The sequence below is a fragment of the Pseudoalteromonas sp. SCSIO 43201 genome, assembly GCF_023716725.1.
GTDB lineage: Bacteria > Pseudomonadota > Gammaproteobacteria > Enterobacterales > Alteromonadaceae > Pseudoalteromonas > Pseudoalteromonas peptidolytica.
In genome coordinates, this window is sequence record NZ_CP072684.1 from 658530 (window position 1) to 773872 (window position 115343).

The 115343-nt window shown below is 42.1% G+C and carries 100 protein-coding genes (2 of these 100 cut by a window edge); 39 read left to right on the forward strand and 61 right to left on the reverse strand.

The features are described 5' to 3' along the window. Positions 1–1587, reverse strand: partial view of a methyl-accepting chemotaxis protein gene (locus tag J8Z24_RS19485; RefSeq protein WP_252095680.1) — the 5' portion only. The gene continues 1179 nt to the left of window position 1, outside the view; the window shows 1587 of its 2766 coding nt (coding positions 1–1587); it begins with the start codon at positions 1585–1587; its stop codon lies off the left edge, out of view. A 202-nt stretch (positions 1588–1789) separates the two neighbouring features. On the opposite strand from J8Z24_RS19485, the gene J8Z24_RS19490 reads away from it, so the two are divergent. The 3 genes from J8Z24_RS19490 (at position 1790) to J8Z24_RS19500 (ending at position 4599) form a co-directional block, all read left to right on the forward strand. Beyond that, positions 1790–2902: a sensor histidine kinase gene (locus tag J8Z24_RS19490; protein ID WP_252095681.1), complete on the forward strand. Its 1113-nt coding sequence runs from the start codon at positions 1790–1792 to the stop codon at positions 2900–2902. Then, a complete protein-coding gene (locus tag J8Z24_RS19495) occupies positions 2895–3521 on the forward strand; it encodes a response regulator (protein ID WP_252095682.1) in 627 nt (208 codons plus the stop codon). Before J8Z24_RS19490 ends, J8Z24_RS19495 begins: the two co-directional genes overlap by 8 nt. 172 nt (positions 3522–3693) lie before the next feature. Further along, complete coding sequence (locus J8Z24_RS19500) at positions 3694–4599, forward strand: histone deacetylase family protein (protein ID WP_147391050.1); 906 nt, start codon at positions 3694–3696, stop codon at positions 4597–4599. 148 nt (positions 4600–4747) lie between these two features. On the opposite strand, the gene J8Z24_RS19505 is transcribed toward J8Z24_RS19500, so the two are convergent. Together J8Z24_RS19505 and J8Z24_RS19510 are read right to left on the reverse strand one after the other, a co-directional pair. Further along, on the reverse strand, positions 4748–5215 hold the full coding sequence (locus J8Z24_RS19505) for a hypothetical protein (RefSeq protein WP_147391049.1): 468 nt from the start codon (positions 5213–5215) through the stop codon (positions 4748–4750). Positions 5216–5353: 138 nt separating this feature from the next. Next, positions 5354–6055, reverse strand: a complete 702-nt coding sequence (locus J8Z24_RS19510; RefSeq protein WP_252095683.1) for a substrate-binding periplasmic protein — start codon at positions 6053–6055, stop codon at positions 5354–5356. Between the two features lie 114 nt (positions 6056–6169). On the opposite strand from J8Z24_RS19510, the gene J8Z24_RS19515 reads away from it, so the two are divergent. Further along, positions 6170–7048: a TPR end-of-group domain-containing protein gene (locus J8Z24_RS19515; protein WP_147391047.1), complete on the forward strand. Its 879-nt coding sequence runs from the start codon at positions 6170–6172 to the stop codon at positions 7046–7048. Here the strand turns inward: J8Z24_RS19515 and J8Z24_RS19520 are convergent. From J8Z24_RS19520 to J8Z24_RS19540, 5 genes are all read right to left on the reverse strand, one after another. Beyond that, a complete protein-coding gene (locus J8Z24_RS19520; protein WP_252095684.1) occupies positions 7026–7922 on the reverse strand; it encodes a hypothetical protein in 897 nt (298 codons plus the stop codon). The genes J8Z24_RS19515 and J8Z24_RS19520 overlap by 23 nt on opposite strands. 5 nt (positions 7923–7927) lie before the next feature. Further along, complete coding sequence (locus tag J8Z24_RS19525; protein ID WP_176032802.1) at positions 7928–8668, reverse strand: ferredoxin--NADP reductase; 741 nt, start codon at positions 8666–8668, stop codon at positions 7928–7930. A 69-nt stretch (positions 8669–8737) separates the two neighbouring features. Further along, a complete protein-coding gene (locus tag J8Z24_RS19530) occupies positions 8738–9709 on the reverse strand; it encodes a tetratricopeptide repeat protein (RefSeq protein ID WP_211091668.1) in 972 nt (323 codons plus the stop codon). A gap of 432 nt (positions 9710–10141) precedes the next feature. Next, positions 10142–10843 (reverse strand): purine-nucleoside phosphorylase, encoded by a 702-nt coding sequence (deoD, locus tag J8Z24_RS19535; protein WP_125251827.1) that lies wholly within the window; start codon positions 10841–10843, stop codon positions 10142–10144. A gap of 14 nt (positions 10844–10857) precedes the next feature. Further along, entirely contained in the window at positions 10858–12069 is a 1212-nt protein-coding gene (locus J8Z24_RS19540) for a phosphopentomutase (RefSeq protein WP_176032800.1), read from the reverse strand. Between the two features lie 307 nt (positions 12070–12376). Between J8Z24_RS19540 and udk the strand changes: the two genes are divergently transcribed. Continuing rightward, positions 12377–13006, forward strand: a complete 630-nt coding sequence (gene udk / locus J8Z24_RS19545; protein ID WP_125251829.1) for a uridine kinase — start codon at positions 12377–12379, stop codon at positions 13004–13006. Positions 13007–13018: 12 nt separating this feature from the next. Continuing rightward, positions 13019–14242, forward strand: coding sequence for a NupC/NupG family nucleoside CNT transporter (locus J8Z24_RS19550; protein ID WP_125251830.1), 1224 nt, complete (start codon positions 13019–13021; stop codon positions 14240–14242). A 375-nt stretch (positions 14243–14617) separates the two neighbouring features. Here the strand turns inward: J8Z24_RS19550 and J8Z24_RS19555 are convergent, their stop codons facing one another. Next, a complete protein-coding gene (locus J8Z24_RS19555; protein WP_252095685.1) occupies positions 14618–15502 on the reverse strand; it encodes a DMT family transporter in 885 nt (294 codons plus the stop codon). 359 nt (positions 15503–15861) lie between these two features. On the opposite strand from J8Z24_RS19555, the gene J8Z24_RS19560 reads away from it, so the two are divergent. Further along, complete coding sequence (locus tag J8Z24_RS19560) at positions 15862–16860, forward strand: WD40 repeat domain-containing protein (protein ID WP_252095686.1); 999 nt, start codon at positions 15862–15864, stop codon at positions 16858–16860. A gap of 41 nt (positions 16861–16901) precedes the next feature. Next, a complete protein-coding gene (locus tag J8Z24_RS19565) occupies positions 16902–17660 on the forward strand; it encodes a DUF3667 domain-containing protein (protein WP_252095687.1) in 759 nt (252 codons plus the stop codon). A gap of 70 nt (positions 17661–17730) precedes the next feature. On the opposite strand, the gene J8Z24_RS19570 is transcribed toward J8Z24_RS19565, so the two are convergent. The 3 genes from J8Z24_RS19570 to J8Z24_RS19580 all read right to left on the reverse strand — a co-directional run bounded on the left by J8Z24_RS19570 (position 17731) and on the right by J8Z24_RS19580 (position 20907). Then, the gene (locus J8Z24_RS19570) at positions 17731–17982 is read right to left on the reverse strand and encodes a DUF2999 family protein (protein WP_099640869.1); all 252 of its coding nucleotides are present in this window, start codon (positions 17980–17982) and stop codon (positions 17731–17733) included. An 8-nt stretch (positions 17983–17990) separates the two neighbouring features. Beyond that, positions 17991–19190 carry an RsmB/NOP family class I SAM-dependent RNA methyltransferase gene (locus J8Z24_RS19575; protein WP_252095688.1) on the reverse strand — a complete coding sequence of 400 codons (1200 nt, stop codon included), beginning with the start codon at positions 19188–19190 and terminating at the stop codon, positions 17991–17993. Between the two features lie 283 nt (positions 19191–19473). After that, positions 19474–20907 carry a chitinase gene (locus J8Z24_RS19580; protein ID WP_176032796.1) on the reverse strand — a complete coding sequence of 478 codons (1434 nt, stop codon included), beginning with the start codon at positions 20905–20907 and terminating at the stop codon, positions 19474–19476. A 214-nt stretch (positions 20908–21121) separates the two neighbouring features. Between J8Z24_RS19580 and J8Z24_RS19585 the strand changes: the two genes are divergently transcribed. Genes J8Z24_RS19585 through J8Z24_RS19595 form a run of 3 tightly spaced genes read left to right on the forward strand, consistent with a single transcriptional unit; the run spans position 21122 to position 23515 of the window. Next, positions 21122–21679 carry a GNAT family N-acetyltransferase gene (locus J8Z24_RS19585; RefSeq protein ID WP_176032795.1) on the forward strand — a complete coding sequence of 186 codons (558 nt, stop codon included), beginning with the start codon at positions 21122–21124 and terminating at the stop codon, positions 21677–21679. Position 21680: 1 nt separating this feature from the next. Beyond that, complete coding sequence (locus J8Z24_RS19590; protein WP_176032794.1) at positions 21681–23015, forward strand: NAD(P)/FAD-dependent oxidoreductase; 1335 nt, start codon at positions 21681–21683, stop codon at positions 23013–23015. After that, positions 23015–23515: a GNAT family N-acetyltransferase gene (locus J8Z24_RS19595; RefSeq protein ID WP_147391164.1), complete on the forward strand. Its 501-nt coding sequence runs from the start codon at positions 23015–23017 to the stop codon at positions 23513–23515. Before J8Z24_RS19590 ends, J8Z24_RS19595 begins: the two co-directional genes overlap by 1 nt. Positions 23516–23617: 102 nt before the next feature. Here J8Z24_RS19595 and J8Z24_RS19600 read toward each other — a convergent pair whose 3' ends face one another. From J8Z24_RS19600 to J8Z24_RS19625, 6 genes are all read right to left on the reverse strand, one after another. Continuing rightward, entirely contained in the window at positions 23618–24304 is a 687-nt protein-coding gene (locus J8Z24_RS19600) for a porin (RefSeq protein ID WP_176032793.1), read from the reverse strand. A gap of 262 nt (positions 24305–24566) precedes the next feature. Beyond that, positions 24567–25637: a lipocalin-like domain-containing protein gene (locus tag J8Z24_RS19605; RefSeq protein WP_252095689.1), complete on the reverse strand. Its 1071-nt coding sequence runs from the start codon at positions 25635–25637 to the stop codon at positions 24567–24569. Then, positions 25627–28092, reverse strand: coding sequence for an FtsX-like permease family protein (locus tag J8Z24_RS19610; RefSeq protein WP_252095690.1), 2466 nt, complete (start codon positions 28090–28092; stop codon positions 25627–25629). Before J8Z24_RS19610 ends, J8Z24_RS19605 begins: the two co-directional genes overlap by 11 nt. Then, on the reverse strand, positions 28085–28741 hold the full coding sequence (locus J8Z24_RS19615) for an ABC transporter ATP-binding protein (protein ID WP_176032822.1): 657 nt from the start codon (positions 28739–28741) through the stop codon (positions 28085–28087). Before J8Z24_RS19615 ends, J8Z24_RS19610 begins: the two co-directional genes overlap by 8 nt. Before the next feature lie 249 nt (positions 28742–28990). Continuing rightward, positions 28991–29683, reverse strand: coding sequence for an SDR family oxidoreductase (locus J8Z24_RS19620; RefSeq protein WP_125251842.1), 693 nt, complete (start codon positions 29681–29683; stop codon positions 28991–28993). A 143-nt stretch (positions 29684–29826) separates the two neighbouring features. Further along, complete coding sequence (locus J8Z24_RS19625) at positions 29827–30213, reverse strand: SpoIIAA family protein (RefSeq protein ID WP_147390708.1); 387 nt, start codon at positions 30211–30213, stop codon at positions 29827–29829. A 189-nt stretch (positions 30214–30402) separates the two neighbouring features. Between J8Z24_RS19625 and J8Z24_RS19630 the strand changes: the two genes are divergently transcribed. The 7 genes from J8Z24_RS19630 to J8Z24_RS19660 all read left to right on the forward strand — a co-directional run bounded on the left by J8Z24_RS19630 (position 30403) and on the right by J8Z24_RS19660 (position 43479). Further along, positions 30403–31200, forward strand: a complete 798-nt coding sequence (locus J8Z24_RS19630) for a putative porin (protein ID WP_128730631.1) — start codon at positions 30403–30405, stop codon at positions 31198–31200. Between the two features lie 153 nt (positions 31201–31353). Continuing rightward, on the forward strand, positions 31354–34605 hold the full coding sequence (locus tag J8Z24_RS19635) for a S41 family peptidase (protein ID WP_252095691.1): 3252 nt from the start codon (positions 31354–31356) through the stop codon (positions 34603–34605). Positions 34606–35047: 442 nt separating this feature from the next. Beyond that, complete coding sequence (locus J8Z24_RS19640; protein ID WP_176032790.1) at positions 35048–37360, forward strand: ferritin-like domain-containing protein; 2313 nt, start codon at positions 35048–35050, stop codon at positions 37358–37360. 12 nt (positions 37361–37372) lie between these two features. Beyond that, complete coding sequence (bufB, locus tag J8Z24_RS19645; protein WP_252095692.1) at positions 37373–38326, forward strand: MNIO family bufferin maturase; 954 nt, start codon at positions 37373–37375, stop codon at positions 38324–38326. Next, on the forward strand, positions 38323–39183 hold the full coding sequence (locus J8Z24_RS19650) for an HvfC/BufC N-terminal domain-containing protein (RefSeq protein ID WP_176032788.1): 861 nt from the start codon (positions 38323–38325) through the stop codon (positions 39181–39183). The genes bufB and J8Z24_RS19650 overlap by 4 nt, the downstream gene beginning before the upstream one ends. 288 nt (positions 39184–39471) lie before the next feature. Then, positions 39472–41484 (forward strand): methyl-accepting chemotaxis protein, encoded by a 2013-nt coding sequence (locus J8Z24_RS19655; RefSeq protein ID WP_252095693.1) that lies wholly within the window; start codon positions 39472–39474, stop codon positions 41482–41484. 390 nt (positions 41485–41874) lie between these two features. After that, the gene (locus J8Z24_RS19660) at positions 41875–43479 is read left to right on the forward strand and encodes a methyl-accepting chemotaxis protein (protein WP_176032786.1); all 1605 of its coding nucleotides are present in this window, start codon (positions 41875–41877) and stop codon (positions 43477–43479) included. Between the two features lie 206 nt (positions 43480–43685). On the opposite strand, the gene J8Z24_RS19665 is transcribed toward J8Z24_RS19660, so the two are convergent. From J8Z24_RS19665 to J8Z24_RS19680, 4 genes are all read right to left on the reverse strand, one after another. After that, positions 43686–44084, reverse strand: a complete 399-nt coding sequence (locus J8Z24_RS19665) for a hypothetical protein (RefSeq protein ID WP_128730637.1) — start codon at positions 44082–44084, stop codon at positions 43686–43688. Between the two features lie 277 nt (positions 44085–44361). Beyond that, positions 44362–45117: a type 1 glutamine amidotransferase domain-containing protein gene (locus tag J8Z24_RS19670; protein WP_176032785.1), complete on the reverse strand. Its 756-nt coding sequence runs from the start codon at positions 45115–45117 to the stop codon at positions 44362–44364. A 388-nt stretch (positions 45118–45505) separates the two neighbouring features. After that, a complete protein-coding gene (locus J8Z24_RS19675; RefSeq protein WP_176032784.1) occupies positions 45506–47410 on the reverse strand; it encodes a S9 family peptidase in 1905 nt (634 codons plus the stop codon). A 167-nt stretch (positions 47411–47577) separates the two neighbouring features. Next, positions 47578–48288 (reverse strand): AraC family transcriptional regulator, encoded by a 711-nt coding sequence (locus tag J8Z24_RS19680; protein ID WP_252095694.1) that lies wholly within the window; start codon positions 48286–48288, stop codon positions 47578–47580. 160 nt (positions 48289–48448) lie between these two features. On the opposite strand from J8Z24_RS19680, the gene J8Z24_RS19685 reads away from it, so the two are divergent. Continuing rightward, positions 48449–49168: a type 1 glutamine amidotransferase gene (locus tag J8Z24_RS19685; protein WP_176032782.1), complete on the forward strand. Its 720-nt coding sequence runs from the start codon at positions 48449–48451 to the stop codon at positions 49166–49168. 660 nt (positions 49169–49828) lie between these two features. After that, the gene (locus J8Z24_RS19690) at positions 49829–50275 is read left to right on the forward strand and encodes a methyltransferase family protein (protein ID WP_176032781.1); all 447 of its coding nucleotides are present in this window, start codon (positions 49829–49831) and stop codon (positions 50273–50275) included. 167 nt (positions 50276–50442) lie between these two features. On the opposite strand, the gene J8Z24_RS19695 is transcribed toward J8Z24_RS19690, so the two are convergent. Beyond that, positions 50443–50676, reverse strand: a complete 234-nt coding sequence (locus tag J8Z24_RS19695; RefSeq protein WP_176032780.1) for a hypothetical protein — start codon at positions 50674–50676, stop codon at positions 50443–50445. 282 nt (positions 50677–50958) lie between these two features. Between J8Z24_RS19695 and J8Z24_RS19700 the strand changes: the two genes are divergently transcribed. The 5 genes from J8Z24_RS19700 to J8Z24_RS19720 all read left to right on the forward strand — a co-directional run bounded on the left by J8Z24_RS19700 (position 50959) and on the right by J8Z24_RS19720 (position 54968). After that, on the forward strand, positions 50959–51261 hold the full coding sequence (locus J8Z24_RS19700) for a helix-turn-helix domain-containing protein (protein WP_147391086.1): 303 nt from the start codon (positions 50959–50961) through the stop codon (positions 51259–51261). A gap of 147 nt (positions 51262–51408) precedes the next feature. Then, positions 51409–51738 carry a hypothetical protein gene (locus tag J8Z24_RS19705; protein ID WP_252095695.1) on the forward strand — a complete coding sequence of 110 codons (330 nt, stop codon included), beginning with the start codon at positions 51409–51411 and terminating at the stop codon, positions 51736–51738. Between the two features lie 105 nt (positions 51739–51843). Further along, positions 51844–52548 carry a hypothetical protein gene (locus J8Z24_RS19710; protein WP_252095696.1) on the forward strand — a complete coding sequence of 235 codons (705 nt, stop codon included), beginning with the start codon at positions 51844–51846 and terminating at the stop codon, positions 52546–52548. 340 nt (positions 52549–52888) lie between these two features. After that, positions 52889–53593 (forward strand): response regulator transcription factor, encoded by a 705-nt coding sequence (locus J8Z24_RS19715; RefSeq protein ID WP_252095697.1) that lies wholly within the window; start codon positions 52889–52891, stop codon positions 53591–53593. A 145-nt stretch (positions 53594–53738) separates the two neighbouring features. After that, the gene (locus tag J8Z24_RS19720) at positions 53739–54968 is read left to right on the forward strand and encodes a sensor histidine kinase (RefSeq protein WP_252095698.1); all 1230 of its coding nucleotides are present in this window, start codon (positions 53739–53741) and stop codon (positions 54966–54968) included. Between the two features lie 38 nt (positions 54969–55006). On the opposite strand, the gene J8Z24_RS19725 is transcribed toward J8Z24_RS19720, so the two are convergent. The 3 genes from J8Z24_RS19725 to J8Z24_RS19735 form a co-directional block, all read right to left on the reverse strand. Then, a complete protein-coding gene (locus J8Z24_RS19725) occupies positions 55007–56764 on the reverse strand; it encodes a hypothetical protein (protein WP_252095699.1) in 1758 nt (585 codons plus the stop codon). 226 nt (positions 56765–56990) lie between these two features. Beyond that, positions 56991–57656 carry a DUF6058 family natural product biosynthesis protein gene (locus tag J8Z24_RS19730; protein ID WP_252095700.1) on the reverse strand — a complete coding sequence of 222 codons (666 nt, stop codon included), beginning with the start codon at positions 57654–57656 and terminating at the stop codon, positions 56991–56993. A 554-nt stretch (positions 57657–58210) separates the two neighbouring features. Continuing rightward, positions 58211–58399 carry a hypothetical protein gene (locus J8Z24_RS19735; RefSeq protein WP_176032774.1) on the reverse strand — a complete coding sequence of 63 codons (189 nt, stop codon included), beginning with the start codon at positions 58397–58399 and terminating at the stop codon, positions 58211–58213. A 244-nt stretch (positions 58400–58643) separates the two neighbouring features. On the opposite strand from J8Z24_RS19735, the gene J8Z24_RS19740 reads away from it, so the two are divergent. Then, positions 58644–59006, forward strand: coding sequence for a cupin domain-containing protein (locus J8Z24_RS19740; protein ID WP_252095701.1), 363 nt, complete (start codon positions 58644–58646; stop codon positions 59004–59006). Further along, on the forward strand, positions 58990–59430 hold the full coding sequence (locus tag J8Z24_RS19745; protein ID WP_252095702.1) for a hypothetical protein: 441 nt from the start codon (positions 58990–58992) through the stop codon (positions 59428–59430). The genes J8Z24_RS19740 and J8Z24_RS19745 overlap by 17 nt, the downstream gene beginning before the upstream one ends. A gap of 164 nt (positions 59431–59594) precedes the next feature. Here the strand turns inward: J8Z24_RS19745 and J8Z24_RS19750 are convergent, their stop codons facing one another. Further along, complete coding sequence (locus J8Z24_RS19750; RefSeq protein ID WP_176032773.1) at positions 59595–60473, reverse strand: hypothetical protein; 879 nt, start codon at positions 60471–60473, stop codon at positions 59595–59597. Between the two features lie 369 nt (positions 60474–60842). Beyond that, on the reverse strand, positions 60843–61607 hold the full coding sequence (locus tag J8Z24_RS19755) for a substrate-binding periplasmic protein (RefSeq protein ID WP_176032772.1): 765 nt from the start codon (positions 61605–61607) through the stop codon (positions 60843–60845). 188 nt (positions 61608–61795) lie between these two features. Between J8Z24_RS19755 and J8Z24_RS19760 the strand changes: the two genes are divergently transcribed. After that, complete coding sequence (locus tag J8Z24_RS19760; RefSeq protein ID WP_252095703.1) at positions 61796–61999, forward strand: hypothetical protein; 204 nt, start codon at positions 61796–61798, stop codon at positions 61997–61999. 324 nt (positions 62000–62323) lie between these two features. Beyond that, complete coding sequence (locus J8Z24_RS19765) at positions 62324–62707, forward strand: RidA family protein (protein ID WP_125252655.1); 384 nt, start codon at positions 62324–62326, stop codon at positions 62705–62707. Positions 62708–63019: 312 nt separating this feature from the next. On the opposite strand, the gene J8Z24_RS19770 is transcribed toward J8Z24_RS19765, so the two are convergent. Then, a complete protein-coding gene (locus J8Z24_RS19770) occupies positions 63020–64186 on the reverse strand; it encodes an acetyltransferase domain-containing protein (protein WP_176032771.1) in 1167 nt (388 codons plus the stop codon). Positions 64187–64501: 315 nt separating this feature from the next. Then, the gene (locus J8Z24_RS19775; RefSeq protein WP_176032770.1) at positions 64502–66610 is read right to left on the reverse strand and encodes a TonB-dependent siderophore receptor; all 2109 of its coding nucleotides are present in this window, start codon (positions 66608–66610) and stop codon (positions 64502–64504) included. Positions 66611–66940: 330 nt separating this feature from the next. Here J8Z24_RS19775 and J8Z24_RS19780 point away from each other — a divergent pair, with 330 nt between their 5' ends. Continuing rightward, positions 66941–67159, forward strand: a complete 219-nt coding sequence (locus tag J8Z24_RS19780; RefSeq protein ID WP_128730658.1) for a DUF6500 family protein — start codon at positions 66941–66943, stop codon at positions 67157–67159. 106 nt (positions 67160–67265) lie between these two features. Here J8Z24_RS19780 and J8Z24_RS19785 read toward each other — a convergent pair whose 3' ends face one another. The 5 genes from J8Z24_RS19785 to J8Z24_RS19805 form a co-directional block, all read right to left on the reverse strand. Further along, positions 67266–68333, reverse strand: a complete 1068-nt coding sequence (locus J8Z24_RS19785; protein ID WP_176032769.1) for a hemin-degrading factor — start codon at positions 68331–68333, stop codon at positions 67266–67268. Positions 68334–68342: 9 nt separating this feature from the next. Then, entirely contained in the window at positions 68343–70451 is a 2109-nt protein-coding gene (locus tag J8Z24_RS19790; RefSeq protein ID WP_176032768.1) for a TonB-dependent receptor domain-containing protein, read from the reverse strand. A gap of 150 nt (positions 70452–70601) precedes the next feature. Beyond that, positions 70602–71009 carry an ExbD/TolR family protein gene (locus J8Z24_RS19795; RefSeq protein WP_176032767.1) on the reverse strand — a complete coding sequence of 136 codons (408 nt, stop codon included), beginning with the start codon at positions 71007–71009 and terminating at the stop codon, positions 70602–70604. Further along, the gene (locus J8Z24_RS19800; protein ID WP_176032766.1) at positions 71002–71505 is read right to left on the reverse strand and encodes a MotA/TolQ/ExbB proton channel family protein; all 504 of its coding nucleotides are present in this window, start codon (positions 71503–71505) and stop codon (positions 71002–71004) included. The genes J8Z24_RS19795 and J8Z24_RS19800 overlap by 8 nt, the downstream gene beginning before the upstream one ends. A 15-nt stretch (positions 71506–71520) precedes the next feature. Then, a complete protein-coding gene (locus J8Z24_RS19805; RefSeq protein WP_176032765.1) occupies positions 71521–72261 on the reverse strand; it encodes an energy transducer TonB in 741 nt (246 codons plus the stop codon). Between the two features lie 62 nt (positions 72262–72323). On the opposite strand from J8Z24_RS19805, the gene J8Z24_RS19810 reads away from it, so the two are divergent. The 3 genes from J8Z24_RS19810 to J8Z24_RS19820 are packed head-to-tail and all read left to right on the forward strand — an operon-like array spanning position 72324 to position 75104. After that, on the forward strand, positions 72324–73241 hold the full coding sequence (locus J8Z24_RS19810) for a heme/hemin ABC transporter substrate-binding protein (RefSeq protein ID WP_176032764.1): 918 nt from the start codon (positions 72324–72326) through the stop codon (positions 73239–73241). Next, positions 73241–74296: a FecCD family ABC transporter permease gene (locus tag J8Z24_RS19815; RefSeq protein WP_125252647.1), complete on the forward strand. Its 1056-nt coding sequence runs from the start codon at positions 73241–73243 to the stop codon at positions 74294–74296. The genes J8Z24_RS19810 and J8Z24_RS19815 overlap by 1 nt, the downstream gene beginning before the upstream one ends. Before the next feature lies 1 nt (position 74297). Next, entirely contained in the window at positions 74298–75104 is an 807-nt protein-coding gene (locus J8Z24_RS19820; RefSeq protein ID WP_252095704.1) for a heme ABC transporter ATP-binding protein, read from the forward strand. A 44-nt stretch (positions 75105–75148) separates the two neighbouring features. Here the strand turns inward: J8Z24_RS19820 and J8Z24_RS19825 are convergent, their stop codons facing one another. Together J8Z24_RS19825 and J8Z24_RS19830 are read right to left on the reverse strand one after the other, a co-directional pair. After that, positions 75149–75547: a nucleotide triphosphate diphosphatase NUDT15 gene (locus J8Z24_RS19825; RefSeq protein ID WP_147390401.1), complete on the reverse strand. Its 399-nt coding sequence runs from the start codon at positions 75545–75547 to the stop codon at positions 75149–75151. A gap of 262 nt (positions 75548–75809) precedes the next feature. Then, complete coding sequence (locus J8Z24_RS19830) at positions 75810–77498, reverse strand: amidohydrolase (protein ID WP_252095705.1); 1689 nt, start codon at positions 77496–77498, stop codon at positions 75810–75812. 445 nt (positions 77499–77943) lie between these two features. Here J8Z24_RS19830 and J8Z24_RS19835 point away from each other — a divergent pair, with 445 nt between their 5' ends. Further along, complete coding sequence (locus J8Z24_RS19835; RefSeq protein WP_252095706.1) at positions 77944–79041, forward strand: linear amide C-N hydrolase; 1098 nt, start codon at positions 77944–77946, stop codon at positions 79039–79041. A gap of 234 nt (positions 79042–79275) precedes the next feature. On the opposite strand, the gene J8Z24_RS19840 is transcribed toward J8Z24_RS19835, so the two are convergent. Continuing rightward, a complete protein-coding gene (locus tag J8Z24_RS19840; protein ID WP_147390399.1) occupies positions 79276–80088 on the reverse strand; it encodes a sulfite exporter TauE/SafE family protein in 813 nt (270 codons plus the stop codon). Between the two features lie 435 nt (positions 80089–80523). Between J8Z24_RS19840 and J8Z24_RS19845 the strand changes: the two genes are divergently transcribed. Next, positions 80524–81501, forward strand: a complete 978-nt coding sequence (locus tag J8Z24_RS19845; protein WP_252095707.1) for a DUF1852 domain-containing protein — start codon at positions 80524–80526, stop codon at positions 81499–81501. 127 nt (positions 81502–81628) lie between these two features. Beyond that, a complete protein-coding gene (locus J8Z24_RS19850) occupies positions 81629–82669 on the forward strand; it encodes a methionine synthase (RefSeq protein WP_252095708.1) in 1041 nt (346 codons plus the stop codon). 205 nt (positions 82670–82874) lie between these two features. Here the strand turns inward: J8Z24_RS19850 and J8Z24_RS19855 are convergent, their stop codons facing one another. Further along, positions 82875–83222 carry a helix-turn-helix transcriptional regulator gene (locus tag J8Z24_RS19855; protein WP_147390397.1) on the reverse strand — a complete coding sequence of 116 codons (348 nt, stop codon included), beginning with the start codon at positions 83220–83222 and terminating at the stop codon, positions 82875–82877. A 428-nt stretch (positions 83223–83650) separates the two neighbouring features. Between J8Z24_RS19855 and J8Z24_RS19860 the strand changes: the two genes are divergently transcribed. Further along, positions 83651–85684 carry a S9 family peptidase gene (locus J8Z24_RS19860; RefSeq protein WP_252095709.1) on the forward strand — a complete coding sequence of 678 codons (2034 nt, stop codon included), beginning with the start codon at positions 83651–83653 and terminating at the stop codon, positions 85682–85684. 250 nt (positions 85685–85934) lie between these two features. Here the strand turns inward: J8Z24_RS19860 and J8Z24_RS21925 are convergent, their stop codons facing one another. Beyond that, on the reverse strand, positions 85935–86252 hold the full coding sequence (locus J8Z24_RS21925) for a DUF6693 family protein (protein WP_128730193.1): 318 nt from the start codon (positions 86250–86252) through the stop codon (positions 85935–85937). A 484-nt stretch (positions 86253–86736) separates the two neighbouring features. Here J8Z24_RS21925 and J8Z24_RS19865 point away from each other — a divergent pair, with 484 nt between their 5' ends. Beyond that, positions 86737–87945: a porin gene (locus tag J8Z24_RS19865; protein ID WP_147390394.1), complete on the forward strand. Its 1209-nt coding sequence runs from the start codon at positions 86737–86739 to the stop codon at positions 87943–87945. Between the two features lie 90 nt (positions 87946–88035). Here J8Z24_RS19865 and J8Z24_RS19870 read toward each other — a convergent pair whose 3' ends face one another. The 15 genes from J8Z24_RS19870 to J8Z24_RS19940 form a co-directional block, all read right to left on the reverse strand. Beyond that, positions 88036–88515: a hypothetical protein gene (locus J8Z24_RS19870; protein ID WP_252095710.1), complete on the reverse strand. Its 480-nt coding sequence runs from the start codon at positions 88513–88515 to the stop codon at positions 88036–88038. 171 nt (positions 88516–88686) lie between these two features. Continuing rightward, on the reverse strand, positions 88687–89562 hold the full coding sequence (locus J8Z24_RS19875; RefSeq protein ID WP_176032759.1) for a hypothetical protein: 876 nt from the start codon (positions 89560–89562) through the stop codon (positions 88687–88689). A gap of 721 nt (positions 89563–90283) precedes the next feature. Next, positions 90284–90895 carry a DJ-1/PfpI family protein gene (locus J8Z24_RS19880; protein WP_241651568.1) on the reverse strand — a complete coding sequence of 204 codons (612 nt, stop codon included), beginning with the start codon at positions 90893–90895 and terminating at the stop codon, positions 90284–90286. A 220-nt stretch (positions 90896–91115) separates the two neighbouring features. Next, the gene (locus tag J8Z24_RS19885) at positions 91116–91811 is read right to left on the reverse strand and encodes an SDR family NAD(P)-dependent oxidoreductase (RefSeq protein WP_208723430.1); all 696 of its coding nucleotides are present in this window, start codon (positions 91809–91811) and stop codon (positions 91116–91118) included. Between the two features lie 149 nt (positions 91812–91960). Then, positions 91961–94066: a serine hydrolase domain-containing protein gene (locus J8Z24_RS19890; RefSeq protein ID WP_252095711.1), complete on the reverse strand. Its 2106-nt coding sequence runs from the start codon at positions 94064–94066 to the stop codon at positions 91961–91963. A 236-nt stretch (positions 94067–94302) separates the two neighbouring features. Then, entirely contained in the window at positions 94303–95226 is a 924-nt protein-coding gene (gene yddG / locus J8Z24_RS19895) for an aromatic amino acid DMT transporter YddG (protein ID WP_176032757.1), read from the reverse strand. Between the two features lie 482 nt (positions 95227–95708). Continuing rightward, positions 95709–96743, reverse strand: a complete 1035-nt coding sequence (locus tag J8Z24_RS19900) for a S41 family peptidase (protein ID WP_252095712.1) — start codon at positions 96741–96743, stop codon at positions 95709–95711. 389 nt (positions 96744–97132) lie between these two features. Continuing rightward, positions 97133–98389: a sensor histidine kinase gene (locus J8Z24_RS19905; RefSeq protein WP_252095713.1), complete on the reverse strand. Its 1257-nt coding sequence runs from the start codon at positions 98387–98389 to the stop codon at positions 97133–97135. A 12-nt stretch (positions 98390–98401) separates the two neighbouring features. Next, positions 98402–99784 carry a sigma-54-dependent transcriptional regulator gene (locus J8Z24_RS19910; RefSeq protein WP_176032754.1) on the reverse strand — a complete coding sequence of 461 codons (1383 nt, stop codon included), beginning with the start codon at positions 99782–99784 and terminating at the stop codon, positions 98402–98404. Between the two features lie 4 nt (positions 99785–99788). Beyond that, positions 99789–102185, reverse strand: coding sequence for an ABC transporter permease (locus J8Z24_RS19915; RefSeq protein ID WP_176032753.1), 2397 nt, complete (start codon positions 102183–102185; stop codon positions 99789–99791). A 1-nt stretch (position 102186) separates the two neighbouring features. Then, complete coding sequence (locus J8Z24_RS19920; protein ID WP_252095714.1) at positions 102187–102903, reverse strand: ABC transporter ATP-binding protein; 717 nt, start codon at positions 102901–102903, stop codon at positions 102187–102189. A 12-nt stretch (positions 102904–102915) separates the two neighbouring features. Further along, on the reverse strand, positions 102916–104166 hold the full coding sequence (locus tag J8Z24_RS19925) for an efflux RND transporter periplasmic adaptor subunit (RefSeq protein WP_252095715.1): 1251 nt from the start codon (positions 104164–104166) through the stop codon (positions 102916–102918). Positions 104167–104727: 561 nt separating this feature from the next. Further along, positions 104728–104940, reverse strand: a complete 213-nt coding sequence (locus J8Z24_RS19930; RefSeq protein ID WP_176032751.1) for a DUF1289 domain-containing protein — start codon at positions 104938–104940, stop codon at positions 104728–104730. 43 nt (positions 104941–104983) lie between these two features. Beyond that, positions 104984–105430 carry a GNAT family N-acetyltransferase gene (locus tag J8Z24_RS19935; protein ID WP_176032750.1) on the reverse strand — a complete coding sequence of 149 codons (447 nt, stop codon included), beginning with the start codon at positions 105428–105430 and terminating at the stop codon, positions 104984–104986. A gap of 107 nt (positions 105431–105537) precedes the next feature. Further along, entirely contained in the window at positions 105538–106812 is a 1275-nt protein-coding gene (locus J8Z24_RS19940; protein ID WP_176032749.1) for an SAM-dependent methyltransferase, read from the reverse strand. 257 nt (positions 106813–107069) lie between these two features. On the opposite strand from J8Z24_RS19940, the gene adhP reads away from it, so the two are divergent. Continuing rightward, complete coding sequence (gene adhP / locus J8Z24_RS19945) at positions 107070–108083, forward strand: alcohol dehydrogenase AdhP (protein ID WP_128730200.1); 1014 nt, start codon at positions 107070–107072, stop codon at positions 108081–108083. A 111-nt stretch (positions 108084–108194) separates the two neighbouring features. On the opposite strand, the gene J8Z24_RS19950 is transcribed toward adhP, so the two are convergent. The 6 genes from J8Z24_RS19950 to J8Z24_RS19975 all read right to left on the reverse strand — a co-directional run. Next, positions 108195–108794 (reverse strand): LysE family translocator, encoded by a 600-nt coding sequence (locus J8Z24_RS19950; RefSeq protein WP_252095716.1) that lies wholly within the window; start codon positions 108792–108794, stop codon positions 108195–108197. Positions 108795–108950: 156 nt separating this feature from the next. Then, a complete protein-coding gene (gene prpF, locus J8Z24_RS19955; RefSeq protein ID WP_252095717.1) occupies positions 108951–110126 on the reverse strand; it encodes a 2-methylaconitate cis-trans isomerase PrpF in 1176 nt (391 codons plus the stop codon). Between the two features lie 2 nt (positions 110127–110128). Then, positions 110129–112723, reverse strand: a complete 2595-nt coding sequence (gene acnD / locus J8Z24_RS19960) for a Fe/S-dependent 2-methylisocitrate dehydratase AcnD (RefSeq protein WP_252095718.1) — start codon at positions 112721–112723, stop codon at positions 110129–110131. Positions 112724–112797: 74 nt separating this feature from the next. Beyond that, positions 112798–113919 carry a bifunctional 2-methylcitrate synthase/citrate synthase gene (gene prpC / locus J8Z24_RS19965; protein ID WP_147390583.1) on the reverse strand — a complete coding sequence of 374 codons (1122 nt, stop codon included), beginning with the start codon at positions 113917–113919 and terminating at the stop codon, positions 112798–112800. 77 nt (positions 113920–113996) lie between these two features. Continuing rightward, on the reverse strand, positions 113997–114875 hold the full coding sequence (gene prpB / locus J8Z24_RS19970; protein WP_147390584.1) for a methylisocitrate lyase: 879 nt from the start codon (positions 114873–114875) through the stop codon (positions 113997–113999). Between the two features lie 14 nt (positions 114876–114889). Next, positions 114890–115343 carry the 3' portion of a GntR family transcriptional regulator gene (locus tag J8Z24_RS19975; RefSeq protein WP_176032818.1) on the reverse strand. It continues 221 nt past the right edge of the window, so 454 of the gene's 675 nt are visible here — the last part of the coding sequence; its start codon lies beyond the right edge, outside the window; it ends in the stop codon at positions 114890–114892.

The window sequence follows — 115343 nt, forward strand, 5'->3', positions numbered from 1 at the left end:
GTAGTCACTCGTCAATGCTACGGGCTTTGATACCGCATCTAATGTTTCATTAACACCACGGATAATTTTTCTAAATTCACCTTGATGCTTGGTTTCATCAACACGTGTAGATAAGGCTCCTTTGCCTGCTGCTGCAACCAAGCTATACGTATCTTCAATCAGTAGCGATAGGGATGCCGTTGCATGTTCTAATGCGGTATGGATCTGGGCAAACTCGCCTTTAAATTGCGTATTAACTTGCTCAGGGATCTCTCCTTTAGAAAGTGCGATGAGGTGCTGTTTTGTTTGTTTTATAGGTTGCTCTACTGCATCAAGCAGTTTATTTAAACCATTAGCAATCAGCTTCATTGAACCGACATAGCCTTCCAAATTCACACGTTCAGACAGCTTGCCAGCAGATGCTGATTGAATAAGTTGTTCAACTTGTTTTTCAGCGCGTCTTACTTGACTCAAATCTGCAAATTCAAACACGGTTCCAAGCAACACACCATTTTGATCAGTGACTGGGTTGGCCGTCGCTGCAATAATGACGGTGTCAACACACCATTCCCACTCCAGCTGCTTCAGCAGCGACCCGGCGGCTTGTGCAAGGGCATCCGAGCTATGGAGTAATGCACTGGGAATCGCGCTGTGTACTACTTGCGGTGGTAACTCTAGTTGTGCTTGATAGCGCTGGAACAAAGCCTCACATTGACGGTTTACATAAATAACCTGATTGTGGTCATCACATAGCATCACAGGAGCCGCTACATTGTCGAGCGCATAACGGATCCTTTGATTTTCTCGAGCTTGTAATTCAAGTTTTTTAGTCGCGTCAAGTAGGTTAGTTTGCATTTGCCGCAGGTTGAGTAGTAAGTCACCAATTTCGTCGTCACTGTGAACTTCAACCTCATTGTCGAGTCGCCCCTGTGCAATAGCTTTAGCAACAACAGAAGCATGATGAATTGGTCGCGTAATTAAACGCTGCATATACCATGTCAACAGCGCTAAAGTCAGCAACGCGCTTATAATAGAGCCGATCGTGCTTAACAGGATCACCTGATGCTTCGTCGCTACAGTCACGGCTGTACGTTCTTCAACAAGGGTGTTGATCTGTTTGTTTATTTCATGTAAGTAAGCACTTGCTTTTCTATCAATTCCTTGAACAAGGCGATCTGCTAGTTGAGTATCAAACCCTGATTGTTTAAATACAGCAAAAGACTCACGATACTTTTGTCCTAATATGAGATGCTCTTCTTGGAAGCTTTTAAGCTTATCTTGAAGAGACTGTGGCAATGTGTAGCGCGATAAAATTGTGTCCACCTGTGACTGAACGTTACGCTCTTTCGCTTCAAATCTTGTCCAATATTTATCTAATAAGGCAGGATCACTACCTCGAATTAGCACATTTTTCCATTCTTGTACTTGAGTTTTAAAGTCATCCAGCACTAAATTAATCTGCTCTCTGGCCGTCAACTCATTGTCGATAAGTTCATCATATTGCTCGGAAACCTGTTTCATCGTAAAAACGGTCATCATGGCCCCGACTAACATCACCGCTAACCCGACCGTGACTGCTATGATCAGTTTTGCTTTGACACTTTTCATCGCACGTATCCCTAATTATGAAAAGATTATTACATAAAGATAGAGCAGGATTAGGGATGTCACAAATATTGCAATTTTATTCATAAGGTAAAAGTTGTGACATTCGTCATCATCACAGCGTCATATTTATTTGATAGGATAATTTATTGAGTGATAAAGGAATAACGATACCCAATAACAGCTGTTGGGTAGGAGTAACTAGATGCCTGGCTTTTTTCGCTACCCAACTTCTTGGCTAATAACAACGCTTGTCACTTGGCTAGCGGTTGCTATACCGAGCTTAACATATGTAAAGCAAAGTGTTCAGTGGCTGCCTTGGTTTCAGCATATTGCAATATTGCTATTGGTATTATTATGTATCAACGAATCTGAAAAGCACTATGGATATAAGGCAAGATATGCAATGCTCGTTGTACTTGCAATACTGATCCAGTCTATCAGTATCACTTCGCCTGCTGCCATCCATCTCATTTATAATGTAAAAGTTGTCGGTATACTGGCATTCTATGTGCCCCTTAGCTTTGCACTTGGCTACATTATATTTACATCGTGCTTTTACGTCGTTTCACAGCACTTCTTTTGGCACAATGGATTTGAATACTTAAATGCCGTGTTGTTTGCATGCTTTCAACTTTTTGCTTTTGTTGTGTGCAAGCGAATGCAAAAAGAGCAAGAGGCTAAAGAAGCGCTACAACTGGCGCATAGTCAGCTTTCTGCAACCCAGTCTCTACTCAGCCAAAGTATTGCTAAGCAAGAAAGGTTACAACTTGCGCGTGAGTTACATGACGATGTTGGACACCAAATTACCAGCCTCATTGTCAACTTAGACGTTGCACGTCGAACCGCTGCGCAGCCGCTGAACGAATTGCTTGATAGTTGTTACCAGCAAGCCAGAGAGACACTTACGTGTATTCGTGACCTGGTAAGTGATAAACGTAGCAATGAGCATATAGATTTATACGATGCCCTCATCAAACTAACTGAATCTATACCTAGATTGAACATCGAACTTGATTACGAACATCATCCATTACTTGAAAAGCTGAGTTATGCAAACTGTGTTTTAAAGTGCTGCCAAGAAGCGATTACCAATACATTAAAACATGCGAAAGCTGACAAAATGCAGGTGGCCGTATATAACCACAATGGGTTAACCATAAAGATCAGTGATAATGGTATCACACTTAACAGTATACGTTTTGGTAATGGATTAGTCGGTATGCAAGAGCGGATTGAAGAGCTTGGTGGCAGCCTGTTGGTTGTAACCAAACAAGGTGTCACATTAACTATCCAATTTGGGGCGACTAATGACTAAAATTTCGGTGTACCTGGTCGACGACCAAGCGCTTGTACGACAGGGAATGCGAGCATTGCTGTCACTTAGTGATGACATCGTGTGTGCAGGTCACTGCGGCAGTGGCGACGAATTTTTACAGCTAGTACGACAGCATAAGATCAGTACCGATATTGTTCTTTTGGATATGCGCATGCCTACTTTAGATGGTGTTGATGTACTGAGCGCATTAGATAATTTCAACGTGAATTTTAAAGTGATTATTCTCACCACGTTTAATGACACTACCAAGCTGAAACAAGCTATGGCGCTTGGCGCCAAAGGCTGTTTACTCAAAGATATAGAATTAGAAGAGTTAATCGCCGCTGTCCGACAAGTTCATCAAGGTGAGATTATTGTTCAAGAAGAGTTGGCTGAGACAATGGAAAAGCCAGATCTCACGTTAGACAAACTGACCACCCGCGAGCGAGATATATTACAACTAATTGCCAAAGGCTATTCTAATAAAGAAATAGCCAACACCTTATATAAAGCGGAAGGTACTATCCGAAACTCCGTATCTTGTTTGCTATCAAAGTTGCAAGTTCGAGACCGGACACAAGCAACATTAAAAGCAAAAGAATTGGGGTTTGGAGAGTAGAATTACTACCTAGAACGAGGTAGCTTTGCCTCCATTTGCTTACTCAGACGGCCACCCCCGAGACCTGGCTGTATGTCAGTTCATGTCATTTATGTCTTTCCATGCTTCAAAATAGCGCTGTTCGCTAATACAATGGTTAACATACCTCTTTGTAACTTTTCCCGAGCTTTTTTTGAACAACCCAAACTTACCGCTGGTTTACCACCCCAATTACTCATTTAACTTTGATCCGCAACATCGCTTTGTGATGAGTAAGTTTGCACGTCTATATCAAGAGCTCAAGACACTAGGGCTAATACAAAATAATGTCTATGAGCCAGAGCTTGGCTCGCCATCGCCTCTTGAGTTGGTGCATTGTGAACAGTACCTTTGGGACTTGTGGCATAATCGACTTGACCCAAAGGCAATGCGAAGAATTGGCTTACCGTGGTCAGATGCACTGATGGCACGTACCTTTACTGCGCCACTTGGCACACTGAAAACAGCAGAGTTAGCATTGCAATACGGTACAGCTTGCCATCTTGCAGGAGGCACACATCACGCACATTTCGATTTTGGTTCTGGCTTTTGTATGGTAAATGACCTTGCTTTTGCCGCAACAGAACTTATCAACACACAAAAGATCACCAATGCGCTCATTTTTGATTTAGATGTTCACCAAGGCGATGGCACAGCAGCTATGCTGAAGCACAACCCGTACGTATTCACCTGCTCAATTCACTGTGAAAAGAATTTTCCATTTCGTAAACACCAAAGTGACTTAGATATAGGGTTGGATATTGGTTTAACAGATAGCCGCTACCTCGATATCGTAGCGAACACGCTAGAGTCTTTGCTGCTGGACCTTAACCCTGATATTGTTTTTTATGATGCTGGGGTCGATGTTTGGCAAGGAGATAGCCTTGGAAAACTCGATATATCTTGGCTTGGCATTGCAAAGCGAGATGCGCTGGTTTTAGGGTTGTGCCATAAACATGGTATTCCCGTAGCCACCGTGATTGGCGGTGGCTACGACAAAAATCATCAGCGTCTTGCAAAGCGTCACGCAATAGTAGTTCAACAAGCTGCAAAAATTTAAAAAATAATTGATCTTTTTTCTGTCACCCTTCGTTTACTATCATGAAGGGTTTGAACAGCCCTCGGGCTATTAGGATAACCCCCCTTCACGATGGCACTGAATACGCGCACCAACGGTGCGCGTTTCTCTTTTTTCGTGTTACTCCCTGTCACTCAAATAAACGAAGTTTCTTCCTGAACAAATATATCGCACAGCTTGATGACAATAGTGTTAGCGTTACGACTGCAATAACAGAACTAAAAGTGTCATCAAGGTAAACCCCTTCACCAATATTTCCAAACCTATACACAGTAGCGGCAGCTAATAAACAAGATAGAAAGTGTATACCTATTATTGTGTAAAACATTTGATGAGCGATACGTACTTTGTCATTTATTAAATTCAGCGCAGCAAATACAATAGGCCAGATAATGGTCATAACGAACATCGGTATTTCCATTCTAAATACTTGTAAAATCGAAGCTTGTGGTTGCATACATTGAAGCCTCGTACAAATGATCAGGTTCGAGTCATCAATCAGAAAATAATAAAAAGACCGGCCAAGCATTATCAATCCAACTAAGACAACCAAGGCTTTGGCATTTTCAGGCTTTGAGATGGTTTTAACAATATTCATAACTATTCAGCACCCCCAACTTGACTCGTTTAAGCTGCACCTCATTTCATCATCTATTAAACGGAGGCAAGGTTTTTAAACTTCAATAAAAAATACAGCACATAACTCATACGTTGGCTGCAAATAACAAGGTAATGACTATGGGCCAACAAATTTATTATTATGCTCAGCCAATGCCCTTCGAACTTTTTTAATTATCAGCGGGTCGGTTTGTTTATTAAAAGCCATACAGCCGCGTTGTTGATTCGCTTTTGTTACTTCTACTAACAGTTCAACATCTTCGTATTCCATGTCAGCGGCAGCAAGCGCCTCCCCCATCAAGTACTCCGTTGACATAACAAGATCGATACGTCCTCTAAAGAATGGCTTGTAAAAACTAGTAGGCTCCGCAGAAACTATCAAATGTTTACCAGCTACAAAGCCATTTTTAAGCAAAAATTCATGATAAATACTGCCTTTGACCACTGCCGAAGTGTAGTTTTTCGCGTCTTCAAGTTGAGTAACCTTAATATCTTTTCTAGATTTCAGTTTAAAAAAATACATCGGCACGGGACGGATCAAGGGACACGCCCATTCGTAGTCTTCCTCACGCTGCGTCGTGCGGTAGATGGTATAAATCAAGGTGTTCGGCCTACTCTTTGCCGTCTCCATTGCGCGGATCCACGGAAAGCTTTTTATTTCATAGTTAACCCCTGCCATCGACAGCACTTCACGTACTTTGTCGGTCGCTCTACCAACAATGACTCCCTCATCATTGGTATAGTTGTAGGGACGCCACTCCTCAGTCACCACAAGCAAAGTGTTGGCATAACTTACACCACTTAATAGTAATATCAGCAATAAAGGCCACATTACAAAAAAAGGACAACGCCAAGCGGCTTTCTCAGTTAAGCTTTTGCAATTCCTATTTAACTCATGCAACATATTGCAAAATATAATTTTTAGATTATTAATATGAAAAGCATAGTACTATTTATTTTTCTTGCCGCTTTTAGTTTGACTTCTTCAGCTTCGGAGCAGTCCTCACAGAACAAGCCATCAGAAAACCAACAACAACAGGCTTTAAGCCAATTACAAGAACCCATGTACCGTCCATTAATCGAGCGTTACATCCTTGATGAGCTAAAAGCGGTAAGAGAAGATCAAATGCGTCTTAGAGCTGACATTGAAAAAAAAATCAGCCATTCACAATTAGATACCGCTGATCGTGCTATCACTTATACCACCGACACCATTAATAACGTGCTCTTTCTTATAACCGCAGCTGCTTCAATTTTAGTGGTCGTTGGATGGTCATCATTTAGAGACATAAAAAGTAAAGTTGAAGATATTGTTAGTCAGCGTGTAGGTACTATTACCGATGAATACGAAAAGCGCCTACAAGTATTAGAAGAAAAGCTACGTGAGCGCTCTGAGGAGATCCTCAATAATCAAAAGAAAATTTCAATCACCAACGAAGTACACTCACTTTGGATGCGAGCAAACCTAGAAAGTGATATGAATTCTAAGATTGAAATTTACGATGAGATCCTCAACCGTAAGCCCGAAGATGTTGAGGCTATTGCTTACAAAGCCGATGCGCTATTGGAGCTTGGGCAAACTAACACCGCTATCGACCTATGTAATCAGGCATTAGAAATCGACAGCGATTACGGCTATGCCTACTGGCAACGGGCTTGTGCATACGCCATGCTCTATCAACATGCAGATGCAATGGCTGATATTCGTATGGCGCTTGAGTATGCACCGAACTTAAAGAATGAGTTACAACATGAACCAGCTTTTGCTAGCCTTGCAGACAACCAAAGCTTTAACGAGCTGGTGAATAGTTAAGGTGTTTTAGCAGCTCGGTTTGTAATTGAGTCACTGTCTCGAGCTGCTTTTTTGACTTGATCAAAGGATTACCTATTTGATGGACCGAAGCACTTTGCAGATTAAAGTGCTTTTTTAGTTCATCCATCAAGCTACTTTCATAGAAAAGTGCAGCTAATGAGCCATCTTTAAGCGCTTGGGTTAAGCCGTATTCCAAGCAACGGTGAAGGTTGTTATCTTCCTTATTGACGTAGAAGTACACTGTAGACGGGTAGAGCAATAGATTCTTTCCATTGTAGCTAAGTCGTTGATCTCCAAAAGACCTTATTTCGGGTATTACTTCAATTATTCCCCTCGGAAAGACCCTGCCGGTACTATTTGTAAGCACTCGATAGCAGGTGAGGCCGTCCATACACGTTTCGACTGTAAAACCTGACTTTTCGAAAATCTCAACATCAGGCCAGTCTTTACCTAATAAGACCTTGAACTTTTGCAACTCCGATAAGGACAAATGTGTATTTAGCTTGGCCTTATCAGCGACATTTTTGACCAATACCCTAATACCAAAACTGCCAAATGCAATTGGGATAGCTACAGGCTGTGCTTGCCCATCCCTTGCAGCTGTAGAGACAGTCCAAAATACATCAATGTTGTGCTTAATTAACTCTTTAAACTGTCGAGACTGGTTGATTGGTAAGTCGATGCGCTCCAACCAGTATTCGCCATATCTATGCTGTGATTTATCTAGGGCCAAGCGTAAAACCGACAGAAAGTATTGATTCTGGGGCGTTCCATTCTCTTTCGCTACATCTACGACTTTGATGACTTTTGGGACGGCAATAACGCTACAAGATACCAGTGTCAGATATACCAAAAAGATAAACCTAGTCTGCATTGCTATTACCAGTATTGCTCGACAGTGATCTGACCGGGCTTTGCCCGCCTATGACGTTCAAAACCCATCTTCTGTAACTGAGCACTGAGTTGTTTTACCATATCGGGATTACCGCACAGCATAAAATGGCTTTTGTCTGGGAAGTGTAAATAACCAAAATGCGCTAATAATTGCTTGTTTTCCACAAGCTCCGTAACTCGTCCCTGATAACCCACTTCAGGTTGCTCTCGCGTTACTAAAGGGATATAAGTAAACTCACCTCTTTGCGCTTGCAGTTGCTCTAGCTTTGCTCGGTAGCACAAGTCAGCATTGAGTCTAACGCCATGAATGAGGTGCACTTGTTTTACCCGTTGCCATATTTCACCGTCATCCAACATAGACAAAAATGGTCCAATGGCTGTACCTGTGCAGATCATCCATAGTGTATCGCATGGCGGTAATTCATCTAGGGTAAAAAATCCATTGGCCTTATGAGAGACCTCAATGAAGTCCCCAGCTTTGAGCTGATGTAACGCAGGGGACAGGTTGCCTTCAGGTACACTTACAACCAGAACTTCATGAGTTGATTCTGATGGAGAGTTCACAAAAGAGTAGGCTCTGGACGTTCGAACGCCGTGTTCAACTAAACTTAGCTTAGTGTACTGACCGGCCTTAAAAGGCGCGATATCTGCTCTAAATCGAATACTAAAAAGCGTTTGTGTCCAATGAACAATGTCGATCACCTCTCCTTTTACCCACTGTGACATGATTTCTCCAAAAGTAGCTATTCACCAATAAAAAGCAATAACATAACCATGGCAAAAAACAGGCGTTTGTCAAAGGTTTAAACACCACGGCTTGCCCAGTTCAATTGGTAATGGCTCCTTAACCACAATCTGTGCATCGACTTTAGGTATTGAGAGAGAAAACTTATCAATATGGGCATTGACCATCGCTGCGTAATCCTCTTTTGCAGCACCCAACGCATAAGCTTTCATAATATCTGGCGTATTCAAATTTGGTTTATTGCTACCTTGCTTTAACAGGCGCTCTAACTCAGTAAGCCAAGATAGGTAGTGCTGCTTGGCGCTCATCAACTCATCATCTAGCTCAACTTCTGCCAAAACTTTGTGATAGCTAGCAAAGTCTTCATTTAAGAGATGTATTCCGAGGCTGTTTACACTTACTTGCCTCATTGCTTTATAATTTTCATCATCTCGATATTGTTTTGCTGCTTCTTGAAAATAGCGTAGCGCCTCTTCAGACTCACCTAGTGCAAACGTAATATTCCCAAGTGCAGTTGCAAGTCCTGCCCGCATGTAATCTGGAAGGAATCTTTTTTCTATGTTTTTAAGCAAGCTATAACCAAGAGAAGGCTGATTGATTCGCGTATAGGCAATGGCAATATTCACTTTAAGTGCCGCTTTATACTGCGAGCTAGTCGCCTCATTCATTGCGCACCGATAGTGCCAAATGGCCTGTTGATTTTGTTCGCGATAGCGATAAGCGACGCCAATATTGGCGAGTAGTTTGACTTTATTTTCCTCGATGAGTGCATCAAAATCTTTATTTTTTAACGCTTCCAGTGCCGTTAACAACACTGAATTATTAAATGTAATTGCCCCCGCACGAATGGCAAGGCTATGAAGCCGATAGTAGTCACGTAGAGTGAGATCGTCTCGCGAGAGTGCAATTTGGTATGCTTGTATTGCTTCACCTGGTTTATTTTTAACTAGCGAGTTAAGGCTAACCCAATCCAGCCCAACCCCACTATTTGTCATCAAAGTAAAAAGAACTATAGCGAGCATCGTCACTACTCCTAACTCAAACCAGTTTATATCAATTATCTTTATTAAGTGGTCTATTATAAGGCGCGAAAATCTTGTCGATACCTCCGCTACCGCGTCCTACTATCGCTAAGTTACCTACATATATGTAGGCAAGGCAAAAGTTTTGCTATTTAGTTGTTCTAAATAAGAAATTTTTAACGCTGTTAGCGTCAGGTTTACTCCTTCAAATTGAGCAAGTATTAAGTCAAATTGGTATTAATTTGTATGAAACAAAGTGGCTTACTTAAAACTCTACCACCTTTATCTTGTGCGGGCTAATTTTCAATACATCAAAGAATGATGATCAAAAAAAAAGCCGCTAGGAGCGGCTTTTTTGGGTGTGATTCGCTTTGTTTTAGGCGTGTCTCCAAAACTCTGCGATTACGTTACCAAGGAACTTTTTAAATTGTATTAAATTGACTCTAGCGCAATTTTTACCATTTCATTGAACGTACTTTGACGTTCTTCAGGTGGTGTTGCTTCACCAGTAATAACATGATCACTTACAGTGAATAATGCCATTGCTTTTGCACCATACTCAGCCGCAACACCATATAGGCCCGCCGTTTCCATATCAACGGCCATTACACCTAGCTTGTCTAATTCTTTATAAAATTCGCTATCCGCTTGATAGAAAGTATCTGTCGTGAATACATTACCAATTTTTGCATCAATACCTAAACGACGCGCGGCATTTACACCATTTTCCAAAAGACCAAAATCAGAGATAGCAGCAAAATCATAGCCACGTACGCGAGCACGGTTCACGTTTGAATCTGTACTTGCGCCTTGGGCAAAAATAACATCGCGGATCTTAATGTCTTGGCTAATTCCACCACATGTACCGATACGGATAAGGTTCTTAACGCCGAAGCTAACTATAAGCTCACGTGCGTAAATTGACATAGACGGAATGCCCATGCCTGAGCCCATGATGCTGACTGGCTTACCATTATAAGTACCTGTAAAACCAAACATGTTGCGAACGTCAGTTACCTGACGAGCATCTTCCAAGAAGTTTTCTGCAATGTATTTTGCTCTTAATGGATCACCCGGCATTAATACCGTTTCTGCAAAATCACCTGGCTTTGCGCTAATGTGTGGAGTGCTCATATTGTTTCCTTTAGTTAGGCTTTTATTTCGGCCTTAAAGCCTTCACCGTACTGTGTTGCGTCTAAATCAAACCACTGGGCAAGCGTTTGACCTATGTCAGCAAAACTTTGTCTCTCTCCTAACGGAGTATTGTTCATACCCGGTGTATATGCCAATACAGGCACGTATTCACGCGTATGATCTGTGCCTTCAGCAGTTGGGTCACAACCGTGATCGGCAGTAATTAAAAGCAAATCATCTACTTTTAATTTGGCAATAATCTCTGGTAAAAAAGCATCAAACTGAGCTAATGCTTCAGCGTAACCTACTGCATTCCTGCGATGACCAAACTTTTCGTCGAAGTCGACCAAGTTGGTGAAAATAAGGCTGTGCTCCGGTGCAGAGTCCATCACTTCGCTTGTTTTTGCTAGTAGATTCAACAAACCAGGGGCTTTATGCTTTTGCGTTATCCCTTGATGTGCGTAGATATCTGCAATTTTACCAATGCTAATTACTTCGCCGCCGTCGTTGGCTAGCTTATCCAACACTGTTGGCGAAGGTGGTAACACGGAGTAATCTCTACGGTTACCGGTACGAATAAAGTCGGCACTTGAAGTGCCTATAAATGGCCGCGCAATCACTCGTCCTATATTCATTTCATCAAGCAGTGCCCGTGCGATTTCACATACTTGATAAAGCTTGTCAAGGCCAAAAGATTGCTCATGAGCGGCTATTTGAAAGACGCTATCAACTGAGGTGTAGCAAATTGGCTTACCAGTTTGCATATGTTCTTCACCCAGCTGCTCTAAAATAGTGGTGCCCGACGCGTAGCAGTTCCCTAAAATACCTGGGATTTCCGCACGCTTGCACAACTCATCTATAAACTCTTGCGGGAAACATGGGTTAGTATTTGGAAAGTAACCCCAATCAAACAATACAGGTACCCCTGCCATTTCCCAGTGGCCAGACGGTGTGTCTTTACCACTTGATAATTCTTTTGCATATCCCCAAGCTGCACTTGGCTCGATATTTTGTGCAACGATGCAGGTTTCTTTACCCGCAGCTTCACATGCTGCGATTAGACCTAGTTTAGAAAGATTAGGTAAATCGAGTGCTTCACCTTTTTCTTCACTATATGCCTGCAATAAATGTGCGAGAGTATTAGCACCTAGGTCACCAAACTGTTCTGCGTCTGGTGCTGCGCCAATGCCTAGGCTATCCGCCATTAATATGATTGCTCTTGCCATAGATACCTCTCTATACTGCTTAGGCTGTTATTTATTCTTAAATACATGGTTACCGTAAGCGTTGGTTACTTTATGTTTGGTTAAAAAAATCGTACAGGACATAAGTCCGCTGTCATAAAATAGTCACAAAATTCACGAAAAGTTGCGATCTTGCAAATTTCAATCAATTGCCTTCAGCGGACATAAGTCCTGTTTTGAGTCCGCCAAACCCGTTAAATTTGCTCATTAAGCGAGGCAAAAGAGATTAATCGTGTCTTTTTTGCTATTGTGATCTTCCAACATAAACAACTGCTGGGTGTGAACTTTAGTGACACGAACTATTATAGCCATAGCTGGCGCATCTGCGTCTGGTAAGTCTCTTTTTAGTCAAACGATTTACAACGAATTAGTGAATGAGCTTGCCTCAGGCGCTATCGCGGTAATCGAAGAGGACGCCTATTATAAAGATCAATCGCATTTACCTATAGAGCATCGTACTCAAACGAATTATGACCATCCTGATGCGTTTGAACACGAGCTGTTACGCGAGCATTTAACAAAGCTTCGCCAAGGTGAATCTGTAGAGGTTCCTACCTACGATTACGGACAGCATACACGTAGCGATAAAACCCGAATAGTTAATCCTGCAAAGATACTAATCGTTGAGGGTATTTTATTGTTAAGTGATCCTGCATTAAGTGAAGAGTTTGATATAAAGGTGTTCATTGATACACCTTTGGATATTTGTTTGCTGCGTCGCATGCAAAGGGATATAGAGCACAGAGGAAGAAGTTTGTCATCTGTGGTAGAACAATATCAGGCAACGGTAAGACCGATGTTTTATCAGTTTATCGAGCCATCCAAGCATAATGCCGACTTGGTTGTGACCCGTGGTGGTATGAATCGCGTTGCGATTGATATTATAAAAAGTAAAATAAAATATTTGCTACAAGAATAACGGGAAATTGGCATGACAACAATTATGAGCCTAGTGGGTATGATGATGCTCCTGGGTGTAGCATTTGCGTGTTCGACTAACCGCAGTGCTATTAATAAGCGCACCGTAGGCGTCGCATTTTTACTGCAAGTCTTAATAGGCGGCTTTGTACTCTTTATTGAAGCAGGCAAAAACGTTTTAGCTTCAATGTCTAGCGCGGTTGCAAAGGTAATCAGCTATGCTAATGATGGCATTGGCTTTTTATTTGGCCCTTTGGCTCAACAAGACTCGCTAGGATTTATTTTTGCAATTCAAGTATTGCCGGTAATCGTGTTCTTCTCAGCACTTGTGGCTGTGTTGTATCACCTTGGCATAATGAATTGGATTATTAAGATTTTAGGTGGCGGCTTACAAAAGCTGTTGCAAACGTCACGACCTGAGTCGCTTTCCGCTACAGCAAACATCTTTGTTGGTCAAACGGAAGCGCCTCTAATCGTAAAACCGTTTATCCCAAAAATGACGCAGTCAGAATTGTTTGCAGTCATGGTGGGCGGTTTAGCAACAGTCGCCGGCTCGGTAATGGCTGGTTATGTTGCGATTGGTGTTGAACTTAAATACCTAATAGCAGCAAGCTTTATGGCGGCACCGGGTGGTTTCTTAATGGCAAAAATGATTGTGCCAGAAACCGAAAAGCCACATGAAAATTTATCAGATGTTGATAGTGGCGAAGATAAACCTGTTAATGTAATTGATGCAGCAGCATCTGGTGCATCAAGTGGTATGCACTTAGCACTAAACGTAGGTGCAATGCTACTTGCATTTGTAGCGCTAATTGCCTTACTCAATGGTTTATTAGGTAGTATTGGGGGAATCTTTGATTACCCAACACTGACACTACAAGAAATTTTAGGCTACGTCTTTGCCCCTGTCGCTTGGCTACTTGGGGTACCTTGGTCGGAAGCTGTAACGGCAGGTAGTTTCATCGGCCAAAAATTGGTAGTAAACGAGTTTGTTGCCTACCTAGATTATATGAATTATCGCGATACGTTGAGCACACACACTCAAGCGATTGTCACATTTGCTTTATGTGGATTTGCTAACTTATCGTCGATTGCCATCTTACTAGGCGGACTCGGGGGTATGGCTCCCAGTCGTAGAAAGGATATCGCTCGCCTAGGGCTCAGAGCAGTGTTAGCAGGGTCTATGGCTAACCTCATGAGTGCAGCAATTGCAGGTTTCTTCCTCTCGCTAGCTTAGAAACTTATTGAGATAAGCCGCAGTTGCAAAACAATTGGTTGGTTGCTTTAAGGGGTTAAAGTGACCATACTAACTTGAACGATACTTCACCAAAGGGCCTTTTAGGCCCTTTTATCGTTTCCAGCTATCGCTCACTCTTCCCCCTGTAAACTTTGCTATTTAATACCACATTAAATTATACCTTTCCCTAGCCAGACAGTTTTGGGAATAACACCGCTCCCGCGTCCTGTTGTCGACAAGGCTTTCTCACCTCAAAATAGACCACTTAATTAAGAAAATTGGTATAAGCTAAAAACTTTGTACGCAGCTAAAGCCTTAAATTGAATATGTATAAAAACACCGTAGTATTGCTAACATCACTGTATCTTGGTGCAACTATGATGCTTTTAAACTCTTTAATGTAAACAGTTTTTCATGCAGTCCTGTTACTAAACTCACACCAACTAGCACTAATACGCTGCCTAAAATGGTGTTTATACCTATTTTTTCATCAAGAAATAGATGTCCCCATAAAATGCCAAAAACCGGGATCAGAAAGGTCACTGATAGCGCCGAAGCCGCGCCTAACTCTTCTACAAGCTTGAAATACAAAATATACGCAATCCCTGTGCAAATAATACCAAGCCCAACGACCGCACTTATCACGGTTGAGTTGGGAGTTTCTCTTATCGGCATAAAGAATATGAAAGGTAAAACAAATATGGCAGCTCCCCACAAGTTGCCATGAGCATGATTAAATGAAGTCATCTGTGGTGCACGTTTTGTGTAGTGCGATGCGCCCGCATAGCTCAGTGTCGCACATAATGCCGCTAAAATAGGCAACCATGCACCTTCTTTGAGTACTGCGCTATCAAACCCCACTAACGTAACAACACCGGCAAGGCCAAACCCACACCCCATCCATACCGACTTATGCGTTGGCACTTTTAACCATAATGCTCCAATTACCACTCCCCAAAATGGCGCAGTTGAATTTAAAATAGATACCATTGACGCATCAAGCGTTTGCACAGCATATGCAAACAACATAAAAGGGATTGCTGAATTGAACATGCCTAAGATTAGAAAATGTTTTTTATAGCGCCAAAAATGCAAATTGCGCTTCAGCAGTAATGCCACCACACTCAGTGTAACCGCACCTAATATCACCCTAAATTCAATCAGTACAGCGGGTCCTAGCTCGCTCGCGGCTAGCTTCATAAATAAAAAAGAGCCCCCCCAAATTGCAGCTAATAGTACTAATCCCAATAATCCTTTCACGATAAACTCCAGAAAAATACTAATGAGCAGCTACCATAAGCCGATACGGTAATCGAGCACAAGCCATTTTTGGCACTCAAATTAGCAAGTGCGCGTTACACAACTTTTATAGCCAGCTTGCTAAGTGAAGTGGCCATTTATTTACGTAATCTGAGAGTGGGATAAAATAAGTTAACTCATTTTTTTACAATCACGTTAAATGATTGTCTTATTCTAGATAAGCGAATTTTGTAGAGCACGGTGCTCTTGCACCCAGACACCTGCACGCATTGCTAGCTAAAGAGACTGTAATTGCCTTAAGCTCAGGTTATGGTTAAGACTACCCTTGATAAAAAAGAGAAAAGCGGAAAGAGCACAGAATGAGACGTTATTTTTATATATGTATGATTACTTTGCTTATTCTAGCTGGATGCAGCAAAAAGCAGGCTATAGAACCGATAACACAGGTACAGTTAACTCAATTACCTGTTAATCTTGCGACGCTCTCTCATGATGCAGCATTAACCTTACTACTTATTGACGATCATTTACTACAAGTGTGGGATAACCAAAGCCAACAGCTCATGAAACAGATTGAAGGCAGTAAATACCAACTTACTTTTCGTGACGCTTTGATAGCGCCGAGCAAGCGAAGTGTTGTTAGTATTTCAGACACGCAACTCAACATCTGGCAATTACACACGAACGAGGTAGTAAGCTATTCATTACCTGAATTTGACTCATTTATTCGTATTACGAAGGCACAGTGGTCCAGCGATGAGCAGCTTATTGCCCTTGGCTACAATGACGGCAGCGTACTGCTGTTGAGTTTAGATAAACAAACCATCACGAAAATACACCTTCATGAAAGCAGCGTCACACATTTGATTTTTAATCGGAGTTTAACCTCTCTCTACTCTGCCTCTTTAGATGGTCATGCTAAAAGGCTTGAATTACAGAGTAAAGAAATCACGATAGACTATGCGCTTCCTCACCGAATTACCAGTTTAGCTTTATCACAAAATGAAAATAGACTGTTTGTTTCAGACGCCCTCCAAGCACAGGAGCTCATTGATACTCGTTCTGGCGAGCCTGTTTTATCACTCTCCTACCCTCAACGCTTCAAGTTTTTTCGCGGTGCCCAATTTCTAGCTAGCGATGAGTTTTTGTTAACAACCTCATCCAAAGCCTATATCTCGTTATGGGAACTTGTATCTGGAACAGAGATCATAAGCTGGCCAATCGCACAACGAAGCGGTGGCAGTACCGTTTATGACTTCCACCTCTCTGATAGTAACGTGCTTACAACGATTAGTTCGGATGGTATGCTTGAAAAGTGGGCTGTGACACCCATTTTGTTTGATCCTAAGAGACAATAAAAGGTAGCATTCGTTATAAGTAAAAAATAATAAAAAATCGTATGGATCACCTAAACTTCGAAAACCAATCGCACTGTTTAAACTGCCACACACAGTTAGCTGGCGAGTACTGCTCAGGTTGTGGGCAAAAAAGAGCCTCAAGACTCACTTTCAAACACTTAGGTGTACTACTTCAAAGTGCATTATTCGACTTAGAGTCACCATTTTTTAGATTGCTTTTTGGGCTGCTATTGCAACCCTTTAGCACCATTATTGGATACTTGAATGGACAGAGGAGTCGCTTTGGTAATCCCTTCAAGTTTAGTTTTATTCTACTCACCGTGATCGTGCTTGCCTCGCATCTACTTGAAACCAGCTTCATGCCCAGCAGTCAGCTTTTGGAATCGAAAGAGCAGCTCAAATGGCAATCTGAAATCGCACTATATGAAGCAACGCACATTTATCGCGTCTTTATTCTGGCATTCTTACTCGGATTAGCCTCTAAGCTAGTGTATCGTTCTGCGCCCTACACAATGCTGGAGTACACCATAGGACACCTACTCATTCTAACCCTAAGCGTACTGATATTCTCTATTCCACTCATGCTAGAGATCTTCAGCGAGCAGCTTTACGCTATTCTTTCGCTCTTATTTTCTGGTTTGTACAGCATAATACTTAACTATAAAATGGCGGAAAATGAGCTGGCAAAGTGGAAAAATTGGGTTCAGGCAATACTTGCCTACGCGATAGGCTCGACACTATTTTCTGCAATGCTCACATTTTTATTTGGGGTATACAGTGGTTTTACTCACAAGATTTGAGCGGCATGCGAATTAACTTAGATTAACTTAGCTAGGGCTAGACAAGGCTGAGCTTGTCTAGCCATTAACACTACTGTTTTAGCTGGGCTTTTGCAGCCTCAACCTTTTCAAAATCCAAACCTAATTCATCTACCGCTTCTTTGATCAATGCAGGATTTTGCATTACTAAACCCATTAATTGTTGAAGCTTTTCAGGTGGAATACCTAATTGCTGAATTGTTGCCATTGCCATCATTGGGTTTTCCGTCAGCTGGGTAAACACCGCTTCAATTTGCTCGTCTGAAATATTGTGCTCTTTAAGTAATGCAATAATTGGATTCATCTTGTTTCCTAACTGTGTTTTACTAATCGTGCGGCATAAAAACCATCAAATTCCGAATTTATTCCCGGAAGTAAGCAAAGTGAGTCTTCTAGTTGCCAGTTGGGGTTGTTCTCCAAAAAGCGTTCAACCTGTTGCTCATTTTCAGCGGGTAGAATCGAGCAAGTTGCATAGACTAATTTACCGCCCACTTTGCACATTTGACTGTAGCGCGCCAGAATATCTGTTTGTAAATCAATAAGTGTGTCTAAATTTTGCGAATTCAAGTGCCACTTTGCATCTGGGTTTCGCTTTAGTACACCTAAACCTGAGCAAGGTACGTCCAACAAAACACGATCAAACTTTTCTTTTTGTCGTTTGATGGTTTTGTTATTTTGAATAACGCGGGTCTCAGCAACATGAACCCCTGCGCGTTTCGCCCGTTGCTTTAGCGTTTCAAGTTTATGCTCATGAATATCCAAAGACAGTAATCGACCTTTGTTTTCCATCAATGCAGCTAAGTGCAAGCTCTTTCCACCAGCTCCAGCACATGCGTCCACCACTTTATGTCCAGGTTTCACATCTAAAAATGGTGCGATCTGCTGAGAGCCTGCATCTTGCATTTCAAACCATCCGGACTGAAATGCTTGAGAGCGAAACAAATGGCTATTTGACTCCACTTTTAAGGCAATATGCGCATCAAGTTCAACGTTTGAAACCTTGATCCCCTCTTTTGCTAAAGATGCTGTAACCGTTGCAATATCACTTTTGAGAGTATTGACTCGCAAATATTGCTGAGCACTTTGATTTAGCGCGTTAGCAATCACCTGCCATTTTTCACCGAGCTGTATATGCGCCACTTCATTGAGCCAATCCGGCAATGACAGACGGATAGCTTCGGGGGCCTGCTCTATCAAGCTTTGTAAACGCTCGACATGATAACGCTCGGTATCTACCCACTCCGGCAACGCCTGCTTGGTTACAACTTGACAAGTCAACCAATAGCCAAACCCATCTAATGGTAAATTCTCATGCTCAAGCAAGTAAGTCAGTAATCGTTTAAAGCGGAAAATATGGTAATAGTTACTCACTACATACTGCCTTTCATCAAGGCTCCACTGCGGGTTATTTTGCAGTAGTTGAGTTAATGCTTTATCGGCATGGAGGGAGGTGTCAAGTACATGTTCAATGCACTCAGATAAAGTTTGAACTAATGCGCGAGTTACAGACACAATATGGTCTCGGTTATTGCTAAAATACTATTTTAGCGTGCCTACAGAAGGGCTTCAATTGGAGTTTGTGATCTTTGCTGAGAATCTTGAAGTTGTGGAGCAAAACAATACCAATTTGACTTAATACTTGCTCAATTTGAAGGAGTAAATCTGACGCTAACAGCGTTAAAAATTTCTTATTTAGAACAACTAAATAGCAAAATTTTTGCCTTGTTATCGACAAGATTTTCTCACCTCAAAATAGACCACTTATGGTATAACGCGCTCCACAACGACTGCCGTATTATTTAACAGCTAACCAAGGGCCGTCAGCCGCTGGAATGTTCCCTTTGGTCCACCATTTAGCTTCATATATCACGCCATTGTAGCTAGCACGGTCACCTTTTAAGTAGACTTTATCAGCATCCCAAGCTGGTACACCACCCACTGGCGGTTCAACAGGGGTTGTAGGTAAGTCGTCAACCACTCGAACTTGAGGCCAACTTGCGTGGGATTGATAAAAGTTTGTCACGCATTTTTCGTAGTCTCCTGGTACAAGTGCCGAATAAGCCGTTTGATACCCAACAAGTTTACACTCGAAAGAATAGCCTCCGGGGCGGTCTGCGTAATATGTCCAGTCTCCTTCCCAGTTTGTGTATAGTACGTCAGTTGCGCCATCTAAATTTAAGCTACCATAAGGTGTTTGCTGCCAGCAGGTGTTTTCTTCATCCGCAGCAATGGCAATATTATAGTAATGTGATAGCCCTTCCCAATAACGGATGCGGTTAACAGGTTGACCTTTGTCACGGTTTTGTGCTCCGCACTCGATACCACCATTAATAATATTAATAGTGGTACCAAAACCATAACCAATCCCTGCATCTACCTCACGCTGTGACGGCACCCAAGTTTTGTCAATCACATGCAGCATCGCCGGCTTTGGTGCTTGAGGAGTTAAGAAAAACCAAATTGCGGACGCTAAATTTAGCCAAGAATCAGCAACTAAACCTGGGTTATTAAGCAATACAGTGGCGTCGCCATTAAACATGACTTCACTGAACGCACCGTAATTAAAGTGATAAGATAGCTGCTTTGCACCACGACCAAAGTAGCCTTGCCCAGTGCCACAGGGCCAGCGACGATTCTGCCAATCATTTTGACCACACCCTGTAGTATAACCAACCTCTCCTTCTGACCACCCCATTTCACGTACATGCACCAAGGCTTGTTGCCATTCTTCAAGACCTAATGGGTTATCAGAAATGTTATCTTTGGCAATGTGGCCTCCAGTTTCTTGGGCGAAGTGCGCAAAAGCGGTGACGATTGAGCGTTTACAGATTGCATCAGCATCGCGACCATCGGTGTAGTCGCCGCAAAAAGCAGGAAACTTACCAATAGCACGTAAAAAACGGGTATATGTGTATTCAGGCGCAGCCATTTGGGTTAAAAATCGCCATTGTGCTTCACCAAAGACACGCTCAGCTCGCTTAACGTTATTAGGATTACTAGCAAGGTTAGGGGCAATTCCCTCAACGATTGTGTTATCTCGGGTTTCTAGTGCCTTAGACCAGATGGCATACATTGGATTGTTTGTTTTTGCGCCCTCAGTTGCAGAAAGCTCTGCTCGCGACACGATATAGCCTCCCGGATTTTGCGGATCTGGTTGCGGACTCATAGCTATTGCCTGACTTGCAGTAATAGCCAGCGAAATTACTGTTGCTAATTTAAGCGTTTTCATGTTTTTTCCTTTACACGTTGTTGTTAATAGTGGAACCCACTAACTTAACAATTATTAACAAAATGACATCGCTGTCAAATCTAACGACCCGAAGCTCAATAACAGAGTCTCAAAAAATGAGCACGACCAAGACTTTTTGGTACGTCAGTCAACGTGATATGCTAAGGCCAACGCTAATAAAAATTGATTATAAATAACAACAATAGAGCTTCTTATGAAAATCACTCCCTTGCAACCAGAGCATTTCTTACCCGTTATTGAGCTTGGTAACCTCGTTCATGGTGATAACTACTTAGATGAAACCGGTATCGAACAGATGTACCAAAAAGGTTGTAAAAACGGTATCAATGCTTCTTTTGTTGCGCTGGGCGAAAATGATGAACTACTTGGTTTTAGAACCACCTACAGTGCCGGACAATGGCCAATTGACAAATGGAGCTCGCCAACACTTTGGCCGGTTGATGAAACTGATATGGCTTACTTTAAGTGTATTGCTATCGCGCCCAATGCACAGGGGCAAGGTATAGGACCACAATTATTAAGCCATGCAGTGGCAGCACTAAAACAACAAGGTGCAAAAGCTGGTGTCTCTCACCTATGGAAGCAAAGCCCAGGCAATGGCGCAGTAAAATACTTCACTAAAGCAGGTGGTAAACTCATCAAAGTACACGATGACAAATGGCTAGACGATTGTATCTATCATGGTTATGTCTGCACTATTTGTGGCACACAGTGCCACTGCCAAGCGGCAGAAATGGTGCTGGAGTTTTAATATGTCCGGATTTGATCCTCTAACCCAGCCACATTGTCAGGGGCAAGCTTTTGCCAAGAGTTACTGGGCTGCAACCTGCGACATCGGTGAGCCATCCACAGCACTTGATAGTCCCTTGCAGGTTGATGTGGCAGTCATTGGCGGCGGATTTACTGGCTTACTGACAGCTTATCATTTAGCGACTACTTTCCAGCAAAATGTGGCATTATTTGAAGCCAACCAAATTGGCTTTGGTGCAAGCGCAAGAAACGCAGGGTTTGTTTTACCAAGTACAGGACGTTTAGGTTATTCTCAAATTGCTAAAAGATATGGTGTAGACATCAGTAAATCCATCTACCAAGAATATAATGATGCGGTAGATAGAGTGCGTGATCATATCAAAGTGAACCAGATTGAGTGTAATGTCCAAGCATCAGGTTACCTTAAAGTAGCACATAATCAGCAAGCATTTTCGCTTTTAAAGGCGCAGTCTGAGTACTTAAATTCCACAATGGACTGTAACAAACACCAACTGCTTAACCAGCAACAACTCCGTGACGCTTATATGCGTAATCAACAGGGATTTGGCGCACTGCGTTTTGATAATGCCTTTGGTGTCCATCCATTAAAATTATTAATGGGTTACAAAGCGATGGCACAGCAAGCCGGAGTAAAGATATACGAAAATAGCTTGGTCACACACCACCAAAGCCCAAATGGTAAACACCATTTAGAAGTTAATGGTCACAAGGTATCAGCAGATAAAGTGGTGATTGCAGCAAATGCCTATAGCCAACGCAACTTATCTCCTTTAACACAAGGTCGTTATTTGCCGATCTTAAGCAGTATTATTGTTACCAACCCTCTTAGTGATGACGTGTTAAATGCCCATGGTCTATTCACTGAGCAAGTCGTCATGGATACCCGGCGACTCAAGTATTATTACCGCCGACTTCCAGATAATCGCATTTTATTTGGTGGGCGTGGTGCTGTATTTGGGCACAGTCAAGATAACTTAAAGTATCAACACAACTTACAGACGGCCCTCAAAGATTGCTTTGCAAAACTGCCATTTACAGTAGATTATTTCTGGAGTGGTTATATTGCGGCAGCGCTTGATGATATTCCACATATTTATACTGAAAATAACACCGGTTACATACTCGGCTACTGTGGCTCAGGAGTGGCATTTAGTGCGCAGGCCAGTAAACGCCTTGCTGAAAAGTTAATGGGACAACCTGTACCTAATTTACCTATTTATACTAAACCGCTACCCACATTTCCGCTGCCACAATTACGTCGATTTGGCCAGCTCGCTTATTACCAATACGCACAAATAATGGATAAACTAGGATAATGTACCACTTCCAAATTCGTCCAGCCCGACCATGCGACGCCTCCTCGCTCGCAGCCTTATCTATTCAGGTGTGGCTCGACACGTATGCGTTAGAGGGAGTAAAACAAGAATATGCCGACTATGCACTTACCACCTTTACACAAGCATATTTTTTAGCTTTGTTACAACGTGATGAAATCAGCATTTATGTTGCTGAGCATGATGGTGCAATACAGGGATACATTCAAGCTAACAGGTCTTCACAATACGGCGACCAAGATCTTGGATTCGAGATTGAAAAGCTTTATGTATTAAGAAGATGGCATGGTAAGGGAGCCGGCTCGCAACTCATCACGGCCGCATGTGCCGATCTAGGTGAAAAATATTGGCTGTACACATGGGTAGAGAATGAATCAAATCAATTTTATCAAAAGCTTGGGTTAGCTCACTGTGGTCAGTTTGATTTTTCATTTAATGGCAAAGTGATTGCAAATCATGTTTATACCAGTCAGATTGACTAAGCACGCCATTTTTTAAGCTTAGAAGTTGCTTTGCTTATACAGGGGATCAGAGATACAGCCTCGTTTTACAACGACCTGTATCTCATCATTACATAAACTTGATTAGAAGCTATAACGCAAGTTCAAACCGAAGTTATCGTATTCATCTGCATTTCTGTAGCTGATATTAGCTGAAATGCGGTCTGTAAACTGGTAACCAAGCTTAGCTAGGTATACAAAGTTGGTTTCACTTTCGTCGTTTTGAATACGCTCAACACCAAGACCAATGCGCGCAGATAATGCGCCAAAAGCATGCTCATACGCAGCTTCTAAGTGATAGTGGTCACTATTATCACTGTCTTTATCTGAAAGTTGCTGCTGATAAACTTGACCATTGTTATACACTATCGTTGTAATACCTGAATACTCAACGTCTACCTCATACCTTGAGTAGCCACCGTAAATATCCATAAAACCTGCATCACTAACATCAAATTGGTGCCCTACCAACAAGGTCAAGTAGTCTAAATCTGTATCCACTTCTAGGGGTGTATTTATACGTAAACCGTGATGAACCTCTAGCTGAGAGCGACTAATATCATCGCTAAGTACTGCATAACTTCCTTGAAGATAAAAACCATCGAAAGCCTTATTTGCAGTAACCACAACACCCGCTGGTTTTACCTCATCTAAGTTATCAATCGTTATTTTACCATAGCCAAGCTCAACAAAATCTGTTGAGTTTGCAGCACTGGCGGTTGATACTAGTAAGGCTGAAACTGCTACTACTTGCTTTAATACTGAATTCACGATTTACTCCATATTGCTCGTATGTAATACCAATTTGCGGCACCGAACAGTCACGCATATTGGTACAATTCGCGGCGCATACTACTGTATTTTCGAACAAAAACAACAAAACTTTTAAATAAATACGGCTTCACTTTGTAACAAGCTTTGTCTAATTAACTAGTCAGCAGCATAAGTAATAGCGCTTAGTCCACAGTTAACATACCGGACATTATTACTAGCAGGTTATTCTGTTTCTTAGATTCAATATAATTTTTAGCGCTTATTGGTAGCCCACCAGCTCAGCGAAACCTTCTCCATCAAATCCTCCAGAGGTTCTGACTCGCCCTTCCCAATAGGGGATAGAAAGCTGATTCCTAGAGTCTCGATTAATGGCTTCAATGATAATTGGTGACTCACCATCAAGCTCTAACTGCCATTTAGAAGGATAATGAACACCATCAAGCGGTATTGACTTTAGCACCGTTAGTTTAATTTCATTATGTTCTATCTGCTGTGGCGATTTTCCATCGCTTGCAATCTTGGTACCTCGACAATCAGTATAGCTTTGCTCATTATCACGAATGCAAAACACCATCAGAGCCCCCTGTTTGCTGTCTTTTGCGCGGATACTAAACCAGTCCCATCCACGCTGTGTTTTACTTATAAAAGCTGATGACCACTCTCTATCAAGCCAAGCTTTACCTGATACTTGATGGCTTTCACCGTTAAAGTAAAGCGTGCCAGAGGCATTTAAAAATGGGTAGCTATAATACATAGATGCATGACCATCTGCGGTCTTTTCGCTATAGCCATTTTCCCCATGTAATACCAAGGGACTATCATTAAGCTTAATATTAATACTGTTGCCGCTTTCGCTTGCATGCAGAGACAGAGGCAAAAAAGCGCTTGAGTCACTTTTTAAATACCAGTCGTCAAGGCGCGCAATAAAAGGAGTAGTCGCGATTTCTATTTGACCTGCGCGACCATAACGCTCATAAGCTTGATGAGACTCATCATTTTGAATCGCAAAATGCGCAAAGTAGAGCTGATCATCCCACCAATGACTCGCGTAATGTGTGTTTGGGGCGGATACTCTAAATAACGTCCATTGCACCCCAAACGCTTTGCCTAAATCGCTGTGAAGATTTGCCGTGATATACCACCATTCAATACCTTGATCTGGATGACTGCCATGATCATGAGGAAAGCGTAGTTGATAATCCGGTGATACAGCAGTGCCTCGCACTTGGCTAAAAAAGCGCGTTTGAGCCTCGGTGTCGTTGGCAGGCTCTGGCGTACAAGCCACACATAGTGCCAATATAAATAACAATAAACACAATCTAGTCTTCATGTAATAAGTCCGCAACTGCATATCGACTGAGCTTAATGAGCGGGGCAATACTTACCAACAAGGCTAAACTATAAATACCCATGATAAACACCATAATACTTTGATACGGAATCAAAAAAGGAATGCTCCAGCCAAACCCGACAGGCATTACAAACTTCAGTAATACCCAGCCCAATAACCCACCTAATACCATTGCTAATACCAGGCTTACCAATAAGATAATCGAGCTTTGCGACAGCTTAATCTGAAATGCTTGTAGTGTAGTGATCCCCAAGGTTTTAAGCACAGCCAAAGGTTGCACCTGCTTGACTCCCAAAGTGAGTAATGACACCCAAAGACCAAATAAGGCAATCACCACTATCATCAGGTTCAGAGCATTGGTCGCGTAAAATGTATGTTCAAATAATTGTGTCGCATATTTTTTAAACACATGATTTTCAACAACTTGTGATTCGGTAAGCTCAAATTGTTGTAAAAGTTGCTGTTTTAAGTCGAGCTCATCAGCTCCTTCTTTTAAACGCAATGAGAAGCCAAAAGCCTCGTAATTAAACTTGGCTTGTAAAATGGCTGTAGTAACCACCACAAAAACACTGCGCTGCTCACCATAATCATAGTAAAACCCTGTTATTTCGCAGTTAATCTGACGCTCACCCTGTTTGATGGTGACGTATTGACCCAATCTTATGCCATGTAATAGTTTACTTGGTTCATTAGCAAGGCACCCACTGCGCGGTATGCTGGCTTCGTGGTACAGCGTTTTTGAAGTTGGTGGAGCTCCAGAAAGCAACGTAAGATTTTGGTGTAAATCAGCATGAGAGCCAAAGCTGATTAATCTCACTGATTGTGTATTAGGGTCACTATCATTGCGCTGATAACTGCCTTCTGCTTGCCAAAAAACACCAACAGTATCAACTTCCTGCCTTGCTGATAACCATTGATACTGCCAGCTTTCTATATGATTTGGCCGAATATAGAGCTCGGCACTTAAACGACTATCTAAATGAATTTGCAACGCAGTGCTAAAGCTTGCAACCATAATTTGCAACCCCACCGACGTACCCACAGCCAGCAAAACTGCATAGACGCTCGTGGTTAATACTCTGATCTGCTCATGACTATCGGCTTTCATCCACTTGAGTAATGGCCGGGTTGTGGGTATACACGCAAACGATATTCGCAGTACCACAGGCGTAATAATAAAGAACACCAGCAATAAACACACACAAAGGCCAAGCGCGAAAAAAGGATTATCGCTACCAATATAGAAGTACCCTGCTATCAGTCCTGCTCCTATGACACAAAGTACTTGAAACCTTTTCTTACGATGGAAAGTCAACACATTGGTTTGTGCATAAGCAATGCTCGCCAATACCAACATATTTAGCATAAAGGCTTGTAAAACGACCACCCAACTGAAATGAACCGGTAAATGCCTGTCCAGTTCGAAGAGACCTTTCAGTGCGAGTGTGATTTCTGCCACCAAAGCATTCGAGCCGACAAAAGCGATACCGGCACCGAGCAATGCTGCCAAAAAGCTAAGTAGTATTATTTCTATACTTACGGCGACAACAAGCGTGCGCTGAAGACAACCCAGCAATATAAGTTGCTGATGTAATTTTTGTCGGCTATGCAGACACAATTTAATGGCATTGAAACTTAAAAAAGCGCCAACAACATAACCCAATAACGCAAGCGCTTTGAGATTGAAAAAGAAGGCTTGTGACAGGGAGTCGAATGATTGCGCCTCGGCACTTTGCAGTCGCGCTTTGTTGGCAATAATGGCGTTTACCTGCGCACTATTCAAATGAAAGTCTGAAATTTCTATGTAACTGATTTTTCCTTCCAAATGTAACAGGCGGTCAACCAAGGCTATGTCTGCCAACGCGATATTCCCGCTAAGCCCTGGTAATACGACAAACACACAATCAACACCGGCAATTTGCATACTTTGATGCTGCTTCAAGGAGAAGCGCTCCGCTAATGCATTGGAGATATAAATAGTGTTAAAACCAAACTGCATACTGGGATTTTGATTTTGTTGACGGTCTGACTGACTCCCTTTGCCAAGCCACTGAAGAGTATTTACACCTTTTATACGTACTTTTTGACCTTCGACTATTGTGACCACCCCTTCAGCCACCGGCTCAGCAGAACGTACACCTGCTTTTCGTAGCGCCTGCCAAATAGTCGCTTCAAGTGTTTTACTACCGTGAATTGGCCTCACAAAGTGACTGATTGGATTATTTATCAACGCACTGGTTTGGTGGTAGCGGTTACTCGCTTCTTGATTCAGCCCTTGGATTGCACCTAATAACGCACTCCCCAGCGACAAACCAAGAACAAACAGGAAAAAGAGCCAAAGGTGTCGGCGATAAAACTGGAAAAAAACCCCCAGTATTAATCTAATTTCAAGCGCTGTAGGTAAGGCCATGTTTAACTGAGAGTGCTTAACCATAAGCGCGCTTATTCTCAATGGTCACTTTTCTATCTAGGCTATTGGCAAGGTGTTGGCTGTGAGTAACCATAATCAGGTTCACCGACTGCTCTTGGCATAGCTGACGTAAAAGTGACACAACTTCTTCGCTTTTGGCTGCATCTAAATTGCCTGTAGGCTCATCTGCTAATAGCAACTGAGGTTTATTCAACATAGCCCGTGCAATACCTACTCGCTGTTGCTCCCCACCAGATAATTGATGTGGTAAGGCATTGAGTTTATCTGCAATCCCCAAGCGTGAAGCCAGTGTTTTGACTGTCTGTGGTGCTAGTTTTATATTGTTGAGCTGTGCTTGGAAAGTAATATTGTCGTATACGTTGAGTACTGATAGTAGTTGATAATGCTGGAATATCATGCCCAGGCTTCTGCGATATCTGGCCTGCGTTGTGTCGTTAAATTTGGTAATATCTTGGCCGTCGATAATGATGCTGCCACTGTCAGGCCTGAGTAGCCCACCTATTAAATGGATCAATGTGGTTTTGCCAGAGCCGCTATCTCCTACCACTGCCACTTGCTCATTTTTACCGATACTAAGATTAAGATCACTTAAAACTTCTCTGCGAGACTCTCCGTCACGACGAGAGAAGACAACATTTTGTACTTCTACCACAGACACATATTCCTTTCTTATACTAATTATTTTAATTAAGTGGTCCACTATTTTGAAGCGAGAAAATCTTGTCGATAGCACCGCTCCACGCCCTGCTCACGCCGAGGTATTTATGTTCTGTAAGCAATGCAAGGATTTTTATTTAGTTGTTCTAAATAGAAATTTTTAACGCAATTAGGCGTCAGATTTACTCCTTCAAATTGAGCACGTATTAAGGCTAGTTGTTATTAAACATAACTTATGCAGCGATCACCAAGGAATTGCATCTCCTTTGTAGTCATAAAAGCCGCCACTTTGTGCATCAACAAAATGTGATAACACGCTATAAAGCCCAGCAGCCGACTCCTCTGGTGTAACTGGTGCCTCAGCTCCCCCCATGTCTGTTTGAACCCAACCAGGGTGCAATGCAACGGTACGGATCCCATCAACTAGTAAATCATTTGATAAGCTTTTAATCACTGAGTTCACTGCAGCTTTGGAGCTGCGATAAATATATCCACCACCTTTGGTATTCATTGTGTGGCTACCAACTTTGGATGACACCGCGGCAAATATTTTTTCTGTTGAGTTACTTAAGTGGGTATAAAAAAGCTCAGCAAGTCGCATGGTAGCAAAGACATTGACCTCCATCACCTCACGCCACGCTTCAATATCTGTTTCTCCAAAGGCGTAACCCTTTGGTCCATATATGCCAGCATTATTAACGACAATATCAATGGCAACTGGCGCAAGCTTTTCGCTCAATTCCGTCATTTGATCAAAATTAGTGACATCTAGGGCGAACACCTGAAGTTCAGGAAACGTCGCAGATAACGCATTTAAGTCAGTTGCAGCTAGCGGATCTCTACATGTTGCCAGCACATGCCACCCCGATTGCAGGTAGACCTTAGTTAACGCAAGTCCAATCCCACGATTAGCACCTGTTATCAGTATTGTTTTCACAGAGTCAACTCCCAAGCCATTCAGATAAAAGCCGCTGGTGTTTATTCACTATACATGATGAGCAACTGGATAATCCACTTTTTAGACAAATGGGATTTCTGTATTCATCATTGCTCAACAATGTATTACCGTTTTGTGTATGGCTATGATTTGTTTTCAATCCAAAGTATTGCCTGATTTTTATCTCGAAAATATTTTACCTCCCCAGTTATAATCCAATTACCAATCAATGCAGCAAGACGATGCCACTTTTTGCCACCATAAATGGCCACTCTTTTAAACTCGTGGCTGTGAGATAATACTATCTGAAAATCGTCCCACATTGCTCTGAGCTCCCAGCCTTTAAAGTCAATTGCATCAATTAGTGCATACACCTGTGGCGACTTTACCGTTTTTATAACCTCTTCAATAATAGGCATAATAGTAACGTAATCTTCATGGGTAAGTTTACCGCTGAGTGTTAAAGTTAAGTAGATATCGTTTTGACGCCTCTCAGTGCCTATAGAAATACCATGAAACGAGTCTGACATTACGCTTCCTATTAACATGTAAACCAGCTAAAACCGAAGTTGCAAATCCAACTAAAGCATATGTAAAGCTGAGCATTTACGCCAATTCATAAATTTTTGACTTCTGTCAGTTCCTGTTCAGATTTCTAGTACTACTATGCGCGCCGTTGAGTTGATGTAGCTCAATATATGGAAATTAAAGGGATGAACATGAAAAAACTACTATCTATCGCAGCTGTTTCACTACTTGTTTCAGCGACCGCTCAAGCTAACGCAGGAAACGTTCAAAAAGAGTGGTTCAACGCTGCTAGTTACACAGACTACGATAGCTCCGATAACAGCCTACTGATGCTTTCTTCTGATTACTTTTTCGCACCTCAAGAATCAGTTGGCGTATGGGATGACTTTGGTTACCTAGATACAGACAGTAATGTTGGCCTAAGCTATGCCAACGATGATTTCTCAAATGCCTTTTCTGCTCACGGTGAAGGGTTTATCACTAAAGAGTGGTTTGTTACTGGTAGCATTTCAGATCTTGGTGAAGCTGACGATCATTACTCTTTTGGCTTTGGTTACTTATATAACGAGAACCTAAAGCTAAGTATTCGTCAGGAAGAGTTCGAACATGGTGATACAACTTGGTTCAAAGCAGAATATAACCATGAGCTCAACTCTACAGATTATATTGGTTTTACCATTGAAACCGAAGATGAGTTTGATTACCTAAACCTAAGTGCTCGTTATTTGATGCACGTGGGTGGCGAAAGCTACTTCACAATCGACGTGGAACATAACCGCATTGACATCGAAGGCTTTGATGACAATGTGACGAATGTACTAGCAAACTACTACTTCACTCGTAACTTTGCACTTGGCCTTGGTTCATATGACTCAGACTTAGCGGTGGAAGCGAAGTACTTCTTCAATGACACTTACTACCTTACAGGTAGTGTTGTTGACACAGATGGCGGCGAAACAAGCAACCTAACTTTTGTTGCACAGTTCTAAGTTGACACAATATTGAGGTACACCAGTACCTCATTGATACTCCCCCAACAACTCAACATCCCTTCGCGACCACACTCCGCGTTGGGGTGTTTTTCACATTTTGAAACAAGCTACTCATCTAAATTGGGTGCATTTCAGTGCTTAATCGTTATTATGTATCAAAATAATAACGGAAACGCCTATATTATGATGAAAATAAAAACACTCGTGCTCGCCATTGCTACGGCAGCCGCGCCTTTTGTTTCAGCGTATCAAACAGAAGATACTCGCTTACTTCGCTTTCCTGACATTCACAAAGATAAAGTCACTTTTGTCTATGCTGGCGACATTTATATCGCAGATACCAATTCAGGGAAAAGTCAGCGATTAACTGACCACATTGGCTTTGAAACTTTTCCTAAGTTTTCACCAGATGGTAGCAAAATTGCTTTTGCCGCTGAGTACAATGGTAGCCGCCAGATCTATGTCATCAATGCCGATGGTTCAGGGTTAAAACAGCTCACCTATTATAACGATGTCGGCGCGATGCCTCCCCGCGGTGGTTTTGATTATCGGGTGATGGATTGGACGCCTGACGGCAAACATATCGTGTTCAGAGCAAACCGCACCCCATGGGGTAAACGCATGGGTCGCCCATATATGGTACCTGTCGAAGGTGGACTTGAGCAGCCGATGGCCATCCCAGAAACCGGTGGCGGTATGCTCTCGCCTGATGGCAGCAAGTATGTTTACACCCCTATCGACAGGGAGTTTAGAACCTGGAAACGCTCACGCGGTGGCCGTGCACAAGATGTGTGGGTTTACGACCTTGAAAACAACACGTCTAAACAGCTCACCACTGATAAAGCAACGGATCAGCAACCGACTTGGGTAAATGACAGTATCTATTTTGTATCTGATCGTGACTATACACTCAACCTGTATAAATATCGCGACGGTAAGTCTCCAGTAAAAATGACTGACCACAAAGACTTTGATGTCTTGTGGCCATCAGCAGGTCCTGACGCCATCGTTTATGAAAATGGCGGTTACCTATATCGTTTTGATGAAGCGACAAAGTCTGCCAAAAAGCTAAACATTGATGTTGCTGGTGTGCGCCAATATGCCATGCCTTACAGCAAAAATGTCAGTGATTTTATTGATTCAATGGATATTTCACATGATGGTAAACGTGCATTGTTTACTGCTCGTGGTGAGTTATTCTCTGTTCCAGTAAAACAAGGTCCAACTCGCAACCTTTCTTACACTCCAGAAGGCCGAGAGATTGAAGCTAGCTGGTCACCAAATGGCCGTTATATTGCCTACATGAGTGATAAAACAGGTGAATATGAGATCTATCTTAAAGATAGAGCAAATAACAACAAAACCATCCAGTTAACCGACAATGGTACCATCTGGCGCTTTACGCCAATTTGGTCGGCTGATAACAGCAAACTGCTCTTTGCTGATAAAAACCACACGCTATGGTGGGTTGATGCGAAATCTGGTGATACGCATAAAATTGATACCGCCAAATACGATGAAGATGGTTTAACCGAATACACTTGGTCACCTAACAGCGAAGATATTGTTTTTGTTAAAAACAACGAGAACCGCTACGCCTCGCTATGGCACTATAGTATCAAAGATAAAAAGGTCACTCGACTGACTGACGAAATGACCAGCGAGCGTAACCCGACTTTCTCGCCAGATGGTAACTACATTTACTTTACGTCTGAACGCGACTACAACCTCACCTTTAGTAGCTATGAATTTGATTATATGTTCAACAACGCCACACGTATTTACAGCGTCGCGGTAAACAATCATATCAAGCCATTAAACGCGTTTGAAAGCGATGAGTTAAGCATTCAATCAGACGATGAAGCAAAAGCTGATAGCACCAAAAAAGAAAATTATATTGATGCCAACGGCTTTATGTCTCGGGTTGTATCCCTCTCCGCTCCAGCCGGTAACTACGGTGCGCTAACAGGTGTCGACGGTGGCGTTCTAACACTAACAGGTGGTGCATTAAAGCTACTTGGTAGCGAACCTGATAGCAAACTAGAAACAGTTGCCGAAGGGGTAAGCAGCTATAAGGTTGCCGCTGGCGGTAAGCATCTAATTGCTCGTGCTGGCAATAATTACAGTGTTATCGCACCTAAGCCAAAACAGGACTTAAAGAGCAGTCAGCTTGACCTATCTAAGATGACACTGAAAATCGACCCTAAAGTTGAATGGCAACAAATGTATGTAGAAGGCTGGCGTACATTGCGTGATTGGTTCTACGACGAGAATCACCATGGCCAAGATTGGGATGCAATTTTAGAGAAGTATCAGCCTCTTGCCAATACAGTTGCGCATCGTAGCGACCTAGACTACGTACTAAGTGAAATTGCAGGAGAGATAAACGCCGGTCACATTTACGTGCAATCTGGTGATGCTCCAACAGCCGAGCGCAAAAAGCACGGCTTGCTTGGTGCAGAAATAAGCGCTCACCAATCAGGTTATGTGAAAATTGAACGTATCTTTAAAGGTGAAAATTGGCATGAGAACTACCGCTCACCGCTTGACGAGACTGGCGTCAATGCCAATGTAGGTGATTACATCATCTCTGTAAATGGTCGCTCAGTAAAAGAAGTAGTTAACTTTTATGAGTTACTTGAAAATACCCAGGGTGAGCAGGTTGAGCTGGTTCTAAGCAAGTCTCCAAGTGCCGAAAATAGCTGGAAGACAACGGTCAAGCCTGTTGCCAGTGAGCAAGGACTACGTTACATGGCTTGGGTGCAATCACGGGCTGACTACGTAAGCAAGCTTTCCGATGGTAAAATCGGCTACGTCCACCTGCCAAATACGCATTATGATGGTAACCGTTCTTTATTTAAGAACTTTATGCCACAAACAACGAAAGAAGCGCTGATCGTCGACGATCGTTATAATGGTGGTGGTTTTATTCCTGAGCACATTATTACTTGGCTTGCTCGTAAACCGCTTAATTACTGGAAACGTCGTGGTGTTGAGCCAACAAAAACTCCACAATTTGCCCACGACGGTCCAAAAGCGATGTTGATCAACGGCTATTCAAGTTCAGGTGGTGATGCCCTACCTTACTATTTCCGTCAAGCAGGTCTAGGTAAGCTAATTGGTACACGCACTTGGGGGGGCTTAATTGGGATTTCCGGAAACCCAAGCCTTGTTGATGGAGGCCAAGTGATAGCAGCAACCTTCCGTATCCTAGATAATGACGGCAACTGGATCATTGAAAATGAAGGAGTAAGCCCTGATATCGAGGTGATAGATAGGCCTGAATTGATCCACGCAGGTAAAGACCCTTCTGTCGAGCGTGCTGTCGAAGAGTTATTGAAAGAGTTAAAAGACAACCCGAAAAAAACACTAACAGTGCCACCTGCACCAACTAAGTTTTAAATTCATATTCAAAGTGGTTTAAAGGGTCACCTTTAAACCACTTTTCAGCCTCGCTTAAGTCACCGGCTTCATCACTCACACTAGCACGTTATAAAAAAGTTACTGGTACGTAATACTCCGTAATCGAATTTTTCCTAATTTACGTCTACTTTTATCTCGTGTGTTTATTACATATACCTATATGCTTAAGTTCTAAGTTGCTTTAGGTACGCAATCTGTATCCTAACTTATGCCAATTTGCTTAATCACATGATCTATTTTGAGGTGAAAAGGCTGTACCAGTAATCAGGCAAAAATTTTGCTATTAAGTTGTTTTTAATATGAAATATTTAACGCTGTTCGTGCCTTGTTTACTCCTTAAAATTGAACACATATTTAAACAGATTAGTACTATTTAAGCCTGTGGTATTGCACAACATTCACCGTCACAAAGGAGCAAACCATGAATGTGCAAAACAAAACGGATCAATCTGTTGTTGAAGTAAAAGAAGAAATTGATGCCGGCGCGATGCTAAGTAATGCCCAAAAGCAACAAATTAAAGCCCGTGATAGTCAGTATAAAGCTGCTGATTTATCCTGTTTGAGAGCAATTGCACAGGCTGCAATTAATGTTGAACTCTTTACCATCCCACTTTACATGACAGGACTTTATTCAATTCAAGGAACTCACCAAATTGCAGATCCGTCAGATCTATACCCCGGTCGCTACTGGCCTGGACTTAGCCCAACAGCGGGATATATTCCAGAGCACCGCCTAAACAAAGGCTACGACGTAGAGCTTAAGCCCCTATTTGATATCGATACTTTGGTGGGTGATGATGATGACCCAAACAACCAAAAGAACGCTTTTGAACTTTCTGTGAACCAACAAGTGTTTAACGGCGTGTATAGTGTTTTTATCGAAGAGATGTTGCACTTACAACTTGCCTCAAACATGGCAAGTAAGCTGGGTCTAACACCAAGTTTTACCAGCCCAGCGCTAATTGATGAACAGTATGGCTGGAAGTGCTATAACAACCAAAGTGGTATCCCTCATATTTTAGACTTTGCCGATTGTAGCGATGACTTGTCTAAGCTCAGCCCTGAAGTTCAGGCTTATTTTAAACAGCTCTTTCCAAACAAGACGTTAAAGGATCTCCGTGTCAATGCCACAGAACTTAACAAAGAGCAAACACTACTCTTTATGTTGATTGAGGAAACGGAAGAAAACGCCAAAAAAATTATTGAGAACTCATGTGTTAAAGTGAATGAGAACACCACAAGACCAAAATATTTTGAGCAAGCTCCCTTTGATTGGTGGAAGCCAGATTACACCGAAAATAACCTACCGCTATTTGGTTCGATTGGACACATGTACCTCTGCTATTGGGATTACATTCAGATCCAATATGATGATGGCACGAGCTTGCTCGACTACGCGACCATTCAGCGTGACTATTTTAATGAACGCCCCGGTAATAAAGATTACAAGGCGCAATTCCCTGGAATTAAGGGCTCACTTTACGTTCAAGAAGATCACACTGCATTAAAAGAAGCACTAATGAATAACGTGAATGCCATTACCGATCAAGGAGAAGGCGATGGTGTAGCTGACATGATATGCAAACGCTGGGCTGATGAAAAGTGGGCACAAACTTTACTGGCAGCAAAAGCGGCTAAAGCTGATGATACCCATCTCAGTACCGTAGAAGAGAAGTTTCAACCTAGCGCGGAAGCATTGAAAGCGGATTATCCTGCAAGCCCCGAAGAGGGCCCAATTTCAGGGTCAGCATGTGCACGGATCACCAACAAGTACAAAGACCACTTTCAGATTTTTACAGATACGATGAAGCTCATCGTCGAATTTGAAAAGCCTGCAAACAAGTCAAACGAGCGCTACATCACTTGGCCGACTTGGTTTGCTGAGGGGAATAGCTGGAACGAGGCATTGTTGGATCCCAAAGGTGGTGATAAAGCGGCTAAAGCCAACCCAAATCTACCTTGTGTAACCAGCGTTGTTAAAGCACTAAATAACTTAAAACTGACATCCAATATTGGTAATACGCACCAATTATTTAGTCAATCTGCAGTGGGTACGATTAAAGGGTTAACCACAGCACTTGACCGCTATTGGTCAGGTAAAACCAATGAATTTCCAGGTCCTGCGATGGGTGGCTCTGGCGATAGAATTTCTATCTGTTGGGCAACAACTGGAATTGCACCTGATTTAGTTACAGGGATTAAAGCACAAGATCCAAATACCCTCTACCATGCCTGCCAAGGGATGAGTTACACCGACATTGGTGCAGACAACTTACCACCTCCTGAGGTTTATCATAGCTGTAAGGGCAGTAACGATTGTAAAGCTCAAGGTGGCTGTGGTTTTGTGCATAGTACAACCGCAGGCGGCAGCTGTGGGGGGAGTGTATCGACTGGGCCAAAAAGTGCGCCTGCTGATAACAAGTGTAACAACTTGGGCGGCTGCGCAGTACCTATCTCTGCTTCTCAACTATTCCCAGAGCTTTCTGGTGAAGACAATGAATACGAGATGCAGCTATTTAAGTTTGACTTAAAAGATAACACCTTCTCGCCGATTAAATACAAAAATACAAAAGGTCAAAACGAAGATTTTATGCCCTACAAAAAAGGGGACGCTGTATACGATATTGCATGGCAGGCTTACTGTAATGCCAATGGATTGTTGAAAGAGGATAATACGCCCATGGATAAACCAGAGCCTTCAGATATTCGCCTTGCACTGCCTCCATCAACTTGATTGGGAGCGAGTATGAAAAATCCAATCCGGACACAGCAGTTTGCTGCGTCCGCTACACAACAATTAACCAACTTAGGATTTGGTGTTGGCCTTCGCAGCCAACACTACCCCGTTATTATGTCTCACTTAGCGCGCGAAGTATCACTTGGTGTAGACTGGTTTGAAATCATCAGTGAAAACTATATTGATAATCACGGCTATGGTCGGCATGTGCTTGCTCAACTCAAGGAGCAATATCCACTCGTGATGCATGGTGTATCAATGAACATAGGTAGTAGCGATCCACTCAATCTTGAATACTTGGGTAAACTTAAAGCGTTGGGTGAGTATGTCAAGCCGCAGCTTATTTCTGATCATTTATGCTGGACAGGTATTACAGGCCTAAATAGCCACGATTTACTGCCAATGCCACTCACTGACGAAAGCCTGCAACACGTTATCAAGCGTGTTGACCAAGTACAGAGTTTTTTAGAGCGCCCTTTAATACTTGAGAATCCATCAACATATCTTGAATTTCAACACTCGACCCTCACTGAAAGCGAGTTTTTTAGTGAGTTAGTCAAAGCAACTGGCTGCGGTATGCTGCTGGATGTAAATAACGTTTTTGTGAGTAGTTTCAATCACGGGTTTGACGCTGAAGCTTTTATTCGTCAGCTCCCTCATCAACACATTGTCCAACTCCATCTAGCAGGTCCTAGTGACTGCGGTGATTATTTAATAGACACTCATGATCATCCAGTACCCGCAAGAGTTTGGCAACTCTATCAACTGGCGCAACATTTAACCGGTGGTGTGTCTACTTTGCTTGAATGGGATGCCAATATCCCAAGCTTTGGTGAACTTGTGGATGAGTTAAACAAAGCAAAATCAGTGCTTGCTGGACACATTCCAGAACAAGAGACTGGCACCACCCTTAACGCCATTTCAACTCCAATCGTTAATGACAGAGCAGAATTAATCAAATGAAAACGCCAGATTTAACGCAAACTCAGCAGTGGCTTAGCACAGTTTTAATGGTGCGAGGCGACCTAGAACAAAAGCTAAATATCGCAGCCAACCCTCATGGTGTAATGCTACATGACTGTATAAAAAGTACGAAAAAATTGGGGGCGATGAGAAGAGTCGACATCTATGCAGCAGGCTATGTGATGCGGTTGGTCGAATGCCTAAAGGGCGAGTTTGCGCTGCTTAACCAATTTATGGGAGAGGAAGTGTTTGAAACATTCGCCAAAGCTTTCATCGTCAGCCTCCCCTCAGAGTCTTGGACACTGCACCAGCTTGGCGGGCGCTTCGCTGACTTTCTGAGGCAAACAAAACCCATTGGAGATTTTTCCGCTCATCAGCAAGCGATGCTGAGTATACCCGCAGAGCTTGCCAAGTTTGAGCGAGCAAAAGCACAAGCTCTACTAAAACCCGGACCAGAAACCGCCCTGCCCACCCCAGCAATAAATGAAATAGAGCTACTGTGTGGGATAGCGGAGGACTTTACTATCGCAGTGCCAGAATCAGCACAGCTTATTCATACCGACTACCCCCTGCTACCACTTATTGCGCAACTTGAGCAATCTACACCATACACGATACCAGAGCCAATGCAGACGCATATTACAGTGTCTCGACAGCAATACCGTATCAAGGCTTGCACGATAAGCGATTGGCAAGCAGACTTTTTACTCCATCTACAAACTAAGCCTCTGCGCTTACGAGATGCAATAAGCTCCTGTGCTCATCACACCAATGTGGCTGTACAAACGCTCCATTCACAGCTAGCCGTTTGGTTACCAAGCGCAATGAATGTGGGGCTGGTAATGCGAGTACCGTAGCAGTAAAAGCCTCTGTAGCCTTTAGGTGAGGTAGGGTTCTCACTGTTTCACAACACAGCGGAGCTACTTTTAATTTTAGCCTATTTGACTTTTTAAACTATTATTTAATCTGGGATTGAAATCGGTTAGTTATGCAAACCTCGATTTTTAACCAACCACAATATCGTTTCGCTGGATCGGCAGCTGATCGTACAAAGGTGACATAGCTATGCTCATTTTTGACTTAGGCTCATTGAACGATAACTCTACGGGCAAGGAAAAGCACGCTATCTACCAAATAGGTGTGTTATGAATTTAAGTAAAAAGCTCTTTGTAGCGTTCGGCGCATTAATACTGCTAATGACTTGTTCGAGCGCATTTGTTTGGGTTAAAGTTTCAACCGAAACAGCTCGAGCATTAGAAGTTAAAAATGACGACTTACCCGGTATATTGTTATATAACAAACTCATCGATATAGAGCATAAGCTCAAAACATCAGCGCTTGAATACATCAACGGCGACATTAGTAAAAAAAGCGATTTCAACCAGTTATTTGCTCAATTTAAGCAAACTCAGCAGGAGCTGTACAAGTACGAGTCAGCCAAGCAATCTGATCGGGAAAAAATGGCAATAATCTTAAATACCATGACTCAATTTCACGAAAAAGTTAACCGCCAGGTATTCGATTCCTATGATCCCACATCTCACGAACGGATCAAAAGCCGCGTCTATAAGCTCAAACAAACCATAGGTGAAGATTTAGAGTCCATTTTAGACAAAGCCAAAGAGCAAGAATTCAATGATGCGCTGCAGTCTACCAATTTACAGGAATCCCTCAGCGATGATTTACCTGGCGTGCGCTACTACCTTGAGTTAGTCGATGAATCAGGCGATATGCTCGCGGCAATTATTGCCTACACCATGGGTGAACCGGGAGCAAAAGCAGAATTTAAGGAAGATTCTGATAGTTTCAAGCATTATCTCGCAAAACTCAAACCACTTGAACAAAAAGCAAACGAAGTAAAAGACATTGCAACCATTGAGTCAATGTATGATGAAATTCAAAAAGAAGCGGAGTACATATTTAGCGAGTATGACGGCGGTGCAAAAGCTCGTGCAGTAGCTAGCCTTCAGCAGCTCGACAACAGCTTATTGGTCGAGCTTGCAAAAATTCTCAGTGTTTCATCTGAGGAAGAGCGCCACGATGCAGAAAGCGCACTCGACTTGCTAGTAGATGGATTAAATACCACGCTACTTATCATCATTCTGATCACATTGATTGCCGCAATATTCGGTGCAACCATTGCATTTTTCATCAGCAAATCAATTGTTTCTAGATTGAACAAGGTACTGGAAGTGGCTGAACGGATCAGCGAAGGAGATATATCCCAACCAGATATTAGTCACGACGGTGTTGATGAAATTGACGGTCTTGCGGATGCCACAAACAAAATGTCAGCATCGCTGAATACTCTACTTGTGGCTATCACTAAAGTGGTTCACGATGTGCAAGTCTCCAGTAATGAAATCTCGGATACTAATAGCCAGATAGCAAATAGAAGCCAAAGCGCGTCAGAGCAATCTACACAGGTCGCAACTGCAATTGAGCAAATGAGCGCAACGGTTTCTGAAGTAGCCTCGCAAAGCCAAGTCGCTGCGGGGCATGCAGATCAAGCCAGAGTTTCAGCCAGTGCAGGTGGCGACTCGGTTGGTCAAACCATAACTAAAATAAAAGAAGCATCAAGTAATGTACAAAACACCGCTGATAATGTAACCAACCTAGGAGAGCTTAGTAATCAAATTGGTAATGTAATAAGTGTGATCGGTAGTATCGCAGAGCAGACGAATCTACTGGCGTTGAATGCAGCCATAGAAGCTGCTCGTGCAGGTGAGCAAGGACGGGGTTTTGCCGTGGTCGCAGACGAAGTAAGGACATTAGCAGAAAGAACATCCAAAGCCACCGATGAAGTAGTGTCAACTGTTCAATCTATCCAAACACAGACGGAGCATGCCGTAGCCTCAATGGAAAGCAGCGTTGCACAGGTTGAGCAAAGCGTTACTATGGCTGAAAAAGCCGGTTCGCTATTAGAAGACATAGTAAAAGGCGCATCGGAAATCGCAACGATGATTCAATCTATTGCAACAGCAACTGAGCAACAATCTGTTGTGGCCAGTGAAATGGCAAAAGATATTGCTCACATAGAGCAATCTAGCCAAAGTTCATTGAATGATACTCAAGTCGCTGCGCATTCGGCCAAAGAACTAAACCAACAAGCTAAAGCGCTATCGGAGTTAGTTCAAAGATTTAAGCTAAAACGTTAGCAAATTAAGTGCGGTTAAAGCCACCGCACCTCTCCTTATCAACAATTATTCTTATTCGTCTCAACGGGTTTTCACATCCATAAATTCGCCTTTTAAATGGCTGATTCACGTCAAATAAAATTCAACTAAGCGCAATAAATAATGCAATAACCCTCAATCCAGTGTATAAGTAAATCAGTGCAAAATGCCTCTTTACGCTGCGTGCTATATATCTAAAAATGAAATACTCCGGTATGTCTAACTGGCCTATCTCATTTTCCTCGATGGCATTTAATCATAACAATTCGTTACGATTAAATGCCATGAAACCGCAGCTTTACTAAAAACTAATTACAGTGCACATAAAAATAATTTATCTCAATAAAGACTCTCTACTCTCTGGTTGTAACAATGAAGCTAAGTAAAAAACTCTATTTCGCATTTGGTACTCTGATTTTACTCATGACACTATCAAGTATTTTCGTATGGTTTAAAGTGTCGACTGAAACAACGCTCGCACTTGAGATCAAAAATGATGATCTACCCGGTATGATCTATTACAACAAATTATTGGATATAGGTCATAGACTTGAGGCATCTGCACTGGAATATGCGAATGGTGATCTGAGTAAAAAGCAGCAGTTTAATAAGTTATTAGAAGACTTTAAAGAAACACATGAAACCTTGTATTTCTATGAATCGGCCAAAGCATCTGACCGACAAAAAATGGCTGAGATTATGCGCTTGATGTCTCAATACAATAAACAGATAGATGCCACGATTTTCGCCAGCAACGGTAATGCACAAAGCAGCACCCGTGCTATTCAGCTCGCAGACAAAAACTATCTCCAACCTTTGAAAAAAATATTAACTGTCTCTGCAACTGAGGAACGAGACGATGCGACTCAATCTCTCGACCAGTTGGTTAATGGATTAAACTCAACGCTTTTGATTATTATTACTATTTGTATAATTGCCGCGATATTAGGCATAGTAATTGCTCACTCATTAAATAAATCTATTATCACTAGATTAAATCAGGTACTAGAAATTGCTGAGCGTGTCAGTAATGGAGATATTTCTCAACCTGATATTATTCATCAAAACCAGGATGAAATAGACAGCTTGGCAACATCAACAAATAAAATGGCAGCCTCCCTTAACCACCTTCTAAAAGAAATTAGCAAAGTTGTCGGTGAGGTGCGTACCTCTAGCCATTGTATTGCTGAAACAAATAATCAGATAGCTGTGCGAAGCCAAACATCTTCAGATCAATCAACCCAAGTGGCTACCGCAATTGAAGAAATGAGTGCCACAGTGTCGGAAGTGGCAGCACAAAGTCAAATTGCAGCTGGGCATGCAGAGCAAGCTCGCTCTCTTGCTAGCCAAGGCGGTAAATCTGTCGGCGAAACAATAGACAAGATAAGAGCAGCGTCAAAGGACGTACAAAACACCGCAGGCAATGTTACTAGCCTTGGAGAGCTGAGCAGCCAAATTGGTAATGTGATAGGTGTCATAGGTAGTATTGCCGAGCAAACTAACTTGCTCGCGCTTAATGCAGCCATAGAAGCAGCGAGAGCTGGAGAGCAAGGACGAGGCTTTGCTGTCGTAGCAGATGAAGTTAGAACCTTAGCGGAACGCACTTCACAAGCCACTGAGGAAGTCGTTTCGACAGTACAGTCAATACAGCAACAAACTGATCACGCGGTCAACTCAATGCAAAGTAGCGTCAGCCAAGTAGAGCAAAGTGTCGTGATGGCCGAAGCCGCTGGCTCTCAACTTGGAGAAATCGTGAAAAGTGCCTCAGAAATTGCTTCCATGATCCAATCTATTGCAACAGCAACAGAAGAGCAGTCAGTTGTGGCAAGTGAAATGGCGCGTGATGTTTCGCATATTGAAGAATCAAGCCGAAACTCACTGCAAGACACTCAAGTTGCCGCACGCTCTGGTGAGGCTCTGAGTACTCAAGCAGCAACACTGGCGCAACTGGTGCAAAAATTTAATTTGCGCACGTAAGGTTGATCAATCAAGCGCTTTATTGCCATTTTTAATCTATAAGTTTAACCTTACGTGCTTGTGTCTCAAGTGCGTAAGCATTCTTATCTTGTAGGAATGAATATCGCTGCGCAGACGCCACTCTCAATTACGCAATAATTGGCCTATGAAATGGCTAGCTTACATCTATAACCCGCGAATTAAATTAGCCTCAGGTAGGGTCGAAACTAATTTCTTGTGTAAACTTGGAGCAATGGGAATTTACTCTCACCAAACGATAACGTTAACGAGAGGGTTTCCCCACCATTAAAGTGCTCTGAAAGCTCCATAGGCATGATCCGTTGACCATTTGCCGTCAATGCTAACAGGTGTTTGTGCGTTAATGTGCGCCGTCCACTTGATTGGTTTTTAAGGGTAACTGTTGCAAATCGTTCACCGCTATCATTACTCATCAGCACAGCGTTAAGCACTGTAAAATCACTGCTGTCTGGATACACCTTAGCATCGTTTGGAAAGGCCAGCTCCATATGACTTGGTACTACACTGTCTATTGTCAACGCCTCTTCTGCAGCTTGGCTCTGCACAGCCAACAACATCCAAAGCGCGCTCATTATCCTTTTATACATTTTTTATTTTCCTATTCCTGTGAACTGTTTAACCTGAGACTGGGACTATGAGTAAGTTAGCTCGTTGTTTTTGAAAATGGAAGTAGCGCCAAACCAAACGTGTTAAAAAAGACATCCCTCATCCGAAGCTCAGATTACTCGAGTATGCCTACGATTTATATACGCTATAGCTGCCAACTCACTTGAAACTCAACTAGCTTAACAAGACTTGTCGCCACACAGGCTACTTTCTGTTGAACACAAAGTTGTGAGCCTTTAGTAAATCCCGCAGGCTGCGTCAATTATTTGCTTTTAGCTTCGCGATAACTCTCTCTGCGAGCAGTGTTGCTGATGCTGGGTTTTGTCCCGTAATTAACTGACCATCTTCTATTACATTGGTTTGCCATGCAGCTGATGAGGAGTAAATACCGCCACGTTCGATAAGCCGGTTTTGCAATAGAAATGGGACGATATCCGTTGTCCCTAAATCACTTTCCTCTTGATTGCTAAACCCTGTAACCCGCTTACCTTTAACTAAATAATCTCCGTTCGCAAGTTTAACATTCGTGATCGCTGCTACACCATGACAAACAGCAGCAAGTACTCCATTTTTATTTAAAATATCGGAAGCGACACGCGCAACATCACGATTGTCAGGGAAATCCCACATAGGCCCAGATCCGCCACTAAAAATTACCGCATCATATTCATTTGCATCTATTTGGTTTAGTGGGATCGTATTGATCACCTTAGTCATTAACTCCGCGTCATTTAAAAAAACCTGATGGTAATCGTCCGGCTCAGCCAATGCTTTTGCATCTATTGGTGCAAGGCCACCTTTAATGCTGGCAATATCCACGTTGATATTAGCCTTTTTTAAACGGTAATATGGGTGTGTTAATTCAGGGAGCCAAAACCCTGTTTTTCGCCCCGTAGTGCCAAGTTGATCATGGCTGGTTAGTACGATTAATACTGTGTGCTCATTAGATGCGTTTGCCGCCGAAGTAAAACTGCCAATCGTCAAAATAAAAATCAAAAATATCTGTTTAATCATATGCTAATCACCCTATTTGTTTTCAGTGATTACACTGTAGCGCGCTTCATTACCTACTTCATTTACATAGGTTGATAACACCTGAAAGTTAAACTCATTGGACTCAAATAGATTGGTCCAACTCAAGCATTGCGATAAAGGTTGCTTGTTAGCGACACTTTTACTTTGTCTATATGGGATAGCTATCTTGTTGATAGCACACTGCCGTAGCAAGGTTTTTGACAGCATTTTTTTATTGGAGAGTAAGTTTCTTAATTACGAAGATTACGATTAAAAGTCGCAGATACAACATTAACCGCCTGTTTTTGTATCGGAATAACAACGACTCAAAGACGTTGCTATTCCGCGTACAGTTTTATTATTCAATCAATGATGATTGTTATATTGACTATAGTGTCTCATCTAACCACTTGAAGAATTCGCGCTGCCATACTATGCCGTTTTGCGGTGTCAGTACCCAGTGGTTTTCTTCAGGGAAATATAAGAAACGGCTTTTTAGTCCACGTAATTTAGCTGCCTGAAAAGCTTGCATGCCTTGGCTTAGAGGAACTCGGTAGTCTTTACCACCATGGATCACAAACATGGGAGCATCCCATTTGTCGACATAGCTGATTGGATTAAATTGCGCGTAAGCCTTGTTGATTGCCGCGTTATTTTTCTCCCAATACGCACCACCAAGTTCATTGTTCACGAAGAACATTTCTTCCGTTGTGCCATACATACTGCGTAAGTCAAAAATACCACAGTGAGAGATAAAGGTTTTAAATCGCCCTTCATGTTTACCAGCTAAGTAAAATGCAGAGTAACCACCAAAACTTGCACCAATAGCTGCAATTCGTTTGTTGTCAACGTAAGATTCTTTAGCCACATTATCTATCGCATCAAGGTAGTCTTGCATTACCTTGCCACCCCAGTCTTGGCTTATGTCTTTATTCCACTTCACACCATGACCTGGCATACCACGACGATTTGGTGCCACCACAATGTAGCCCTGTGATGCCATCACTTGGAAATTCCAGCGGTATGAATAAAACTGAGACAACGGTGACTGCGGACCACCTTGTAGATATAACAGGGTTGGATATTGCTTGCGCTTATCAAAATTAGGTGGATAGATCACCCACGTTAGCATATCTTCACCGTCTTTTGTCTTCACCATTCGTTTTTCAACATTCGGTAAATCAAGACCTGCATACAGTGCTTCGTTTACGTTGGTTAGCGCGACAAGCTTTTTGCTATTAAGATCAAAACGGAAAATCTCTTTCGCTTGGTTCATGCTATTTCGCGTAACCACCAGCTGACCATCCAAGGCTGCAACGATGCCATTGACATCAAACATACCCTTGGTTAACTGCTTAATTTTTGGCTTATCTTTTGTTTTACGATTTACTGCAACCTGAAACAGCTGAATTGTACCGTCTATTGGCGCGATAAAATAAATGTGCTTACCATCGTGGCTCCATTCAAAGCTACTCACCGTGCCATCCCAGTGTGCCGTCAGGTTTATTTCTCTTTCACCCAGATTAACAATTATGTCGTTTTTATCAGCTTCGTTACCAGGCTCATCCATACGCAAAAAAGCAAGCTGGCCTGTTGGCGAAAATTCAGGACTTTTATCATAACCTAAGTTTTGCTCTGTCAGGTTTGTGGTTTTCTTACTGGCTAAGTTGTAGCGATAAATATCAGTGTTGGTGCTTGTTACATACTCTGTGCCGGTCAGTTTTTTACTGACATAGTAGATATTCTCACCTTTAGGGCCCCAAATGTAGTCACTGGAGCCACCAAATGGTGACGTTGGACTATCAAAAGGCATCCCTTTCATAATGTCGACTTTTTCTTCCGTGATAAGGTCTTGATAAAAAACATGTTTAACGCTGCCATCTTTCCATGTATCCCAATGACGGTAGTTTAAATCGTCAAATACATAAGCATTGGCTTGAGTTAATGCTTGGTATCTATCTGTGGCTAAAACAGACTCTACTTTAACGCTATCATGGAATAACTTTTTGCTACCATCAGGTGACACATTGTTATCTGATAGCACTCCCTGATAAGCGGTGAGTAGCTGCGCAGTGCCGCCTTTTAATGGTACTTGATACACTTTACTATCAAAATCATTATTCTCAACGCTTGGTGTAGTAACTCGGTAAATCACATGTGTTTTATCTTTAGATAACCCAAGTGCACTTACGCGCTTTACTTGCCATAGCTTCTCTGGGGTCATTACCTCTTGGGCTGATACCCCCACTATTGGTGCTAACCCTAAGCTAGCACATAAAAAAATTCGCAACATCGGCAAATGTCTCCACTAATCAAAACCCAGTTAGACTACATAATAAGAAGAAAACTTAAAAGAATACGCGACAAGATACTTTAACCCTAAGCAAAGTTGATGAAGCATGGCCACTTTACACCATAAGGTGATGGAGTTTTACTCAATGTAGTAAGCCAGCCTGCGTTTTACTGTAAGTTATCAGTACGGTACTTTTTTGGTGTTTGGTTGAATAGCTTCTTAAAAGCTTGGACAAAAGCAGAGTCAGAGGCATAGCCCAGCTCAACGGCAACTTCCTGTATGGTTTTTTGCGAGTCCAACAATTGCAAAGATAACACTAACCTTATGTTTTGCCGCCATCGTGCAAATGATTGAGAAAACTCTCTAGCGCATAATCGAGACAAAGTACGCTCTGAAGCACCCACTTTAGTTGCCCATTCCTTTAACGTAAATGAAAGATATGGCTGCGCTTTTAGTTGGGAGAAAATGGATAAAAGCCGCTTATCAGCAGGAATGAGCAAAGGGATTTCATAACTTGTTGCCACATCAATTTGATCTCGCAATACCGTCAATAAATGCGTGATATTCGCTTGTGGTTGCTTGTGCGTATTGGTTTCAAACAGCATTAATATCAATGCTTTGATAAAGGGTGTGACCTGACAAGATTTAGGTTGCTGCGCATATTGAACATACTTTTCAGGGTTGAGGTAAATCGCTAAAAACGTTGTATTGGTCACTGCGATGGATTTATGAATTGTATGTGCAGGTATGTAAAGCATGCCATTGTGAGGCACTATGCTACGTTTATCCCCAATATTTGACTGTAGTAGCCCTCGCAATGGAAACACGATTTGGTGCCACGAATGACAGTGTAAGTCATCAATATAACCAGCCGCCATATTAATCGTCTTTGTTATGAATTGTGTATGCGGAGCGTTTTTGATTAGGTCATTTGCTTGCATTTTGGCGACTTATCAACATTAAACGTCAGTTATTATAAATGACGCCATGATAATTTGATATAACATCTATGGCTTACATTAATCGAAAGGTTGAAAGATGAATATTCACTTTATCATCCATGAACATTTTGAAGCGCCCGGTGTCTACGAAGTATGGGCTGAAAAACGCGGCCACACCATCACCTACTCACGAGTTTATCAAGCCGAATCACTTCCAAAAAGTATCGAAGACATAGATTTTTTAATAGTAATGGGCGGCCCTCAAGATCCGTCAACAACGATTGAACAATGCCCACATTTCGATGCAAAAAGTGAGCAAGCTATTATTTTAAGCTCCATTACAGCAGGAAAAGTTGTGCTTGGTATATGCTTAGGAGCCCAGCTTATTGGTGAAGCACTAGGAGCAACATTTGAACCTAGCCCTGAACGTGAAATCGGAAAATACCCGATAACCTTGACAGAAGCCGGGATGCAACACACGCTATTTAGTCATTTTGGACAAGTATTGGATGTGGGTCATTGGCATAATGATATGCCAGGGCTTACCAATGGAGCACAAGTAATTGCATATAGCGAGGGGTGCCCAAGGCAAATTGTCGCCTATCAAGAGTTGGTATATGGCTTCCAGTGCCATATGGAGTTAACGAAAGAAGTCGTCGCATTACTTATGGCAAATGAGGACTTAACTAAAGCGTCTCACTATCGATTTGTCGACGAACCAGAGGTATTACTTAATCATGACTATCAAGAAATGAATCAAAAGCTGCATGATTTTTTAGATAAGTTAGAGCGCTTTTATAGCAATTCGCTTAATTAAGTGATCCGCAACAGTTAGCGTTTTAACAATATAGCGTGATATGAAAGCGTTTAAGTACTACGGTTGCCCATACCTGAATAAAGCGTAGTGCTTTTTAATTTGTTTGTTTAGTAGAGGTAACACTATTGCAACCACTGAATAAAACGCCGACATAACACATTCTACTATAAGCTCTTCAGATATGAGCACCGCGCTCGTGTTTTTTAGTTGTAGGCACTGCTGTTCAAAAGAGTACATCTTTTCAAATGGCGATTTTCCTCTCGATGTCCGCTTTGTTCTTTGTGGTGTAAGTCGGTATTTTTATATTGATCAAAGTGGCAACGAACGCAATAAATCCTTGGTCAGAAAAGGCGGGGCTTTTGCAAGTATAAGCTAAATAATAGTTGGGGAGACTTAGTGCGCAAAATGTTAAAACACTGAGTGTGGAAGAAAGAAAAGAGAGAGGCTGGCTTTATTTTACTATCTGCGAAGGGGCGTTACTTGGCGTTTCTAAATACATTCAGTGATGACTGTCAGTGTATGCCCTTCGCCGTATTACGATGTATTTAGGTATTACGAATGTTACGCTCTCGTGTATTCGTCGCGAGATAGGCTTAACATAGGTCAAGGTACTGATAAAATGATTCTTGTATGCTCAAGCTTTATCAAAGGAGTGCTTAGATGAAAATGCTGTTACCACCATTTTTGTTCTTAATTTTTATTATTGCTATGGGCCTTATTTGCTGGGCAGCAGGCTTCCCACATTCATTCGGTTTTCCATATAACCTAATTGGCATATCTATTATTGGTATTGGCTTTATCATTTCAATGACAGGTAAAAAGTTATTCAAAAAACTCGAGACTAACATTATGGCGTTTGATGAACCGACGGTCTTGGTAGCAAGTGGGATTTATAAATATACTCGAAACCCGATGTACCTTGGATTCACTGTCGCCATATTTGGTTTTGCTATACTTTTAGGTGGCTCTCTTTCATCTTTTTTACTGACAGCTGCTTTCTTCTTAATAACTGATAGATGGTATATACCGTACGAAGAGCGAATGATGCACGCCAAGTTTGGTGCAGAATATGAAGTATACTGTAGAAAAGTTCGCCGCTGGATTTGAAGCGTAACAGAGCAGCAACATACTCTAACTCTGACACCCACGCCAATTTGCATCGACATTGTGGTGGGTGCCTGTGTTTGGAGGGGTGCTAAGGTGAATTAAACAGTATCTAAAAAAGGGGGATGCCAGTAAAACCGGCCCTCCCCTTCACCGAAAATATATTACCGTCAATCCCTTGTAGGTGCGCTGGCATAAACAAGCTCAACTAAGTTACTCATCGTTTTGGATTTCTGCATATAGGCTTTTTCCATGTGCGCAAGCTCTTGTAGCTCAAATAGCGTCGTTTCCACAAGTGATAGCCACTTAACCGTTGACTCAGGCACTTCTGGTTCCTTCATGCTCGCTTTTTTTAATGCCGCATAGTAAATATGCAGATCGTTATACTGGCGTAGATAATCCATATAATGTCCTTAATAACTAACCCTTATGTTTATGAAATTAAGCTTATCAAAAACTTCGCCTGAAAATTCTGCCGAACAGAACATTTCACAAAATAAAAAAATACAAATAAATAAAAATCAGAAGCTTAAAATTAATCCGAACCATTTTAGCAACATTAAAGTAAAACAAACTTGCAAATTTAGTACATGCAGTTACAATCCAGATTTTACAAAATAGAAACAGTAACGGCGTAAAATTTACCTTTCGCATATCCGCGAGCCCGATTAAAAAGGATTAAGTGAGTGGGCAGAACCCGATTTAAGTGTACAGGTGATGATCTTCGAAGACTGCGAATGTCGGCTGATAAAACCACCCAGCAGATGGCTGACTTAGTAGGGATCCGGCGGCAAACCTATGAAGAGTATGAAAAAGGAATTCGAAAGTTTTCATTCGAGTACTTTTTAGAGTGGAGTACTTATTGTGGTATGGATGTCAACCCAATTACAGACTATTTTATGGATTTACGCTCCAAAATGAAGGACGTAAAACTATGGCGAGAAAGTCCTTCTCCTGCAAAAAAACGTAAAAGCCCCAAAGGTCAGTAGCCTTGATGTGTTAACACCTACTCGTTAATAGTACCTCTTTAGTTTCACTTGTTTACAGCATAAGCAACAAGTGATTCTCATTTTTGGTGTTTCGCGATAAAGTAGTGCTAACCAAAACACCGAAAATAATCCTGAAGGGAAATCAACATGCAGCTATTCAAAAATGTAAGAGTAAGCATACTAACCTTTTTCTTTATCATGATAAAAGAGTTTATAAGTAAAATAATAAAAGTCACTAATGAGCATTTACTTGATAGCGCTAATCGTGACAAATATTGTGCTGAATGCTATCGCAGCGGTAATGTCATGACAGAGTCACAGCAGTATCGAATAGTGGGTGGTTCAGGTTTAGACCAAGCTAAAGACCCAAGAGGTGAGCAGGTTAACAATATTGCTCCTTTAGTGCTCAATGCACGAGAGCTGCATAAAGTTACGGGTGGCTCTGGTATGGACCAATACGATGATCCAAGGGGATAGAGGCTTACAGATGATCAACCTAACAAGCGAAATTTCTGGGTGCAGTATAACCTTAAGCCGTACTCGAACTTTGTGATGATATAAAGAATGAAGGAATTTTAGTACATGAAAACTTCGTGGTTCTTTTACTGCATAGCTATGGTTTTTACAGGGCTACTGTCATATTTATACTTCTATACCAATTTTAATTATGCCTTAGTTATTTTAGGAACGCTTATTCTCATCGCCGTGTGCTTTCGTACTCAGGTTAATATTGTACATATCATCTTAATTTTATTCTTGTTTACAGCTATTGAGCTTGGGTTACTCAAAATGATCGCTGTTTTTATGCAAGAAGACCCTGCGTACAAAAAGAACTTTATGGTCTATTTAATACACTTTTTTGTTGATGTCTCTGTTCTTTTAATACTAAGAAAACGGGTGATGTATTCTTTATTATTTATGCGCCGCTTCCAACCCGATAACTGGAGAGCGATCTACATTACCTATGCTGATATTTTATTATACGGTATCTATATATTATTTATCGTTGTGGACTTAGCCGCATTTGTAGAAAACTTGTTTCGAAATATGGACTATATCTTCGGCGTCTCAGAAGCAACGGCCAAACCCTTCTGGAGCTGGAATTGGGTTTACAAAAGCTACCCCTACGCTAAAAGTATTCTACTTTCTTGTGTTGTAACTATTTTACTCGCCACTATTTTTGTAGAAAATCAACGCCCAGAACAGGAAGATGATGGCAATGACAATGACAATGACAATGACAATGACAATGAGATAATGCACAAAACCGATAAACAATCGCTGTGATAAAAAGAAGGAATTAGCACAGACACCCACGCCAATTTGCAACTATATTATGATGGGTGTCTGCTACCTAGTTTCGTGAGATTCTTGCTATTCTTCTGTTGATTTGGTCACCCTACAACCCTTGACTTGCTTAAAGTTTGGGACAGATGTCCGTGAAACTTCCCCAGCAAGACCGCAAAAGTAGTGACCCGCTCACTGCGTTTTGCCACTGCTTTCTCCCTTGAAACAACAAAATTTTGTATGTAAATCTCCTTGGTTGTTTTAGAATGGATGTTGAACAATCTCAGGTGTTTTTTCACCCTCGGTGGCAAGCCTCGCTGATCAGGAAATTTCTAGTGCAATGAAGTTAAACACACGTATTATTTATGTCGAAGATGAGCAAGATACTGCTGATATAGTTAGTGCTTACCTTGAACACGCGGGTTATTGTGTAACTCACTTAACCACCCACGAAATTGCGAAAAAAGTGTTGTATAAAGAGGATTTTGACTTAGCCATTCTGGATATTATGTTGCCTGATGGCAGTGGCCTTGAACTGTTGCAAAGTGCCGTTGAGCACAATATCCCGAGTATTTTATTGTCGGCCAAAAAAACAGAGGCTGAGCGCATAGAGGGGTTCAGATTGGGAGCTGATGACTATGTCTGTAAGCCATTTAGCCCGCGAGAGCTAACGTACAGAGTAAAAGCGCTATTAAACAGACTACATCCCACCAAACACGGTCGTGTTCTTTACTTTAACGGGTTACAAATAGACCCTGAATACCATACTGTAACACTCAACGATACCGCCATCCGTTTTACAAGCCTTGAGTTTGCGCTGTTATACACACTAGCCAGCAACGCTAAAAAAGTCTTCTCACGGGATATGCTGATCACTCAGGCATGGCCAAATGCTTCCGACATTACTGACAGAGCAATCGATACACATATTGCGAACCTGCGCAAAAAGCTCAATGACAATCGACAAAACCCCTGCTGGATACAGACCATTTACGGCCAAGGCTACCAGTTTATTGCGACCCCATTAAATGAAACTACAAACTAAGTTACCCCTAGTGGTAGCAATGTGCACCATTGCCCTACTTGGCAGCTATTATCTACTTTCCAGTTTCAGTGCTAACAAGGCGATCATTAAGTTTGATAGCAGTGCACTCATCACGCTCTCACGCGCATTCACCCAGGAGCTTGAGATGTTTCAATTTATACATGCCCTCTCTCCCCTTGACTCCCAAGCTGAGTTGATTGCATTGTTAGAAAAAACGTATCCAAATCATTATTTTATCGTGCTAGTCAATGATAAAGTCGCACAGCATACATTTCATCAACATGACTTTAAATTAGAGGTACTTATTTCATCTCCTAGTCATCAATTTACTGTCACAGATGAAAACAAGACGATCGTTATGCAGGCGTTTATGGAACCTGTCGTGGTACAAATCAGTCAGCAGCATACTGAAGTACTATGGTTTTCAAAAGACATTCTAAAACAGCATAGTCAGGATATCGATATGCGCGCTTTACTGCACAGAGACTTTGCCTTTTGGCTCGCAATACTCTGTGTGTTGGCGGTGCTCGTGTCATGGCTTAGCGCATGGTACTTCCTGAAACCCATAAAGTCTTTGAGCCGTGCCTTTAGACGTATTGAGTCAGGCAATTACCGTACCCAGGTTGAGCATATAAGTAATGACGAATTTGCTGTACTGATCACGCGCTTTAATCAAATGGCGGCTGAGCTGGCAAAAACCACTGCACAGCGCGATCAGCTTACGGCCGATCTGGCCCACGAACTCAGGGCTCCCCTGACCAGTTTAAGAGCAAGAATAGAAGCGATCCAAGACGGTATATTACCTGCCGAATCCGATCAATTTAACACTCTGATAGGTCAGACCGTTTCATTAGATAAGCTGATTGAGGACTTACATGCGCTTAGCAGTGGTAAGGTCTCTCTCACAGCTTTAGATATACAACTCTTACAGCCAGCAAACCTTATCAGAGACTTATGTGAGATTTATCGGCCATTGGTTGAGCAAAAAGGAATGACGCTGTTTTGCAATTGCACCGACAACAGAAAGGTAATGCTAGATGCCCAGCGCTTAAATCAGGTGCTGCTAAACTTGATTGAAAATGCGATTAAATACGCTGCTCAGGGCGGTGAAATCCGGCTTATTGTCGAACCTCAAGGGACCCAGCTTTGCATCCATGTTATCGACAAAGGGCCAGGGGTTGATCCCAATAGAATAGAAGATATTTTTAATCGTTATTATCGTGAACCTGGGCAGCAAGACACAAAAGGCCAAGGTCTTGGACTGGATATTTGTGCCCGCCTCACCCGTCAAATGGATGGTAATATAGGCGTAAACAGTAAGTCCAACGAGGGAGCCTGCTTTACGCTAACATTTACTGCTTTGGAAGGACCCTAGTTAGACTGTCTGTTAAACAGCCTCACCAGACATAACGCTTACTGGGTGTCGATTGATATTGCCATCATCTCACTCCCGGTTCCTTGCACGACAACATGATGTTCCGACACTGCATCGATATAGTATTGATTGTCAAGATAGTTGTGCCACAACACACCTGAAAACACTTTGTATGCATCATGAGCCGACAAAAGCCATAGCTCTCCTGTTGCATTCGTGCTGCTGGTGTCACCAACATAACCCAACAAATAGCCTCCTTGGGCCACAACTTGGGTTGAGACCTTACTGTGATTTTGCGGGAAGTAGAGATCCTGATTTCGCCAGTTTGGTAGCACCACATAAATATCCTTATCGGTTACCAGCCTAGCTTTTAACCCTGCGAGGTTGATTGCCACGTCACCACTTTTGATATAACTTAAGCGACCAAATTCATCCCCCTCATTTGCCGTGCCGGCCAATAACGTGGTCAGGTCGCCTCCCAGCCAGTTAACAGGTTCACTGTTTAGCTCGTCTAAATCAAGAGCCACAGTTCCCTCAACGCCGTTGATTTTGACATTGAACTGCTTTGCCTGATTGTTCTGCAAATAAAACAAGTACTGATTTTGTTGGCTATCTTCCCAAAGTGTGACATCGCCGACATTTTCGTACTCAAATACCGCCTCATGCCGATAAGGCAGCACAGTGTCCAGATAATTCACCAACAAGTTACCCTGCTGGGTATAACCTGCAAAATAGTTGCGCCCATCGTAATTAAACGCAGGCAGTAAACTGGGTACGTCTATCTGCTCAGAAATTACTTTAGGGTAAATGTACCCACTGTCTTTAATTTGACCCAATGCATGACCCCCTGCGTCCTTATTCAGGTTAAAATACAGGTCTTCATTATTCTGTGAAAAACCACCTGAGATCTTCATATCATCATATATGGCAACCGTTTCCCACTGCCCATCAACGAACTGCGCTATCTGATTAGCGTCACTACCGACAGGAGAGGATAGCGCATAGAGTTTGCCTTTGTTCGCTTTTACCGTGTATGCATCAAAACTGAAATTAACAACCCCCATGGGCTGGCCATTTTCAAACTCAAGTTTGTGAACCATGTGCACATTCTCGTCCCAGGAGCTAAACCACACTCCCTCATCAAACCATTCATAACCCTGTCTTATCAGGCGCTTATTGGCATTCTCCCAGACAATTTTCGGCGCTTGATTATCTCTTGATATCGCCAGTTTTCTGCCCAACAAACTAACAGTAAAACTCTCACACGCCAGCTGATACTCTAATCCCGACAGTTTCTCGGCCAGTGTACACGTCTGTGGTCCCTGTAAATCTGCAACTTTTGGCACTATACCTGGCTGATAATCAAACACAATCGTTTCTGAATTGAACGGGTGTACCGTGTCACCATAGCGAATATCCAGCCCGTATGCAGGGCCAATGTCGGCGTGTACCTTCACCTGGCTGGTAACACAGTTTACCGTTAACTCATAAGTATGCTTTTCACTTTCCTTTATTTCGGAATCACACTGTGTCGCAATAGACGATACCTTGATGTCTGGCGCTTTAAACTGTTTTCCTGCCTGCGTAAACTGATAGTCTTGTTCAGCACTCAACGTTTCATTGTGTCCCATCCATTGCAAACTCACCGTTTCAAAGTCTCCCGACGTAGTTACGTTCAGTACATATTGATTGTGGTCATCCGTTTCACGTTCAAGCGGGAGTGTTGAGTTTTTTGAACCGCCACAGCCTGTCAATATACACAGGCTAAATAGGCTTAAACCTAAGGAATAATGCATAGTAAATCCTCGATAGTTATGGTTAATAAGTCACCTTCGATCCTGAGTCAGTATTAGTCTGACAAAACGATAACTTAAATACGCTGCGTGTTATCACACCCGAGGGTATTCGTAAGTCATCACTGAAAGCACTTGTAGTTACAGAAAAAGCAAATAATGCCTTGATCAGTCCCCAGTTTAATGACCAATTGTTAGGGAATTATCAGGGGGAAGTTGTTTTGTGATTTCATATCAGCAAGGCGCTGAGCGAAATAGACTCAGCAGCCAGCCTATACTTAGCCCGTACTTCATCAACTAATCGACGTCTTGAGCTATTCGCTCGCTCGTGTGGGGCAAACTGAGCACTCACACTGTCTAACAAGTTAACGGCAAAAATCAGTGTTTCACGCTCTGCTTGGTTTAGTGTTTTTAACTGGCATAGCTCATTAATTTTTATGATGGCAAATTCCTTGGCAGCAATGTCCTCTGGCAAGCCAGTTTGAGTACACAAGCCATAGGTGCCATCCAAAAAGTGCTGCCATTCATCCGCAATATGCTTCGACAGAGAGGTCGTTAATTTAGGATGACTGGAGACATATCCAAGGCGACCAAGTCGCGTAAGCGTTTTTCGGTAACGTGCCGAGAATAAAGCATAAATCTTGGTTTGATCCTGCTCTTCCAAAATAACGTTCAGCCAAGATGCATAACCCTTTGCGTAAAAAGTCAGTATATGGTTTTCTTTAAATTGACCAAAGAAGGAATCACACCCTAAATTCACGTTGAGCGTATAGGAAGCCCGAGGCATTAATTGACTATCCTGAAGCGCTTTCAGCTCTTGTTCGGAAATATTGGCCACATCCAGTAGCTCTTGCATAGTATAGAATGTTGTATTGAGATATTGGTAAAGCACCACTGTTCTTACTCCTTTATATCAAAGTCCACGACTTAAATAGAAAATTAAACAGACTGTTTTCTTTGTTAGATAACATATATACATTCAGCGTTTCACTGTGCCCCATCCATTGCAAACTCACCGCTTCAAAGTCTCTCAACGTGGTTACGTTCGGTACATGTTGATTAGGGTCATCCGTTTTGCTCTCAAACGGGAATATGAGTTGGTTGAACCGCCCCCCCTGCCAATATACGTAGGATAAAACCTAAAGAATAATGCATAGTAAACCCTCGATAGTTACGATTAATAAGTCACTTTCGATCCTGAGCCAGTATTAATCTGACAAAGCGATAACTTTAATACGCTGCGTGTTATCACACCTTGGGGTATTGGTAAGCCATCAATGAAAGCAGTGCAATGATAGAAAAAAGTAAAATAACACCTTAATCCCTACCAGTGTAATGAACAATTGTCAGGGAATTATCAGGCTGGAGTCATTTTGTCATTTCATCTCGGCCAGGCGCTGAGTGACATATACCCAGCCGCCAACCCATAATTAGCCCTTATTTCATCAACTAATCGACGTCTTGAGCCATCTGCTCGTGTGGGGCAAACTGAACACTCACACTGTCTAACAAGTTAACGACAAAAATCTGTGCTTCACGTTCTGTTTGATTCAGTGTTTTTAACTGGCATAGCTCATTAATTTTTATGGTGGGTGTCTGTGTTGGGGAGCTTAGCATCTGTGTTGGGGAGCTTAGCACAGACACCCACCACGATTTGCATCTATGCTGTAGTGGGTAGACTGTAATTTTTCCCCCTTAAAATGGTCATTCACCAACTCAGGAAAATACAGTACACCCAACATATGTATAAAAATATAATTGCTTATATAACCAGCTTTAGGTGTAATGGGTACATCGTTAAGCAAAAGCCACGCTGATTTGCCCAGCTATTTTACCGTCATTGAGAAAAGTATTAGTTAGTTCAATCTAGAGAGGTTTTCACTTGAAAGAAAAAATCAATTTAAAAGAAAAATTTTCAATGTTCAGCGAATTCTGGACTCCCAAAGTTATTGCTGAAATGAACGACTATCAATTTAAATTAGCCAAATTTAAAGATGATTTTACTTGGCACAAGCATGATGACACTGATGAGGTTTTTCTAGTGATTGAGGGTGAAATGGTAATCGAGTTTCGAGATAGTGAAATTGCGCTTGCAGAGGGCGAAATGTTTGTTGTCCCCAAAGGTGTTGAACACAAGCCATCCGCTAGAGCGGAATGTAAGGTGTTACTCGTTGAGCCAAGGGGTGTTATCAACACAGGTGAAAGAGTTGGCGAGCTAACTGCTGAAAATGATGTTTGGATTTAAACTGCTAACCTATCGCTCTAACGGGCGTTATATCACTATACGGCGTGACTCGCTTTTATTTATCCTTTTGGTATTGGTTAACCTGCTAGGGTGCTCTGAACAACAAAAAGTAGATAGTAAAATTAGCAAACAAGTAGTAGATGAGTGGAACGCTAAAATCGAAGGACAACGTCAAAAATCCAATAATTATAATGATTTTAAAGATTGGTTATCTTCTAACACACCAAAAGAAGACAAAAATTCTACTATGATAAAAAGCCTTACTGGCACTTCTAACTACGTAACATTAGATACCATAGCAAGTAAAACAGATCCGAACTGTTATATCGACATATCTTTACAATTTGAAGTTTCAGTCGATTCAATCGTCGAACATTATAAAGTTAGTGCTACACAAGTATGTCGATATAAAAATATTATATAAAAGGCTAGCCAACCCAAAGTTAATTCAAATCAATAATGAGAGTTAAAGCAAATTAACACAGACACCCTCTCAAATTTGTATCTATATTACGATGGGTGTCTGCTCTCTAATTTCGCAGCATGTTGACCAAATAAAACCAATAAGTTTTATCTGATAGTATTTGTTTATGCGTTAATAAACACTTCTGCTAACTTATCTAGCCGATCCGCTCTTAGACAATCGACAACCTCTGCCTCTACATCAGAAACTATTCCGCTGTGTTTAAGCTCAGCGAAGGCAGCAATGTATGATTCCTCGTGTTCATACCAAGCACAGCGTTCACCGAAAGATGAAGTGAACTGATAGGTGATTAAATAATACTCCCGAGATTCTTGCCATACCTCGGTTGATTCGGTCGCCTTACGACCCTTGGCTTGCTTAACAAACAAGCGGAAAATTTCAGGGTTAAGATGATAAAAGCCGAAGCATACGTCGAGGCACTCGGTGAATTCCTCTTCTGAAAACGTACTAATGTCAATCTCAGGACGTTGTAGTAAACGGAACAGATAATCAGCTGTATATGGAATGGGATCTAGATAACCCACGATATCACACACTAATTTGAAAAATACAGTGATAGACATTCTCCCAGCTTGATGCAATTGCTTGAAACCAGGCTCAACTGTACTTTCGAAAAACTCAACATCAAACTCCATTCGGTTTGCGGTCATTTCAGTTGAGTAATAGTCATAAAATGGGAAGCCAATTCCAAGCGCAATACTATTGCGACAAGCCATTTCAATATAATCTGGCTGATGGTGATCCACCAATTCTCCCATGCAAACATCAAGCTTGATATCAGTGAGCACATCTCCCATTATTTCAGCATATTTTTCAATTTCTTTTATCTCAAGCGCTGCGGTTACATCAAGATAACTATCAAATAATTCTTCACTAAGCGCAACCACTGTTTTGGTATCTCCCGCTTCCAATGCGTTTTTCAATACAGTTAGATTCCCTGAGGTATAATCATTATACCAATTGCCAAAATAGTGTTGAGTCATGATGCGGTTTCCTTGTTGGTTGTGTGTACTACAAACTGGCTTTGATGGCGCAAAGGGTGAAACAGGATGTAAGGTAAACGAACACAAGCAACAGCGACGCGTAACGTGCGAACAATCGGGGTAAAATACATCCTTGTTTGAACTTTACTATTATTTCTAGCCAGTCACATAACTGGCGGCGAGCTTATCTTATTCAAAGATATTTGACCACAATATGAGGCGCTTTATTCGTCTTATTTTTAAAACTTGGATTATTAACTGTTCAAAACGCTTTCTATGACAACTCAAACCCGGTATTTATGATGGTAACAAGGTAAAAACTAACACAATATTTTTATATATATTATTGTGGACACCATATAAAGGAAGTTAAGGGACGGTGCTCAAAGCCACTTTAAATCGATTATCTTCTATGTACGTGGACAAAATCTTATTATATTCGCCACTTCCTTGGATTTGGGCAAGACCAAGGTTGAAGCGCCTGATGATCTGTTCGGCATTGGGATGTAACATGCTCACGCCAATATGAAGCGGCCAGCGAATAAGCGCAGGGTGATATGCTTGTAGTTGATTGTATTCAAGCTTTTTTGAGCGTTCATATTCAAACGCAAGATAATCTGCAATGGCAACTTCAGCTCTTCCTTTATTCACCAGCTCCAAGCAGGTATGTAAATTAAGCACGTCGATGATGCGTAATTCATCAATACCATCGAGTAACGCGTGATAACCGTATCCTCGAACAGTCGCTACACTTCGATAGCGCAAGCTTTTAAGCCCCTGATAGTCGATTGGGTTGGTCTTTTTACTGATTAGTACCATTTCATTGTAAAAGTAAGGCGCGCTAAATAAGATACTTTTACGTCTTTCTTCAGTTTCCCAAAGTGCTACAACTAAATCTATTTGCCGATTTTCAACCATCATCATAATACGACTAAATGGTGCGGTTTTTATTTCAAATTCAATTCCTTGTGCTCGAAAGGCTGCCGACACAATATCATTGATAAGACCCTTGCCGTTTTCTTCGATATAGGGTGGCCACGCATTATGCCCACCTGTCAGCTTAGTTATTTTTGGCTGTGCTTGTATTGAAGTTAATGTGAATAAAAAAACAAGGTAGATGAGTTGTATTCTCATAAGTACACCTGCCACCAGCTGCTTACTCATAGTTTAGACTAATAAAATACATTTACTGAGTTGACTGTACGTAGCGCACTTTTCTTCGCGTGTGAGTTCTTCATGATATAAGCCCTAAAATTAATTGTTAGAGCTTGCCAAAGTTCTTTGTTATCTTACTTCTACAAGATCGCTACAGAGAAACCTAGATGGAATTTACAATCACTAGAATTCAAACCCCAATAGGGATATTCAGATTAAAAGGTCTTATGCCAGAGACTGCGGTGCTCAGTTTCTCTCATGCTGAATTTATGGGGTCGGATGGTTGGGTTGAAATTGACCTTGAATCTGATGGTGGGCGCTCAATTTTAAGCAGGGTCGAGGCCGATATTATCTTACATTTACGGAGTTAATTGTATGAAATACATAAAGATAAGTTTATTTTGACTAGTCGTGATAATTTATAAATACTAACACAGACACCCACTGCAACTTCTATCTGTGCAACCTTGGAACCTGTGACTTCCCTTCAGCTTTCTTACTGCACTTTGTACTTATATTGAGCGTGGAGTGTGTGTCCGTGGATTGGCGACTTATTCATTGATATTATAATTTATCGCTGATAGGTTATTAAAACTACAAAATAAATTTAGCTGAAGCTTTGTTTTTCAATTGGTAGATAAGTGGGTAATCAAGAGTTAACCGCTTATTTACTGTTATAGCGCTAAGGAAAGAATATGCGAAAGCTGGTAAGTTCTGGTTCTCATCTAGAGGAACCAATTGGGTTCTCTCGCGCGTGTCGTATAGGTCAAAACATAGCCGTAGCTGGCACCGCTCCGATAGCCAATGGTAAAACGGTATTTATTGGAAACGTGTATGAACAAACGAAATATTGTTTGGAGATTTCGCTCAAAGCGATTGAAGAAGCAGGTGGCAGCATTGAAGATGTCATTCGCACTAGGATAATGCTCACTAATATCAAAGAGTGGGAACAAGCAGCTAAAGCCCATGGAGAGCTATTTTCGACTCAGCGTCCTGCTTGTACGTTTGTCGAGGTTAAAGGTTTCATTGATCCTGAGTGGCTGGTAGAAACTGAAATTGATGCAGTGGTATCTGAGTAGTAATAATTGCTTGAGAAAATAACTTGGACATCTATTACAAGAGAGATTATGTTTTGGTGAGAGTCTGCAATTTCCACAACCTCTTAATTTGTAATTAATTTTAGCATTTAGCGAAACTACCAAAAATATTATCGAGATATTTTTGTGTTATTTTTCAAGGAAAGGCAAAGTGAATTTTCCAAAAATAAAAACATCACGACTAATTTTAAACCAACTTGAAAACGCAACGAGCGCAGACACCCATTGCAATTTCTACCTTCGTTATAGTGGGTATCTGCTATCTATTCCTTCTATCAATTCTCTCTTGGGTCACTAAAAATATTTAATCCAGTGCGCTGATGTCTTGCGTTTGTATTCCGCAAACCATTTGCATAGAGGGTATAAAAGTACACTTAAGCACATCGCAAAAAGCCACACTTGCCAGACGTGATAAAAGCCGAAATATGCAGTTTTATCAATGCCATAATGCATGTTTTTGCCAAATAACCACTGCGCCACCATGCTAGAAACAAGCAATGCGTATAAGTGCATGATGTAGAAAAACATGGGAGCCGAGCCCAAAATTCTTACAGGCTCTAACAGCTTGAATGCGCTTATTTCTAACGCCGCTAATACAAATGCGCCAATTCCCAAAGTCAATAAAATAAAATCAAGAGACGGTGGATATTTGGTGAAGTTGAAAAAGTCCATCACAGTCAAAAGCGCGGTTGCCTGTTGAGACCATTCAAGAGTTTCGCCGTAAATGTTTAACCCTCTTAAAATCAATAACCCTAATAAAAGCAGCGCTCCACTTTGCATCAACATAGTTCTTCGCTTTTGCGAAGTTATTGAACTAGAAAATAAAGGTCCCACCGCATAGCCACACAGAATAACACCAATCCAAGGTAAAACTGGATAAGAGGCTTTTACCTTAATTAAAGCGCCTGTGACTAAATATCCTCGGTCATGCAAAATCGTCCATAGCGAATAACCAATCTCATGCGGCGCAAACTCTATGGGCGATAATAAGTTATGCCCCGCCACTATAATTACACCCAATATTGCGATGGTGCTTCGAGGTAAAGCGACCACAATGGCTAAAGCCACCATACTCACGCCAATGGCCCAGATAACTTGCAAGTAAACTGTTTGATAAGCGCCAAACCAAGAGAAATTGACTAATGTCATTTCTAGCAAAATTAAAAATAAGCCTCGCTTTAGCAAGAATGACTGAGCTGAACGCTTTGCACCGTTTGCGGGGTTTTCATACAGCCAAGCAGACAGACCTGTCAAAAACACAAAAATTGGCGCACAAAAATGTGCACTTAAACGGGTAAAATATAGTTCTGGACTCGTAGTTTGAATGTCCATAGGGTCAAGCACTTGAGCATGTAAGAAGAAACGTTCTCTCACATGATCAACCAGCATAAATAACATCACGATGCCACGGAGTATATCAATGGACGGCAAGCGCGTTTTACTGTTTTGAAGATGATTCATTACACCTTTTCTCGTGTTTTAAATGAAAAAACAGCCTAAATAACCTGAATTCGGGCTAATAACTTGTTCTCTGGCCGCTGTTATCCCAACAGCTGCGTTAAATTTGTTTGCAATAGGCTAACTATTAACACACAAACTTGTCTTGTATTAAGAAATAACTTTTGGCTAGCGTGATATTGCACCTTTTGAACTTAGGTATTTTTTATTAACCAAACACTTACCCCAAGTTCAAGTTAAATTCGATTACTCAAGCTGCTGCTTTTCAAATAGTGAAATTACTTAGAACACACTAAGACTGTTAGCTCATATTTAAGATCAGAACTGATACTTCACCGTCGCGCTGTAAGTTGTTGGTGAACCTGGCATAGTCCAAAGCTTGTGGTAAGAATTTTCAAAGTAAGCCTTATCAAACAGATTATTGATATCGAATTTCATGCTTACCTTGTCACTTATCTCTATCGATGCTGACAAGTTAACGAGAGTGTATGATGGCAAAATGAAGTTTGCATCTGTTGTTTCGCCTAAACGATCACCCACATAATTTACAGTTGCACCAAGGTAAGATACTTTACCTAAAAGTGTGGTGTAATGTTTTAGTGAAACATGGCCAATATGATCAGCAATATTAATTAAACGCGAGCCTTTTGGAATAGGCACGCCCCAATCGGCATTAACCACGTCATTTGCTGTTTTTGCATCTGTGTAAGCATAAGCAAATTCAAGCACTGTATCACCTGTCAGCTCAGTGGTTAGTTGAAAATCAACACCTTGGCTTTCAACTTCACCTAATGTTGCCGATAAACCCGTATCTGGCTCAGCGGTTAACATGTTGGTTTTTTGCGCATCAAAAAGTGCAATACTCCCCGAAAAACGACCTGCAATACTTTGCCACTTTGCACCGATTTCGAATGATTTGGTTTCTTCTGGTTCGAACGCATTACGGTTTGAATCAAGACCCGGATTTGGTCTAAAGCCTTCGGCATAACTTGTATACAGATTAACTTGATCATTCGCACTATAAATAAGACCAAAGCGTGGTGTAAACTCAGTTTGCTCTTGGCTTTGAGCTTCATCACTGCGTAAGTTAAGAATGTTTTGCTCAAACTTATCAACGCGTACCCCCACTAACACCTTTGACTTTTCAGTCAGTTCAATGAGATTTTGGGCATAAAGGCCTAAGCCTTTTTGATTTTCCTCTGTCAGCGTTTTTTGTACTGGTTCAGGTTGAACTTGAGTGTAATCTGGATTGTGAGGATCAATGGTATAAGTCGTATCACCCGAGCCCCATGCCGTGCGCCATACTTTGTAGTCGGTATCTATATCAAGATTATAGTGATCAACACCCACTAAAATATTATGTGTTAAGCTGCCAAGTTCAACTTCGCCATTTAATTCAAAGCGGGCTGATACATCGAGAGCTTGATAATCTCGATCTCTTCGTTGGCGCGACAGTAGATTTTCGTCGGTATAAACCAGTTGTCTACCGGCTGATAACTCAGTATCAGAAGATAGGCCTTTAAAAGAAGAGTCTCGGTAAGCAAAACCTGTCAGTAAATGCCAATCACCGTTTAACTTATGAGTTAACACTAACTGATGACCTAGTGCCTCAACTTGGTGCGCGCCATCACGAATATCTCCGTAAAAAGCATCCGCTTTCACACCATCAAAGCTATTATTCAGAATATATACACCTCTATCTAAAGGCTTTTTCTGATCGAGTACTTCCATTTCGTAGCTCAGGCTGGTGTTATCAGAAATATTCCACACTACCGATGGCGATAAATGTAAGCTTTCGACTGAAACATGATCTCGGTGTGTATTTGAGTCTTCGTATGAACCATTTAGTCGATATGCGGCCTCTTTATTCAAGGCATTGGTATAATCAAATTCAAACTGTTTCTTACTGTAATTACCCAATGTTGTTTGAATATAACCTTGTTCGTCGAATTGCGGTTTTTTGGTGATGATATTGATAGTGCCACCCGGTTCACCTTGTCCATAAAGTGCAGAGCCTGGACCTTTCATCACTTCGATACTTTCGATGTTAGCGGTGTTCCTATTACCGTTATAACCTCGAGAATTAAAGCCATTCACTAGGTAACCTGATGGGTTATTTTCATCTCCAGAGAAACCACGAATGGCAAAGCTATCGAACATACCACCTGAGTTATTCTGTCTAACTATACTTGGTGAAAGCTCTAGGGCTTCCATAAAACGGGTAATGCTCTCACTCTCTAGCGTGTCAGAGCTAATCATATCGACTGCTTGCGGAGTTTGAACTATAGGCACATTACCACGGTAAGGTTGCCATACACGTTTAACTTCAATGTGTTCAATGTCTTCACTTGAGTTTGATTGAACAACATCTTGCGCAATGACACCATTAGATGCCACCAAAAGTGAGAGTAGTAATTTATTTTTCAAAAAGACCTCGATTTCATGAATGATAAATTCAGTACAATATAACATAGCAGAAGCCATTGTTGTTATATACTGAAAAGTAAATTGACTTTATCTTTGCGCATTTAATCGAAAATTATGACGTGATTGAACTTTAAAGTTCACTCTTCGAACAACTAAGGAGCACGCTAATCATTCATTTGAGTGCGATGGTCGCTGTTATGATACTAATTCCCTGAATTAACTTGAGATTGAAGTAATTAACCTATAAGCACACTAACGTAAGCTGCTCTTGTATTCGCTATTTGTGATGTGTATGGTGGCAGGCATTATACACTCCCCCAGATATATCCAATGCGTGATTCTTTAAGAACCAAAGTGATAGAGGTTTGCACTAAAAAGATTAAGCACAAAGGTGAGAATGTTGGTGTCTCATTTTACGCTTTTTTTGCTAATAAAAATGATGATCCAGAGCTGTTAATGGAAGCTGCTACTTGGTGGATAAAAACACACCGGCTAAATCATTTCGAAAAAGCCAGCAAAATCATTGAAATGATAGAACTTGGTAAATAATTACTTGAATCACTAGAAGTCAACAGCATCCATTTTCTACCTTTGAGTAAAAGGGCTCGTTTATAGAGCCCTCTTCAATATCACTAGCCTCATACTAGCTCAAGTATTATGCAGCGACTTGTCCTTTATGGATCAACCTTTCACACAGTGCTTGCCATTCGTTGGTTTGTTTTTTGCCTTCAATTCTGCGACCAAACAATGTTAATACCGTCTCACGATTGGCATCGAAAAACTCTATTGAAGTCACCACAGTGTCCCCATTATCCGTTGGTTTTCTAACCACAAATGCACGTGTTAGCTCATCAGCTTTTATGTGTAGGTTAAAATCAGGATCAAGCACATTATACCAAGAACCAACTTGTTTGAGGTTGTCGACTTTGCCAGAAAAAATCTGCACCGCACCTTGATTACCTACGAATACCATGATCTCTTGCTTGAATGTTTTTGCCTGTTGAAAAATATCTTCAAGTGCAAAATTATGAAGCTCAAAACTCCACGGCGAGCCTACCAATTCCAGTGCTTGTAAGCGCTCAAGTTGATGCGACGCTAGCAATTTTGGAAAGTGGTGTACATCTTCAAGTTCACCCCATTGCGTTCTAAAGTTGTCTAGCTGCGATGTGCTCGGTGATGTTAATTCAACCTCTGCTGACTCAAAAGGTACAACGGTCAATGGGCGCGATGATATCGATTGATAGCGTGCTTTTATATTTACTAGCTCATTAAAATCTGAATCCGCAGTCGTATACACTTTGTGTACTGCACACCCATGTTTATCAAAAAATTGGAAGCTTGTGTGGCGCTCAGTTTCAACTAAAAAGGCACTCTGCCAGCGATATAAAAATAGCCTTAAGTCAATGCCTCCGGGATTAATAGCAATGCCACTTAATTTCCCGTTATTCTCTGAGACATATAGCTTTTCATACACTCCTTTGATCTCATTGACTACCGAGCCATTGCGAGTCAATGCCATGACCTTGCCTAACTTTTTTAAGCTTTTGAGAATCTCAGGCAACTGCGCCTCATCTAAGCGCGTTATTGACGCTGTTACCGGTTCATCAAGCTGAGCATATAACAGTTCGGCCTCACTCACCCCCAATTGCATTGCAGCATCAACTGGTCGAAGCCTTGGCTCACCCACAAGTAACGTTTTATAGTCTTGAATAAGTTGGTTCATTATCTCTCCTTAAAAGCGCCAGCTGATCTGGGTTTTAATGTTACGGCCAAAGCCATAGTCACCAATGCCACCACCTGTACCAGCCATAAGTTTGTATTCTTTGTTAAAGACATTATCAATGGCTACTCTTAGGTTAAAAGCACTATTAATGTCCCAACTTGCATACAAGTCAGTCAGGGTGTAACTCTTTTGCGTTTGTGTAGCATATTGCCGGGTTGCTCTGTCCATCACTTGTACATCGCGCGAGCCACGTCGCACTATTTGCGCGCCAACCTGTAGTGAGTTATCAAACAATGATGTACCTAAATCCAGAGCGATTTTATCAGCTGGTAAATACCAAAGTGGTTCGTTATTTTGATCTTCGCCATCAATATCACTATAGGTAAAGTTGCTGTAAAAACGTGGCGTTGCAAAATTCACTTCTAACTCAACACCATCTCTGTCGTTGCTTGCCCTATTAGCATAACGCGGTGCAGGGACAGGGTTTATAACGTTACTGGTGACTGATGTGATCTCATCATCCACCGAAATATCAAAGTAAATAAAACGTGCGGTTAATGTGTCGTTGTCTGTAAGTATGTTATTTGCCTGATAAGTCACACCCACTTCAGTGTTGTTACTATATTCTACGTCCAACTCTAAGCCTGGCTGCCTGCCTCCATATTGGTCATACAACTCGTCAATTAGAGGAGCTCGAAAACCTTCTTGGCGGTTTGCAAATACGGCCCATTGTGGCGTCAATTGATAGTTTACGCTGAGCGCTCCTGCCCAGTCGCTGTGTGTCAATTTAGTATCCAGTGTTGAAAAAGCTTGTTGAAATTTAGCAGTTGGCGAGGTGCTGTAACGCTCATAACGAAGCCCTGCAATCACGGTAAGTTGCTGCCAATTAAATTCATCCTGAATATACACACCAGAGCGCTTTTGTGTGCCTCCAGGTTGTGATGTCATCTCAGCAGTAGTTGGAGTAGTGCCGTATTGCTCACAAGCATACGTCTCATAATTAATTTTTAGACAAGGTAATGCAGTCTTTTCTCCAATTCGTTCTTTATCGGTATACTGCACCCCGTAAGTTACAGTATGTGACCCTAAGACACTGGTATTCATTACATCTAAGGTGGTGATATTGTATTCGTAGTTTGACTCAATACCGATATAATCTTTTAACATCCCTACCCCATCAGATTCGGTAACCTCACTGCTGGTGAAGCCAACTTTGGCACTCAAATCAATTAACGCATTGTTAGCGGGGTTATATTCATAGCTGAGGTTAGCAACTGACTGTTCAACTTCACGATATACTGTGCCCCATGCGCCGGGATCTGTGGTATTGAACTCAGTTCTTTGGTCGTCTTTGGTTTGTGTATAACTTGCGCCTATAATCGCATCATCGCTAACAAAGTACTCCCCTTTGAGCAATACAGAACTATTTTCAATCGCAGAGTTTTCTAGCGTTTCATCATTGGAAAGTTCCCAATCATCACTCTCTCGCTTGACTATTGCGCCAAGAATATCCAATGAGTCATTGGGCCTTGCGAAAGCTACAACTGAACCATTTTTTTGTTCATTATTGCTGTCATAGCCTAGTTTTACTTTAGCTCCCGCAGATTCGCCATCTTGCAAAAAGTCAGCTGCATCTTTTAACTCAAATTGCACAACACCACCAAGCGCTCCGCCACCATGCAGTACTGTACTAGTACCGCGCTTAATGCTAATGGAGCGATAGAGATCAGGATCTGTAAATAAGCTTCCCATGCGATACTTTTCAAAAGTCTGCAACATACCATCGATGGTAACCATTACATCCTCTGCGTCACTAAAACCACGGATATTAAATTTATGACCCGTCGATCTTGGCCCACCATTCGCTGAAACGTTTGCAATGGTGTCTAGGGTATCAAACACATTACTGTCCAGCTTACGCTCAATCTGCTCTGAAGAAATAACATTCACTGCCTGCGCAGACTGTAAAGCTGTTTTTTGTGTACGAGTGGCAGTTACCGTAACTGCATCAAGATCGGTTTTTATTACTTCGGATGATTGAGTAGCAGAAGAAGCTGCTTGCACCCAGGTGGCAGAAGTTGCAAGCGCGATGAAAAGAGTTAATTTAGATAAACGCATAAGAATACTCCAAGTGTCGTTATTGGTATTCATACTTCAGCTCTGCCCCTGTTTGTCCCTAATGCCCATAGAATAAATACAGGCTTTCCTCAGTGAAGTATGATTTTCGCGGCGCAATATAACACACCCAAACCTAAATGGTAATTATTTTTATTCGCTTTTAACAATTAGATTTGCAACTTGGATATTTAATTCGCTTAGTTTTGCAAATAACGACACCAGGGCTTCACTCGGTACATGTTTATCTACCGCAATAAAAATAGTTTCGGAATTATCTAGATGCGCGAGCGCTTGCACTAAAGTATGCTCAGCGCTAAAGGGTTGTTCATCAATGGCGTAACTCACTTCATCATTGCTAAGCAATAGGCTCACAACCTTGGGGGTTTGCTTCAATTCAACTTCAGCTTGTTCGCCGGCACTGGGTAAGTTCACCTCAAGTACATTTAATTTCACCGCCACACTGAGTAGTAAGAACACAAGTACGATAAATAATACATCTAGCAACGCAGTCAGATCGGCGCCAAGATGCTGGGCTTTCGGAGCTGGTAATTCAAGCATGTGCTTCACCCGTCGATAAAAGTTGGGCGTTCATACACAGTGTTAATTCACTTTGAAATCGATCCACCACAGCTTGCAATACCCCATAAACGAGTAAACATGGCATTGCGATAGCCAATCCAGCCATTGTCGAATACATGGCTTCCCACAGTCCGTCAGCCAAGAGTGCAGGTGTTACCGCTTGCTGGGTTTTAGCTATTGTTTTAAACATCAATACTAACCCCCATACAGTACCAAACAGTCCCATCAGCGGACTCAAAGTACCAATAATACTTAACATCGCTAAGCGCTTTCGCCATTCAAAAACATACTCTTGCAAGCATAATGCGGCACGTTGTTGATCCCTGAAAGTCTGTTTATTTTGCTTAATATTACGCACCTTTATCCATGCTTGGCTGAGCACCCAGCAACGCTCAATGATGATGGCAAACGCAATAATTGATAAACAAAGAAACGGCCATTGCATCGGCCCAAGTTGAGAAAACCACGACTGCATTGTTTTATACTCACTTTAAGATAGAGAAAATTTAATAGGTACGGTGAATAAGGCCTTTACCGCACTACCGTTATGAATAACTGGATGAAACTGCCACTGCTCAACATTTTGCCGAGCAGCGGTGTCTAGACTTTGGTATCCACTGCTTTTAATTAACGTTAAATTGGTGATCCTTCCTTCTTGATTCAGTTCAATCTCAAAAATACTAACGCCTTCAAGACCGCGACGCCTTGCCCTAAGCGGATAACTCAAAGCGGGTCTTGGCGCTTTAAATAGCGGCAACTTACTGAGTCGTACTGGGGTATTGTCATTATTACTGATTTCGCTCGGTCGCTGAGCCGTTGCAAGTTGTTGGGTCGTGTGCTTAGGCTCCTCCATAGGAGCTGCCACAGGTTTCACGGGTTCAATCTGTTCCGTTTTATTAGCAACTTGTATGTCGTCTGGTGTTGTAGTTTTAACTGGTTTTTCCTGCGCTTGCGATACCGCTGCCGTTTCTGATTTTATTTCAGTCTCACTGTCTTGGCTTTTTTTTAGTGCATGAGTAACGCCCTTAAACTGAGATGATACTGCCTGAGACACAGCCTTAGACGCTGTTACTGGTGTTGGAGAAGAAAACGAAAGCACCAAAGGTGTAGTTACTTTACTTACCTCATGGGCGCTGACACCTGCGCTCCACTGCGGCTCCACACTAGCTGGCGATATCCACCACAAACCATGTAGAAATATGGACACTGCAATACAGAGAATAAATTTCATATTGATAAAAGCAAATGATAACTGTTACTATTCGCAATAAATATAACAAGTTTGGATTTGTAATGAAAGCTAAAATTACAGCACTATTGACCTTTGGATTACTTACCTGTGCCACATTGCAGCAGCCAGTCTTTGCTGATGAAAGTGACCAAAAGATTGTCGTTTCTGGCGGCTCTATCACTGAGATTATCTATGCGCTTGGCGAGCAAAAGCGCATTGTAGGTGTAGATAGCACAAGTGTATTCCCAGCTGTTGCCACCCAAAAACCACAAATAGGTTATGTAAGAAAAATTAATGTCGAGGGAATTTTGTCACTTAATCCAGATCTCCTCCTTGGCGAAGCCGATACAGGCCCAGACAAAGTGTTACAACAACTCCAAGATACTGGATTACAGACACACATTTTTAGTGAGAATGACAATCTCTCAGGTGTGGAGGCAAAAATAGCCAAAGTTGCACAGCTGCTAGCTGTTGAACAAAAAGGCCAAGCGCTTATTGACTATATTCAAGCTGATAGAAAAGCACTGATACACGTGCTTGAGCAAGTCGACCACAAACCAAAAGTGTTATTTGTATTAAGTCTTCGCAGTGGTCAGCCAATTGTTGCAGGAGCAGGAAACTCAGCACATGAGGTGATCACCGCAGCAGGAGGGATCAATGTTGCAGCCACACATTTTGAGGGTTGGAAGCCGTTAGCAACTGAGTCAGCTATCGCGATGAACCCTGATGTGATTATTAGTATGGGGCGTCATGGCGATCAAAAAGCGACGGATTTAAGCCAAGTGCCTCACTTTAAATTCTCAAATGCAGTAAAAAACAACCGAGTTTTATTAATCGACGGAACATACTTGCTTGGTATGGGTCCACGTACACCTCAAGCTGTGGTCGAGCTGGCGACATTACTCCACCCTAACACCACTTTGCCAAATGATTACCGATTCCGAGCTGCTCAGTCAGCACCAGTAAATGAGTCACTATAATGCTAGCACTAGAGCAATCTTTGATCCCCGCAGATGTCGCTAGAAAATGGATGATTGCAGGACTTGCTGTTGGCTGTGTTTTGGTTAGTGTAATTGGCTTGACAGTAGGTGGAGTAGACATCAGCTATGAGCGCCTAATCGCTATTCTTTTTTCGAGTCATGAAGATACCCTAGAACAAGCGGTGATCTGGCAGATCCGTATGCCAAGGCTCGTACTTGCTGTTATTGTTGGAGCAGGGCTTGGTGCTTGTGGCGCTGCAATGCAGGCTATTTTCAGAAACCCTCTTGCCGATCCGGGCTTAATCGGCATTTCAAGTGGTGCCGCACTTGGTGCAATTAGTACTATCGTGCTTGGAAGCTCATTACTTAGTGACTTTACCGCTTACTACGGAATTTATGCCGTGCCAATTGGTGCCTTTTTAGGCTGCCTTTGTGTGTGTAGCATCATCTACCGGTTATCTAGTCAAGGCAATCGCTTTACGATTGTTAGCCTCTTGTTAGCGGGAATAGCCGTTAATGCGATTGTCGGCGCTGTAATAGGTATTTTAACCTTAATTAGCTCAGATCAGCAGTTACGTGATCTCACCTTTTGGAGCATGGGGTCGCTTGCTGGAAACAGCTTTCAGATGATCATTCCTTCGCTGTGTTTGATGCTGGCATGTTGTTTTGGCTTCAGCCGTTTAGCGCAGCCTCTCAACTTGTACTTATTAGGTGAGCAACAAGCCAAGCATTTGGGAGTAGATGTCGTTAGTCTAAAAAAGAAAGTGTTCGCCTTTACCGCTTTGTGTACAGGTGCCGCAGTGGCGCTAACTGGTATAATTGGCTTTGTCGGCTTTATCGTGCCACATATAGTACGCTTGTTAATCGGCCCTGATCATCGATATTTATTGCCCGCTTCAATGCTTGGTGGTGCCATCTTATTATGTTTAGCCGATTTGCTTGCGCGTACTCTCATTCTTCCCTCTGAATTACCAATAGGCCTTATTACCAGTGCACTGGGTGGCCCATTTTTTCTCATTATGCTGGTTAAAACATATCGTTTGAAGGAGCTGTAAAATGTTAATTGCCAACAAAGTTAGTGTACAAGTAGGGAAAAAATCACTGCTCAGTGGTATCGACTTTGCTATTCGCCCCGGTGAAGTTGCAGTTGTCCTCGGCCCAAATGGCGCAGGAAAGTCAACCCTGCTAAAAGCGCTATGTGGCGATATAACCTTGAGCGAAGGCACTATCACCTACCACCAGCAAAGGTTGCACGACATAGACAGCTTGTCACTTTCACATCTGCGAGCAGTGCTTACACAGCAGTATGATTGTGAATTTCCATTTAGTGTACAAGAAATTGTAGATATGGCTCACTATGTCCATCAAGAGAGTCATACTGTGGATTCATTGCGCCGCTACTCTAAAAAAGCGATGCAAATTTTATCTGTTGAGTACTTAGCACAGCGCAGCTTTACTCGACTTTCAGGGGGAGAAAAGCAGCGGGTACAGTTTGCTCGGGTACTTTGCCAGCTACTGCCAAGTTTAGACGCAAAAAAACCATGCTATTTGATGATTGATGAACCGACAGCCAGTCTGGATTTATACCACCAATATCAAGTCATGAAGCTAGCACAAAGCATTGCAAAACAAGGCGCGGGTGTAATAGCTGTAGTCCATGATCTGGCACTTGCAGCCAGTTTTGCCGATACCGTATATCTGCTAGAAAAAGGAAAACTTGTTGCATCGGGAGCACCTGCACACGTGTTGAATAAAGCGCAGCTTCGCAAAACCTATGGGATCGAAGCACAATTAACTCAATCCGAGACATTTTTGCCGACGCTAGGTGTTTCTAGGGAGTTTGACCTCAATACCGCACTGTAATGAGCATTTGAGCAGGCTGGTCAACACCGGCCTGCTCCTCATGTTTATAGCTTGTGCTGGGCTAAAAAATGGGTCAAAGGTAAAAACAGAGGCTGCGGCAACGCATCCAATGCAAACCACCGCCAATGCTTACATTTATCTGGCTCTTTTACCTGTGCATGGTGATCATCACACGTCGCTTTCACAAACAAAGTCACATAATGCTTTTGCTCTTGCGCAAAAAAGTCATTGGTAAAGCCGAGTTTTTCTACGGTAACTACGTTCAAGCCTGTTTCTTCAAGCACTTCTCTTTTGGCACATGTTTCAATGGTTTCCCCATACTCCAAATGCCCACCAGGGGTCGCCCATGTATTGGCACCATGTGCGCCTATGCGCTCACCAAGTAAGATTTTATCTTTATACATGATGATTACACCAACTCCAACGCGTACTGCTTGCTCCATTTCTTTTCCTTATGCCAATTCGCTTAATACTTGCTCAATGTTAAGGCCAGTTAACCTCAACTGTGACATTCTATACTATTACCACACAGTCCATACGTTATTTTTGAAACGCAAACCTGACGATAACAACACGACATTGGCACTGTGCTAATTCACATCTACGTTCTTATTTCTCCCTAACGCTTGTGAAAACGAGTATTTTATCCCACAAGTAAGGCTTAGCTTGGTTAAAATGGCATTACATGCGACAGCATAAATCTTGCTAGTTTCGGCGCTTACCATTGACCCAAGTTTGCTCGACTTTCGTTGCTTTGATTTCTTCTGCAGTCAACTCGAACAAGTTATTTTGCAATATAATAAAGTCAGCTTGCTTTCCGGCTTCTAAGCTACCCACTATATCATCTTGGCGCATCGCGTATGCCGCGTTAATCGTATATGCCGCAATAGCTTGTGCTAAAGAAATAGCTTCAGGTTGACGACTTATCGCATTCGCAATCCCAACAAATGGGTTCAATGTACTGACATTCCAGTCACTGCTGAGTGTCAGCATTGCGCCATGATCGAGTAAGCCCTTGATAGGGACTAGGCTGCCAGCGCGCTTTCGCCCCAGTAGAGGCTGCATTTCCTGCCAGTGCGAGGGCTGTGCAAATTCACCTGCTACTTGCGCATCAGCTATCACACCTAACTCAGCAAACTTTTTGTAGTCACTGGGGTCAATAACCTCAACATGAGTAAGACGATGTCGAGCTTTACCATTAGATGCTGTACTGATTGCGTTTAGTGCCTCATGTACTCCTCTATCACCAATGGCATGAATATTAAAATCGAAGCCGCTCGGCTCTAACGCCTTTAAATACTTTTCTAATCGCGCTTGTGTAAAATAATTCAAGCCACGATTTTCACTCCGCGCTAACAAATCAATATGATATGGCGCTTTCATAGCCGCGGTGGTATTAATCAAAATACCATCCATATAAAATTTAATCTGATCTATTTTCAGCATGCTGTCTGGTGTGACGTTATACATTGACTTAAGTGCTCGTATTTGACGCTCATCATTCGCCTGTGGATAAGCCCAAAGCCCTAGACTGACTCGTACTTGTAACGCACCATCAGCTTGTAACTGCTGCCACGTATCAAGCTGACCGCGCTGCCAATACACACGAGCATCACTGATAGAGGTAATACCGTGTTTTAGTAACGTAGGTTGCGTATATTCGACAAAACCATCATAGTTTTTGAGCTTTTCATCCCCCTGTGCTTGCATCGCAAGATCCATCACGATATTGCCTGCGTTGTCATACAAGATACCATCGGTGTCTCCTAGCTCATCGCGTCCAATTACCCCGCCAATTGGATCGCGGCTTTGCGCATGGATATTGGCAAACTCAAGTGCCTTGGTGTTTACCCACATAGAGTGAGAGGTCTGCTCCATGATAACCACAGGTCGATTTGCAATTACTTCATCTATCAACATTTTTGGCGGTATAGCCAACTCCAGTAGCGTATCAATATTATGTCCATACCCTATCAGCCATTTAGCATCAGGGTGCTCAGTAGCGGCTCGCACAAGCACATCCTGATAACCTGCAACGGTGTCATATTGCGACACCGTAAAATGTGTCGCGTTTGAGGCTGATTCTAGAGGATGAATATGAACATCATGCAGACCTGGCAAGATCATTTTTCCTTTTAGGTCGTGTACACGAGTGTTGTCTCCAATATAGGATTGTATGCCATCCATACTGCCTACGTACATGATTTTCCCATTTTTTATAGCCATCGCTTGTGCCCACGGATGAGATTTAGTGACGGTATAAATAGCGGCATTACTAAACACCTGCTCGGCATGTTGAGTGGCTATTGACTGAAGCTCTTCGGTCATCAAAGGGGACTCAGCACATCCAGAAAGAGTACAACTTAAGGCTGCAGCCGTTAATGTGATTATCATGACAAGATCTCGAATACGGTGTTTTATAAAAATTATCTTAATTAAGTGGTCTATTTTGAGGCGAGAAAATCTTGTCGATAACTCCGCTACCGCGTCCTGTTATCACTAAGGTACCTACATACATGTAGGCAAGGCAAAAATTTGCTATTTAGTTGTTCTAAATAAGAAATTTTTAGCGCCGTTAGCGTCAGATTTACGCCTTCAAATTGAGCCGTTATAAAGTCTAATTGTTATTAATATAGTGGCAACTTATATGATGTGGTAGAAGCCACAAAGAGGTGCCGTGTTTTTTGTATTTTAGTCGTTAAAGTAGCCTGTGCACACCACGTTGAGCAATAGCCAAAAGCAAACTGCCTGATTAATCAAACGACTTTTTTCACTCCCAAAGGTAGCCGTAATGCGTTGTAACACTGTGTAATATGCGAAACCTGCAGGTGGTACTAATATGAGGACGGAAATTGTTTATCATTATTGTGAGGTCATTATGTGTACTCGAGTATTTAATAACTGGGATGGTGCCAACTTAGCTACTGCTCGAAACATGGATTGGATGTTTACATTGCCGACCAGTCTATTTGTATTTGAAAAAGGGCTCAAAAAGTCAGGCCTAGAGCCAATATCAGCACTTAGTGCAAAAATAGAAGCTCATCATAATCCACTAACTTGGACATCTTCTTATGATAGTGTTGTTGCCATGGTTGGAGATGATTGCAGTGGATGGGCAGCGTCAGATGGTATGAACTCGGTGGGGTTAGTCGCAAATGTGTTGTATGACTCAGGAGCCTCATACGGTAAGCTTGATTGCAAAAAGAAACAACTAAGCGTGTTACGCTGGCTCCAATACGTATTGGACAAGTTTGTGCTGGTTAAAGAAGTTGTGGATACGTTTAACAAGCAAGATATTCAAATTGTAGGAGCGGAGGTGCCTAATAGCGAAGGAAAAACAGCCGCATTACATTTGATAATTTCAGATATCAGCGGTGACTCAGCAATTATTGAAGTCAATGATGGCTTATTTAACATTTATCATAGCACTGCATATCGCGTTGCCACCAATGAACCTAGTTACGCAGCCCAGCTTAAAATTAATGATTATTGGCTATGGCAATGGAGTGAAAAGAACAACTACCCAAGTCATACCATCCCCGGCGGCCCATATTCAACCGACCGGTTCGAGCGCGCCACTTTTTATCTCAACCATTTAGATACACCAAAAGATGAGCATGATGCCGTCGCGCAAGCAAGAACGGTTGCTGCGAATGCTTCGGTACCCTATGGCTATAACTTTATAAGTAGTGCTAGCCCAAATATATCCAACACATTATGGACAAGCATTGCTGCGCATAGAAGCCAGATATATTACTTTTGTAATGCTCGAACACCACATATTGCTTGGGTTAACTTAGCGAACTTTAAGTTTGAAACCCCCGTGAGCGCCTTTACGTTAATACATCAAGCTCCTACGGGTAATTTTGTTAATAGTAGCCGCAATGGCAAACTCAATAAGCATTTTGAAGCAGCAGTTGATCCATTTAAAAAATAGAACACGTCAGTAAAATGTAGTGATCTATTTTGAAGTGGGACACCCCTTCGGTAAACAGTGCTTGATTGGCACTTCTACTGTGTCGCCCCACAGGATGTGGGGTTTGATGATTTTATAGGTGCACAACGCCTTTATCGCCTGAGTCACATAGAGTCATCTATGCTACGCAGGCTCCACCTTGTATAAATACCAATTAAATTGCTGCAAAAAACAAACCTAAAAGATCAACGGGCTCTAATAATTGAGTGCCATATTAAAAGCCATGACCAATAGCAAAACTGCAAACACTTTTTTAATGGTCGTAACAGGAAGGTGATGAGTCGCTTTTGCGCCAAGCGGTGCAGTAAACCAAGAGGTGCATACAATGCCTGCCAATGCGGGTAAATACACAAACCCAGCAAAGCCATCCGCAAAAGTGAAGTTGGCACTTCCCGCGCTAATGTAGCCAATAGATCCAAAAAGCGCGATAACAATGCCACACGCCGAGGCGCAGCCAATGGCTTTTTTCATATCAAGAGAAAAATATGTGAGTAATGGTACCAACAGTGCTCCCCCACCAATTCCTATCATGGCCGATAAGCCACCTGTGATACTTGTAAGTAAGGTGAGGATTGCTTTGTTTGGAAGCTGTCTATCAGGCACTTTTGTGTTTTTACTACTTTGCAGCATCTTGAACGCAATAAGTGCCACGCTCAGCGCAAATACAGCCCGTACAGCGCTTTCTGGTAGTAATGCGGCCAAAAACCCGCTGATCAGTGCACCTAATGCAACACCAGCCATTATCCAAGGCGCAACTCCCCATGGCACATTACCATTTTTATGATGCGCAATTGCAGATGAGGTCGATGTAAAAAGAATAGAAGCCAGCGAAGTGGCAACGGCAGCTACAACCACTTGCTCTGCGGGTAGCACTTCAAAATACAATAAAATACCACTTAATATTGGGACGATGACTAATCCGCCACCAATCCCCAACAATCCAGCTAAAAATCCCACTCCACTTCCTAACAGAGCGCAAAATACAAACAATAACAGTAACTCACTCATTCCATTTATCTCTTTTAGTTAAACCGTAACACTCAGGTTTGTTCCCTAAGTGCGGCGAGTATATCAATATGATGCACTGTTATTGGTGATTTTACTGAAGATAAGTATTGAAGATTACTCATGTTTTACATGAGTTAATTGCAACTCAGACACTTAGACACCTAAACACCCAGACATCCCATTGGATTTTATGTGAAATCGCTCAAATTTATGAGTAACGCTTGGGAAAAATTGCATCAATTGGGCATGCTTATGAATCAGACTCATGTTTTATGTGAAATAAAACCGTTTTTCTTCATGCTCTGATCCACGTATAAATTTTACATCACTCAACGCTCGGCACCGTCTCAGTACCTCGTGCAACGCTCTGTATCTTAACCAGGTGCTGTCAAGGTTATTCGTCGAGCAAGCCCGTATAAACAATGGATAGCGATTATGAATAACGAGTTTACTTTTACCATCAAAAAAATTTACCTAGATGAGAACTATCACCCGTCTAACAGCACACGACTCACGACTAATTTTGCCAACTTAGCAAGAGGTGAGAGCCGTAAGCAAAATTTACGTAACGCGTTAAAAATGATTGATAGCCGCTTTAACGCACTTGCACAGTGGGATAATCCAACTGGCGACCGTTACTCTGTGGAGCTAGAGATTGTGTCTGTTGATATTGACGTTGCGGGCAGTGGTGAAACCTTCCCGTCGATTGAGGTGCTTAAGACTTATATTATTGACCACAAAACGAACCAACGAGTTGAAGGTATTGTCGGCAATAACTTTTCTTCTTATGTGCGCGATTATGACTTCAGTGTATTACTACTTGACCACAACAAAGATCGCCCTCAGTTCAGCATACCTGATAATTTTGGCGACCTTCATGGCAAGCTCTTTAAATATTTTGTCGACTCTGACAGCTACAAAACACATTTTAATAAGCCACCTGTAATTTGCTTGAGTGTGTCTGATAACAAAACATACCACCGTACAGAAAATCAGCATCCAGTACTTGGCTATGAATATCACCCAAATGAATCTTCCTTAACAGAGCAATACTTTAAAAAGATGGGCCTACAAGTACGCTACTTCATGCCACCAAATAGTGTTGCCCCATTTGCTTTTTACTTCTTTGGCGATTTATTAAATGATTACACAAACCTTGAGCTGATCAGTACCATCAGTACCATGGAAACGTTCCAGAAAATCTATCGACCTGAGATTTATAACGCCAATGCGGTGGCTGGGAAACACTATAAACCAAACCTAAAAAATCAAGATCACTCTATTACCCAAGTTGTCTATGACCGTGAAGAGCGCAGCCGACTGGCAATTGAGCAGGGTCGCTTTGCGCAGGAATATTTTATCAAACCTTACCAAAGCTTACTTGAGCAGTGGTCAGCAAATTACGCTGTGTAATACCCGTTGTCTTAATACTGAATAAATTTGACGCTAACTACATTTGAAAATTCCTATTTATAACAACGAGCTAGGTTACTTAATTAAGATAATTGGTATTCTCATCGAGAAAATGGAAAAATTGACTATGAAAACATTACTACCGACCTCCACAGCGGGGAGCCTACCCAAGCCTGCTTGGCTTGCTCAACCAGAAACACTATGGTCGCCTTGGAAATTAGGCGGTGACGAACTGATTGACGGCAAGCACGATGCGTTACGTATTGCTTTGCAAGAACAGCAGCTTGCAGGCATTGATATTGTGAGTGATGGCGAGCAAACCCGCCAACATTTTGTGACCACCTTTATAGAGCATCTAAGTGGTGTAGATTTTGAGCATCGTCAAACCGTAAAGATTCGTGACCGCTACGATGCTAGTGTCCCAACGGTGGTAGGACCCGTAACCCGTCAAAAGCCAGTTTTTGTCGAAGACGCAAAGCTGTTACGTAGTCAAACCGATAAGCCTATAAAATGGGCATTACCTGGGCCGATGACAATGGTAGATACTTTGTACGATGCGCATTATCAAAGTCGTGAAAAGCTTGCATGGGAATTTGCCAAAATTTTAAACCAAGAAGCCAAAGAGCTTGAAGCCGCAGGGGTTGATATTATTCAATTCGATGAGCCTGCATTCAATGTGTTTTTTGACGAGGTTAACGACTGGGGAATTGCAGCGTTAGAGCGAGCAATAGAGGGATTGCAGTGTGAGACTGCCGTTCATATTTGCTATGGCTATGGGATCAAAGCCAATACGGATTGGAAAAAGACGTTAGGCTCAGAGTGGCGCCAGTACGAAGAAGCATTTCCAAAACTACAAAAATCTAATATCGACATAATTTCATTGGAGTGCCATAACTCTCATGTCCCCATCGATTTGTTAGCCTTGATCCGTGGGAAGAAAGTAATGGTTGGTGCCATTGATGTTGCAACCAACACCATTGAAACGCCAGAAGAAGTTGCCGCCACACTGAGAAAAGCGCTTGAGTTTGTTGATGCTGACAAACTATACCCTTGTACAAACTGCGGCATGGCACCGCTATCTCGGGAAGTCGCAAGAGGTAAGCTAGCAGCATTGAGCGCTGGGGCTGAACTCGTACGCCAGGAATTGCTAGCGAAAAAGTCAGCTTAAGATGTAACGTTGATCATCGCGCCAACGATAAGATAAATTCAAGCTTATGTGCCGCCGTCAAGGAATGATTGTGGCGCAACTTATACCACTACAGAACAACTATCTGTGCTCATTCTCCGTGTGAACCAACATACTTACAATAGCGCTACACCACATAAAGCAAAGATTGTTAGCTCACCCTTACCGCCACTTTGGCTGGTAAACGCTAGGCAGTCAGTAGAAACGCGATCGCAAATGCGAGCACAAATGAAGCCATCATGGCTTTTTTATTCATCACTTTGGTAGTTACCTTATTAGGTTGCTTCTCATGACCAGCTTTTACATGACAGCTTGGACGCTCAACTTGATGGTTGTCAGCAATGGCTATTTCTTTAATTTGGATACCGAAGGTCGCACATAGAGATTTAACCGACTCAGGAGAAGCACTGCCTGTCTTTTCTATTCGCTGAATTGTTCTTAAGCTAATTCCACTCACGGCAGCTAAATGTGCTTGGCTCCAAGCTTTGGACTCTCTCAGTTGTTTTATTTTTGCATTATCTAATTTCATATCCATAATTACTTTCTCCGGTACAAAGCGATATTAACTATTATCGGGAGAAATCCTTGTGTTAGTGATGTCATTTATGCGACAGCTTTACGTCATCATTATGCCAATAGCAGACTAACACAGAGATCATAGTAAAACGAACGGTTGGACAGTCATGTTTAGAACAATAAATTTGTTTATTTCTTCTTCAGTCTGTTTACCTCGTAAGTTCGTTTTTACAGCAGCTTAATTGTTATACAGAGCCTAGTCTCTCACAGCCACATGAATTGATAGCGCAGCAGCTCGCTTAAATTACTCCTCAAGATTTAGTCACTACCATTGCTATTACCGTTAACACGTCGAGTTTTTATTTCATTCTATCGAGTATTGAGTGACATAAGGTTTTAGCTGCATAACTATATATTCTTTATAAAAACTAAATTACAGGTGGCGATATGCCTTTTGGATTAAAACAGACGCTTATTTGCACTTTACTGGCTAGCGCTGCATTACCAACAGTCGCGCAGACTGAAGTAGGATTACAGGCTAAAGACATTTTTGAACTGGAATATGCCAGCGACCCACAAATATCACCTGACGGAACAAAAGTGGTATACGTGCGTAACAGCAACGACGTGATGAAAGACGCTAAGCGCCAAAACTTATGGCTAGTGGACACCAAATCAGGCGCTCAGTCACCGCTATTTTCCGATGAACATAATTATAGCCAGCCTAGCTGGTCGCCTGACGGTACTAAATTAGCGTTTGTCAGCAACCTATCTGGCAGCACTCAAATCCATGTCCATTACGTTGCACAAAACCGCACAGCACTGCTAACGCAACTGCAATCGGGAATAAGTGGGTTAACTTGGTCACCTGACGGAAAGTGGCTAGCTTTTAGCCAAAAAGTTGCAGAAAAACCTGCTGTCATTGCTAAAATGCCAGAAAAGCCAAAAGGTGCAAAGTGGTCAGATCCAGCTATTGTCATTGATAAAGCTTATTATCAAGCTGACGGTAAAGGTTTAATAAAACCTGGGTATCGCCATATTTTTGTACTTCCAAGCGAAGGCGGTACACCGCGTCAACTAACCTCAGGAAGCTATCATCACGGTGGAAAGCTGGCTTGGCGAGCAGACTCTAAAGCAATTGTGTTTTCGGCAAACCGCATCGCAGACTGGGAATATAAGCGTCTAGAAGGTGACCTATTCGAAGTTGATTTTAAGCGTAACATCACGCAGCTTACCTCGGATCCTGGTCGTGAATATGTCCCTAGCTTTTCCAAAAATGGTAAACAGTTGGCTTATCTCAGTACATCAAACGAGTTAAACCCTTACCGTAATAGTAAGCTTAACATCATGAATTGGGGGGACAAAACCTCCAATATGATTGCGAAGGACTTTGACCGCTCAATACAAGCTCCAAGATGGATCAGCAGAGACAGGCTTGTTTTTAGTTATGATGACCATGGCAAGCGAAAGCTCGCGAGCATCAACACGAAAGGTAAAATTAGCGACATCACAGATACAGTGTCTGGTACAACGCTGGGTCGCCCGTATTTGAGTGGTGAATTTAGTGCGAATTTCAGTGGTAATATTGCATTTACGCAAGGTTCCAGTGAGCGTCCTGCGGATGTTGCCGTCACCACAAGAAAGGGTAAAGTAACACGGTTAACAAATTTAAATGAGGATCTGCTGGCACACACAACCCTTGGTAAAGTGCATGAAATCACTTATAAATCATCATTCGATGGAGAACAAATTCAAGGCTGGTACATCACGCCTCCCAATTTTGACCCGCAAAAGCAATACCCTTTGCTGCTAGAGATCCACGGTGGTCCGCATTTAGCTTATGGCCCTCATTTTTCCGCAGAATTACAGCGTTACGCTGCACAAGGGTATGTCGTATTTTACGACAACCACAGAGGCAGTAGCTCTTACGGCGAGCGTTTTGCTATGCTGCTAAAATACAAATACAGCTCAAAAGAAGATTTTGCCGATCATAACTCTGGCGTTGATGCCATGATTGCAAAAGGCTTTATTGACAAAGACAACCTGTTTATTGCTGGTGGCTCTGCTGGCGGTATCGCAACAGCGTACGCGATAGGTCTAACTAACCGCTTTAACGCAGCAGTTGTAGTCAAACCTGTGATCAACTGGCTCAGTAAAGTGCTTAGTGCTGACAGTGGCCTGGGCCAGATCCCCACGCAATTTCCGGGTATGCCGTGGGAACATGTAGACCATTATTGGCAACGCTCACCACTTTCGCTCGTTGGCAATGTAACCACCCCTACTATGCTAATGACTGGTGAAGAAGATTTACGTACACCAATGGCTGAAACTGAGCAATTCTATCAAGCACTTAAGCTACGTAAAGTCGACTCTGTCATGGTGAAAATTCCAGGGGCACCGCATGGAATAGCCGGTCGTCCTTCTCGGATGATCAGTAAGATTGAACACACCTTAGCTTGGTTTGAAAAATACAAAAAGTAAGTACTATTTACTTGTCCAAAAGATGAAACTATAAATCGATTTAGCACGCTCTACTGGTTCACCTTGCAGATCCTAGGGCATCAGCAATATTGATATTGATCGAGTACAGCTCGATTATAAGTTTCATTTTGAACAAGTATTGAGGTAAACAGGCATTACCACCAATCGCTGCCCAGTTCAGCTTTTGGTGGGTGCTTATTAAAAATAGATTTAAAGCACTGAACTCATTTCTTATAGCGCTTCAAGTTTATTAGTGCTCAACAGAAGTGTTATTCAACGAATAATTCCAGACCTTGTAAAAATAAAAGACATAGCCAATTCCAAAGGTAATAATTGAGATAATTATCCATAAAATAACGTGGCCTAAATTGCCAAATAAGTCAGTATGGCAAATCATCTTTCTCGACCTTCCCTGCTCATCAATTAACTCTGAGCGGTTGATGATAAATTTGGAAAATGAGTACGGGAAAAAGAATGCTCCGATGCCGAATGTAATCAGGATCAGAACAAACCAGAGTATCAAATGACCCAAAATATCGAGTGTCCCTATATGCGCTTGAATTTTCATTTACTATCCTTTTTAATGTTTAATTAATACTAAAATAAAGCCTTCTTCATTCTGGTAAGACGTTAGAGTAGCAAGAACTTTAACGCCAAAACAAATTTAATACTCAGATATCACACCAGTAACGCTACTCCCCATCAAAGGTCTTCCAATTTCGCAAAACATATCTACTTTTGCTGTTTCAGGTGACAGCAAAAATGTGTGAGTAGCAACTTTCTTTCATCATCTAGGATAAAACTTAAAGTAAAAGTAAAAGTAAAAGTAAAAGTAAAAGTAAAAGTATAGAATAACCACATGTCCGACCAGTCCAGACATTTTGCATTAACTAATTGATAATTGGGAACAATAAAGCAAAAAGGAATAATTTTTCCTCAAACCAAATTATTTTAATTATATTTTTCCACTTTTCACTATATTTTGCCTTTGATAAGCTACGCGTTTTAGCCTATTTGCACCTATCCAGTTACAAAATTTAACAAGGTAATCTATGAAAAGAACACGTGCGGCGATGCTTATCGCGAGCTTGACTACAATTCCAACCGTATCTGCTATCGAGCTATATAAAGATGAGCAAAACAGCGTCACTGTCGGTGGCTTTATCGATGCTAGGATTATTCATACACAAGGCGAAAGTGAACTGGTAAATGGCGCATCACGCATTAACTTTGATTTCAAACGCCAGTTAAAAAATAACTGGCAAGCTTTTGCGCTTCTGGAATGGGGAGTTAATCCTGTAGGAAGTAGTGATATTGTTTATAACAACCGTTTTGAATCTATACAAGACGAGTTCTTATACAATAGATTAGGCTATGTGGGCGTTAAGCATGAAGATTATGGTCAAATCACCTTGGGTAAACAATGGGGTGCTTGGTACGACGTAGTCTATAGCACAAACTATAGCTTAGTGTGGGATGGCAATGCAGCTGGTGTTTATACATACAACAAAGATGATGGTGCTATAAATGGTACTGGCCGTGGTGATAAAGTACTACAATACCGTAACAGCTATGGTAAGTTCAGTTTCGCTGTTCAAGCGCAATTAAAGTCTGATGACTTTTATACCTGTGACGTCGTGGATATTTCACTTAACGAATGTGAAGCTTTGTTTAACCAGGGTAATAATGCAGCACAAAAGGTAGAGTTTAACTCGACCTATGGAGCAGCTCTCACTTACTCGGCAACTGAGAATTTAATGCTCACAGCGGGTATTAACCGAGGCGAATTTGATATTGTCTATGCCGGTGGCAGAAACCAGTCAGTTGAAGATTTAATTTATGGCGTTGGGATCACCTACGGTAACTTTTCTCAACCCGGCTGGTACGGTGCGGCAAATATCAACAAGAATGAAAATCACGACACTGACAATTTAGGACGTTTAATCAAAGATGCGGTTGGAGTGGAGTCGTTAATTAGTTATCGTTTTGACAATGACATCCGTGCTTTTATTGCATACAACGTGTTTGATGCCGGTGATGACTACGTCATTCAACCTAATTTTAATGCTGATCCAAACGATGTGTTTAAGCGTCAATTTGCGGTACTTGGTATGCACTATCTAATGAGTGAGGACACCATTTTATACATAGAAGCACGTAAAGATTTTAGTGACTTCTCAAGTACAAATGCAGCGCAAGAAGCGCAAATGTCGCAAACCGAAGACGATGGTATTGCCATTGGCTTTCATTACAGTTTGTAATTTCACCTGAGATTTTTGTTCATCAAACAAATGTGGGCAGGGGCTTAATTTAAAGCCTCTACCCACTATCTACCGAATTAGCTCATGTAACTACGGCTCAAAGCCACAACGGAATACGCGAGTTGTGCGCTGCTCGGTACGACAGTTTGTTTCAACCGTACGTGTATGTTCCGTTGTGTATGAACTCTCTGACAATAAGTGCAACCAACCGGTATAATTTGCCTGCCCCATAGACTGACCACCCCATGAATTGTTATACCAATAGGTCACTGACTCAGTCTTATAGTTAGTAGCAGGACAAGTTGATATTACATGCTGTGTGTCCCAGACAAATTTTGTTGGTGACAAATAACTATTAGGTTGCTCCCATAAGTGACCAAGATGCAGAACCCCATTATAGTTACATGTTTTATGTGTCACAGTATAGGTTTCTTGCCTTGTGTCACATACACGAACATTTCTTACTACCTCTTCCCAGTATCCACCTGTTGGGCACTCATCGCGGTAAGCTTCAGCAGAACCTGCGATTATAGTCATCGCAGCGGCTGCGATTGTGTATATTGATTTCATATTTTTCCTTAATTGTTTTTATTTTATATAATCAGATATAATTTCTGACTTAATGTTTTAAGTTGATCAAATTTAAAAAGATAAAATCAACCAGCCTAAAATAGGGTAGAGAGGTATACACTTAAAATAGTTTTAACCTAATCGAATATATAATTTATCAAGCATATTGCATTACATACCCAGTTTTGCACGTTGCTCTTCGGTAAACAGATCTTTTAATTCGTTTAGTTTTTCATAGTTAATTGAAATGTAGTTCGTACCATATGGACTACCAACGTTACCAACTCCAATTTCACCTAATGAATAAAGCTCTTTTGACAACCTAATAACCTCTTGTTTCTGAAAGTCATCAAGCTCTACACTGCCCAAAGTTTGCTGGAGCGTACGTTGCCTTTGTTCCATAGCAATCTTTGCTTGTTGGTGCTCAAACTCGATATATTTATTTAGCTGTTCTTCAGAAAGTAGCTCTTGAAGTGCTTCAGTATATTCGTGAGCATTTTCAGTTAACTGCGCATTAACTTGCGCTTTGGGTAGCTGTTCACCCTCGCTTGCTCCTTGCCATGCAAGGTAATCTTTTTGCGCTTTTTCTTGCAACAGTTGCTCAAGCTGAGTGCTTACCGACTCATCAAGCGCTAGTTGATGTGAGAGGTTGCGAGACACTGGTAATACACTATGGTTCGCTATTGCATTAAAAATATCTTTTTGATTTGTTTGATTTTGCTGTTGTGAATTGTCGAATGGATTGGCCGCACTAGCTTCTTCTTTATCATTGATATGTTGCACAGTCGCAGTACTTGAAGAAGTACCAACATCCAGACCATCACTTTTTAACAAAGTGTGAACCTGACTTTTTAGCGTATTAATTTGGGCTTTTAAATTTGCATTTTCATTTAACAACTGGTCTAACTGACTATTAGTACTGTCGTTATTCATTTCAGAATGAGTAGCGGTTTCAGCGGGGTTATGGCCAAATTGAGTTCCTGATATGGATAGTGCGACATAACCCACCACCAGACCACATATAAAAAATAGCACTTTTTCTTTCATAGCGTCTTATTATTATTGTTTATTATCACATGCGCTACATTTAACACCGCAGCACCTACAAAGAAGCAAATAAATCACTTTCTTAACTTATTATTATCACAAAAGGTACGTATTGCAAACGCTGTTACACATCAAACACAAATTGTGATTTTCAATATAGGCATCGTAATTAATCATCAACAAATAAAAAGTTATCTATACTTTTCAAAAAGTTGAAAGCGAAAAACAACTTAACCTTAAAATAATTGATTCTATTCAGCCTGCCTGTTACCAAAGAAATAAGTAAAGCAACCGTCATAAATAAAATATTATTTATAGCTATATTGCCGTTAAAAATTGTAGAAAAGATCAAAAATACAAAATAACAACAGCCAAATAACGCTGCTTCATTTTGATAGAGAGGGGAAAAAGTGGGCACACATAACAACGCTTTGCCGAGTCAGATAGGAGCACTAAAATTACAGTGGTTGCGCTAACTAACTTGTTATACCAGCTTTCTTAATTAAGTAGCCTATTTTGAGGCGAGAAAATCTTGTCGATAACCCCGCTACCGCGTCCTGCTATCGCCAAAGTACCTACATTCGTGTAGGCAAGGCAAAAATTTTGCTATTTAGTTGTTCTAAATAAGAAATTTTTAACACTGTTAGCGTCAGATTTACTCCTTCAAATTGGTATTACTCTCCGTCGCTATTTATTCACTCTTATATTTACCATGTGAGCTTTACAGCTCTGCTTGTTTAATGGTTTTAGAAATGAGCGTTTCAAACAGCTCAGACTGCCCAGCGGGTATTAATTGGTTTTGTAGGGCTTTTCGTTTGTTTGAGTCAAATAATCGCTCAGCCAGCCAACCGATTAAATACATCAGTGAAAGACAACCACCAGCAGTTGCTATATTCCCTTGCACTACAAGAGGTTGGTCTTGAACGTCTCCTCCAATGCTTTCAAGCGCAGCTTTTGCATCAGGATTGGTTGTTAATGGCTTACCTTTTAGCAAACCAAGTTCATGAAGAACAAATGAACCGGCACAAATTGAGCCAATTAACTGTGTGTTTGGGTTAAGATCCAACGCTGACATAAACTCTGTATCTTGCAAAACTGCTGGAATACCGCGTTTACCACTAGTGATAAGCACCACATCTTGATTTATCACCTCTGAAATATGTCCATCAGTTTTGACTTCTATGCCAAGGTGAGAATGATGTTCAGACTTAGTTCCCAGTATACTCACCGTCCAGCTATCCACTGTGCGACCAAGTAAGTCGTACATCAGAAAGAAGTCTACATCGGTGAAGTCATCAAACAAAACAATACCAACCTTATACATAATATTCATATCCTTATTGCTGTAAATGTAACCCACCTCACACTTTCTAGCCAAAGTTAGCGGCTGAATTCTCGAGTAATTTTGACATAACTATCTCGTGCAATTATGCCAATAAAATGAAAATGTGATTTAAAGGCAATGACGAGCTCGTTCCTACTCCAAACTATAGATTAAGTAATGATTCTAGGCCCAATGTCAGTGTAGTAATATGCTAATGATTGACAGCAGGTTAACGCCCAAATTTTTGTGTCAACACGATATCGCCGATATCTGTATTTCTAGATGATTGCATCACAAAATCTACAGCTCTTATAATATCTTCCATCGGTATCGGAATTAGACCTATAGATTCTCCTGACTCAATATCATTTAACACTTCATCTGTCCCTACATAGCCAGGGTTAACAGTCGTAAAACCGATACCTTCATTTTTATACCCCACTCGAAGGGAATGAACTGCGCCACGCAACCCAAATTTAGAGGCAGAGTATGCAACTTCAGAGGTCGTCGACAGCTCAAGGCCAGAAGTTGCTCCCATAAAAATTGCTCGCGGATTTTTGGCTCTACGTAGGTTTGCTAGTAACCCTTTTACCAGCTCGATCGGAGCAAGCTGATTTACATTTATTATACTTTGAGTTTCAGTAAATGAGGTTTTCTCAAAATCATACTCTTCTGTAAATGCTGAAGACTCCCAGATCCCTCCCATATATAAAAGCGCATCAATTGCCTTATCTGATATCTCATCTATTACTTTTCTAATACCCTCAAGTGTTGAGATATCTGCCTCAATCCACTGGCCTACACTTGAACGTGTCCGTGATACCGAGATTATACAATCTCCTTTTGCTGCGTAAAATTCGGCAACAGCTAATCCAATCCCTCGGCTTGCACCAACGATCACTATATTCCGTTTTTTCTCTATCAAGTCCAATTCCTTATTATACTTAACCTGAGATTTGTCCCAGTAATGCAATAACTCACTATCCTTAAAGAACAGGTCATTTATTCATAAGTAATGATTACTGCTTCCTTAGGGTAGTCCTAACCCAGAGTGGCAAAACACGACGCTAAAATTTAGCCAAAGTAATTAAACCCTACCGCGTTCCAAACCCAAAACGCGTGAATAACGCTTAGATAACTGAGTGCACACATCACATAATGTACTTTAAAAAGCCAGTGTAACTCATTCATACTTATCATCAATGGAAGCTTTATTACTTTCATAAAGGTCGTTAAAACAATTGCTAACACCAAAGACAGCAGAATTTTTACCTCAATTGTCGGAAAATTTATGTTAAATTTGTATTCATCATAGACAATGCCTACATTCATTAATGTAAAGCCCACCGTAGCCACAATTATCATTGTTGAGCTACAGCATGCCAACTTTTCGAATGTCACTAGCCTTTTGCCTTGACGAACTCGAACAATACACAGTAACAAGGTCAATAACGATAGCAAAGAAGCAATTGCCAACACTAAATTGAAGTAAAATGGACTTTGCAAAAAGCCCACCCGCTCATAATCGCCAGACCACATACTCGCTGAAAAACGCGCTATATTTCCTGTATCATCGCGATAAAAGTAAAAAGTAGGTGTATTTTGAGATTCAGCTTGGAAGGTGTCTCCTTCAAGATGTTTTAGTTTTATTTTACCTCCAGCCACTATCATGACTAACCTTTGTTGCTCTTCAATAGTAACGCTTACCGACGCATGCAACGCAGCTAGCTTCTCTAACTGGGTATATGAACGACGAGTACTCAAAAATGTTCCCGTATAATCTTCAAGGTTCGGTTGGCTAACTTGCTGTTTTAAAACTTGTGCATATATATTTGTTTGCAGAGGGGGACTTGATCGCGACACTTTAGTCTGGCTTATCGGCTTATTTCGATAGTATTTGTTAAGTATTGCGGTAGGTAAGGTCTCAACAACGTGTCCCCCTCTTCCCGATACATTAGTTGAAATGAAAATGCCTAACTGATTTTCAGGGAACATTACCATATTGGCAGCAAACGTATGGGTCGCCCCCGAATGATAGCGCACCTTGTAACCTCTAAGCTTGCCATCAAACATACCATGGGCAATCCCTGTTGCCAGTGGTCTATCATCGTATAATCGATGTGACATTGCTTTTTGGGTAACTGGCTGAACTAAAAGGTTGTTATCATTCATTAGCACTGACATATAACGTGCCATATCATTGGCAGTTGTAGAAACTGCCCCTGCACCGCCTGCATGCCCAATAAACTCAAAAGACTTGGCAGTATTATTCCCTTTTCTATCTTTAAAATACCCTGCTGCAAGCTGCTGCTGTAGGTCGGACTTCATTGCTGTAAAGGCAGCTCTTGCGTTTACAGGTTCTCGTAATGTTGTATTTTCCATACCCAACTTAGAAAAAATATGTTGCTCCATGTAAGTCGCCAAATCCATACCCGACTGCAACTCGACCAGATAGCCTAGTAAAGCAAAGCCATAATTAGAATAGGATACATTGACACCTGGCGGCCAAACTCTTTTGGGCATATATGTTGCGAGGTACTGCTCTATACTAATAATTTGTGACGGGTCTTCCACGAATAAGTGACCAGCATCCGCTTCTTCAAAACCCGCCCGATGACTTAATAAGGCACGTATTGTAATAGGCGCAAAAGTATCTGGTATTTTAAATTCGCTTAGGTATTCATTGATATCAGTATCCAGAGATAGCTTTCCCTGTTCCACCAGCTGCATTACCGCAAGAGCCGTCATTGTTTTGGTAATAGAGCCAATGCGAAACAAAGTTGCATTGGGATCAACCTTGGTTTGGCTTGCTACATTGGCAAACCCGTAACCCTTGAGCAAGATAATTTCCCCATCTTTGACAATCGAAACCGCAACTCCTGGCAGGTTGTGTTGCACCATGGCTTTATCAACCCAGTCATCAACATAGGTTCTCAGGCCTTCGAAGTCTTCCTTTGTTCTCCTCCCCTTCACGTCTGAGATTTCATTACCATCAACTACTGAATGCGGCTTGGTAGCTTGTACCTGTGCTTGTACCTGTGCTTGTGCTTGTACCTGTGCTTGTGCTTGTGCTTGTGCTTGTGCTTGTGCTTGCGCTTGTACACTAAAGAATATGCTCATAGCTAAAGTGAATACAAAAACCTTTAGGACAAATAAACCATCAACAATCTTTGCTTCCATACTTATACTCATTTCCTTATTGTTTGCGGTAAAAAATTAGTGTCCAAAGAAGCACAAAGATTATTACAGTAAAAGCGTTAAACTTTTCCATTAGGGCTTTCGGTAAGTGTAGGGTTAACTGCGTGCTAACCCTATATAGGAGCCATAGTATCAAGTGTTTTTCCGTAATGGGTAAGAACTTGAAGTGAACGGACGCAATGGTTGTTTTGTCAACGAGTTCATAAAAAGGCTACTGCTCAAGCATCGCTCACTGCTACATTGTTATTGTTTACGCTTGTACGTGTTGACTGCCAACAGAGTAATGAACCGAGTGTAACTGCGATAACCCCAACCCAAAATCCTGTTGTTAGCGAAATGTCTAATATCCACGAGGCGAATATACCGGAAAATACTGGAGTAAAATAAGAAATGACAGCAAGTAAGATCATATTGCCACCAATTATAGCCTTGTTCCACAGTGCGTAGCCTAAAGCCATGCCACCACCAGCCACGACTAACAAGCACACTTTGTAAAACGAAAAGTTAGATTGCAAGCTTTGTTCAATTAAACACCATTTAACCCATAGCGTTATCGCTGTAAAGATGAAGAACAAAGTAATTGCATTCTGACCATTTGATAACATTTTGGTGAGATTACAATAGACAGCCCAAATAATTGCGCCCCCAAAAGCAAGGCCAAAAGCCATGGGATTGCTTACAATACTGCTTACTAAACTCTCGATAGATAAACTAGTATCGCCCGAAACCACCATATAAACACCTGTAAAAGCAAGTATGCTACCGCAAAACAGAAGCACAGTGTTCGCACTGTTACTTCGGCTAATTATCGCGCCTAGGATGGTAAATAGTGGCCATAAATAGTTTACAATGAGGACTTGGGCAGACTGTGTTCTAGAGTTTGCAAAGCCCAGAGATAAAGACAAACAAAGTTCATATGCAACAAACAACACCCCGCCAAAAATCACATAAGATTTTGGGTAACTTTTCATCTTTGGAAAGCCTAAAAACAGCACGAGAAATATCGCTGCCACTGAATAGATTAAGGTAGCCCCCCCAATTGCACCAAAATCTTCACTAACGATACGCATAACATGCAGTACTGCACTCCATACCAATACCGCTAATATACCAAATACTGTAAACTTATATTGCGCTTGCAAGGATTGACTCCATATTTATCTGGGAATAAAAGTTCTCTCTCCCAGCGTGCTGAATAAAGGCGAACATGTCGGAAAATATAACATTCACAAAGGGTTTTATAGAAAAAACTATCAAGTGCTATTCGCTATAAAGGTTATAATTAAGCTCCGTTTGATTTCTGTTTGTAGATATTATTTCTAACATTAACGCTTCAAGCGCTTGTAACTTCGCATGAACTGCTCTTCGGTTAGTGTACCTCCAGCCCCAAAGCTCAAGTGTTTGCTCTAAAACGTTAAGATATCATAATGGGTTACTGATAATTGATAATAGCTGATGATAGCTGACACCCACTCTAAATCGATACACACCAATGGTTGTACCTTTGGCCTAAACACGAGTTTTTTAGGCTATTAAAACACCAAAATAAATACGATTTCATTGAGTGTAATAAAATCCTATTCGTAATGGGTATAACTTGGCGTTATTATTAAAAGGTGCTTTTTCACTTTTCTTTGAGTGGTAAGCTATTTGATAACTCCTCAAGCTTGTCGTTAATATCTTTGATTTGGTGCTCATCACTTACTGACTTTTTAACTTCATTAAGCGCCATTTTATACGCCACATCTAGGGCGTTAGTCTGTGGTATTTCAATATGAGGTTTAACGCCAATCGCTTCCCAGTTTGTTTTCGTTTTTGGATTAATGGCCTTCGCTATAGGAATACCAGCTCTAAAGCCACTTCCTAGTTCATAAAACTGCCAAGGATTTGCGCCACCTTTCGTTCTTTCCCCAACCAATGTAGCCCGCTCTAGGTGTTTTAAGTTATAAGCAAACTCCTCTGCTGCGGAAAACGTGTCATTACTCGTGAGTATGTAAATGGGAGTGTCCAGATGAATTGAACCGTTAACATTAGCAAAAGTACGGTATTCACGGGTAGAGTCAGTCACGCGCGAATAAATGCTATTTAAGTGGGTGTTTGGCTTTAAAAAATAACTACTAATAAACTGCACCATTTCAGCGCTGCCGCCCCCGTTATTACGAAGGTCAAATATAAGGGTATCTGCATTTGATACAAACCCCATAACACTTTCTACTACACTTTTTGAATTTTTCGATAACTCAGCAAATCCCCAAAAGTCAACATAACCTATATTGCCATCGAGTACTTCAACTCGATTAAAGCCTGAATTTTTCCGACTTAATTTGGTAAACCAGGGTTCACGCTTTGTTTTATTATTCTGGCTTTTATTAGGGTTTTGCCATTGTACAGTAAAGTGCTTGTCAAACTTTTGCAATTCTGCGGTTAATAGCGAGGCAAATTGTTCTTGTGACTGACTGCTAGTAAATTCAGAACTTGTTTTCAGCACGGTAAGAGCATCTGAAATTTTATCTATCTTTTTTACTTCAACATATTGTTGCTCAATGTTATCTGTAAGCGCATTCAATATATGATTTTTATCAATATAACTGATATCAGCATGTGCCAGTGGGGAAAAAACAATAAAACCCCATATTATAATGCCACTCTTAAATTCCATCTTTTTCCTTTATTAGCATAATTATATAGCCTATATTCTCGGGCTAAAGCTAGTACTAAGCAGCAAAACCCTGTTTTGGTTACACTCTTTCTAAAGAGCTTTTTAGTTTTCATCACTTTAAAAAAGGTTACTAATAGTTTTAACTGCCTCTTTTATTAAAGTTATTTAATTTAATAAAAGCTATTTTTATTGCTCCCCCTTGAACACAACTATATCAATAGTTCTAAACTGATTTATATATTTTAGGTCATACTAAATTTAGCTAATCAATATACCTGTTGAGAACACCAAGCACACATAGTAAATACCTTCCCCTAAGCACTATCAAACATATTGAAATAACGTTGCGCATGCTCCTGTTTTTGAACTTCGGGGGTTCGACTTATCACTCAATCTCCACCCCGCTCTACACAAAAACTGACTTTTGCGCCACCGCTTGGGTTATTGCCCAGTTTAAGCTGTCCACTGTGGTTTTCAATAATAATGCGAGACAGCATCAAGCCTATGCCACTGCCATCGGCTTTGGTGGTATAAAATGCTTCCGCGGCTTCGTTTAGGTTAGAGAAACCGGGGCCTGTATCTGTGACCGAAAACACTAATTTATCAGCACCTACGGTGATATTGAGTGTAACTTCTGGCGAAGGCGTGCACGCTTCATGAGCGTTATTAATAAGGTGGCAAAGTACCTGTTTTATTTGGCTCGTATCAAAAAAACCGAGCAGGTCGGCTGTGCTCTCTATCTTTAGTTGCGGGTAGATACTTTGTAGCTGAGCGCAAAACTCATTGAGCGCGACAATTTGCTTGTGCGCAGGAGGCAGTTTGGCAAGGGAGGCATAGTTGCCCATAAAAGATTTAAGGTAACTGGCACGCTCGTTAATAAGTGCAAGTCCACTGCTAAATCTATCAATATCAATATCTCCATTTAAGCGTTTGGTGAGGCTACGTGCTACCGTACCAATTGGCGCCAAGGTATTATTGATTTCATGGCTTAAAATACGAACAAAGCGCTGTAAGGCATCCTTTTCTTGTTGATATAAAATACTATCGAGTTGCTTTAGCACCAGTAAAGTATGGGGCTTATTCGCGATGTAGCAGCTATCATGTTCGAGTAAAAAAGCATGTTCTACACCACTTAGCATGACAGAGACTTTCCCTTGTTTTCGCTCTGCTTGTAATGATTGAAACCAACCAGATACGTCGTCTTTATAGCAATCTAGAAACGTTCGCTCTGCGTAGCTGTTAGCAAATGCCACTTTTTGACTGTCAAATACAATGAGCGCACAGTCAATCTTTTCAATAATTTGCTTTAGCAGGTCGCTGTGCTCTGCAAGCGCCCGCTGATCAGCTTGCATAGTTTGTGCTAGTGCATTTACATGCTCAACAGTTGAATGCAATTGTCTATCTTTTGCGTGTACAGCCCTTAGGGCATAATCACCTTGGCGGAGCGATATCAGCAACGTGTCTATCAAATTTATGGTATGCTGCCTCGTTGAGCCAAAGTGATAAGCCAATAAAACACCGCACGCTATAAATATCAAATCAACAAGTACAATCAATGTTATTGGGTAATGATGGATCATGAGCAGCACATTTACGATAACAAGTAGTAACGCATTGAGTAGCCAATGTCCAAATCGATAAAACACTTAAGCCGGCTCCTATTCGTATTTATCCATTTTGCGATACCAAGCACTACGAGACAAACCAAGACTTTTGGCTGCTTTTGAAACATTACCACCATGAAACGCTAAGCGGCTAAACAGTGCCTGCTCTACAATTTCATCCAGCGTTAAATCGTGATTCTCGGGTATAACTGACGTACTTTTTGTTGTTGAGTGAAGCGACTGGTCTGAGGCGCTATTGAGTGCCAAGTCACTGGCAAAAACTTTAGCGTTTGCACACGTGAACACAACCCGTTCCATCATGTGTTTTAATTCTCTTACATTACCCAAAAACTCATATTGATTAAGCGCTTTGACTGCACAAGGCATTAAGCTCGCGAGTGGTTTTTTATAATTATGACTAAACTGGGATAAAAAGCGTTCTGCTAGTGGCAAAATATCTTCAGGACATGATCTTAACGGCGGTATTTCTACTTCAACCGTATTGAGTCGGTAGTAGAGGTCTTGGCGAAACGCTTGATTGGCGATAGCATCATGAAGTTTGCTATTAGTCGCCGATATGATTCTGGCCGTATTTTCCAAAACTTTGTGGCTACCAACAGCAGTGTATTTTCTCTCCTCTAAAACCTGTAACAGCTTTGCTTGCGAGCGTAGTGACAAGTTAGCAATTTCATCTAAAAATAATGAGCCGTTACTCGCGAGCGTAAATGCCCCAACCCTATCTTCTTTGGCATCTGTGAACGCGCCTTTTTTGTGCCCGAATAATTCAGAATTAAACAGCTCATCGCTCACTGCCCCCATATTAATTGAGATAAAACTGCCATCTGCGCGTCGAGAATGCTCATGTATATACTGCGCGTAATAGCTCTTTCCCGTGCCATTTTCACCAGTGAGCAAAATATTCATCTCACTTTGCGCTAACTGCGTCAGTTGCGCGAGCACTCGCTGTTTGTGTTCGCTTTGTGTAACAAAGTTAATTGACCGCTGAGTCTTTTTAAGGCGTTCATTTTCAGCGGAAAGGCGTACTAAGTCTTGTCTGTCAGCACGCTTCTCAATGTGTACTTTTATGCTGTGAGCAAGGCGCTCATCGTCCCAAGGTTTTTCGATGAAATCCGCTGCACCTTGCTTGAGGGCATTCACAGCGAGATCTAACGTCGCCCAGCCAGTCATCACTACTATCGGTAAAAGTGGGTCGATTTGCATCAATTGGTAGATTGCCGCAAGGCCTTCTTTACCACTGGTCGTATCTTGGGTAAAGTTCATATCCAATAACACCAAGTCTACTTCTTGCGTACTCACATAATCAAACGCTGCATCTGGTGTTACGACGCCATGGCAAGTATAGCCTTCATCTTCAAGTAAAAACTTCAGACTCGCTTGAATATCAAGCGAATCATCTACTATGAGCACCTTTTTCACATTATTATTCCATTCTTAAGCTAACCGCAGGTTGGACTTTTATGCAGCGCTTCACCGGCACGTATAACGCAAAGCACACCGCCGCAAATACCAGCAACAAAGTCACTGTACCTGCGCCGAACATTACGCTGAATGGCACAACACCACGGAAAAAGTCTACCGCAAGATAACACAAGATATAGAAAATTAATGCAGAAATCATCAAGCCAGTTAAGGTATGGGCAAGGTTTTTCTTGATAAATAACAACATGATCTGACCATCTTTTGCCCCTAAAGTACGGCGAATACCTATTTCATGTCCAGACTTATTTATCGTACTTAACCCCATGGCGTAAATACCAATTAAAGAAAGCGTCAATGCAAACCCACCGACAATCAAAAACACATAAATGATGCTAGTGAAAGCCCCCATCATAGAACGGTGGTTGTCGTAGTGATCAAAGATATAGCTGGTTTCGAGCTTGCTTGAGAGCCTACTTAACACGCGATAGAAGGCTTCGTAACTTTGGCTTGGCGGCAACTCAGTAATGAACTTAACCGCCATTGCATTTTCCTTTGGCGCATATTGATGAAAACTAAAATAGACTTCATGACGACGATCGCTGGCAACAACGTTCATTTCATCCACAGCAATACCAACTATTTTAGCGCTTGGCCATTTTGCATCACGTAACATCAGTGAGCGACCCAATACTTCCCCACTGCCGAACAGAGCCTCTGCGAGAGACTGGCTAATGATCACGACGGGCGCAGCTTCTGTGTTGTCTTGTGCTGTGAAGTTCCTACCGCTTTGCAACTCGCGCTTAAACAGATGAGATACCGCTTCAATATTTATGATTTTATCGGTATACACTTCGCCCTCGCTTGTTAGCACATCAAGCTCCATCTCACGTTGATACACGCGCCCTTCTTTAAATGCAGGATCCAATGTCATTCCCACGACTAATGCGCTTGCCATTTCGACCGATTTATCACTCGAAAACTCGCTTTCTGTTTGAAATTGCAACTCAGTTGAGTACACCCCTTTGAGAGCTTCGCCGTCAATATTTCCCGCCATAGAATACATCACATAGCCTATGGTGCTCGATGCCATCAGCATAAAGCTCACTAAGATCACCTGCAAAGACAGTAGGCGTTTTGACATCAATCCCGCTTGTTTTCCGGTTGCACCTCGTGTGCCGTCTCGCAGTACATCATTGATGTTAAAATTAGCGGTTTTCACCGCAGGTAACAGCACTGCAATAGCAAATACCAAGCTTATCAGCAGTAGTGACACCAAGATGGTGACTGCATTTAGCTGCCAATACCACCAGTACGGCATTTTGCCACCAAACATCATATTCATAAAAAAGTTCAGCGCTCGCAAACCGAGGTCTGTTAATAATAGCGCCACAACCCAACTGCTAACGCAGTAGACCAAGCCCTCGCAAGCATGCTGCTGAACCACCCTTAATTTTTTCGCGCCAATCGCGGCCCGAATAGCCGACTCTTTTTGTCTCTCAATGATTTTGGCAAAAAGTAAGTTACCAATGTTAATTGAGGAAATAAGCAAAATAAGTACGATACCAGCCATAAACAAGGTAAATATAAATACCGCTTCACCATCGGTGTTGTATTCCACCAAGGTCATAGATTCAACACGAACAGCTTTATCTACCTCAAGCGCTGACTGACTAACGCGCTGCTTTGCATAATCAGTGAAGAATAAACTTAAACGCTGCTCAAGCTTTGCCTCTATCGTCTTATTTGGCATCTTATAAATAATATCGATGACATCAGCCGGTGCAGTGTTATTGCCCTTAAGAGGCAGCCAAAGTTTAGAAAATATCGGGAAGTTATTGTGTTTGGGCATCACACCGATTATCTCGTAAGGCTTTTGGTCAACGACCATCGTGCGCCCTATAACATCTTTGCTACCTTGAAATAGATGCAACCAGAGATAGTCTGAAATCACGACCACATTTTGGGCAGCTCCCACAAAGTCATCAGCAGTATAAAATCGCCCAAGTGCTGGTTTAATATCCAGAAACTGAAAAAAGCGTTCATCAACATAGGAGCCTCGATAATGACTGCCTCGTTCAGCGTCACTTACCCAAACACTCGCTGGCGCAATATAAAGCCACTCCTCAAGTTGTTTAACTTCATCAAGTTCTCGTAGTTGTGGCAGCATGCTGTATTCAAAGCGATTTTGCATGCTGATAGGGTTACGAACCTTAAAGATCCTGATTTCTGGGCTGCCACTGCCCACTTGGCTATGTGAAAATGCCACCGTATAAATATAATTAAAACCAATCAAAGATATGGTCAAACTACCAACCATGATAAACATCATCAATAACGTGAAGCGCATTGATTTGGCGATATTTCTCAGTGCATAACGAAAGTCTAGAAGTAATCCCATACTAAGCTCCAACGACTTTGCTTGCGCGCTCAAGCTGCTTTTTGTCTCTTAAAATTGTGCCATCTAGCATAGAGATAACACGGCTAGCGTAAGTCGTAGATTCGATATCATGCGTTACCATACAAATCGTTTTGCCAGCAGCATGAAGCTCGCTTAATAACCCTAACACTTGCTGTGCATTGTGTGAGTCCAAATTACCGGTCGGCTCGTCCGCAAGGATCAAATCTGGTGAATTAATCAAGGCTCTTGCAACCGCAACACGCTGTTGCTGTCCGCCTGACAGCTGAGAAGGAAAATGATTGATGCGGTTTTCTAATCCCACCATCGACAGCGCATCTTTGGCTTTTTGCTCCATTTCTTTTTGGCTAATGCCGCCGATATAAGTCAACGGTAACATGACATTTTCGAGCACGTTTAAATCACTGATAAGATTAAAGGCCTGAAAAATAAAACCGATATGATTGGCACGAATATGAGCACGCTCGTCCGAGTTTAAATTAAACGCTTGGTTACCACTGATAAAGTACTCGCCGTTACTTGGCTCATCAATCAAGCCCAAAATTGACAGTAACGTTGACTTGCCGCACCCTGACGGTCCCGTGATAGCCACAAACTCGCCGGGCTCTACTACGAGATTAATACCATCTAGCGCTTGCGTTGCAATTTCGTCTGTGTGAAATCGCTTTTCGATGTTGTTGAGTTGAATAACTGAGTTCATAATGATGTCCTGTTAACGCACTAGCACTTGGCTATCTTGAGTGTATTTTTCCATATCGGAAATGATGATAGTCTGATTTTTATTAAGGCCTTCAAGCACTTCTATATAGTTTACCGAACGCTGACCAAATTTAACTGTTTTTTTCGTCGCCAAATGTTTATCAACAACAAAGACACTGGCTTGATTATTTGCCACGGCATTGGCAGGCATGGCAACAAAAGTAGCGTTTGATTGATGACTGGTCACAATTACGCCTTCAATATTGAGCTTGTCTCTGGCTTCTCTTGGCAGTGTATTTGTGATGCTTAGCTCCACCTCCACTTGGCCATTTACCACCTTTGGAGAAACACGATTAACAACAGCACCAAAACGAGAGGTGTAGGTGTCTATCATCGCTTGTTGCCCAACTTGTACCTGTGGTGCATCTAATTCAGCGACATTAATTTTAGCGACTAGTAAGCGGGGATCAGCGACCTCAGCTACTGAGCTGGTGCTAGCTAGCTGCATGCCTAATTCAATAAATACATCTTGAATTTGACCTGTGATGGGCGCACGCACTTTAAGCGCAGTAATGTTCTCTTTAAGCAGCTTAATTTCAGAATATAAACTGGCTTGCTCGGCCTGCTGAGCGGTCATTTTCGCTTGCAACACAGCTTGCTGAGTAGCGACGCTGGTTTGTTGTAATTCAACTTGTTTTTGACTGCGCTGCATTGCAAATTCGCTGCGCTGATGGTCAAGCATGGAAATGGTACTGTTACCTTTGTCTATCAAGGTTTTTTGTGCTTGCCACTGGGCTTTTTCAGCTTTATAGGCCAACAAAGCGTCGTAGTGAGCCGTTTTTGCTTGCTGTACTTTCGCTTGCAATTCAGCCAATTCAGCTTCGTGTTGTGCTATCGTTTTGCTCAGCAAGCTTTGTTTTTGAGTCAATGTTTGATGTAAAGCAGGGTTTTCTAGTCGCGCAATTATCATCCCTTGCGTGACCATTTCTCCAGGCTTTACCAAGACCTCAACCACTTTCCCTCCGCTGATACTAGTTACCAAGTGGCGTTTCTCTAGTACTAAACTACCCAGCCCCTTCACACTCAGCTCAAACTCTCCTTGCTGCACTTTGGCGACGATTAATTCATCTTGAAAAACCACATTCGACGCGCTTTGTGTATATGCTTTGGTGAAAACGACCAAGCCCCCGACAAGTAGCGCAATAACCAGCAACACCACTTTAGTCATTGGTAAGCGCTGAGTTTTTGCTAGTTTTATATCCATACTCTGTACTCCTCTTTAAGAATACAGGATATAAATCAAGTTTCAGGCCATTATTTTTTTCATTAATAATCAATACGATAAACTATTTCAGTAGAAAATAAGATAGCAGGTGTGTCGAAAGTGAGACACAGTAATTAAACAATCTGTCTCGAAACTGGAACAGTTCAAAAAGCGGGAAGCAAGAATCCGGAGCATCCGTGCTGTAATTCAAAAATGTTTGGTGGTGTAACTGACGAGTAATGCTTGAAATTACTCGGAAAGCTTGAGCATTAACCTAAACTAGGGATAATAATACCAATTTGACTCAATACTTGCTCAATTTGAAGGAGTAAATCTGACGCTAACAGCGTTAAAAATTTCTTATTTAGAACAACTAAATAGCAAAATTTTTGCCTTGCCTACAGGACGTAGGTACCTCGGCGTGAGCAGGACGCGGTAGCGGGGTTATCGATAAGATTTTCTCACCTCAAAATAGACCACTTAATTAAGAAAATTGGTATAACTTGTTCTTTAGCAGCTGTTATCACTTACTACTGCGTTCACTTTTTTGCAATAGTATGGTTAGCGCTTAGACGGGTGGTGTGTTTTAGTTTCTGATGTGTGCATTCGCTTTGTGCAGTTAACAATGACTTCTCGCTTTTCGTCTTCGCTAAAGCGACTCCAGCTGGTGATTTCTTGCAGTGTCCTAAAACAGCCAACACACACATCGTTATCGTCCAAACAGCACTGCCTTACGCAAGGGGAGTGGATAAAGTAATCATTTAAATTTGCCATCAAAGGTTCCTAAAACATCCCTAAAATCGATACCTCGAGTGTACTATTTGACAAGATCCTTTTCTAATAATAGTAAAGTTTTATTATTGTGTTGTAGTGAATCAAATTGACTGTACCCTTGTTTTTGATAAATGTGTAATGCTCGCTTATTTTTGGCAAACACATCCAACCAAATACGTACCATCTGTAATTCAACTAATACATACGCTTCCATCAGCTGCAGCGCTTTTTGCCCAATACCCATTCCTTTTTTGCTAACAACAATACGGCGAAATTCGACGCTATTTTTATCTGGTTCAGCAGCCAAAAGTATAAAACCAACTATCTCATCTCCGTCCTGTATATTCAAATAATAGACATTAGGCTCAATAAACAATTGTTGATGAGCCGTTAGTGTACTACTCAAAATAAACTCTGTATTTTCCTGCGCGCTTTCCATTTCACATAAAATTGCCAATTCTACAAACTTACTTGGTACTAGCTTTATCATCTTCTTTAACCTGAATTTAGGATAGTTAGTTAACTTCTCTTATTTCCTCTTGACACGACGAGGCACATCAAACCTGTGCCACCGTCATTGAGCCGTGAATATAACCATTACTTAAGCAATTTCGCATTCAGATCATTGATAAAATCCGCATTGTTCAATCTCGTATCTTGCGTCACCAACCAAGCTTCAAGTGTATCAATGCTCGCTGATTGATAAAGCGTTGCTAGGTAGTTTTGAAGCGATATATTAAGCTCATCACACAGCGTTTGCAGACACACCCAAACTGCTTCAGGCATTTCTATGGATTTCCTATGTTTTTTTAGTTGCGAGTGTTGAAACATGCTTAAGAGCCCAACCAATCCCAGCGCACTCTTTTCGTCTAAAGGAGCTATCTGTTGAGTTTGTATAAACTTGGGAGGTTTGGGGAAATCAAATATGAACTCAGGTGAGCTGTTATTACAGTACTGGTACTTCACTTCTGCACCAACTGATAAATTCGTAGCTTCACATGGAATAGTAAAAGGAACGTTAAGACTACTCTCATGCTCACCGAGCATGTGCTCTTTATACACAGTAATATGCGTATTCAACTTAAAGCCGTCGCCTGGCTCATACTCCTCAGGGATCGTTAACGTTCCAGTCAATACCGAGCTATCTCCTTCACTTAATTTTTTAACGGTTGCGCGCTGCAAATTAAAAAACTCACCGACTTGAACCTCAGCATCGCTTCTTTTTAATGTGGCAAAAAGCGCTATCGACTCGGGGATCAACACGCCATCTTCTTGCAAATATGGGAATAAATGCTTAAAGATCCATACTTGTGGCTCCCTTTTTAGGAGGGCCGTCATCGTTTCCGAAATAATAATATCGAATTTCTCTGCATCTCTTGGCTGCCATTTTAGTGCATCGGTGCACACCACTTCATCAATGCAATGTACAACATCCAGCTTATCAATAAGTTGCTGTACTGCTGAAACATTCTCTTTATGTATGTCGAGTAATGTTGCTCGAACTGGTAAGTCGGGGAGCATAGCGAGTAAAGGAACAAGCAAGGTTGCATAGGGGCCTGTACCTGCGTATAAAATACGTACTTCAGATAAGCCTTGGTTTAGCTTGTCTTCTATCGCAGCTTTTACCCCCTGCATAAAGACAAGGCTTCGCAATTGTTCTTGAGTGCACTTAGCTGCTTGCACAGGGGAAATTGCAACGCCAAACTCGGTGTTCACATTACTCCAATCATTCATATCAAACTCAGTTTCAATGCCTGTCAGTTCACCTAGAACTTGAGTGAATGCTTGAAATAACACACTTAAATTTGCAGTATGTTTGTTCGCGGCAAAAATGCTATTCAGCAAATCCCGCTTAAATTCTTGAAGTTCCATTGTTTTCCTTGAAGTACGCTCAGATACATTATTAAAGCACTAAAACACTACTTTACAGTATCTTTGACCCTTTTCTTATATTGTTTTTTAGATCAACTCTGTTTTTGTTTCTGATCAATGATGGCGCTGCAACTGCTGTTAAACTGAGTACTCTGAGGCTTGCAGAAAGTTACACAACATACTGTTTTGGGATTTAACTTGGTATTGTCAGCAACTCAGATTAACTATATTTAGCCACCCAATCAAGGAGCAACATGATGAAAGCTGCGTTAGTGCATCAATTTAAACAGCCACTAGAAATTCAAGAAGTTGAAAAGCCTGAGCTCACCCAAGGGTCGGTCATTGTAGAAATTGCCGCCTGCGGTGTCTGCCATACAGACTTACATGCGTGTCACGGTGATTGGCCGGTAAAACCAAAATTACCACTAGTACCCGGTCATGAGGGTGTTGGTACGATTATCGCAAAAGCTGACGATGTCAAACATCTGGCCATTGGAGATAGAGTCGGCATACCTTGGCTGCATAGTGCCTGTGGTCACTGCGAGCACTGCCTCAAAGGCGATGAAAACTTATGTCCAGATCAACTAAATAGTGGTTACTCTGTGGATGGCGGATATGCTCAATTTTGCAAAGCTGACGCAAACTACGTCATAAAAATTCCAGCAGGCCTATCGTTTGTTGATGCTGCGCCATTGTTTTGTGCGGGTGTCACTACCTATAAAGCGTTAAAAGTATCACAAGCCAAACCGGGAGAGTGGGTGGCTATTATTGGTGTTGGTGGCCTCGGTCACTTAGCTGTGCAATATGCCAAAGCCATGGGGCTAAATGTGGTTGCAGTGGACACCGGTGAATCAAAGTTAGCGCTTGCAAAGGAGCTTGGCGCTGATTTATGTATCGACTTTCAACACCATGACCCCGCACAAAAGATGCAAAAGCAACTTGGCGGCGTCCAAGCCGTAATTTGTACCGCGGTCTCAAAGCCAGCCTTTACGACATCATTTAACAGCGTAAAGCGTGGAGGTACATGCGTTTTAGTTGGCTTACCACCTGAAGAAATGCCAATCCCGATTTTTGATACTGTACTTAAAGGTATCAGTGTAGTTGGTAGTATCGTGGGTACCCGTCAAGATCTCACTGAATGCTTACAGTTTGCCGCTGAGGGCAAAGTAAAGGCCATTATTGAAACCAAACCACTTGAGCAAATCAATGATATATTCGATGATATGCTTAACAGCGAGATTAACGGAAGAGTTGTGCTTACCTTTGACTAACCTGTGCAGGCGTGCTGAACACGATTCCATTTAGCACAATAAGGAATAACAGCTTGGGCGCGCCAGTTGTTATTCCATGTTTGAATCATGTCATATGAGTATTAATACTTTCTACGCAAAAAATAACCCATACAGTACCAGCAGTACTAACGTTAATGAAAAACCATATCGAACACGCTTTAGCACGGTCTCATCTTTCAATGTTTTAAAAATCACACCACCTAATGCCAGCCACATTGTGTCGACCACTATCGCCACCACATAGCAAATACTGGCAGCAAGCAAAGTAGCAACTAGATTTGAACTTGCAGGCACTGAAGCAGTTGCAAAAATAGCGATACAAGCCGCGTAAGCTTTGGGGTTAAGGAGGTTTAAAATAAACCCATCTTTAAAGCTAGGTAGCTGTGCGCCAGTTTTATCAAGCGCCGAGTTGTTTGCTGCAATTTTATAGGCGACGTAAATTAAGTAGGCCGCTGCAAGCCACTTTAGCACGAGCGTCACCTGAGGCTGACTTACCAGCAATCCAGCCACTCCCGTAGCCGCACAAATCACTGCTACTAACAATCCCGCCAAAATACCAGCTAAGAACGGGAAACCTTTTTTCACACCTTGGCTGGCGCCAGCTGCCGCAAGTGCTAGCGGCGCAGGCCCTGGTGAGCCAAGCAACACCGCAGTTGTAATTCCCACAGAAAGTAGAGCTTCGAACATCATCTTATCCTTATGATTTTTTATATTACGAGTTCGCTTGATAGATACCACAGACGTAGCCAAGCGACTGGCACACCTTCACGACCAAGCAATAACTCGGGAGTTTTCTTATATTGAGAATAAGGCTCTTGGGAACAGAGCCTTTAATTAAGTGTGGAGTTACGCCTCTGGGACGCGAACAAAGCCTTCCATTAGCACGCGAGCGCTGCGGCTCATGACGGCTTTTTTAGCTTGCCAACGGCCAGACTCTTGCTGTGCTTGCGCGCCAACCTTTAAGGTGCCTGATGGGTGCCCAAAGGTCACTGAGTTAAGATCACCGCCACCTGCAGCTTCGTTAACTAGGGTGCCAGGAATTGCCGCCGCGGTTGCTATCGCCACAGCGGCTGTGCCCATCATCGCATGGTGCAGTTTACCCATAGATAAGGCACGAACGTTTAAGTCGATGGTATTGGCTTCCACCGCTTTACCGCTCGATGCAGCATAAGATTTAGCGGGTGCAACAAAAGCAATTTTGGGGGTATGTTGGCGAACTTTCGCTTCGTCAATATGACCTATCAACCCCATTTTCACTGCGCCATAGGCACGGATCTTTTCAAATCGCTCAAGTACCGCTGAGTCTCCATTAATCGCTTCTTGTAACTCTGTACCTTCATAACCTAAATCGGCAGCACGGAAAAAAAGCGTTGGGATCCCGGCACTAATCATGGTCACTTCAAAGGTGCCTTCATCAGGCACAGTTAACGTATCGACGAGATTGCCCGACGGAAACATATCAACATCTGGGTCGCTTGGATCCATAAACTCAACCACCACTTCTGCTGCTGGGAAAGTTACGCCATCCAGTTCAAAATCGCCCGTCTCTTGCACTTCTCCATTGCTGATAGGAACATGCGCCACTATGGTTTTGCTAATATTCGCCTGCCAGATTTTAACGACAGCAACACCGTTCTCTGGCACTTTATGCGCGTCGACTAAGCCATTGCTGATTGCAAATGCCCCCACTGCAGCCGTTAAATTGCCACAGTTTCCGCTCCAATCAATAAATGGTTTGTCGATAGCAACCTGACCAAAAAGATAATTCACATCATGGTCGGCTTTGTCGCTTTTACTTAAGATCACTGTTTTACTGGTACTGGAAGTGGCTCCCCCCATACCATCGGTATGTTTACCATAGGGATCTGGGCTGCCAATTACACGTAACAGCAAGTTATCTCGCGCTTCACCCGGTTGCTGCGCGTACTCGGGTAAATCCATTAAATTGAAGAACACCCCTTTAGAGGTGCCACCACGCATATAAGTGGCGGGAATTTTAATTTGCGGCTTAAATTGACTCATGGTTACACACCTTCCGCTTCAAGGAAGTCTTGAGCAAAGCGTTGTAACACGCCGCCAGCAGAGTAAATAGATACTTCTTCAAAGGTATCTAAGCGACAAGTCACAGGCACCTCTACACGCTCACCACTTTGACGATTAATCACAAGAGTTAAAGTAGCACCTGGTGCCGGTTCCCCCTCAACGTCATAGGTTTCTGTACCATCGAGTTCAAGCGTTTTACGGGTTGTGCCCGCTTTAAACTCAAGCGGTAATACTCCCATACCGATTAAGTTGGTACGGTGAATACGCTCAAAGCCTTCTGCTGCGATAACTTCAACTCCAGCCAAACGTACACCTTTTGCAGCCCAGTCACGAGACGAACCTTGGCCGTAATCCGCGCCAGCAACGATGATCAGCGGTTGCTTACGCTCCATGTAGGTTTCGATGGCTTCCCACATTCTGGTGACTTTGCCTTCAGGCTCAACACGCGCCAGTGAACCTTGTACTACTTCACCGTTTTCTACCACCATTTCGTTTAACAGTTTGGGGTTGGCGAATGTCGCACGCTGCGCCGTTAAGTGATCACCTCGGTGTGTCGCGTATGAGTTGAAATCTTCTTCTGGTAAACCCATTTTGGCCAGATATTCACCCGCCGCACTACTTGCCAAAATCGCATTCGATGGTGACAAATGATCCGTCGTGATGTTATCGCCTAAAATCGCTAATGGACGCATGCCTTTCATGGTACGCTCACTCGCCAGTGCCCCTTCCCAATAAGGAGGGCGACGAATATAAGTACTCGTTGGACGCCACTGATAAAGAGGGTCGTTGTCTTCACCATAGTCTACCGTGAGGTCAAACATTGGTTCATAAACGGCGCGGAACTGCTCTGGTTTTACGCTTTCTTTGATCACCGCATCGATTTCTTCATCGCTTGGCCAGATATCTTTAAGTGTGACCGGATTACCTTCTTGGTCACGACCAAGCACGCCATTTTCAATATCAAAACGCACAGTGCCTGCAATTGCATAAGCCACAACCAAAGGCGGTGAAGCTAAGAAGGCTTGCTTTGCATAGGGGTGAATTCGACCGTCAAAGTTACGGTTACCCGATAACACCGCGGTTGAATACAAATCACGGTCAATCACTTCTTGTTGGATTTTCGGGTCAAGTGCACCACTCATGCCATTACAAGTTGTACAAGCAAAAGCAACGACACCAAAACCGAGCTGCTCAAGCTCAGGCAGGAGCTTTGCCTCTTCCATATAAGAGCGTACCGCTTTTGAACCCGGTGCAAAAGACGTTTTCACCCAAGGTTTACGAGCAAGACCTAATTTATTGGCATTACGTGCTAGTAAGCCTGCGGCAACTACATTGCGTGGATTACTGGTGTTAGTGCAGCTGGTGATAGCAGCAATGATCACCGCACCATCTGGCATCAAACCATCTTGTGGCGCTTCAATCTCTTTGACGATACCTTGATTGGCAAGATCGTTAGTTGCAACGCGGCGATGTGGATTTGACGGCCCTGCTATATTACGCGTCACTGTCGACAAATCGAACTTAAGTACACGCTCATACTGCACTTTTTGTAAAGAATCAGCCCAAAGCCCAGTTAACTTAGCGTATTTTTCCACCAACTTGATTTGCTCGTCATCACGGCCTGTGAGCTTCAAATAATCAATGGTTTGCTCATCGATGTAGAACATGGCCGCGGTTGCGCCATACTCTGGTGTCATGTTTGAAATTGTCGCACGGTCACCTAAATTAAGGTCTTGCGTACCTTCACCGAAGAATTCTAAGTAGCTAGAAACGACGCGCTCCTTACGCAAAAATTCAGTAATCGCCAATACGATATCCGTTGCGGTGATCCCCGGTTGGCGTTTACCAATGATTTCAACCCCGACAATATCAGGCAATCGCATGTAGGACGCCCGACCAAGCATCACGCTTTCCGCTTCAAGGCCACCCACGCCAACGGCAATAACGCCGAGTGCATCTACGTGTGGCGTGTGGCTGTCGGTACCAACAAGTGTATCTGGAAAAGCAACACCGTCGCGCGCTTGAATAACCGGTGACATCTTTTCTAAGTTGATTTGGTGCAAAATACCATTGCCCGGCGGGATCACATCGACGTTTTTAAATGCCGTTTTAGTCCAGTTGATAAAGTGAAAACGGTCGTCATTTCGACGGTCTTCAATCGCGCGGTTTTTCTCAAACGCATCTTCTTCATAACCAGCATGCTCTACTGCCAAGCTGTGATCGACAATCAGCTGAGTCGGCACAACAGGGTTGACTTTAGCTGGATCTCCGCCTTTTTCAGCGATAGCATCACGTAAACCCGCAAGGTCGACTAATGCAGTTTGACCCAAAATATCATGGCAAACTACACGAGCAGGAAACCACGGAAAGTCCAAATCGCGACGACGTTCAATAATTTGTTCAAGATAATCATTGAGTTTTTCAGGCTCAGCGCGGCGCACTAAGTTTTCAGCAAGAACACGTGAGGTATAAGGTAAAGTCTCGTAGCTACCTGATTTTATGGCTTCTATTGCCTCTTTTGTATCGTAATAGCAAAGCTCAGAATCAGGTAAACGTTTACGGAATTGAGTATTCATAACAACTTCCAACAATCTGTGACGGAGAACAGGCGGCCATGACGACCGCCAGAATAGACTTGAGTCGTGCTCGTTTAACGCTCAGAAATAGCAGGAACCGGACGTAATTCTTCGCCAGTGTATTCTGCTGATGGACGAATGATACGGTTGTCCGCGCGCTGCTCCATAACGTGTGCAGCCCAACCTGTTAAGCGTGACATAACGAAGATTGGAGTGAACAATTTAGTTGGGATTTTCATAAAGTTGTATGCTGAAGCATGGAAGAAATCGGCATTACAGAATAGCTTTTTCTCGCGCCACATTACTTCTTCACAGCGTACAGACACGGGGTAAAGTACAGTATCCCCCACATCTGCTGCTAGCTTTTCAGACCAGCGTTTGATGATTTCGTTACGAGGGTCTGACTCTGAATAGATAGCGTGACCAAAGCCCATGATCTTTTCTTTACGCTCAAGCATGCCCATCATTTCTTGCTCTGCGTGATCCGCAGATTCAAAGCGCTCAATCATTTCCATTGCCGCTTCGTTTGCACCACCGTGAAGTGGGCCGCGTAGAGAACCAATCGCACCAGTAATACATGAGTGCATATCAGAAAGCGTTGAAGCACAAACACGGGCGGTAAAGGTTGATGCGTTAAACTCGTGCTCGGCATAAAGGATAAGCGACACGTGCATTACGCGCTCATGCAGCTCACTTGGCTTTTCACCATGAAGTAGGTGTAAGAAATGAGCACCAATTGAGTCGTCATCCGTCTCCACGTCGATACGAACGCCATCATGGCTAAAACGATACCAGTAGCAAATAATACTTGGGAAGCTCGCTAACATGCGGTCGGTTACTTTACCTTGCTCGTCAAAGCTTGCTTCACCTTCAAGGTTGCCAAGCATTGAACAGCCAGTACGTAATACGTCCATCGGGTGTGCGTCAGCAGGAATACGTTCTAATACTTCTTTTAACGCCTGCGGCAAACCGCGCATTGCTTTTAGCTCACTTTTATATGCGTCCAGTTCAGTTTGATTTGGTAAGTTACCTTTAAGGATAAGATGAGCCACCTCTTCAAACTGACAATTTTCAGCTAGGTCCTTTACATCGTAACCACGATAAGTCAAACCTGAGCCCGACTTACCTACCGTTGATAGTGCTGTTTTTCCCGCTACTTGACCACGAAGGCCCGCGCCACTTAGTACTTTAGCCATATTATTGTCTCCTGAATTTTTTACCTGCTGGGTATTGATATTTTGTGCTGCTGAGTAACCCCAGCAGCTTTAATTTTTTACTTATTTTTACCTTCGGCGAAAAGTGCATCGAGCTTTTGCTCATACTCGTGATAACCAAGGTAATCATACAAATCCATACGGGTTTGCATGGTATCGAGTACCGCTTTTTGGTCACCGTTTTCTAAAATGGACTGATATACCAACTCTGCCGCTTTATTCATCGCTCTGAACGCACTCAATGGGTAAAGCACCATGTCTACCCCCCACTCTCCTAGCTCAGCCTTATTCCAAAGCTCAGTCTTGCCAAACTCAGTGATATTCGCGAGGATGGGCACATCAAGTGCTTCGCTGAATGCGCGATAGTGTTCTTCTGTTTGTACCGCTTCTGCAAAAATGCCATCCGCGCCTGCTGCAACATAAGCTTTTGCACGCTCAATTGCCGCCTCTAGCCCTTCTTGTGCAAAAGAATCTGTTCTTGCCATGATGAAAAAGTCAGGATCGGTGCGCGCATCGACTGCTGCTTTAATACGGTCAACCATTTCTTCTGTCGACACGATTTCTTTATTCGGGCGGTGACCACAACGCTTTTGCGCCACTTGGTCTTCCATGTGTACCGCTGCAGCCCCTGCTTTTTCCATATCTCGAACGGTTTTAGCAATGTTAAATGCACCGCCCCAGCCAGTATCAATGTCAACCATCAAAGGAAGATCACAGGCAGAAGTAATTCGACTTACATCAGCAATTACATCATTTAAAGATGTCATTCCTAAGTCAGGCAAACCATATGAGGCATTAGCAACGCCACCACCTGAAAGATAAATAGCTTGATGGCCAATCTTTTTTGCCATTATCGCGCTGTAAGCATTAATAGTTCCGACAATTTGTAACGGCTTATTGGCTTTTAGTGCCTCACGAAATTTTTTTCCTGCGCTCATGATGATGTTCTCTCTTATATATGTGATTGATTGCTTGCTAACTTGGCTGCGATATTATTTTTAGAATATTGAATATGTCGACGCATCAATATTTCTGCCAGCTCTGGGTCGCGGTTACTGATTGCACGAACAATATGTTTATGCTCGTCAAATGCAGTGGTAACCCGAGGCCCTGCCATCCCTAACTGTACGCGATACATGCGCACTAAGTGATATAAACCATTGACCAGCATAGAGATGAGGCTAGCATTTTTACTGCCAAGGATAATGCGGTAATGAAAATCAAGGTCACCCGCTTCCTGATAGTAAGAGTGTTGATTTTTGACCTCATCGAATTGGCTCGACAGAAGACCTTCTAAATCTTGTACTTCACCCTCGGTCATGTACTGTGCAGCCAGTCTTGCTGCCATCCCCTCCAGCGCCTCTCGAATTTGATAAAGCTCCATCAAACCTTCTGGTGTAAGGGTA

Excerpts from the sequence above, each read along its gene's own strand:
- J8Z24_RS19490 (WP_252095681.1), top strand. The coding sequence starts at position 1,790 with ATGCCTGGCTTTTTTCGCTACCCAACTTCTTGGCTAATAACAACGCTT.
- J8Z24_RS19495 (WP_252095682.1), top strand. The coding sequence starts at position 2,895 with ATGACTAAAATTTCGGTGTACCTGGTCGACGACCAAGCGCTTGTACGA.
- J8Z24_RS19505 (WP_147391049.1), bottom strand. The coding sequence starts at position 5,215 with ATGAATATTGTTAAAACCATCTCAAAGCCTGAAAATGCCAAAGCCTTG.
- J8Z24_RS19515 (WP_147391047.1), top strand. The coding sequence starts at position 6,170 with ATGAAAAGCATAGTACTATTTATTTTTCTTGCCGCTTTTAGTTTGACT.
- J8Z24_RS19520 (WP_252095684.1), bottom strand. The coding sequence starts at position 7,922 with ATGCAGACTAGGTTTATCTTTTTGGTATATCTGACACTGGTATCTTGT.
- J8Z24_RS19525 (WP_176032802.1), bottom strand. The coding sequence starts at position 8,668 with ATGTCACAGTGGGTAAAAGGAGAGGTGATCGACATTGTTCATTGGACA.
- J8Z24_RS19530 (WP_211091668.1), bottom strand. The coding sequence starts at position 9,709 with ATGCTCGCTATAGTTCTTTTTACTTTGATGACAAATAGTGGGGTTGGG.
- deoD (WP_125251827.1), bottom strand. The coding sequence starts at position 10,843 with ATGAGCACTCCACACATTAGCGCAAAGCCAGGTGATTTTGCAGAAACG.
- J8Z24_RS19540 (WP_176032800.1), bottom strand. The coding sequence starts at position 12,069 with ATGGCAAGAGCAATCATATTAATGGCGGATAGCCTAGGCATTGGCGCA.
- J8Z24_RS19550 (WP_125251830.1), top strand. The coding sequence starts at position 13,019 with ATGACAACAATTATGAGCCTAGTGGGTATGATGATGCTCCTGGGTGTA.
- J8Z24_RS19560 (WP_252095686.1), top strand. The coding sequence starts at position 15,862 with ATGAGACGTTATTTTTATATATGTATGATTACTTTGCTTATTCTAGCT.
- J8Z24_RS19565 (WP_252095687.1), top strand. The coding sequence starts at position 16,902 with ATGGATCACCTAAACTTCGAAAACCAATCGCACTGTTTAAACTGCCAC.
- J8Z24_RS19570 (WP_099640869.1), bottom strand. The coding sequence starts at position 17,982 with ATGAATCCAATTATTGCATTACTTAAAGAGCACAATATTTCAGACGAG.
- J8Z24_RS19580 (WP_176032796.1), bottom strand. The coding sequence starts at position 20,907 with ATGAAAACGCTTAAATTAGCAACAGTAATTTCGCTGGCTATTACTGCA.
- J8Z24_RS19585 (WP_176032795.1), top strand. The coding sequence starts at position 21,122 with ATGAAAATCACTCCCTTGCAACCAGAGCATTTCTTACCCGTTATTGAG.
- J8Z24_RS19590 (WP_176032794.1), top strand. The coding sequence starts at position 21,681 with ATGTCCGGATTTGATCCTCTAACCCAGCCACATTGTCAGGGGCAAGCT.
- J8Z24_RS19595 (WP_147391164.1), top strand. The coding sequence starts at position 23,015 with ATGTACCACTTCCAAATTCGTCCAGCCCGACCATGCGACGCCTCCTCG.
- J8Z24_RS19605 (WP_252095689.1), bottom strand. The coding sequence starts at position 25,637 with ATGAAGACTAGATTGTGTTTATTGTTATTTATATTGGCACTATGTGTG.
- J8Z24_RS19610 (WP_252095690.1), bottom strand. The coding sequence starts at position 28,092 with ATGGTTAAGCACTCTCAGTTAAACATGGCCTTACCTACAGCGCTTGAA.
- J8Z24_RS19625 (WP_147390708.1), bottom strand. The coding sequence starts at position 30,213 with ATGTCAGACTCGTTTCATGGTATTTCTATAGGCACTGAGAGGCGTCAA.
- J8Z24_RS19630 (WP_128730631.1), top strand. The coding sequence starts at position 30,403 with ATGAAAAAACTACTATCTATCGCAGCTGTTTCACTACTTGTTTCAGCG.
- J8Z24_RS19635 (WP_252095691.1), top strand. The coding sequence starts at position 31,354 with ATGTATCAAAATAATAACGGAAACGCCTATATTATGATGAAAATAAAA.
- J8Z24_RS19640 (WP_176032790.1), top strand. The coding sequence starts at position 35,048 with ATGAATGTGCAAAACAAAACGGATCAATCTGTTGTTGAAGTAAAAGAA.
- bufB (WP_252095692.1), top strand. The coding sequence starts at position 37,373 with ATGAAAAATCCAATCCGGACACAGCAGTTTGCTGCGTCCGCTACACAA.
- J8Z24_RS19650 (WP_176032788.1), top strand. The coding sequence starts at position 38,323 with ATGAAAACGCCAGATTTAACGCAAACTCAGCAGTGGCTTAGCACAGTT.
- J8Z24_RS19655 (WP_252095693.1), top strand. The coding sequence starts at position 39,472 with ATGAATTTAAGTAAAAAGCTCTTTGTAGCGTTCGGCGCATTAATACTG.
- J8Z24_RS19660 (WP_176032786.1), top strand. The coding sequence starts at position 41,875 with ATGAAGCTAAGTAAAAAACTCTATTTCGCATTTGGTACTCTGATTTTA.
- J8Z24_RS19665 (WP_128730637.1), bottom strand. The coding sequence starts at position 44,084 with ATGTATAAAAGGATAATGAGCGCGCTTTGGATGTTGTTGGCTGTGCAG.
- J8Z24_RS19670 (WP_176032785.1), bottom strand. The coding sequence starts at position 45,117 with ATGATTAAACAGATATTTTTGATTTTTATTTTGACGATTGGCAGTTTT.
- J8Z24_RS19675 (WP_176032784.1), bottom strand. The coding sequence starts at position 47,410 with ATGTTGCGAATTTTTTTATGTGCTAGCTTAGGGTTAGCACCAATAGTG.
- J8Z24_RS19680 (WP_252095694.1), bottom strand. The coding sequence starts at position 48,288 with ATGGCGGCTGGTTATATTGATGACTTACACTGTCATTCGTGGCACCAA.
- J8Z24_RS19685 (WP_176032782.1), top strand. The coding sequence starts at position 48,449 with ATGAATATTCACTTTATCATCCATGAACATTTTGAAGCGCCCGGTGTC.
- J8Z24_RS19690 (WP_176032781.1), top strand. The coding sequence starts at position 49,829 with ATGAAAATGCTGTTACCACCATTTTTGTTCTTAATTTTTATTATTGCT.
- J8Z24_RS19695 (WP_176032780.1), bottom strand. The coding sequence starts at position 50,676 with ATGGATTATCTACGCCAGTATAACGATCTGCATATTTACTATGCGGCA.
- J8Z24_RS19705 (WP_252095695.1), top strand. The coding sequence starts at position 51,409 with ATGCAGCTATTCAAAAATGTAAGAGTAAGCATACTAACCTTTTTCTTT.
- J8Z24_RS19710 (WP_252095696.1), top strand. The coding sequence starts at position 51,844 with ATGAAAACTTCGTGGTTCTTTTACTGCATAGCTATGGTTTTTACAGGG.
- J8Z24_RS19715 (WP_252095697.1), top strand. The coding sequence starts at position 52,889 with ATGAAGTTAAACACACGTATTATTTATGTCGAAGATGAGCAAGATACT.
- J8Z24_RS19720 (WP_252095698.1), top strand. The coding sequence starts at position 53,739 with ATGTTTCAATTTATACATGCCCTCTCTCCCCTTGACTCCCAAGCTGAG.
- J8Z24_RS19725 (WP_252095699.1), bottom strand. The coding sequence starts at position 56,764 with ATGCATTATTCCTTAGGTTTAAGCCTATTTAGCCTGTGTATATTGACA.
- J8Z24_RS19745 (WP_252095702.1), top strand. The coding sequence starts at position 58,990 with ATGATGTTTGGATTTAAACTGCTAACCTATCGCTCTAACGGGCGTTAT.
- J8Z24_RS19750 (WP_176032773.1), bottom strand. The coding sequence starts at position 60,473 with ATGACTCAACACTATTTTGGCAATTGGTATAATGATTATACCTCAGGG.
- J8Z24_RS19755 (WP_176032772.1), bottom strand. The coding sequence starts at position 61,607 with ATGAGAATACAACTCATCTACCTTGTTTTTTTATTCACATTAACTTCA.
- J8Z24_RS19760 (WP_252095703.1), top strand. The coding sequence starts at position 61,796 with ATGGAATTTACAATCACTAGAATTCAAACCCCAATAGGGATATTCAGA.
- J8Z24_RS19765 (WP_125252655.1), top strand. The coding sequence starts at position 62,324 with ATGCGAAAGCTGGTAAGTTCTGGTTCTCATCTAGAGGAACCAATTGGG.
- J8Z24_RS19770 (WP_176032771.1), bottom strand. The coding sequence starts at position 64,186 with ATGAATCATCTTCAAAACAGTAAAACGCGCTTGCCGTCCATTGATATA.
- J8Z24_RS19780 (WP_128730658.1), top strand. The coding sequence starts at position 66,941 with ATGCGTGATTCTTTAAGAACCAAAGTGATAGAGGTTTGCACTAAAAAG.
- J8Z24_RS19785 (WP_176032769.1), bottom strand. The coding sequence starts at position 68,333 with ATGAACCAACTTATTCAAGACTATAAAACGTTACTTGTGGGTGAGCCA.
- J8Z24_RS19790 (WP_176032768.1), bottom strand. The coding sequence starts at position 70,451 with ATGCGTTTATCTAAATTAACTCTTTTCATCGCGCTTGCAACTTCTGCC.
- J8Z24_RS19795 (WP_176032767.1), bottom strand. The coding sequence starts at position 71,009 with ATGCTTGAATTACCAGCTCCGAAAGCCCAGCATCTTGGCGCCGATCTG.
- J8Z24_RS19800 (WP_176032766.1), bottom strand. The coding sequence starts at position 71,505 with ATGCAGTCGTGGTTTTCTCAACTTGGGCCGATGCAATGGCCGTTTCTT.
- J8Z24_RS19805 (WP_176032765.1), bottom strand. The coding sequence starts at position 72,261 with ATGAAATTTATTCTCTGTATTGCAGTGTCCATATTTCTACATGGTTTG.
- J8Z24_RS19810 (WP_176032764.1), top strand. The coding sequence starts at position 72,324 with ATGAAAGCTAAAATTACAGCACTATTGACCTTTGGATTACTTACCTGT.
- J8Z24_RS19815 (WP_125252647.1), top strand. The coding sequence starts at position 73,241 with ATGCTAGCACTAGAGCAATCTTTGATCCCCGCAGATGTCGCTAGAAAA.
- J8Z24_RS19820 (WP_252095704.1), top strand. The coding sequence starts at position 74,298 with ATGTTAATTGCCAACAAAGTTAGTGTACAAGTAGGGAAAAAATCACTG.
- J8Z24_RS19825 (WP_147390401.1), bottom strand. The coding sequence starts at position 75,547 with ATGGAGCAAGCAGTACGCGTTGGAGTTGGTGTAATCATCATGTATAAA.
- J8Z24_RS19830 (WP_252095705.1), bottom strand. The coding sequence starts at position 77,498 with ATGATAATCACATTAACGGCTGCAGCCTTAAGTTGTACTCTTTCTGGA.
- J8Z24_RS19835 (WP_252095706.1), top strand. The coding sequence starts at position 77,944 with ATGAGGACGGAAATTGTTTATCATTATTGTGAGGTCATTATGTGTACT.
- J8Z24_RS19840 (WP_147390399.1), bottom strand. The coding sequence starts at position 80,088 with ATGAGTGAGTTACTGTTATTGTTTGTATTTTGCGCTCTGTTAGGAAGT.
- J8Z24_RS19845 (WP_252095707.1), top strand. The coding sequence starts at position 80,524 with ATGAATAACGAGTTTACTTTTACCATCAAAAAAATTTACCTAGATGAG.
- J8Z24_RS19850 (WP_252095708.1), top strand. The coding sequence starts at position 81,629 with ATGAAAACATTACTACCGACCTCCACAGCGGGGAGCCTACCCAAGCCT.
- J8Z24_RS19855 (WP_147390397.1), bottom strand. The coding sequence starts at position 83,222 with ATGGATATGAAATTAGATAATGCAAAAATAAAACAACTGAGAGAGTCC.
- J8Z24_RS19860 (WP_252095709.1), top strand. The coding sequence starts at position 83,651 with ATGCCTTTTGGATTAAAACAGACGCTTATTTGCACTTTACTGGCTAGC.
- J8Z24_RS21925 (WP_128730193.1), bottom strand. The coding sequence starts at position 86,252 with ATGAAAATTCAAGCGCATATAGGGACACTCGATATTTTGGGTCATTTG.
- J8Z24_RS19865 (WP_147390394.1), top strand. The coding sequence starts at position 86,737 with ATGAAAAGAACACGTGCGGCGATGCTTATCGCGAGCTTGACTACAATT.
- J8Z24_RS19870 (WP_252095710.1), bottom strand. The coding sequence starts at position 88,515 with ATGAAATCAATATACACAATCGCAGCCGCTGCGATGACTATAATCGCA.
- J8Z24_RS19875 (WP_176032759.1), bottom strand. The coding sequence starts at position 89,562 with ATGAAAGAAAAAGTGCTATTTTTTATATGTGGTCTGGTGGTGGGTTAT.
- J8Z24_RS19880 (WP_241651568.1), bottom strand. The coding sequence starts at position 90,895 with ATGAATATTATGTATAAGGTTGGTATTGTTTTGTTTGATGACTTCACC.
- J8Z24_RS19890 (WP_252095711.1), bottom strand. The coding sequence starts at position 94,066 with ATGGAAGCAAAGATTGTTGATGGTTTATTTGTCCTAAAGGTTTTTGTA.
- J8Z24_RS19900 (WP_252095712.1), bottom strand. The coding sequence starts at position 96,743 with ATGGAATTTAAGAGTGGCATTATAATATGGGGTTTTATTGTTTTTTCC.
- J8Z24_RS19915 (WP_176032753.1), bottom strand. The coding sequence starts at position 102,185 with ATGGGATTACTTCTAGACTTTCGTTATGCACTGAGAAATATCGCCAAA.
- J8Z24_RS19920 (WP_252095714.1), bottom strand. The coding sequence starts at position 102,903 with ATGAACTCAGTTATTCAACTCAACAACATCGAAAAGCGATTTCACACA.
- J8Z24_RS19925 (WP_252095715.1), bottom strand. The coding sequence starts at position 104,166 with ATGGATATAAAACTAGCAAAAACTCAGCGCTTACCAATGACTAAAGTG.
- J8Z24_RS19930 (WP_176032751.1), bottom strand. The coding sequence starts at position 104,940 with ATGGCAAATTTAAATGATTACTTTATCCACTCCCCTTGCGTAAGGCAG.
- J8Z24_RS19935 (WP_176032750.1), bottom strand. The coding sequence starts at position 105,430 with ATGATAAAGCTAGTACCAAGTAAGTTTGTAGAATTGGCAATTTTATGT.
- J8Z24_RS19940 (WP_176032749.1), bottom strand. The coding sequence starts at position 106,812 with ATGGAACTTCAAGAATTTAAGCGGGATTTGCTGAATAGCATTTTTGCC.
- adhP (WP_128730200.1), top strand. The coding sequence starts at position 107,070 with ATGAAAGCTGCGTTAGTGCATCAATTTAAACAGCCACTAGAAATTCAA.
- J8Z24_RS19950 (WP_252095716.1), bottom strand. The coding sequence starts at position 108,794 with ATGATGTTCGAAGCTCTACTTTCTGTGGGAATTACAACTGCGGTGTTG.
- prpF (WP_252095717.1), bottom strand. The coding sequence starts at position 110,126 with ATGAGTCAATTTAAGCCGCAAATTAAAATTCCCGCCACTTATATGCGT.
- acnD (WP_252095718.1), bottom strand. The coding sequence starts at position 112,723 with ATGAATACTCAATTCCGTAAACGTTTACCTGATTCTGAGCTTTGCTAT.
- prpC (WP_147390583.1), bottom strand. The coding sequence starts at position 113,919 with ATGGCTAAAGTACTAAGTGGCGCGGGCCTTCGTGGTCAAGTAGCGGGA.
- prpB (WP_147390584.1), bottom strand. The coding sequence starts at position 114,875 with ATGAGCGCAGGAAAAAAATTTCGTGAGGCACTAAAAGCCAATAAGCCG.